We start from the raw sequence: 112,950 nt of genomic DNA on the forward strand, positions 1-112,950 counted from the left end.
GGTGATGCGCGGGTGGTTGTGGCCGTGCGTCGTCACCCACCAGGACGAGATCGCATCGATGATCCGCCGCCCGTCGTCGCTCCACAGCGCCGCGCCGTCGCCGCGCACGATCCGCGGGATCGGTTCGCGCAGGCCGTGCTGGGTAAAGGGATGCCACACCGCGCTCATCGGAAATCCTCCACGGCGAACCCGGCGGCAAAGGCGCGGGCGAGGGCATCGGGCGTCAGGTCCGGTACGAACGGCAACCGCCCCAGCCGCCGGGTTTCGCCCAGCCGCACGATCGTTTCCTCGCTGTCGGGCACGGCGTCGCCGATGAAGGCGATGCCCCGGATCGGCACGCCGCGCGCGCGCAGTGCCTCGATCGACAACAGGCTGTGGTTGATCGTGCCGAGCGCCGTACGGGCCACCAGCACAACCGGCCGCTGCCAGCGCGCGAACAGGTCGGCGAAGGTCGTGGTACCGACGATCGGCACCAGCACGCCGCCGGCCCCCTCCACCACCAGTGGACCCGCCACCCGTGGCAGCGTGAGGCGGTCGAGATCGATCGTCACCCCGTCGATCGCGGCGGCGCGGTGCGGGGAGCAGGGGGTGGCGAGGGAATAGGCTTCGGGCAGGATGCGGTCGGGCGCGATGCCCGCCAGCCTTGCCACCCGCTGCCGGTCGGTTCCGTCATCGGTCCCGGCCTGTACCGGTTTCCAGTAGGATGCCCCCAGCGCAGCAGTCAGTGCGGCGGCGAACACGGTCTTGCCGACATCGGTATCGGTGCCGGTGACGACGATCACGGTCATGCCAGTTCCTCTAGGGCATCGCCCAGCGCGGCGATATCGGCCGCATCGATGTTGAGCGTCAGCGAGATGCGCAGCCGCGCGGTGCCGGCGGGCACGGTCGGCGGGCGGATACCGCGAATGTCGAAGCCGCGTGCCTGCAGCGCTTCGGCCAGCGCCATCGCCCGGCCATCCTCGCCGACGATCAGCGGCATGATCTGCGACCCGCTGACCATCGCGCCGAGCGGCCCCAGCCGTGCCTCCGCCAGCGTCATTCGATCGGCCAGATGGCTCCGCCGTTCGGGTTCGTCGCGCAGGATCTGCAAGGCCGCCCGCACTGCCGCCGCCATGACGGGGGAGGGAGCGGTCGAAAAGATGAAGCCGCGTGCCCGGTTGACCAGAAAGTCGGTGACGACCGCCGGGCCGCAAACCAACGCCCCTTCGCTGCCCAGCGCCTTGCCACAGGTGCGCAGCGTGACGACGTTCGGCTGCCCCTCCAGCGCGGCGGCAAGGCCGCGGCCATCGGGACCGAACACGCCGGTCGCATGGGCTTCGTCGATCAGCAGCATCGCATCGTGCCGCGCCGCGACCTCGGCCAGTTCGGCCAGCGGTGCGCGGTCGCCGTCCATGCTGTACAGGCTCTCGACCGCGATCCACGGGCTGCCGGTGCCGCCGTGTCGCCGCCAGTCGCGGATCGCGTCCTCGATCGCGTCCGGGTCGTTATGGCCCGCCGCCACCGATAGCGCCCGTGCCATCCGCATTCCGTCATGCGCGCTGGCATGGATCAGCGTGTCGTGGACGATCAGGTCGCCACGCTGCGGCAACGTCGCCAGCAGCGCGGCATTGGCGGAAAAGCCGCTGCCGAACCACAGCGCGCTTTCGCTGCCGAAGAACGCGGCGGCCTCCGCCTCCAGCGTCTCGTGTTCCGCGTGGTTGCCGCGCAGCAGCCGCGACCCGCCCGACCCCACCGGAACCCCGCGCGCCACCGCATCCTCGACCGCGCGGCGCAACGCCGCCGATCCGGCCAGCCCCAGATAATCGTTCGATGCGAAATCGCGGCCTGCGATCGGGATCAGCCGCCGCCGCCGGTCGATGCCCGACAGCCGCCGCAGGTCCTCCGCGATCGGCCGCAATGCCGGGGGCAGGGGGGCAGGCACTCGTTGATCGTCGGTCATCGCTCCCCTTTGTCGGCGGCAGGTCGGGGCGATGCCCATATCGTCCGGCCCGTAATGGCGCAAATCCCGGCGCTGTGCGTTACGCCGCCGATGGCGCGTGTCGCCGGGAACGATTAGAAAGAGTTCATGGCAGATCCCGCATCCGAATCCATCGCGTCCCCTCCGCCGGTCGACCGCGTGGGGGCGTCGGGTACCGCCGCCACGCCGCCGGCCGATCCGGTCGATGCGGTCATCGACGCCCCGAGCGAGGAATTGCGCCGCGACCGGTTGCTGGCCGCACTGACGCTGATCGCCGGGGTCGGGCTGGTACTGGCGATGCCGTTCGCATTGCAGGCGGGTGCGCGCTTCTTCCTGCCGCTGACCGCCGCGATCGTGATCGCCATCGCGCTGGTCCCGCTGCTCGAATGGCAGGAGCGCAACCGCGTTCCCGCGCCGCTCGCCGCCTTTTTCTGCGTGATGCTGTTCCTGATCGTCGCCAACGGCGCGCTGGCATCGATCGTCGTGCCGGCATGGGGCTGGGCGCAGATCCTGCCCGACCGGATCGACCGGGTGCAGCATAATGTCGCGCCGCTGATCGATTTCTACGCCAGCCTCGAAAAGTTCGTGAACGGCCTGATCGCCAATGTCGCGACCGCGCCCGCCAAGCAGACCGCCAGCAGCGTCGCGCCGCCGCAGTCGCTGCTCGATCTGGTGACCACCTCCGCGCCGTCGGCGTTGCTCGAGATGTTCTTCGCGATCCTCGTGATCTATTTTTTCCTTGCCGGCTGGACCAATTTGCGGCGCGCGGCGATCACCGGGCGGAGCAGCTTTGGCGGGGCAATGGCGACCGCACGGGTGATCCAGAACGTCGTCGACGACACCTCCGCCTATCTCGGCACCATCACGCTCATCAACCTGATGCTGGGCGTCATCGTCGCAGGTGCCCTGTGGTATATCGGGATGCCGACACCGTTGATGTGGGGCGGGATCGTCGCGCTGCTGAACTATGTCCCCTATCTCGGGCCGATCTTTGCCGCGCTGCTGCTCGCGCTCGGCGGGCTGATGACCTTTACCGATATCTGGTGGGCACTGCTGCCCGCCGCGATCATGATCGGCGCGCATCTGGTGGAGGCGAACGTCATCACGCCGCTGGTCGTCGGGCACCGCCTGACCATCAATCCGCTGATGATCCTGATCACGCTCAGCTTCTGGGGCTGGGTCTGGGGCACGCCCGGTGCGCTGCTGGCCGTCCCGCTGCTCATCATCATCCAGACGGTGCTGAAGGGTGCGGGCAAGCCCGACATCGCCGGCTTCCTGTTCGAACACGGCACGCTGGTACAGGACGTGCCGCCAGCGCAACGAAATGCAGGAAATGCTAACAGCGGCGTTGACAGCCCCGGCGCGGCTCCGTAAAGGCCGCCTCCTCGCTAGAGAGCGGGTGTAGCTCAGTTGGTTAGAGCGCCGGCCTGTCACGCCGGAGGTCGCGGGTTCGAGCCCCGTCACTCGCGCCATGGCGCATCAGTCGATGCCGCCACAGCGCCCTTCCAGAACGACAGCATATCCTGCCGCACGAACTTCGGTCGTTCGCGGTTGCGTTGCTGCGTGCGCGACGTTCCGCCACATCCTGCCGTTCGGCCCATGCTAGGCAGGGCGGAATCAGCGGTCGCGAAGGCAGGATTATGAAACTCGCATCCTATTGGCTGGAAACCAGCCCGCGTTTTTCTGGGGCAGGCGACGCGCCGTTCCCGACGCGCGCATCGGTCGTCGTGATCGGCGGTGGCCTGACCGGCCTAGCCGCTGCGCGCAAGCTGGCGATGCAGGGTGTCGATGTCGTCGTGCTGGAAGGCGGGCGGATCGGCGGCGAGGCATCGGGCCGTAACGGCGGACAGTGCAACAACGGCCTAGCCGGCGACCTGCGCGCGCTGTCCGAACGGATCGGGCATGACGCGGCGGTGGGGCTCTACCGCGTGTTCGACGAAGGGGTCGACCGGGTCGAGGCGATCGTCGCCGAAGAAGGCATCGATTGCGACTTCGTGCGCAACGGCAAGCTGAAGCTGGCCGACAAGCCCGAGCATGCCGCCAAGCTGGCACCGCTCGCCGACTATCTCGCCAGGACGGTCGAACCCGATATCGCCCATGTGACCGGCGACGCGTTGGCGGCAGAAATCGAGTCGCCCGACGCCTATGGTGGGCTGATCTTTCCGCGCAGCGCCTCGCTCCATGTCGGGCGTTTCGTCGTCGGGCTGGCCGAAGCGGCGGCGCGGCACGGGGCGCGGATCGTCGAGGGCGCGCGGGTGACCGCGATCACGCCGGGCAAGGGCGGGGGGAAGCGGGTGACGACCCCGCTCGGCACGATTGAGGCGGAGCATGTGCTGCTCGCGACCGGCGCGTCGATGGCCGGTCCCTTCGCGTGGCTGCGGCGGCGGATCGTGCCGATCGGCAGCTTCATCGTCGCTACCGAACCGATGGACCCCGATCTGGTGCGGCGGGTCATGCCGGGGCGCCGCAACGTCACGACCATGCGCAACATCGGCAATTATTTCCGCCTGACCGCCGATAATCGCCTGATCTTTGGCGGCCGCGCCCGCTTTGCGCTGTCGTCGCCCAGCAGCGATGCGAAGAGCGGCGCAGTGCTGGTCGAGGCGCTCGCCCGGTTGCTACCCGCGGCGAAGGACGTGCCCGTCGCCTATACCTGGGGCGGGATCGTCGACATGACCGCCGACCGGCTGCCGCGCGCCGGGGTGCGCGACGGCATCCATTACGCGACCGGCTATAGCGGGCATGGCACGCAAATGTCGGTGGCGATGGGCGAGCGTATGGCGCGCGCGCTGCTGGGGGAGGCGGATACGAATCCGCTGGCCGACCTGCCATGGCCTGCGATCCCCGGCCATTACGGCAAGCCATGGTTCCTGCCGCTGGTCGGGGCCTACTACAAGTGGAAGGATATGCGCGGCTGAAGCGCGGCATTTTGTGCCGGGCGATACCGTGCTGTATCGCTGCGAAGTGCGTCGGCACGGCAAATTCGGCATGGGTTGAACCGCGCTTCGCCTATTCTGGGATCGTCAGGACAGGGGATCGGCATGGCGCGATGCGGCACAGGATCGGGGGGACAGGCGCGGTGAGCGACGCGACGTTCGACCTGTCGCGGCGCGCGCTGCTGGGCGGGATGGCCGCCGGGCTGCTGCCCGTCGGTCTCGACGCTGCGGTCCCGGCCGCGCCCCGACGCGGCGGATCGATCCGCGTCGCCAGCGTCGCCAGCTCGACTGCCGATACGCTCGACCCGGCCAAGGGCGGCCTGTCGACCGATTATGTCCGGCACTATATGCTCTATAGCGGGTTGACCCAGTTCGACGGAAAGCTGCGCGCGCGGATGGCGCTGGCCGAACGGATCGAGACGCGCGACAATATCGACTGGCATATCCGGCTGCGGCGCGGCGTCACCTTTCACAATGGCAAGACACTCACCGCGCGCGACGTGGTGCATTCGCTGCTGCGGCACAAGGACCCCGCGACCGGATCGAAGGTCGCCACCATCGCCGAACAGATCGAGGGCGCGCGCGCCGCCGGGCCGCTCGACGTGCATGTGCGGCTGACCGGCCCCAATCCGGAATTGCCCGCGATCCTGGCGCAGTCGCATTTTTTGATCGTCGATGTGGATGCGCGCAGCTTCGCCACCGCCAACGGCACCGGCCCCTATACGCTGTCGGCGTTCCAGCCGGGCATCCGCACCATCGTGCAGCGCAACCCGAATTACTGGAAGCCGGGGCGGCCCTATCTCGACCGGATCGAGCTGATCGCGATCCCCGACGAGATTTCGCGGGTCAACGCGCTGCTGTCGGGCGACGTCCATGCGGTGATCGGGGTCAGCCCCGGATCGGTCAAGCGGGTGCGTGCGTCGGGTGGGCATGATGTCGTCGAAACCCCGTCGGGCCTGTACACCGACCTGGTCATGCGGCGCGACAATCCGGTCACCGCCGGGGCCGATTTCGTCCTTGCGATGAAATATCTGTTCGACCGCGAACTCATCAAGCGTGCGCTGTTCCGCGGGTTTGCGACGATCGCCAACGACCAGCCGCTGCCGCCCTTCCACCCGATGTACAATCCGAACGTGCCGCAGCGGCCGTTCGACCCCGAACGCGCGCGCTTCCACCTGCGTCGCGCCGGGCTGATCGGCGCGCGGATGCCGGTCTATGTCTCGCCCGCCGCCAACCAGTCGGTCGACATGGGATCGATCCTGCAGGAACATGCCGCGCAGGTCGGACTGAACCTCGCGATCAACCGCGTGCCGAGCGACGGATACTGGTCGACGCACTGGATGAAGCACCCGCTGACCTTCGGCAACATCAACCCGCGCCCGACCGCCGACCTGACCTTTTCCCAGGCATTTTCCTCCGGCTCGCCCTGGAACGAGGCGGGCTGGAAGAGTGCGCCGTTCGACCGGCTGCTGGCCGAGGCGCGGGCGACGACCGATCCGGCGCGGCGCAAGATGCTGTATGGCGACATGCAATATCTGATCAACCGTCACGGCAGCGTCGTCATCCCCGTGTTCATGAGCGTGCTCGACGGGATCGACCGCCGGTTGAAGGGGATGCAGCCGATCCCGCTCGGCGGCCTGATGGGCTATACCTTCGCCGAATATGTGTGGTGGGACGCATGAGCGCCGCTGCCACCCGGTCGGGCTGGGCCGTGCCACTGCGGCTGATCGCGAAGCGGAGCGGCATGGCGCTGGTCACCTTGCTGCTGGTGTCGGTCGTGATCTTTACGCTGAGCGCCATGCTGCCCGGCGATGCTGCGCAGGAGGCGCTGGGGCAGGGCGCGACCCAGGCGCAGGTCGATGCGCTGCGCAGCGAAATGGGCCTCGATCGACCGGCGCCGGTGCGCTACGCCCAGTGGCTGGGCGGCCTGCTGGTCGGTGATCCGGGCCAGTCGCTGGTGGCGCACCAGCCGGTCGGCGCCATCATCGCCGAACGACTGCCCAACACCCTGACGCTCGCGTGGCTGACCGCGCTGCTGGCGGTGCCGGTCGCCTTTGCCATCGGCATGGCGAGTGCGGTGGCGCGCGGGCGGCGGCTCGATACCGCGCTGAACTTCGTCACGCTGGCGATGGTCGCGCTGCCCGAATTCCTGGTTGCGACCATCGCGGTGCTGGTCTTCGCGGTCGAACTTCGCTGGCTGCCGTCGATCACGTTGGTCCGCGCCGATCAGGGATGGGGCGAATTCCTGCGCAGCTATGCGCTGCCCGTCCTGTCGCTGGCGGTGGTCGTCATCGCGCAGATGGCGCGCATGATCCGCGCCGCGGTGATCGCCGAACTCGACCGGCCCTATGTCGAAATGGCGCGGCTGAAGGGCGTGGGGCCGCTCCGGCTGATCTTCGTCCATGTCCTGCCCAATGCGATCGGGCCGATCGTCAACGCCATGGCGCTCAGCCTGTCCTATTTGCTGGGCGGGGCGATCATCGTCGAAACCATCTTCAACTATCCGGGACTTGCCAGCCTGATGGTCAATGCCGTCACCTCGCGCGACATGCCGCTGTTGCAGGCGTGCGCGATGATCTTCTGCACCACCTATCTGCTGCTGATGCTGGTCGCCGATGTGGTCGCGATCCTCGCCAATCCGCGATTGCGCCACGGATGAGCGGCGGCGGTGGACTGTGGCGCCGGGTGCGCGCGCTGTCGGCGACCGGACGGGTCGGGCTGGCGGTCGTGCTGTTCTGGATCGTGATCGCGCTGGTCGGCCCGTGGATCGCCCCCTATCCCAAGGGCGCGTTCGTCGCGCAGGAGGTCTTTGCCGGGGCCAGCCACGACTTCTGGCTCGGCACCGACTATCTGGGGCGTGACGTGCTCAGCCGGTTGCTGGACGGGGCGCGCTTCACCGTGTTGCTGGCGGCGGCGGCGGCGGCGATCGCCTGCACCATCGGCACCGGCCTGGCGCTGACCGCCGCGGTCGCGCCGCGCTGGGTCGACGAATTGCTGGCGCGTACCATGGACACGCTGATCTCGATCCCGTCGAAGATTCTCGCGCTGGTGCTGGTCGCGGTGTTCGGATCGTCGCTGGTGCTGCTGACGCTGATCGTCGCCTTCACCTACATCCCCGGCAATTTCCGCATTGCCCGTGCACTGGCGGTGAACCTCGCCCGGCTGGATTATGTCGAGGTCGCGCGGGCGCGTGGTGAAGGGCGGTTGCACCTGGCGCTGACCGAGGTCTTTCCGAACATGGTCCGCCCGCTGCTCGCGGATATCGGCCTGCGCTTCGTCTTCATCGTGCTGCTGCTGTCCGGTCTCAGCTTCCTTGGCCTTGGCCTCCAGCCGCCCGATGCCGATCTGGGGTCATTGGTGCGTGAGAATGTGACCGGGCTGGGTGAGGGCGCGCTGGCGATCGTCGTGCCGTCGGTGGCGATCGCCAGCCTGACGGTCAGCGTCAACCTGTTGATCGACGCGGCAACGCGGGGGCGGGGCAAATGAACGACGTCCCGCATGTCGAGGTATCGGGCCTGACCGTCACGGTGCGCCGCGCCGACGGGTCGCTGTTGCGGATCGTCGACGACGTATCGTTCGCGGTGCCACGGGGCGAAGTGCTGGCGCTGATCGGCGAATCGGGGTCGGGCAAGACCACCATCGCGCTGTCGCTGATGGGCTATGCCCGTGGTGGTGCAGTGCTGGGCGGGACGATCCGGGTTGGCGATGCCAGCCTCGATGGCAGCGGGGCGGCGGCGCTGTCGGCACAGCGCGGCCACCGCATCACCTATGTCGCGCAAAGCGCGGCGGCGGCGTTCAATCCGTCGCGTCGGATTATCGATCAGGTGATCGAACCCGCGCTGCTCCACGACACCGCCGACCGTGCGGAGGCGCGTGAGCGGGCGGTCATGCTGTTCCGCGCGCTGGCGCTGCCCACGCCGGAGACGATCGGCGAACGCTATCCGCATGAATTGTCGGGCGGGCAGTTGCAGCGGCTGATGGCGGCGATGGCGCTGATCACCAAGCCCGACCTGGTGATCTTCGACGAACCGACCACCGCGCTCGACGTGACGACACAGGTGGAGGTGTTGCAGGCATTCCGCCGCGTGTTCCGGCAGGAGCGGGCGACCGGCATCTATGTCTCGCACGATCTGGCGGTCGTGGCGCAGATGGCCGACCATATCCTGGTGCTGAACGGCGGGCGGGTGCGCGAACAGAACCGCGCCGCACCACTGCTGGCGGCACCGGCGGACGACTATACGCGGATGCTGATGGCCGCCGCCCATCCGGTGATCGCCGGTGCGCGCACAGTCCTGGCCCCCGATCCGCAGCCGCTGCTGTCGATCGAGGGGGTGTCGGCCGGCTATGGCGCGGCCAATCCGGTGCTGTCCGACGTGTCGATCGCCATCCCGCGGGGCGGGGCGGTGGGGGTGATCGGCGAATCGGGATCGGGCAAGTCGACCGTCGCCCGTGTCGTCGCCGGGCTGCTGTCGCCCAGCGCCGGGCGGATCGTGCTGGGCGGGACGCCGCTTGCCCCCGACCTTGCGCAGCGCAGTCGCGACGAACTGCGCCGCATCCAGATCGTGTTCCAGAACGCCGATACCGCACTCAACCCCGCGCACAGCGTCGGCGATATCCTCGGCCGCGTGATCCGCTTCTATCACGGCGCCAGCGGCGCCGATGCACGCAAGCGGGTGCAGCGGTTGCTGGACCTGACCAAGCTGCCCGCCACCGCGATCGACCGGCGCTGCGACGAATTGTCGGGCGGGCAGAAGCAGCGGGTCAACCTGGCCCGCGCGCTCGCCGCCGATCCCGACGTGATCCTCTGTGACGAAGTGACCTCGGCGCTCGACACGGTGGTGCGCGGCGCGATCCTCGACCTGCTGGCCGAGCTGCGTCGCGAACTGGGCCTCGCCTATCTCTTCATCAGCCACGACATCGCGACGGTACAGGCGCTGTGCGACGATATCGTCGTGCTGTACAAGGGCACGCGGGTGGAGAGCGGCACGTCGGCCAGCTATGCGACGCGGCCCTATCATCCCTATACCGACCTGCTGATCGCTTCCGTGCCCGAAATGCGCGCCGACTGGCTGGCGGACGATGCGCCGCGACAGGCGCCGCCGTTCGCGCAGCTTTCGGAAAGCCCCGCGCTCTGCCGGTTCCTCCCGCGCTGTCCGGTGGCGATCGCCGGCCGGTGCGATCGCGAGCTGCCGCCGCTGCGCACCCTGTCCAACGGCAACCGCATATTGTGCCATCGCGGCGAGGACGAACTGGTCCGCTGACGCCAGCGTAACCGGCGACTACGCCGATGCGGCAATTTGGTTCCCAGGGCCGTCCGACACGGTAAGCAGATCGTGCGCTGATCGTCACTGATTCGACATAAACCAACGATCGCTTCCGCGCACACGGATGCAAATGCCACGGTTCGATTCTCATAATCGATCGTAGCGGAGGCGCACGGAGACACGCGAAAGACGTGTCCGGTAACTGCAGGGGCCAACCGACGCGGCAACTTTGAAGGGGATCTTTCCATGGCGAAGCGTTCGACCCGATACCTGATGCTCGCTGGCGCGGCGTGGCTTGCTGGCGCGGCACCTGCCTATGCCAACGAACCGACCGACACGCCGCCCGTCGCGGTCGCGCCGACCGAAACGCCGACCGAAACGCCGGGCGATGCCGCGACGCAGGACGATACCGGCTCCGAAATCCTGGTAACCGGGACGCTGCAGGCATTCCGTGGCAATACGACGCTGAAGCAGTTGCCGCAGGCGACGCAGGTCCTGTCGGTCGATACGCTGCAACAGCTCAACATCACCCGGCTCGACGCCGCGCTCGACCTGTCGGCCAGCGTCGCGCGGCAGAACGCGTTCGGCGGCCTGTTTGACTCCTTCGCCATCCGGGGTTTCGTCGGGGACCCCAACACCCCCTCGGGCTTCCTCGTCAACGGGTTCAGCGGCGCGCGCGGCTACGGCGGCCCGCGCGACACGTCCAGCGTGCAGGCGATCGAAATCCTGCGCGGCCCCACCTCCGCGCTGTTCGGCCGGGGGGAGCCGGGCGGCACGGTGAATATCGTGACCAAGAAGCCGACGCTGGACCAGGCGGGCGGCTATGTCATGGGCAGCGTCGGGCGGTTCGAGACCTATCGCGGCGAACTCGACTATAACCTGCCGGTCAACAGCATCCTCGCGCTGCGGGTGACCGGTGCCTATGAACAGGGCAACAGCTACCGCGACACGATCGAAACGTCGAAGCACGCGATCACGCCCAGCCTGCTGCTCCAGACCGGCGACCTGACCGCGAACCTGGAATTCGAATATAGCCGGCAGAAGGTGCCGTTCGACCGCGGCGTGGTCGCGCTGGGCGGCAATCCGAAGGCATTGCCGCGCTCGCGCTTCCTGGGCGAACCGGCCGATGGGCCGAACCGGGCCCTGAACCTCGGCCCGCAATTGCAGGTGCAGTACAAGCTGGGCGAGAATTGGCGTGCGCTGCTGGGCGTCGCCTATCGCTATACCGAGCTGACCGGCTACGGCGAGGACCCCGAATTCGGTGCCGGGCGCAATCCGCTGTTCGTCAACGGCGCGATCGCCGGGGCCTTCACCTCGCGGCGGCGCATCTATCGCGATTTTGCCGGCAAGGATTTCATCCCCCGGCTCGAACTGTCGGGCAGCCTGATGACCGGCGGGATCAAGCACAACCTGCTGGTCGGCGCGGACTATGAATGGTTTAAGCTCGATATCGTCACCGATCGCTTCCGCCCCGGCAATCTGACGGCCGCACAGCGCGCGGAATTCGCCTCGGGCAATCCGTCGCGCGCCACACTGATCGCGACCAACGCCATCAGCCTGACCAACCCGATCTATTTCACGGCGCAGGAATTGGCGCAGGTGCGTCCGGTCGCGTTCCAGAGCCGTACCGAAGTCGCCAAGGCGGCGGGCGTCTATCTGCGCGACCGGATCGAGCTGACCGACTGGCTCTCGCTGCAGGGCGGCATCCGGTATGACGATTATCGCCAGACCGTCGACAACCGGCTGAACGGCGTCCAGACGCAGCAGGAGTTCACGAAGTTCAGCCCGTCGGCCGGGGTCAGCGTCAAGGCGACCGAGAACCTGACGCTCTACGGCAGCTATGCGCAGGGCTTTCGCGCGAACACCGGCGTCAACGTCCGCAACGAAGCCTTCCGCCCGGAAGCCACGACGTCGTACGAAGCGGGCATGAAGTTCGACGTGATCGACAATACGTTGTCGGGCACGGTCGCGTTCTTCCGCATGGACAAGACGAACGTGCTGACGGTCGATCCGGTCAATGCCGGCTTCTCGCTCGACGTGGGCAAGGCGAAGAGCAAGGGGTTCGAAATCGACCTGAACGCCCGCATCCCGCGTGGACCGCGCATTACCGTGTCCTATGCCTATGTCGATGCGGAGATTGCCGAGGACGCTTTGGACCCCGATTTCGGGCGCAGCATCCGTGCGGGCGATCTGCTCATCAACATCCCGCGCAACAGCATCTCGGTATTGGCGGCGCAGGACTTCACCTTTGGCGAAAAGGTGCTGACGCTGGGCGGCGACATCAAGTTCGTCGACAAGCGGCTGGGGGAAACCGGCACCACCTATATGCTGCCCGACTATGCGCTGGTCCGGCTGTTCGGATCGGTCGACCTGGCGGCCAACCTGTCGCTGTCGGCAGAGGTCAGTAACCTGTTCAACGAAACCTATTTCCCCAGCTCCTATGCGCAGCTGTGGACCTTCCCCGGCGCACCGCGCAGCTGGTCGGTGCGCGGCACCTTCCGGTTCTGAACCCCCCGCGGGCGGCCCATCGGCCGCCCGTTCTTTTTTGCAGGAGAGACGATATGAGCAGGCTTCGTTCGACGATGGCCGCGCTGGTGCTGGGCGGTGCGGTGCTGGCGCCGGCGCTCGCCGATGCACACGGCATCTGGTTCGCGCAGCGCGCCAAGCAGCTTGCGATCATCTATGGCGTCGGTGCCGACGATCTGGAGGCGGTGAAGCGCCAGCCGATGCTGGAAAGCCTGCAGGCATGGGATGCCGCACTGAAGCCCGTCGCCGCGCGGCTGCGCACCGATGGCCCGGTCGTCGTGGTCGACACCGACGCGAAACCGGCACTGGTCAGCGCGGTGCTGCCCAATGGCACCTGGTCCAAGTTGCCCGATGGCGAGTTCGTGAAGAAGGGCAAGGACGAGGTACCCGGCGCGAAGTTCGCCGAGACGACGATCAAATATGCCGTGACGATCCAGGGGCCCGGCGTGCGGCAGGTGCCGCTGATCCCTGCGCAGCTGCTACAGATCGTGCCGGTCGGTGCGATCCCGGCGACGCTCGGCCAGCCGCTGACCTATCGCATCACCTTTCGCGGCAAGCCGGTCGCGGGGGCGGAGGTCGTCAACGACATGGTCAACGATCCCGATGCGAAGCCGCGGGTCACCAAGGCGGACGGGACGGTCACGCTGCCGGTGCGCAATCAGGGGCTGAACGTCATCCGCGCGGTGCTGATCCAGCCGAGCGACCAGCCGGCGAAGTTCGACCGCTACGAACACACCGCGACGCTGGCCTTCACCCTGCCGCACGCGCCGGAGGAATAGGGGCGGTTCGGACCCGCATCCCCCGCGACAGGCGGGGGATGCGGGTGGCCGTCAATAGCCCCGGTCGCGGGCCACCACGCCGACCATCGGCTCACCCGCCAGATGCCGTTTGAGATTTGCGATCAGCGCCTTGCCCGACCCTTCGGTATCGGTCGCGGCGGCGACATGCGGCGTCAGCACGACGCGCTGATGCGACCAGAGCGGATCGTCCGTCGGGAGCGGTTCGATGGGCGTCACGTCGAGGATCGCCCGCGACAGCCGCCCGCTGTCCAGCGCGGCGACCAGCGCCGCCGGGTCGAGATGCCCGCCGCGCCCCGCGCTGACGATCGCCGCGCCTTTGGGCATGTCCGCGAACAGCGGCTGGCCCAGAATGCCGCGCGTTTCGGGCGTCAGCGGCAGGAGGTTGACGAGGATGTCGGCCTGCGCCGCGAATTCGCGCAAGCCCTCGTCGCCATGGAAGCAGGTGACACCCGGCACGTCGCGTGGCGACCGGCTCCACCCCGACAGCTGAAACCCGAACGGGCGCAGCGCGTCGAGCGCGGCCGACCCCATCTGGCCCAGCCCGGCGATCCCGACCCGCCGTTCGCCGGCCGCCACCTGCGGCAGGGCACGCCACACCCGCTCGCGCTGCTGGTCGGCATAGGCATAGAGGTCGCGGTGCAGCGCCAGCACCGTCATCACCACATATTCGGCCATCGCGGCGGCAAGATTGGGTTCGACCAGCCGGACCACGGTGACGTGCGGCGGCATCTGCGACAGGTCGAGCTGATCGACGCCTGCCCCGATCGAGAACAGCACCTCAAGATTGGGCAAAGCCTCGACCAATCCCGCCGGCAGCGTCCATGCCGCCAGATAGCGCACGTCGGCCGGATCGCCCTGATCGGGCGACAGCCGGACCTCCAGTTCGGGGATCGCCTGGCCGATCATCCCGGCCCAGACCTGTCCGCGCGTCGGGGCGGCGGTGTAGAGCAGCGCGCTCATTCGCCGCGCCCATCGAACAGCAGGTCGATCGGCGGGTTGCGCCGGATCACCGCCGATTTGATGACGATATAGCTGAAATATTTCTCGATGCCGAAGTCGCGCTCCAGCATGCTTTCGATGACTTCCTGATAATGGGCTACGCTGCGGGTCACGAATTTCAGCATGTAATCATAGCCGCCCGACACCAGATGCGCCTCGACGATTTCCGGCACGGTGCGCGCGCGCTGTTCGAACCGGCTGAAGTCGCCGGTGCGATGGTCGCTGAGCGTGACTTCGGTAAATACCGTCAGCGTGCTGCCGAGCTTCGCAAGGTTGATCGTCGCGCCATAGCCCGAGATATAGCCGTGCTTTTCCAGCCGCTTGACCCGCGACAGGCACGGGCTGGGCGACAGGCCGACGGCATCGGCCAGATCGACATTGGTCATCCGGCCATTTTCCTGGAGCCGGGCCAGGATCTTGAAGTCCAGCCGGTCGAGCTTCGGTCCAAGGCTCATCGATCCATCCCCATCTATTCCCCGGCCTATCGCAGTGCCGCACGGATCTCCGGCTGGTCAAGCACATCGTCCAGCGCGGCGGTCAGCCGGTCAACGATCGCGTGCACTTCGTCGTCGTTCGCGGTCAGCGCGGGGGCGAGACCGATGGTGCCGTCGGCGAACGCACGGAAGATGATGCCGCGCGCATAGCCCGCCGTGCTCAACCGGTCGGCAAGGCCCAGCGCCGGATCGAACCGTGCCTTCGTCCCCTTGTCCGCCACCAGCTCGATCGCCGCCAGCATCCCCTTGTACCGCACCTCGCCGACCAGCGGATGCCCGCTCAGCCCGTCCAGCCGTGCAGCGAGCTTTGGCCCCTGCGCCTTTCCGTTGGCAAGGATGCCGCCGTCGAGATAGAGCCGCAGCACCTCCAGCGCGACCGCCGCGCTGACCGGATGGCCGGAATAGGTCAGGCCGTGGCCGATCGGCAGATGGTTGTCGGGGCCATCGGCGATGACCGCATGGACATGCTCCGCCATCAACAGCGCGCCCATCGGCGCATAGCCGGCGGTCAGCCCCTTCGCGACGCTCATCAGGTCGGGGGTTACCCCTTCATGCTCGCAGGCGAACAGCGGGCCGGTGCGCCCGAACCCGGTGATGACCTCATCGACGACGAACAGGATGCCGAGGTCGCGGCAGGTCCGTTCCATCGCCTTCAGCCAGCCGACCGGCGGCACGATGACCCCGCCCGATCCCTGCACCGGTTCGGCGAAGAACGCGGCGACATTCTCGACGCCCAGTTCCTCGACCTTGGCGCGCAGCTGCGCGACCGAGGCGGCGACCAGCGCGTCGCCGGTGCGCCCTTGCGGATCGCGATAGGCATAGGGCGCCGGAATATGATGCTGCCACCGGAGCGGCAGGTCGAACTGGCGGTGGAAGGCGGGCAGGCCGGTCAGGCCGGCGGAGGTCGACGACGACCCGTGATAGCCCTTGTCCAGCGCGATCATGTGCTTGCGCGTCGGCTCGCCGCGCGCATTCCAGTAATGGGTGATGAAGCGGATCGCCGAATCCACCGCGTCCGATCCGCCGAGCGTGAAGAACACGCGGCTCAGCCCCTCGGGCGACAGGCCGGCGAGCTGATCGGCCAGGCGTATGGTCGGTTCGCTGGTATAGCCGAAATAGCCGGTGGCGTAGGGGAGCTGGCGCATCTGGGCGGCGGCGGCCTCGACCACGCTCTCCTGCCCATAGCCGATATTGACGCACCACAGCCCGGCAAAGGCATCGAGCAGCTGGCGTCCGTCGCGATCGGTCAGGAACAGCCCGTTGCCGCTTTCCAGCACGGTCGCGCCCTTTGCCTCATGCGCGCGCCACGCGGTTACCGGATGGACCAGATGGTCGCGGTCCATCGCGATCAGCAGTTCGTTCTTCATGCTTTCAGCCTTTCGGGCGTTCCAGTCGGGACGCTGGAAAGCTAGGCTGCGCACCGGCTTGGTGGTTGTCGAAATCCCATCGGCGGAAACGCCGCGCTGCCGAATTGACCGGCGGCGCGGCATTTCCTGCCGTGGTCCGGATCAGCCGATTTCGGCGGCGATTGCCTTGGCACAGTCCTCGGTCGAGGCGCGTCCGCCGAGGTCGCGGGTGCGGCCTGCCGGGCTGGCGAGCACCCGTTCGATCGCGGCGACGATGGTCGCGGCGGCGTCATGTTCGCCGAAATGGTCGAGCATCATCGCGGCGGTCCAGATCTGCCCGACCGGGTTCGCCACGCCCTGCCCGGCGATATCGGGGGCCGAACCATGAACCGGTTCGAAGGTGGAGGGCACCGACCGGTCGGGGTTGATGTTGCCGCACGGCGCGACGCCGATCGTGCCGGTACAGGCCGGGCCCAGGTCGGACAGGATGTCACCGAACAGGTTGGATGCGACCACCACGTCGAACCGGTCGGGGTTCATCACGAATTGCGCCGCCAGGATATCGATATGATATTTGTCGGTGCGGATGTCGGGATAGGCCTTTGCCATTTCCTCGACCCGGCCGTCCCACCACGGCATGGTGATGGCGATCCCGTTCGACTTGGTGGCCGAGGTCAGGTGCTTCTTCGGCCGCGATTGCGCGAGTTCATAGGCATAGCGCAGGATGCGGTCGACGCCGTAGCGGGTCATCACCGTTTCCTGATGCACGATCTCGCGCGCCGTGCCGGGAAAGCTGATGCCGCCGACCGCCGAATATTCACCCTCGGTATTTTCCCGCACGATCATCATGTCGATGTCGCCCGGACCCCGGCCCGCCAGCGGGCAGGGTACGCCCGGCATCAACCGCGCCGGGCGCAGGTTGACATACTGGTCGTATTCCCGCCGGAACTGGATCAGCGATCCCCAGAGCGACACATGGTCGGGCACCGTGTCGGGCCAGCCGACCGCACCGAAGAAGATCGCATCGACCGCGCCGATCCGTTCCTTCCAGTCGTCGGGCATCATCGTGCCGTGGCGGGCATAATAATCGCAGCTGGCGAAATCATGCCATTGCTGCTCCACGGAAAAGCCGTGGCGCGCGGCGGCGGCCTCCAGCGCGCGGACGCCCGCCGGGACCACTTCCTTGCCGATCCCGTCACCGGGGATCACCGCCACGCGGTAGCTGCGCGAACCGTTCATCTGTCTCTTCCGTCCTTCGCTACAGCTTCAGGCCGCCCCAATGGAACGCCTTGGTTTCCAGATATTCGTCGATACCCTCGACGCCGCCTTCACGGCCGAGCCCCGACGCCTTCACCCCGCCGAACGGCGCCATCTCCATCGCGAGCAGGCCGGTGTTCAGCCCGACCATGCCGAATTCCAGCGCCTCCGCCACGCGCCACGCACGGTGCAGGTCGTCGGTGTAGAAATAGCTCGCCAGGCCGAACGGCGTGGCATTGGCCTGTTCGATCGCCTCCGCCTCGTGGGTGAAGCGGAAAACCGGGGCCAGCGGGCCGAACGTCTCTTCGGTCGCCAGACGCATTGTCGCCTGCGCCCCGGTCAGCAGGACGGGGGTGGCAAAGCGCGTCGGATCGCCGAACGCCTGCCCCTGCGCCGCGGTGACCGCGCCCAGCGAGAGCGCATCGTCGAGGTGCGCCGCGACCTTCTCGGTCGCCGCCGCGTTGATGAGCGGGCCGATCGTCGTCGCCGCATCGCGCCCGTCGCCGACCTTCATCGCCCGCACCGCATCGCCGAGCTTTGCGACGAAGGCATCATGGATGCCGTCCTGCACGAAGATGCGGTTGGCGCAGACGCAGGTCTGTCCGGCGTTGCGGAACTTGCTGGCAATCGCGCCGGCCACCGCCAGGTCGAGATCGGCATCGTCGAACACGATGAACGGCGCGTTGCCACCCAGTTCGAGGCTCAGCCGCTTCAGCGTATCGGCCGATTGCTGCATCAGCAGCGAACCGACCCGCGTCGATCCGGTAAAGGACAGCTTGCGCACGACCGGGCTGCTGGTCAGTGCCGCGCCAATCGCCTGCGGCATGCCGGTCACGATGTTGATGACACCCGCCGGGATACCCGCATCGACCGCCAGCTTGCACAGCGCCAGCGCAGTATAGGGGGTCAGGTCGGATGGCTTCACCACCACGGTGCATCCCGCCGCCAGCGCGGGCGCGCATTTGCGGGTAATCATCGCCGCCGGGAAGTTCCACGGCGTGATCGCCGCGCACACGCCGACCGGTTCGCGGAGAGCCAGGATGCGGCGGTCGGGCGAGGGCGACGGAATGTCGTGGCCGCGTACCCGGCGACCTTCCTCGGCGAACCATTTCACGAAGCTCGCGGCATATTTGATCTCGCCGGCGGCTTCGCTGAGCGGCTTACCCTGCTCGGTCGTCATGATCCGCGCCAGATCGTCGATGTTCGCGAGGATCAGCGCGTTCCAGCGCTCAAGGATTTCCGCCCGCTCGCCCGCCGTCCTGGCCTTCCATGCCGGCAATGCGCGGTTGGCGGCGGCGATGGCGCGCTCGGTATCGCTGGTACCGGCATCGGGCACGGTCCCGATGACCTCGCCGGTGGCGGGATCGGTGACCTCGATCGTCGCGCCGCTGTCGGCGGCGACCCATGCGCCGTCGATCAGCATCGCATCGACGAACAGCGGCGATTGGGTGATCGCGCCCATCAGCCGAGCGCCTGGCTGAGGATGGCGAAGGGCCGGGCGACGCCGACCGGCTGGGGCAGGGGATCACCGCGCCGCATCGTCACCACGCCGTCGACCTGCAACAGCCCCAGTTCGTCCAGCCACGGCGACAGGCCGCTATCGGCCAGCACGTCGATGCGCGTGAAATCGCCCGCGCGCGACCCCAGCCAGTGCGAGATCAGCAATTTCGCCTCCCGTAGCGAGGGCGCGATGACCGGCCCGATCGAATAGCCCCGTCCGAACCGCCGGAAACACGCGACTCCGACCAGATCGCCGTCGCGGTCGAGGACCACGACCTGTGCGGCGTCCAGCACGGCATTCATCGTCGCCTTGCGCGGCAGGCCGGTGCCGTCCTCCACCATCGCCCGGATACGGACATAATCGCTGTCGCCGATCGGGCGCAGCCGTTCGCCGGGGGCCGGGGCCGCCAGCGGAATCAGGAACGACGTGCCCTGATGCTGCGCGATGCGGCCGATCTCCTCGAACCCCAGCGTGCGGTACATCGGCACCGCGACGGCCGTGCCGTTCAGCAGCAGCCGTCCGCAATCGACCGCCTCGATCGCGTGGTCCATCAGCATCCGGCCGATCCCCCGGCCGCGATGGTCGGGCGATACGATGACCATGCCGATCGTCGCGGTGTCACTGCCGGTCGGGAACCACATGATCGTGCCGACGATCGTGCCCTCCGCCTCGACCACCGCGCCTTCGCCGACCGACAGCATCATCTGCCAGTCCTCGACGCGGTGCGGCCAGCGTTCGCCCTTGGACAGCGCCTGCGCGGCGGGCAGGTCGTCCGCCGTCATCGGTCGCAGATCTAGGCGTATATCCGGCGCTGTCGCCACTATGCCATCCTTTCCAGCCAGTGCATCGGTGCGCCGGCTGTCACATCGCCGGCGTCATGGTGCAGGATTACCGCCCGATGCGGGGCAGCGGCACGATGTATCGCACCAATCGGCAGGGGAAGCGTTCGATCTTGCGCCGGTTTCGCAATAATCTGCTGCACCCGCCGCCACGGTCGATTTGCTGCGCTCCGGGGCGCGGCAGGATCGGCGGTAAAGCGCCGCTGCAACGACCGCTTCGACCGCGCGACACCCGAAAAACAGTGATATAGTGTCACGCGACAGGCGGACTATGACAGCATTGGGATCGGTGACGATGGGAGGCGACTATGGCGACGGCGGCCTTTGACGGCGATGCGCGACCGCGCGGCGGACTGGCGGCGATACCAAAGGCGGTGGCGACGACGCGGTTGCAGTCGATCGACGCGCTGCGCGGATTCGTGATGGTCATCATGCTGCTCGACCATGTGCGCGAGACGTTCTTCCTGCACCTGCAGGTCGGCGATCCGGTCGATGCGCGCACGGTCATGCCGGCGCTGTTCTTCACCCGGTTGCTCAGCACGATCTGCGCGCCGGTGTTCGTCGGCCTGACCGGATTGGCGGCGTATCTGTATGGCCAGAAGCATTCGCGCGCCGAAGTCTCCGACTTCCTGTTGCGGCGGGGCGCGTTCCTGCTGCTCCTCGAAATCAGCTTCGTGTCGTTTGCATGGTCGGCCAAATTCCCGCCGCAGACGCTGTGGCTGCAGGTCATCTGGGCGATCGGGTTCAGCATGATCTGCCTTGCCGGGGCGGTGCATTTCTCGCGCACGGTGATCGTCGCGCTGGGCCTTGCGATCGTGTGTGGGCACAACCTGCTCGACGGGATCGTACTGGCGCCGGGCGATACGTTCTTCGTGCCATGGGCGATGCTGCACCAGCGCGCCGCGTTCGAATTCCTCGGCATCACGTGGAAGACGACCTATCCGGTCCTGCCGTGGATCGGGCTGATCCTGCTCGGCTATGGCATCGGGCCGTGGTTCGCGAAGGGCACCGACCCGGCGGTGCGACAGCGGCGGCTGGTGCTGCTGGGCGTTGGGCTGATCGTCGGGTTCGTCGCGCTGCGCTGGGCCAATGTCTATGGCGACCGGCCCTGGTATGATGCCGGCACGCCGCTGCGCACGACGATCAGCTTCCTCGCGCTCACCAAATATCCCGCGTCGTTGCTGTTCCTGATGCCGACCGTCGGGATCGGCGCGCTGCTGCTTGCGGCGTTCGAACGGTTCCAGTCCTCGCGGCTGATCCCGCCGCTGGCGACGTTCGGCGGGGCGCCGATGTTCTATTACCTGCTCCACCTCTATGTGCTGCGCACGCTGTACCTGATCGCCTTCGCCATCTGGGGCCCGACGCATGGCACGGTCTTCGCGCTCGGCAATCTCGGCTGGATTTGGGCATGGTATGCCGGGCTGCTGGTGGTGCTGTTCTTTCCGACGCGCTGGTTCGCCGGGCTGAAGCAGCGGCGCAAGGATATCTGGTGGCTCAAATACCTGTAAGCCGGAAATGAAAAAGGGCCGCCCGGCCGGGGGAGGTTCCCCGGCCGGGCGGCCCTTTTCTTGTCCCTATGCGACGGGGCGGTAGATCGCCCAGACCTTCACCACATCCTCTTCCGACAGCCACGAACAGCGTGCGCCGCGCAGCACGACGAACAGGTCGCCCGCGACGAAGCGATGGGCGGTGCCGGCCGTATCCTCGAACGTCACCGACCCTTCCATCAGGTGCATCAGCTCGCAATGCGGGTACAGGTTGTTGCGCCGGTGGTAGGGCGTCGATGCCCAGGTGCCGGCGGAGAACTCCCCGCTCGCCGACTTGTAGTCGGTGTGATTGTGGCATTGCGGCGCGTCGGACAGCAGCAGCTCGGCCGCCGGCGGGTTCGACGGCACCCGCGTCGGCGACAGGTCGATCGCGACCGGTGCCGATGCCCCCGGCGTGCCCCCGGTGCAGCGCATGACGACGACCTGCGTCCCCGCCGCCGCCCGCCAGTCGAAGCCGATCCCGCCGGGCAGCATGGCGCTTGCATCGCGGCCCAGCGTCAGGTCGCCGATGGTCAGCGTGCCGTCGACGACGAAGACGAACTCGTCACCCGGCAGCGCGTCGACATGGCCCGCACCCGACAGGGCCAGCGCGCCGACCGACACCGGCCCACCCGGTGGCGTCGCCATGCGGCGCGCGGAAAACCACGCATCGCCGGTTTCGCTCGATGCGACGCCGGTTTCGGCGTCGGCGACGAACGCGCGCAGGTCGATGCAATCCTGCGGCAGCACCGCCGCGCGTGCCTCGGCAACGACGCTCACAGGCCGACCAGCCCCAGCAGCCCGGCGAGGCTCGGGATCACGTTCACTTCGTAATAGGGGTTCACCGGCTCGTGCCCGCGATCGACGAACGCCTTCGACTTGATGCCCATGTCGTACGCCGTCATCTGGTCGTAGCGGAAGCTGGACGAGACATGGAGCATGTCCTCCGGCGCGCAGCCCAGCTGGTCGAGCATATATTCGAACGCCTGCATCCGGGGCTTGTAGGCCTGCGCCTCCTCGGCGGTGTACACCGCGTGGAACGGGGCCTCCAGCTTTTCGACGCTGTGCGGGATCAGGTCGACCATCGAATTGGACAGGATGACCAGCGGATATTCGGCGGCGACGCGCTTCAGCGGTTCGACGACATCGGCATGCGGCCGCCATGTCGGCACGGCGGCATAGACGGTGGCGGTGTCACTGTCGCGATACTCGACGCCGTTCCGGGCGCAGGTCCGGCGCAGCGCGCTCTCCACGACGTCGCGATACGGCTTCCACGCGCCCAGCACTTCATCGAGGCGATAGGCGGAGAAATCGGCGGTGAACTGGTCCAGCGCCTCGGCCGCAACCCGGTCGGCATAGAGCGTGCGCGCGACCGGGGCCATTTCGAAGTTGATGAGCGTGCCATAGCAATCGAAGCTGATATATTTGGGACGAAGACCGGCCATTTCCCCACTCCTGACTAGAGGTATGGCCATGACGATACCGCCGGCACGGCATGCTGCGCCGTCGTTTCCCCCGTGCCGAAGCAATATCCTGCCGATTGCGCGCCGTGGCTCGGCAGGGGGTGCGGCATATTATGCTTGGGGGGTGCCGACCACGCGTCCGGCAAGCGCCGTGATCCATGCGATACCGGGGCCGATGATCGCGTCGTTGAAGTCGTAGCGCGGGTGATGCAGCGCGGCGTTCTCCGCCCCCGCGCGTGCCTGCCCCAGCCAGACATAGGCCCCCCGACACGCCTGCAGCATGAACGAGAAGTCTTCGGACGTGAACGCCGGGTCGGGTGCCTCGGCATGGGACAGCCCGGCATCCGCCGCCGCCGCCAGCGCGATCGCCGCTGCCTCCGCATCGTTGATCGTGGCGGGATAGTATCGGGTATAGGTCACCTCGACCCGCGTGTCGGTGGCGATGCCGATCCCCTCCGCCATCGATCGCACCGCCGCCTCGACGATATCCTGCACATTGGGGTCGAAAGTACGAACGGTCCCGACCAGCCGCACGTCGGCGGGGATGACGTTGTGCGTCTGCCCGCCCGCGATCTGCGTGACCGACAGCACGGCCGAGCGGGTCGGCGGCACGCGGCGGGCGACGATGGTGTTGAGCTGCGTCACCAGCAGCGCCGCCGCCAGTACCGCGTCCGGCGTGGTGTGCGGCTGCGCGGCATGGCCGCCCTTGCCATGGATCGTGATCTCGAACTTGTCCGCCGCCGCCATGATCGGGCCGGGCCGGGTCTGCAATTCGCCCGCCGGCAGGTCGGGCCAGTTGTGCAGGGCAAAGACGTAATCGCAGGGGAAGCGATCGAACAGTCCGTCGCGGATCATCTCGCGCGCGCCGGCCTGTCCCTCTTCGGCCGGCTGGAAGATAAAGTGGATGGTGCCGTCGAACGGCGGCAGCGATGCCAGATGCCGTGCGGCACCGATCAGGATCGCGGTATGCCCGTCATGGCCGCAACCATGGAATACGCCGGGCGTCGTGCTGGCATAGTCGGGCGCGCCCTGTTCCTGAAACGGCAGCGCGTCCATGTCGGCGCGCAGGCCCAGCGTCGCGCCGGGCCGACCATGGGTCAGCGTGCCGACGACCCCGGTCCCGCCGATCCCCGTCGTCACCCTGAGCCCGGCGGCGGCCAGCTGTTCGGTGACCAGCGCGGCGGTGCGGTGTTCGGCAAAGGCCAGTTCGGGATGGGCGTGGATGTCGTGCCGGATCGCGGTCACGGCGTCGATGATGTCGGCAAAACGGTGATACATGGCAATCCCCACGGCAAGGGGCGCAGCATGTCCCCGCGGCAAAGGCGTGGTCAACCCCGCTGGCGGGATGCCCGGCAACAGGTCGGCGGTCGATCCGCGCGCTGGACGGCATCTTGTGCCGCGGGCATGGCGCGGCGAACGGCAGGAAGCGTGCGAAAGCCCGCCACCTACGGCGAAAATCGCTGCGCGCATCGCGCAATATGGCATCGCAACAGGATCGATGGCCGCATTCCGGCGGCATCGCGCAGGCGGGTTGGACAGGAATATGCGGGTGTCATGGGGCAGGGCGGTCTGGGCGGCGCTGGCGCTGTCGGCGGGCGGTATCGCGTCCGCCAGCGCGCAGGTCGCGGCACCCAGCGTCGAACGCGCGCCGGGCAATGTCGAACTGCCGGAGGTGGAGGCGCGTGACCCGCTGGTCCTGCAACTCGCCTATACCGGCGATATCCTGTCGTCGGTGGCGGGGGGCAAGCGGCGCGGCACGCGCTGGATCAACAATGTCAGCGCGATCGCGACGGCCGACCTCGACGCGCTGGGCGTGGCACCGCGCACCACCGTCCTGGTCCACGGGTTCTACAACAACGGCGCCAGCTTCAGCGGTGATCTGGTCGGCGACGGACAGATCGTGTCGAGCATCGAGGCGGGCGTGCCGCTGTTCCGCGTGCTGGAGGCGTGGGCCGAACATCGTGGGCCCGACGATCGCTGGTCGGTGAAGGCCGGGCTGTACGACGTGAACAGCGAATTCGACGCGCTGCAGACGTCGCTGCTGTTCGTCAACAGCGCGTTCGGCATGGGCACCGAACTGGGCGCGTCGGGTGCCGGCGGCCCCTCGACCTTTCCCAGTACCGGGATGGCGATACGCGGGCAGGTGAAGATCGGCGACCGGGTGACCGTGCGCGCCGCCGCCGCCGATGGCGTACCCAATGATCCCGCTCGCCCGCGCCGGATGTGGGTCGGACTGGCCGGGCGCGACGGTGCGCTGCTGATCGGGGAGGCCGATGTCGAGCTGGGGGTCGTCCGCCTGCTGGCGGGCGGATGGCATTATTCCGCGCGCAGCGACGACCGGTTCGACGCGGGCAGCGCGGCGGCGGTCGTGCGCCGCGCGCATAATCAGGGAGCGTATCTGCGCGGCGAAGCGCAGTTGAGCGGCGACCGCACGCGGGGAATGCGCGGCTTCTTCCGGATCGGCACAGCCGACGATCGGGTGAACATGTTCGGCGGGTTCTCGTCGCTCGGCGTGGTGGGGCATGGCTGGGTGCCCGGTCGGCCGGACGACGATACCGGCATCGCCATCGCCTATGCCGGCGGCAGCAGCGCGATGCGCGCGCTGGTCCGCGCCGACTATGGCACCGCCCCGCGCGGCGAGGCGGTGATCGAGCTCAACCACCGGCTGGCGCTGACCGACTGGCTGGGGGTGCAACCGCATGTCCAATATGTGGTCGCACCGGGGCTCGATCCCACGGTCGGCAATGCGGTGGTGCTCGGGCTGCGGCTGACCGCATCGATCGCCGAATGACCACGCGGCGCCGGGCATGATCGTTCGGCGCAGCATGCGGGGCGGTCACCGCTGGGTCGGCCTGATCGTCGGGCTGCTCGCCGCCTATATGGCCGCCACCGGCGCGATGATGGCGCTGCGCCACGATCCCGCGCTCGCCGGTGGCCGTGCTCCAACGCGGCACTGCGCCACGCCCGATGCGCTGGCGCACGCCGTGGCCGTGGCATCGGCGCGGCACCCCGGCGTGGCGTTCGATACGCTGTGGCTGCGCGCCGATCCGGTCGAGCCGCTCTCGATCCGCTTTGTCGATGCGGTGCAGGTCGATGTCGATCCCTGTTCGGGTCGGCTGCGGGACGTTCGCTCGCGCTATGCCGGATGGGACGGGATCGCCGAATATCTCCACCGCCTGATCTTTCTGGGGATCGAACCGGGCAAGGCCGTGGGCGGCAGCGTCGCGACCGCGTTGTCGCTGCTGGCGGTGACCGGTCTATGGCTCTGGTGGCCGCGCCGGCGGGGGGCGTGGGGATCGGCGCTGCGGCCGGAGCGTCTGCCGAAGGGGCGGACCCGGCGGCGCGCGCGCCACGGGCTGGTCGGGGCGGCGGTCCTGCCGCTGGCGCTGCCGATCGCGCTGGCGGGGATGACGCTCGCCTTCCCCGCCGTCGCCGACCTGCTCTACCGCGCGACCGGCAGCGTGGCGGCGACCAGGCCCGTCGTGCCCGCGCGATCGGGTCCGGTCGCTTATGCCGAAGCATGGCGCGGCGTCCTGTCGCGGCTGGGCGATGTGCCTGCGCAGGCGATGATCCGCGCGCCCAAGGCACCGACGGCAGCGATCGAGATCAACCTGCACGATCCCGACGCGCGCAATCCGGAGGGGCGGCAATATTTCTTTGCCGATCCCGGCGACGGCCGCATCCTGCTCCATCGCCGCTATGCCGACACCCCCGCCGGCGCGCGCCTCTATTACTGGGGCTATGCGGTGCATCAGGGGAAGGTCGGCGGGATCGCCGGGCTGGTCGCGACGCTGCTGACGATGGCGGGCATCGTCTATCTGGCGATCAGCGGGCTGCGCAGCTGGCTGGCACGCCATCCGGTGCCGTCGCCCCGCTTCGTCCGGATGCGGATCGTGGAGGTCGTCGACGAATGCGACGGGGTAAAGGCGTTCCGGCTGGTGCCGGTCGACCCCGGCCCGATCGCCGCCGCCACGCCCGGCGCGCATGTCGCGGTGCGACTGTCGGACACGCTGCTGCGGCACTATTCGCTGACCAATGCGCCGGGCGAGCGCGACGATTACCGGATCGCCGTGCGCGCCGATCCGTCGGGGCGCGGCGGGTCGCTGGCGATGCACGGGCTGGTCGCCGGGGCCGAGTTGCTGGTCGCACCGCCCGCCAACCACTTTCCGGTCGTCCGCGGCACCCGCCACGCGGTGCTGGTCGCCGCCGGGATCGGCATCACCCCGATCCTCGCCATGGCCCGCCATTTTCGGGCGAAGGGGATCGCGTTCGAGCTGCACTATTTCGGCCGCACGCGCGAATCGATGCCGTTTCGCAGCGTCATCGCCGCCGAACTGGGCGATGCCGCCACGCTCCACATCGCGCTGTCCCGCACCGAACAGGCCGCACGCATGGCCGCGATCGTTGCCGCCCCGGCACGCGGACGCCATCTCTACAGCTGCGGTCAGGTCGCGTTCATGGACGCATTGTTCGATGCTGCCCGCGCCGCCGGCTGGCGCGAGGGGGCGCTGCACCGCGAAGCCTTTGGCGTGTCGGCACAGGATGCCGCGCCGCCCCGCGCCTTTGTCGCGAAGCTGGCGCACTCGGGCCGGCGGGTGCCGGTTCCCGCCGACCGGTCGCTGCTCGACGCGCTGGCCGATGCGGGGGTGCGGATCGACCGGTCGTGCGGCATGGGGGTGTGCGGTGCCTGTCTGGTCGGGGTGGTCGACGGCGCGATCGAGCATCGCGACGCGATCCTGTCCCCCGCCGATCGCCGCTCGGGCCGCTGGATGACCGCCTGCGTATCGCGCGCGGGCGGCACCGATCTGACGCTCGATCTGTAATCCGTGGCATGTCGCATGCGGCAGCATCTGCCGCGCGGCATAAAGACACCCCGATGGCTGCGTTTTTGGCACGATCCCCTTGTCCTGCGGCGCTAAGCTGTCGGCCATGGTCACCGACGTTCCGGGCAGCGCCCACGCCACCAGCTTTCACATCGACGGCCGCTGGGTCGACCGCAGCACCGCCCCGCGCTGCGCCGTGGTCAACCCGGCCAGCGAAAGCGCGATCGGCGCCATTGCGATGGGCGACACCGCCGATGTCGACCTGGCGGTCGCCGCCGCGCGCCGCGCATTTGTCTCGTTTTCGGAAACCTCGGTCGCGGATCGCATCGCACTGCTGCAGCGGATCGCCGATCTGCTGGAGGAACGCGCCGAACGCTTTGCGCAGGCGATCTCCGCCGAAATGGGCTCGGCGATCGCCTTTGCCCGCGCATCGCAGGTGCCCGCCGGTATCGCCCATGTCCGCGCCCAGATCGAGGTGCTCGGCAGCTATCGCTTTCTCCGCGAAGAGGCCGGCTTCGCCATCGCCCGCGAACCGATCGGTGTCGCCGCGCTCATCACGCCGTGGAACTGGCCGCTGTACCAGATCACGGCAAAGGTCGCCCCTGCGCTCGCCGCCGGCTGCACCGTCGTCCTGAAACCCAGCGAGCTGTCGCCGTTCAGCGCGCTGTTGTTCGCTGAGGTGATGGCCGATGCCGGCACGCCGCCCGGCGTCTTCAACCTGATGAACGGCACGGGCGAGGTCGTCGGCGCCGCGCTGTCGTCGCATCCCGATGTCGACATGGTATCGATCACCGGTTCCACGCGGGCGGGGATACTGGTCGCGCAGGGCGCGGCACCGACCATCAAGCGCGTCGTGCAGGAACTGGGCGGCAAATCGCCCAATGTCTTCCTCGACGATGCCGATTTCGACACGGCGGTGGGCAAGGGCGTGCTGTCGGCGATGCGCAATGTCGGCCAGTCGTGCAGCGCGCCGACCCGCATGATCGTCCCCGCGACGCGTCTGGCGCAGGTGGAGGCGCTGGCCCGCGCGGCGGCCGACGCGATCGTCGTCGGCGATCCGGCCGATCCGGCGACCGCGATGGGCCCGATCGCCAACCGCGCCCAGCATGACCGCGTACAGGCGATGATCGCGGCGGGCATGGCGGAGGGCGCGCGGCTGGTCTGCGGCGGTCCCGGCCGGCCGAACGGGCTCAATCGCGGCTATTTCGTGCGCCCGACGATCTTTTCCGACGTCAGCCCACGGATGCGGATCGCGCAGGAAGAAATCTTCGGCCCCGTCCTGTGCATCCAGCCCTATGACGATATCGAGGATGCGGTGCGCATCGCGAACGATACGGTCTATGGCCTGGGCGCGCATGTCCAGTCGGCCGATCACGACCGCGCCCGTGCCGTTGCGCGCCGGATTCGCGCGGGGCAGGTGCATATCAACTATCCCCCCTGGACCGCGCACGCCCCGTTCGGCGGCTATCGCCAGTCGGGCAATGGCCGCGAATATGGCGTCCACGGCCTCGACGAATTTTTGGAGACGAAGGCGATGCTCGGCTATTGAGCCGCGCCGCCTGTCGCAGGAGCCTTTCGATGCGCGTACCGCTCACCCCTGTCGAATCCTCGCCCGCGCTGCCGGCGGAAGCGGATGTCGTCGTTATCGGCGGCGGCATCATCGGTGCGTTCACCGCCTATTATCTCGCCAAGCGCGGCCTGTCGGTCGTGCTGCTGGAAAAGGGGCGGATCGGCGCGGAACAGTCCAGCCGCAACTGGGGCTGGTGCCGCCAGCAGAATCGCGACGCGCGCGAACTGCCGATGGCCACGAAGTCGCTCGACCTGTGGGAACAGTTCCAGGCGGAAACCGGTGAGGATGCGGGCTTTCGCCGCTGCGGCCTCCTTTATCTCAGCCGTGACGAAGCCGAGATCGCGACGTGGGCGCGCTGGGGCCAGTTCGCGCGCAGCGTCGATGTCGAAACCCACATGCTGACCGCCGCGCAAACCGCCGAGCGGAGCAATGGCATCGATGGCGCATGGAAGGGTGGGGTGTGGTCGCCGACCGACGGCACCGCCGACCCGTCGCGCGCCGCACCCGCCGCCGCCCGCGCCGCCCAGCGGCTGGGCGCGGCGGTGGTGCAGGATTGCGCGGTACGCGGGTTGGAGACGAGCGGCGGGCGGCTGTCGGCGGTCGTCACCGAACGCGGCACCATCCGTACCCGTACCGCGATCCTGAGCGCGGGCGCATGGGCATCGTCCTTCTGCCACCAATATGGCATCCGCTTTCCGCAGGCGACGATACGGCAGGCGGCGCTGTCGGTCGGTCCCGGCGACGGCGACCTGCCGCCGGCACTCCATACCAGCGAGGTATCGGCCACCCGCCGCGTCGATGGCAGCTATACGCTGGCGATCAGCGGCTTTGGCCGGGTCGATCCGACGCCGCAGCTGCTGCGCTTCTCGCCCCAGTTTATCCCGATGTTCCTCCGGCGCTGGCGCAAGCTGCGCCCCGGCGGGGTGCAGGGCGCGCGCGCCGGGCATGAGACGCTGGCGAAATGGCGGCTCGACCGCCCGACGCCGATGGAGAAGACCCGCATCCTCGACCCCGATCCCGATCCGGCGGCGATCCGCATGACGCACGAACGCGCGCTTGCGTTGATGCCGGCGCTCAAAGGGCGTCCGGTCACCGCGCGCTGGGCCGGCTATGTCGACAGCACCCCCGACGGCGTACCCGGCATCGGCGAGGTGGAGACGATCCCCGGCTTCGTCATCGCCTCGGGCTTCAGCGGGCACGGCTTCGGCATCGGGCCGGGCGTCGGCCACCTGCTGGCCGACATGCTGACCGGGGCCGAACCGATCGTGGACCCCAAGCCCTATCATCCCGACCGATTCCGCGAATCCGCCTGGGGCAAGGTCGCCGATTTCTGATCGGCGCCGGCTCCGGCGGGTGCTTTTCGCGTCGGCCGCAAAATACCCGCTTTACACCGGCGATTCGCTCCCCTAGACGCCACTTCCTCGCTAGAGAGCGGGTGTAGCTCAGTTGGTTAGAGCGCCGGCCTGTCACGCCGGAGGTCGCGGGTTCGAGCCCCGTCACTCGCGCCATCCTTCATGGATCGGCGCTACCGCCAGCGGCCTGTTTCCATCCACGACAGCATCCGTCGCATCGGCAGCACCCACAGCCACGCGATGCCCGCCACGACGTAGAACGCGAGCTGCACTGCCCAGTGCCAGCCGCCGACCATCGGCGACAGCATCGCCACCGCGATCGCCCATAGCGTCAGCATCAGCAGGATCGCCAATACCCCGGCGGGTTTGCGCCATGTCGGCTCGTTCATGGGCATTCTCCGGTCAGGAACAGGTCGGTTTCGGTGACGATCGCGTGCAGCGGCACGTCCCACGGGTCGCACGGCAGGGCATCGACCCGCTGCACCGACCACGCGATACCGATTCGCAGCGCGTCCGGCCAGCACGCGAACGCCCGGTCGTAATGACCCGCCCCCTGGCCCAGCCGGTTGCAGGACGCATCGAACCCGACCAGCGGCGTCAGGATGATGTCCGGCGCGACCGCCGGCGATTCGGCCCCTGGCTGACGCAGCCCGAACGGCCCGTCGTGCATGGCATCGTCGCTATGAAAGCTGATCGGCGATTCGCGATCGATGACCACCGGCCATGCCAGCCGCGCGCCCGCCGCCCGCGCCGCCGCATCGAACCGCCCCGGATCGGCCTCGCCACCAATCGGGACATAGCTGGCGACGATCGTGCCGGGTCGCAGCGCAGCGAGGAACAGCGGCGGCGGGGCAGGGGGCGTCGGCCCACCCGCAATGAATGCCCGTCGCAAGGCACGCAGCTCGGCGCGAAGGGCACGCTTGTCGGTCATGGAAAGGGGGTGTGGCGGAACCACCATGGGCCGTTTGCCGCGTTATCCACTGACGCACGGTACGTCAGGTGGGGATCATGTACGTCAGACCAGGATCTGCGCAGGGACAACCCCCATGGATGAAGAAATAGCCTCAGGGATTATGCAAGGCTCGCACCGGGCAGTCCCGCCGATCCCTATCTAGGCGTCGGTAGCCGGTTCCTCAAGGGCGGATGCGACGGCTTCCAACCGCTCGGCGATCCGGTCGAGCAGTTCACCGGTTCCGTCCGCGGTCGCCGCCGGGGCCTCGCGCTCCGACAACTGGTCGGCCAGGATCAGCGCGATGTAGAGCAGGGTCCGCTCCGACGACCCGCCCGATGCGTGCTGCACGGCAGGGGCGTGGCGTTCCAGCATCGCGCCCAGCGCGCGCAATTTCGGCTCCTCCCCGTCGCGGCAGCCGACCTGATGGCTGCGCCCGGCGATGGTCAGCGTGATCTGTCCCATCAGTCGGCGTCCGCTTCGCGCGCGATCACCGCGTCCAGCGCGCCGATCGCATCGCCGATCCGGGTGCGCAGCGCGGCGTGGCGCGACGACAGCGCGCGAGTCGTTTCGCCCTGGGCCTGTGCCGCGCGTTCGATCCGTTCCAGCGCCCGTTCGATCCGCGCGATGGTGGCGGCATGGGGTGTGTCGCTCATCGGAGTTATCGATCCTCGCTAAACATGTTAAACAAACCTCGGGTTTGGCGGTTGACTGATCGGCGCGGGGGTTCCAAAGGCTCGCCCGACCCTATCAGCGCCCAACAGGAGTGCGCGTGACCATATCCCAGCTCGAACTCGCCAACGCCATCCGCGTTTTGTCGATGGACGCGGTGGAGGCCGCCAATTCGGGGCACCCCGGCATGCCGATGGGCATGGCCGATGTCGCGACCGTCCTCTGGTCGAAATTCCTGAAATTCGATCCGACCGATCCGCACTGGGCCGACCGCGACCGCTTCGTCCTGTCGGCGGGCCATGGATCGATGCTGATCTATTCGCTCCTCCATCTGACCGGCTATGCCAAGCCGACCCTTCAGGACATTGCGAATTTCCGCAAGCTCGGCAGCCCGTGTGCCGGCCATCCGGAAAATTTCGAACTGCCCGGCATCGAATGCACCACCGGCCCGCTGGGGCAGGGCCTGGCGATGGCAGTCGGCATGGCGACCGCAGAACGTCACCTGAACACCGTGTTCGGTGACGGGCTGGTCGACCACCGCACCTGGGTAGTCGCCGGCGACGGCTGCCTGATGGAAGGCATCAACCACGAGGCGATCGGCCTTGCCGGGCACCTGAAGCTCGGCCGCCTGAATGTCCTGTGGGACGACAACCGCATCACCATCGACGGTTCGACCGACCTGTCGACCAGCGAGGACGTTGCCGCCCGCTATGCCGCGACCGGCTGGCACGTCGTCGCCTGTGACGGCCACGACTTCGCCGACGTCGAACGCGCCCTCACCGAAGCCGCCGCCGACCCGCGCCCGTCGCTGGTCTGCTGCCGCACCGTCATCGGCAAGGGCGCCCCGAACAAGGGCGGCAGCCACAAGGTCCACGGTTCGCCGCTGGGCGCCGACGAAATCCTCGCCACCCGCGCCGCGCTGCTGTGGGAGCATGAGGCGTTCCATCTGCCCGAAAAGCTGACCGACGCGTGGAGGGAAATCGGCGCACGGGGGGCTTCGGTCCACGCCGACTGGAACAGCCGCCTGTCGGCCCATGCCGATCGCGCCGAGTTCGAACGCCGCATGGCGAACGAGCTCCCCGACGGCTGGTCGCTTAAGAACCTTATCGACGGCCTGATCGCCGAGCCGAAGAAGATCGCGACCCGCGTCGCATCCTCGCTGGCGCTCGAAGCGATCAACGCCTCGCTGCCCGAAACCATCGGCGGCTCGGCCGACCTCACGCCCTCGAACAATACCCAGACCAAGGCGCAGATCGCGCTGACGGCACAGGATTATTCGGGCCGCTACGTCCATTACGGCATCCGTGAATTCGGCATGTCTGCGGCGATGAACGGCATGGCGCTGCACGGCGGCGTGCTGGCCTATGGCGGCACCTTCCTGGTCTTCGCCGACTATGCGCGGCCCGCCATCCGCCTGTCGGCGCTGCAGAATGCCGGCGTCGTCTATGTCATGACCCACGACTCGATCGGTCTGGGCGAAGACGGCCCGACGCACCAGCCGATCGAGCATGTGATGAGCCTGCGCATCATCCCCGGCCTCGACGTGTATCGCCCCGCCGATGCGGTCGAAACGGCGGAGTGCTGGGAACTGGCGGTACAGCGTCGCGACGGCCCCTCGCTGCTCGCCCTGTCGCGCCAGAACCTGCCGCAGCTTCGCACGGAAACGAGCGAGAACCGCAGCGCGAAGGGTGCCTATCGCCTGAAATCGGCCGAAGCCGACCGCCGCGTCATCCTGATCGCGACCGGTTCGGAGGTCGAGATCGCCGTCGGCGTTGCGCAGCAGCTGGAAGCGCAGGGCATCGGTGCCGATGTCGTGTCGATGCCGTGCTGGTCGCGCTTCGATGCGCAGGATGCCGCCTATCGCGAAGACGTGCTGCCGCACGCCCGCCCGGACGAAATCCTGCGCGTGTCGATCGAGGCGGGCACGACCATCGGCTGGGAACGCTACACCATGGTCGACGGCCTGCGCTTCGGCATCGACCGGTTCGGCGCATCGTCCCCGGCCGACAAGCTCTACGAATATTTCGGACTGACCGCCGATGCCATCACCGCAAAGGTGCTGGCGCGGCTTGGCAACTGAGGAGACGCGGATATGACGAAAGTAGCGATCAACGGGTTCGGGCGCATCGGCCGTCTGGTGGCGCGCGCGATCCTCGAACGCCCTGATAGCGGGCTCGAGCTGGTCACGATCAACGACCTGGCCGACGCGAAGTCGAACGCGTGGCTGTTCAGCCGCGATTCGGTCCATGGCAAGTATCCGGGCGACGTCGCCGCCGAAGGCGACGATCTGGTCATCGACGGCAAGCGCATCCGCGTCACGGCCGAGCGTGACCCGGCCAACCTGCCGCACAAGGAACTGGGCGTCGAGCTGGTCCTCGAATGCACCGGCTTCTTCACCGACCGCGACGCCTGCCAGAAGCATATCGATGCCGGTGCCAAGCGCGTGCTGATCTCGGCCCCGGGCAAGAATGTCGACCTGACCGTCGTGTACGGCGTCAACCACGACAAGCTCGAAGCCGGCCACACGATCGTGTCGAACGCGTCGTGCACCACCAACTGCCTGGCGCCGGTCGCCAAGGTGCTGAACGATTCGATCGGCATCGAACGCGGCCTGATGACCACGATCCACGCCTATACCAACGATCAGAAGATCCTCGACCAGATCCACCCCGATCTGCGCCGCGCCCGTGCCGCTGCGATGTCGATGATCCCGACCACCACCGGTGCCGCCCGCGCGGTCGGTGAAGTGCTGCCCGAACTGAAGGGCCGTCTCGACGGTTCGGCGGTGCGCGTGCCGGTGCCGGACGGCAGCCTCGTCGACCTGACCTTCACCCCGAAGCGCGACACGACCAAGGACGAAGTCAACGCCATCCTGAAGGCGGCGGCGGAATCGGGCCCGCTGAAGGGCGTGCTGGTCTTCTCGGACGAACCGCTGGTGTCGATCGACATCGTGCACACGCCCGCGTCGTCGACCGTCGACAGCCTCGAAACCGCCGTCCTCGACGGCAAGCTGGTCCGCGTCGTGTCGTGGTACGACAACGAATGGGGCTTCTCGAACCGCATGGTCGACACCGCGACCGCGATGGCGAAGCTGGGCTGATCCCGGTGGCGGGCGGTATCCTGAAGGGCATCGCCCGCCACGCCTTTTCGCGCGGGCCGATCGAGCTGGTGCAGGCGGTGCGCGTCACCGTCGAAACCGGCATCGACGGCGATTTCCGGGGCGCACTGAAACCCGGCCGCAACAAGCGGCAGGTGTCGCTGATGGAAGTCGGTGACTGGGCACAGGCGATGACGCTGGTCGGCCACGACCTGCCATGGTGGGAACGCCGCGCGAACCTGTTGGTCGAGAATTTTGACCTGCCACAGACCGCCGGCGTCCACATTCGCGTGGGCGAGGTGCTGCTGGAAATCACCAAGGAATGCGATCCGTGCAGCCGCATGGAAACCATCGCCGAGGGCCTGCGCGCGGCGCTGACGCCCGACTGGCGCGGTGGTGCGCTGGCGCAGGTGATCGAAGGCGGCATGATCCGCGTCGGCGACACGATTACACTGGAACAACCCCGTTAGGTTCGAGCTTGTCGAGAACAGTTCTCGACGGACGCATCTCGACTTCGCTCGATGCTGCTCGAACCGAACGGCATTTGGGAGCGAAGACATGAGCCGTAATTTCAAGACGCTCGACGACATGGGCGACCTCACCGGCAAGCGCGTGCTGGTCCGTGAAGACCTGAACGTCCCGATGGCCGATGGCGCCGTCACCGACGACACCCGCCTGCGCGCCACCATCGGCACTGTCACCGAACTGGCGGATCGCGGCGCGATCGTGCTGATCCTTGCCCATTTCGGCCGTCCCAAGGGGCAGCCAAGCCCGGAATTCTCGCTGTCGCAGGTCGTCCGGCCGCTCGCGTCGGTGCTCGGCCGCGAAGTCCGCTATGTCGACTGGGAAGGGGCCGAGGCGAATGTCGCGACGCTCAACCCCGGCGACATCGCCGTCCTCGAAAACACGCGCTTCTTCGGTGGTGAGGAAAAGAACGACCCAGCGGTGATCGACCGCTTCGCGTCGCTCGGCGACATGTACGTCAACGACGCCTTCTCGGCCGCGCACCGCGCCCATGCCTCGACCGAGGGCCTTGCCCACAAGCTGCCCGCGTTCGCCGGACGGCAGATGGAGGCCGAACTCGACGCGCTGGACAAGGCGCTGGGCAATCCGCAGCACCCGGTCGCCGCCGTCGTCGGCGGGGCCAAGGTGTCGTCGAAGCTCGACGTGCTGAAGCATCTGGTCGGGCAGGTCGATCATCTCATCATCGGCGGCGGCATGGCCAACACCTTCCTGGCGGCACGTGGCGTGAACGTCGGCAAATCGCTGTGCGAGCATGACCTGACCGGCACCGCCGACGAAATCTTCGACGCGGCGGAAAAGGCCGGCTGCACCATTCACCTGCCGTATGACGTGGTGGTGGCCAAGGAGTTCAAGCCGAACCCCGCCACCCGCACCGTCAACGTCCACGAAGTCGCCGCCGACGAAATGATCCTCGACGTGGGGCCTGCCGCGACCGAGGCGCTGGGCGATGTGCTGAAGAATTGCCGGACGCTGGTATGGAACGGCCCGATGGGCGCGTTCGAAACCCCGCCGTTCGACGTGGCGACCGTCGCGCTCGCGAAGACGGCGGCGGCGCTGACCGCCGATGGCTCGCTGGTGTCGGTCGCGGGCGGTGGCGACACCGTCGCCGCGCTCAACCAGGCCGGGGTGAGCGACCAGTTCAGCTTCATCTCGACCGCCGGTGGCGCGTTCCTCGAATGGATGGAGGGCAAGGAACTGCCCGGCGTCGCCGCGCTGATCCGCTAAGCCCTTTCACGCCATCCACCGTACCCCCGCGAAGGCGGGGGTCCAGAGCCAAGCAACGCAACGTCGCGTTTGCGGCCCTGGACCCCCGCCTGCGCGGGGGTACGTCGTTTTTAACACCCGCAACCCAACAACCCGCTTGATCCAAACCCCAACCGCGACTACCCGTTCAACACGTTAAACGAAGGGTAGGGCGTTGCTAGGGGTACGACTCGACACCGAACTGGAGGAGCGGCTCGCCAATGTCGCCCGGTCGCAGGGGCGATCGAAGAGCGACATCGCCCGCGATGCCGTGCGCCGCTATGTCGAGCTGCACGACGAAGCCTTTCGTGCCGAAGCCCGCCGCCAGTCCGAACGCGCCGCCGCGCGTGACGACGGTGCCGACTGGGCATTCTTCGACCGGGTGGAAGCGGAGGATGGCCGGTGGAGATAAGGCGCGGCATGATCGTGCTGGTCGAGGGGCCGGGCGATCTGGCGGTGAAGCGCCGCCCCTTCCTGGTCGTGCAATCCGACCTGTTCAACGAAGCGCACGCCTCGGCGACGCTCGTGCCCATGACCAGCCTGACCGGCGGCGAGACGCTGTTTCGCGTGCCGTTTCCCGTGTCCGACACGACCGGCATCTCGGTCGAGAGCGAGGCACAGGTCGACAAGATCAAGACGCTGCGCCGCAGCCGCATCGTGCGGGTGCTGGGGCAGGCGGACGCCACATCGATGGAGCAGGTGGACCAGGCGCTCCGGCGCTGGCTCGCGCTCTAGACGCAACGCTTCAAACCTAAGGGGTCGAACATGAACAACGCCGACATGACTGCAAAGATTGCCGACGGACACGGGTTCATCGCCGCGCTCGACCAGAGCGGCGGTTCGACGCCGAAGGCGCTGAAGGGCTATGGCATCGACGACGGCGCATGGGGTTCGGACGAGGAAATGTTCGGCCTGATCCACGACATGCGCGCCCGCATCATCCTCTCGCCCGCCTTTTCGGGGGACAAGGTGATCGGCGCGATCCTGTTCGAACGTACCATGGACGGGCAGGCGGGCGGCAAGCCCGTGCCGCAGGCGCTGGCCGACAAGGGCGTCGTGCCCTTCCTGAAGATCGACAAGGGGCTGGAGGACGAAGCGGACGGCGTGCAGCTCATGAAGCCGATGCCCGACCTCGACGCGCTGCTGGCGCGCGCCGCCAAGCTCGGCATCTTCGGCACCAAGGAGCGCTCGGTCGTCAACCTCGCCAACCGCCAGGGCATCGCCGCCGTGGTCGAGCAGCAGTTCGACATTGCCGATCAGGTGCTGTCGCACGGGCTGATGCCGATCATCGAACCGGAAGTGAACATCAAGAGCGCCGAGCGGGCCGAGGCCGACCAGATCCTGCTCGACGAGACGCTCAAGGCGCTCGATGCGATGACCGGCGATGACAAGGTGATGCTGAAGCTGTCGCTGCCGGCCAAGCCCGGCCTGTTCCAGCCGCTGGTCGACCACCCCCGCGTGCTGCGCGTCGTCGCGCTGTCGGGCGGGTTCAGCCGTACCGAGGCATGCGCCGAACTGGCGAAGAACCCCGGCATCATCGCCAGCTTCAGCCGCGCGCTGCTCTCCGACCTGCGCCACCAGATGACCGACGCCGAATTCGACGCAGCGCTGGGCCAGGCGATCGACGAAATCCACTGCGCCTCGACCGAGAAGACGCTCATCGCGGCGTAACGCTTTCCTACCTGCTCCCAGGCATGGCAAAAGGGCATCGGGCGCTTCGGCGGCCGGTGCTCTTTGTCATTGTGGCCGACCCTCCGTCGACCCGAGGTCCCGCTTCTTTCTTACCAAGCGATCGGGCAGAACGACTATTGATAGTCACTCGCAACTGCGCGCGCGAAACGCGTGCGAGTGTGAACTTAGTGAACTTTGGCCCGCCGAAACCCTTCCACCCGCCGCCACACTGGGGCAGGGAGGGGCCATGACCCTTATCGAAGACCCGCTTGGCCCCCTGTCGCCCGATTTCGCGAAGCAGTTCGTTCGCGATTTCCGCCGCCCGCCGTGCCAGCTCTACCTGATCTCGCCGCTCGACGTGACCGGTGCCTTCCCCGATCGCCTTGCCCGCGCGCTCGATGCCGGGCCGGTCGCAGCGTTCCAGTTCCGGGTGAAGGATATGGACCAGCACGCCGCCGCACGGCTGGCCGAGCCGCTGCAAAAGATTTGCGCCGACCATGACGTCGCCTTCATCGTCAACGACAGCATCAGCCTGACCAAGCGGCTGGGGGCCGATGGCGTCCATCTGGGGCAGGACGACGGCGATGCCCGCGAGGCGCGCGATGTGCTCGGCCCCCATGTCCAGATCGGCGTGACCGTCCATGACAGCCGCCACCTGGCGATGGAAGCGGGCGAGGCGGGGGCCGATTACGTCGCCTTCGGTGCCTTCTACCCGACGACGACCAAGCAGGTGACCCACGTCGCCGACCCGGTACTGCTGTCGTGGTGGTCGACCGTGTTCGAACTGCCCTGCGTCGCCATCGGCGGCATTACGCCGGACAATGCCGCCCCGCTGGTCGCGGCCGGGGCCGACTTCCTCGCCGTGTCGGGCGCGGTGTGGAATGGCGACGAAGCAGCGGCGATCCGGGCCTTTGCGGGCGTGCTCGGCAAGTAAGGATCGTCTGCGAAGTCCGGTCGTTATCCATCCTCAACAATGTTGGGGATGGTGTATGAAGCGGTTGGCCTTGGCAGCAATTCTGGCAAGCGGTGTCGCGGTGGCACAGGCGCCTGCGCCCACGCCGCAGGCCCCGGCGATCGACCAGACCATCCTGCATGCGCAGGTACTGCTCGACCGGCACGGCTTCACGACCGGTGTGATCGACGGCAAGGACAGCATGCTGTTCAAGCAGGCGCTGCGCGGGTTCCAGACGGCACGGGGGCTGCCGGTCACCGGCAAGCTCGATGCGGCAACCACCCGCGCGCTGAACCCGAACATGCGCCCGGCCACGGTCACGCTCACTCTGTCCGATCGCGCACTCGCCGGGCCGTACACCAACCCGATCCCCAAGGACTATGCCGAACAGGCGAAGCTGACCACGATCGGCTATCGCTCCCCGCTCGAAAAGCTGGCGGAGATGTTCCACACGACGCCGGCCACGCTGGTCGCGCTCAACAGCCGGGAAACGATGCTGCGCCCTGGCACCCGTGTCGTGTTCCCCAATGTCCTGCCGTCGTCGCGCAGCTTTGCCGATACCTGGTCCGGCGACTATCGCCAGACGCTCGCCAACCTCAACGTCGATGCGAACCAGCCCCAGGCCGACCGCGTGGTCGTCGACAAATCGGAAGGTTGGCTGCGCGCCTATCAGGGCGACAAGATCCTCGCCCAGTTCCCGGCGACCATGGGCTCCTCGCACGATCCGCTGCCGATCGGCGAATGGAAGATTCAGGGCGTGGCGCCCAATCCCGATTGGCAGTACAACCCGGCGATCCTGCGCCATGCCGACAAGTCGGACAGCAAGGAGATCGTGCCGCCCGGTCCCAACAATCCGGTCGGCGTCGTCTGGATCGATCTGTCGAAGGAGCATTACGGCATCCACGGCACGCCCGAGCCGGACAAGATCGGCAAGACCGAGAGCAATGGCTGTATCCGCCTGACCAACTGGGACGTCGCGCGGCTGTCGCTGATGGTCAAGCCCGGCACCCCGGCGATTTTCCAGCCGTAAGGGGGATGGGGTGAACCGGATCGGCTGGACGTTCCTCGGCATCTTCGCACTGGTCGGCGGGCTGGTGGCGCTGCTGGTCGATTTCGGGGGTACGTCCGCGCCGCCGATCCGGGCCTTTGCCGATGCTCCGATCGGCCTTGCCGCGCCGCCGCCATCGGGACAGCTGGTGCTGCCGGTGCGCGGCGTCGGCTGGCCGGGCATCCGCGACAGTTTCGGGGAGGCGCGCGCCGGGGGCGAACGGCATCATACTGGGGTCGACATCATGGCCCCGGCCGGCGCGCCGGTCGTCGCGGCGGCGTCGGGTACGGTCGAGAAGCTGTATTACAGCAATGGTGGGGGCGGGGTGACCGCCTATGTCCGCTCGCCCGACCGGCGGCTCAGCTATTACTACGCGCATCTCGCCGCCTATGCCCCGACCTTGCATGAGGGCGGGGTGGTGCGGGCCGGCGATCCGATCGGCGCGGTCGGCGACAGCGGCAATGCCGGGGCGGGCAATTTCCACCTGCACTTCGGGATCGAGCGGGTCGAACCGGGCGAGCCATGGTATCGGGGCCGGGCGATCAACCCCTATCCGCTGCTTGCCCGCGGACGGGCGGAGCGGTAAGGGCGCAGCTTCGCTCTTTCCAACAGGTATGGTTCGTCATGAAGATCAGCGGCGTCGACATTCGCCCCGGCAACATCATTGAATATGAAGGCGGCATCTGGCGCGCGGTGAAGATCCAGCATACGCAGCCGGGCAAGGGCGGCGCCTATATGCAGGTCGAGCTGAAGAATCTTCGTGACGGCCGCAAGAACAACGTCCGCTTCCGCTCCGCCGAGAGCGTCGAGCGCATCCGCCTCGATACCAAGGACTTCCAGTTCCTGTATCCCGAGGGCGACACGCTCGTGTTCATGGACAAGATCACCTATGACCAGGTGACGCTGCCCCGTGACCTGCTGGGCGACGCCGCCGCGTTCCTGCAGGACGGCATGGACGTCGTCATGGAAATGTATGACGAGGAAGCAATCAGCGTCCAGCTGCCCGACACGATCGAAGCGACGATCGTCGAGGCCGACGCCGTCGTGAAGGGTCAGACGGCATCGTCTTCCTACAAGCCGGCCGTGCTCGACAACGGCGTCCGCGTGATGGTCCCGCCGCACATCGCTGCGGGCACGCGCATCGTCGTTGACGTTTACGAGCAGACGTACGTGCGACGTGCGGATTAAGCTGAGCGGCCGGACGGAATAGCGAAAGCTATTTCGCCAGGCCGCCGGCTCGGCCGGCGCGCGAAAGCGCGACCGACGACGCGGGCTTTGCCCCCGGCGCTGCCACGTAAAAGAACGAACAGGAAGAACCAAATGTCCGCCCAGTCCGGCCTCATCACCGTCCTCGAACGCGCCGTCCGCAAGACCGGCCCGCGCCTGCGCCGCGATTTCGGCGAGGTCCAGCATCTCCAGGTCAGCCGCAAGGGGCCGGCGGACTTCGTGTCGATGGCCGACAAGCGTGCCGAGGAAACGCTGGTCGAGGAACTGCGCAAGGCGCGTCCCGACTGGGGTATGCTGCTGGAGGAAGGCGGCGAGATCGCCGGCGATCCGACCAAGCCGCGCTGGATCGTCGATCCGCTGGATGGCACCACCAACTTCCTGCACGGCATCCCGCATTTCGCGATCTCGGTCGCGGTCGAGGAGCCGAACGGCGTCGGCGGGCGTCCCGAAATCACGACCGCGATGGTCTATAACCCGATCACCGACGAAGGCTTCTGGGCGGAAAAGGGCCGGGGCGCGTGGTTGCAGGGGCAGCGGCTGCGCGTGTCGTCGCGGCGCGACCTGTCGGAGGCACTGATCGCGACCGGCATCCCGTTCCTCGGCCATGGCAATTTCGCCGAATGGACCCGCATCTTTGGCGCGGTCGCCCCGGAAGTCGCCGGCATTCGCCGCTTCGGTTCGGCGGCGCTCGACCTCGCCTATGTCGCGGCGGGCCGATTCGACGGCTTCTGGGAATCGGGCCTGAAGAAGTGGGACATCGCCGCCGGCATGCTGCTGGTGAAGGAAGCGGGCGGCTTCGTCACCGACTATCGCGGTGCCGACCGCGCCTATGAAAAGGGTGAGGTGCTGGCCAGCAACGAACAGATGCAGACCCGCCTGCACAAGCTGGTCGCGGGCGCGCTGCGCTGATCCGGCGGGGTGGCGGCGCCGTGCCGCCACCCGCAATGCCCGTTAGAAATCGATCGCCTTCTGGAATTCGCCAAGCAGCGATTCCCACGTGGCGATGTTCGCCTTGAACAACCCGGGCGACATCCCGCCGCTGTCGAGGTCGACATCCATCTCGATTCGCGGGTCCTTGTCATCGTCGAGGTAAACGCGGGCGAACCGGTGTTCGGCGTTCCATTTGTTCATCGCATCGACGGTCACGCCCTTCTTGACGAACCCGGCATAGAACTGGACCGTCTTGCAATCCTTGTGCTCGGTGCAGTTGTAGAACAGGACCGAGAAATCGACGCCTGCCGCGCCGCTTTTGATGATCGGGTCGCCCACATTGTCCTTGGACAGCATCGCGCGATATCCCGCATCGCGCAGCGCCGTCATGACCGTCTCCGGCTTGGTGGCCTGCACCGTCTGCGCAGCAGCAGGCAGCGCGGCGCTCGCGGCGGCTGCCCCAATGGCCAGCTTTACCCATGGGCTCACTTCGCGTTCTCCTCTTTTCAGCCCGCCATGGTCGCGGACGTGTGACGATACGGCACGCCGGTATGGCAACAGGATGAATTGCGAGTGATTCTCATCCTGTTCCGCCCTTGATGCCCCAACGCCATCGTCCTAAAGCCGGCACCATTCATACCGCAACCGCGAGAGACCCCACCTTGGTCGACCTGTCGCAATATCTGCCGATCCTGATGTTCCTGGGCATTGCCCTGGCGCTGTCGACGGCCTTCGTCGTGTTGCCCATGGTGGCATCGCGTTTCACCGGCGCCCATAAGCCGACGCCGGAAAAGCTGACCGAGTACGAATGCGGTTTCCCCGCGTTCGAGGATTCGCGCAGCCAGTATGACGTCCGCTTCTATCTGGTCGCCATCCTGTTCATCCTCTTCGATCTCGAAGCGGCGTTCCTGTACCCGTGGGCGGTGACGGTGTTCGACCTCGGCTGGACCGCGTGGATTTCGATGATGGTGTTCATCGGCGAACTGGCGCTCGGCCTCGTATATGCTTGGAAGATGGGAGCTCTCGAATGGGAGTAGAACTGACCACGCCGCCGCACGGCTTCGGCGCGGGTAACGCCGCCGGTGTCCCGGTGCAGGCGCCCGATCAGGGTTTCTTCAACGACCTGAACGGCGAACTGACCGACAAGGGCTTTCTGGTCACCTCGACCGAGGACCTGTTCCAATGGGCGCGTACCGGGTCGCTGTGGTGGATGACCTTCGGGCTCGCCTGCTGCGCGGTCGAGATGATCCACGTCAACATGCCGCGTTACGATATGGAGCGGTTCGGTGCCGCCCCGCGCGCGTCTCCGCGTCAGTCCGACGTGATGATCGTCGCGGGTACGCTCTGCAACAAGATGGCCCCGGCGCTGCGTCGCGTGTACGATCAGATGTCGGAACCGAAATACGTCATCTCGATGGGCAGCTGCGCCAATGGCGGCGGCTATTACCATTATAGCTATAGCGTCGTGCGCGGTTGCGACCGCGTGGTGCCGGTCGACATCTATGTCCCCGGCTGTCCGCCGACTGCCGAGGCGCTGCTGTACGGCGTCATGCAGTTGCAGCGGAAAATCCGTCGTTCGGGGAGCATCGAACGGTGAAGGCACCCGCACCCCGCTACGCTACCAATGACGGCATCATCGACGCAGCGACCGCCGCGCTCGGCGACATGCTGCTCCATGCGCAGGATCTGGTCGGCGAAGTCTCGCTCACCGTTGACCGCGACCGGCTGGTCATTGCGATGGAGACGCTGCGCGACACGCCGGGCCTGAAGTACGAGATGCTGGCCGAGATCGCTGGCGTCGATTACCCCGAGCGGCCTGAGCGGTTCGACGTCGTCTATCATCTGCTGTCGATGACCCGGAACCACCGCATCCGCATCCGCGTGACGACCGATGAGGAACAGCCGGTGCCGTCGGTGACGGGCATCTGGTACAATGCCGGCTGGCTCGAGCGCGAAGTGTACGACATGTACGGCGTGCTGTTCACCGGCAATGCTGACCTGCGCCGCATCCTGACCGACTACGGCTTCCGCGGCCACCCGCTGCGCAAGGACTTCCCGCTGACCGGCTATGTCGAGATGCGCTATTCGGAAGAAGCCAAGCGCGTGGTCTATGAGCCGGTGAAGCTGGCGCAGGATTTCCGCACCTTCGACTTCATGAGCCCGTGGGAAGGCGCCGAGTACGTGCTGCCGGGCGACGAGAAGGCCGTGACGCCGCAGGTCGACAAGCCCAAGACCTCCGAGGGGCCGGCGCAGACCGGGGCGGGCAAGCCGCATCCGGGCAACCAGCCCGACTCGAAGCCGGTCAATGCCGACGTGCCGTCGCCCGATGCGGGCAAGCCGCCGGTGGAGAAGAAGTAATGGCCGATTACGACCATCAGATCGATGCCGCCAACCCGACACCCGGCGATGTCGAGATCCAGAACTACACGATCAACTTCGGCCCGCAGCACCCTGCGGCGCACGGCGTGTTGCGGCTCGTCACCGAACTGGACGGCGAGATCATCGAGCGGATCGACCCCCATGTCGGCCTGCTCCACCGCGGCACCGAAAAGCTGATCGAGTACAAGACCTATCAGCAGGCGCTCCCCTATATGGATCGCCTCGACTATTGCTCGCCGCTGTGCATGGAGCACAGCTATGTGCTGGCGGTCGAAAAGCTGCTCGACATCGAAGTGCCGCTGCGCGCGCAGTATCTTCGCGTATTTTTCGCGGAACTGACCCGCATCTGCAATCACATGCTGAACCTGGGTTCGCACGTGATGGACGTCGGCGCGATGACGCCGAACCTGTGGATGTTCGAAGTCCGCGAAGACTGCATGGGCTTTTTCGAGCGCATGTCGGGCGCACGGATGCACCATAACTACCTGCGTCCCGGCGGCGTCCATCAGGACGTGCCGCTGAAGCTGCTGACCGACATCGCGGAATGGCTCGACACGCGCCTGCCGCGCCTGTTCGGCGATGCGATCAGCCTGGTCGCGGAAAACCGCATCTTCAAGCAGCGCAACGTCGATATCGCCATCGTCAGCCGTGAAGACGCAGTGCGCTGGGGCTTCTCGGGTCCGATGATCCGTGGCGCGGGCATCCCGTGGGACATCCGCAAGGCGCAGCCGTACGACGCCTATGACCGGGTCGAGTTCGACGTGCCGGTCGGCACGCGTGGCGACTGCTATGACCGGTTCATGGTCCGCGTCGAGGAAGTGTGGCAATCGGCGCGCATCATGAAGCAGTGCCTGGCGCAGATGCCCGAAGGTCCGATCGCCTCGTCGGACCGCAAGGTTGTCCCGCCCAAGCGCGGCGAGATGAAGCAGTCGATGGAAGCGCTGATCCATCACTTCAAGCTGTACACCGAGGGCTTCCACGTTCCGGCGGGCGAAGTCTATGTCGCGACCGAAAGCCCCAAGGGCGAATTCGGCATCTACATGGTGTCGGACGGCAGCAACAAGCCGTACCGCGTGAAGATCCGCCCGACCGCGTTCAGCCATCTGCAGGCGATGGACTTCATGTCCAAGGGGCACATGCTCGCCGACATCACCGCCATTCTGGGCGCGATGGACATCGTGTTCGGGGAGTGCGACCGGTGAGCCGTCTCGACACCGTGACGGCGATGATGGAGCGCTACAACGCGCGCGATGCGGCGGGTTATGCCGCGTTCTTCGCCGACGATGGCTGCGAGGCGCAGTATCGCGGCGACGTCGTGCGCGACGGGCGTGCGGGCGTGGAAAGCGGCATGGCGGCGGTCTTCGCCGAATTTCCGCAGAACCATGCCGAAGTGCTGCAATCGTTCGAACTGGGCGAGCGCGTCGTGCTGCACGAGCGCGTCCGCCGCTCGGCCGATGCCGCACCGTTCGACGTGATGACCGTCTATTCGTTCAGCGGCGACAAGGTCAGCCGCGTGGAGTTCATTCGCTGATGGCCGACGCCCCCAACATCCCCGACGAAGCCGAGGTCCGCGCGCGCTGGGGCAATTTCGCCTGGACGCCGGCCAATGCGGAGAAAGCGCGCGAGATCGTCGCGCGCTATCCCGAAGGTCGGCAGCAGTCGTGCACGATTCCGTTCCTCGACCTGGCCCAGCGTCAGGTGGGTGCGGAAACGCATACCCAGGGCTGGCTGCCGGTCCCGGTGATCGAATTCATCGCCCGCGAATTGGGCATGGCCTATATGCGGGTGTACGAGGTCGCGACCTTCTACACGATGTTCAACCTCGCACCGGTCGGCCGCTACCATGTGCAGGTATGCGGCACGACGCCGTGCATGCTGCGCGGGTCGGACGACGTATTCGCGGCGTGCAAGAACCGCGGCCTGATGAAGGGCAAGACCACGCCCGACGGCCTGTTCACGCTGACCGAGGTCGAGTGCATGGGCAATTGCGCCTCGGCACCGATGGTCCAGATCAACGACGATAATTACGAAGATCTGGACTATGATCGCATGACCGTGATCCTCGAGGCGCTGGGCAAGGGCGAAGTGCCCAAGCCCGGTACGCAGGAACCGGGACGTCACACGGTCGAGCCGGTCGGCGAACCGACGAACCTCGCCGCCATGATGACCGAGAATCACGATTACCGCCCGGAATGGGGCAACGCTTCGTGAGGGGCTTGGGCAGCCTGTTGCTGGCGTTCATCGTCGGCATCGTCGTGATGATCGTCGCGCTGAAGCTGTTCATCGGCGCGCTGAAACTGCTCGGCGTGCTGATCGGGATCGCAGCGATGGTTGCCGTATATTTCATCGCCGAAAAGGCGATCGGGAAGGGACGATAAGGATGCTGGCCGACAAGGATCGCATCTTCACCAACGTGTACGGGTTCCAGCCGTGGAACCTCGACGCGGCCGTGATGCGCGGCGACTGGGACAATACCAAGGCGCTATTGCAGCTGGGGCCGGATACGATCATCGATCGGATCAAGGCGTCGGGTCTGCGCGGGCGCGGCGGGGCAGGGTTCCCGACCGGCACCAAATGGTCGTTCATGCCGAAGGCGCCCAAGCCCGACCGGCCGAACTTCCTGGTCATCAACGCCGACGAATCCGAACCCGGTTCGTGCAAGGACCGCGAGATCATCCGCCACGATCCGCACAAGCTGATCGAAGGTGCGCTGATCGCCGGCTTCGCGATGCGTGCGCGCGCGGCGTATATCTATATTCGCGGCGAATATATCCGCGAGGCCGAGACGCTGTTCGCGGCGATCGCCGAAGCCTATGCCAAGGGGCTGCTGGGCAAGAACGCCTGCGGGTCGGGCTATGACTTCGACGTCTTCGCGCATCGCGGTGCCGGCGCATACATCTGCGGCGAAGAAACCGCGATGCTCGAAAGCCTTGAGGGCAAGAAGGGCCAGCCGCGCCTGAAGCCGCCGTTCCCGGCCGGTGCCGGCCTCTATGGCTGCCCGACGACGGTCAACAACGTCGAATCGATCGCGGTCGTGCCGACGATTCTGCGCCGCAGCCCGGAATGGTTCGCCAGCTTCGGCGCGGAGAACAACAAGGGCACCAAGCTCTTCCAGATCAGCGGGCACGTGAACCGTCCCTGCGTGGTCGAGGAGGCAATGAGCATCCCGTTCCGCGAGCTGATCGAAAAGCATTGCGGCGGCATTCGCGGTGGCTGGGACAACCTGCTGTGCGTCATTCCGGGCGGATCGTCGGTGCCGCTGGTGAAGGCCGAGCATATCATCGATGCGCCGATGGATTTCGACGGGCTGAAGGCAGTCGGATCGGGCCTCGGCACCGCCGCGGTCATCGTGATGGACAAGTCGACCGACGTCGTCCGCGCGATCAGCCGCCTGTCGTATTTCTACAAGCATGAGAGCTGCGGCCAGTGCACGCCGTGCCGCGAAGGCACCGGCTGGATGTGGCGCGTGATGGAGCGGCTGCGCACCGGCGATGCCGACCTGTCGGAAATCGACACGTTGCAGCAGGTGACCAAGCAGGTCGAAGGCCACACCATCTGCGCCCTGGGCGACGCGGCGGCGTGGCCGATCCAGGGCCTCATCAAGAACTTCCGCCCGGAACTCGAACGGCGGATCAACGAAAAGCGTGGCGGCGGCGCGTCGCCCATGATGGAAGCGGCCGAATAATGCCCAAGGTCAAAGTCGATGGGATCGAGGTCGAGGTACCCCAGGGTGCCACCGTCCTCCAGGCATGCGAAGCGGCGGGCAAGGAAATCCCGCGCTTCTGCTATCACGAGCGGCTGTCGATCGCCGGCAATTGCCGCATGTGTCTGGTCGAGGTGAAGCCGGGGCCACCCAAGCCGCAGGCATCGTGCGCGCTGCCCGCCGCCGACAACCAGGAAATCCGCACTGACAGCGCGATGGTGAAGGCCGCGCGCGAAGGCGTGATGGAGTTCCTGCTGATCAACCACCCGCTCGACTGCCCGATCTGCGATCAGGGCGGCGAGTGCGACCTGCAGGATCAGTCGGTCGCCTATGGTCGCGGCCAGTCGCGCTATGACGAGAACAAGCGCGCGGTTACCGAGAAGTACATGGGTCCGATCGTCAAGACGGTCATGACCCGCTGCATCCAGTGCACGCGCTGCATCCGCTTTGCGGAGGAAGTCGCGGGCGTGGAGGAAATCGGCGCGATCTATCGCGGCGAAAACATGCAGATCACGTCGTATCTCGAACAGGCAGTGACCAGCGAGCTGTCGGGCAACGTCGTCGACCTGTGCCCGGTCGGCGCCCTGACGTCGAAGCCCTATGCGTTCGAAGCGCGTCCGTGGGAGCTGAAGAAGACGCTCGCCATCGACGTGATGGATGCGGTCGGCACCAACATCCGCCTCGACAGCCGTGGTCGGCAGGTGCTGCGCTGCGTGCCGCGCATCAACGAAGACGTGAACGAGGAATGGGCGCACGACAAGACGCGCCATGCCGTCGATGGCCTCGTCCGTCGTCGCCTCGACAAGCCGTTCGTCCGCAAGGACGGCAAGCTGGTCGCGGCGGAATGGGACGAAGCCTTCGCCGCCATCGCCGCCGTCAATGCCGGTTCGTCGGTCGCGGCGATCGCGGGCGACCTGCTCGATTGCGAGACGATGTTCGCCGCCAAGGCGCTGGTGAACGCGCTCGGTTCGTCGCTGCTCGAAGGGCGGCAGACGGGCATGGCCTATGACGTCACCAATCTCGGCGCGGTCGCGTTCAACACGACCATCGCGGGGATCGAGGACGCCGACGCGATCCTGCTGGTCGGCAGCGACCTGCGCCACGAAGCGCCGCTCATCAACACCCGCGTCCGCAAGGCGATCAAGAAGGGTGCACGCGTTTTCGCCATCGGGCCGGAAACCGACCTGACCTACAAGGTCGAATGGCTGGGCGACGATCTAGGCCTGCTGAACGGGCTGAGCGATCGTGCCGCCGAGGCGCTGGATGCGGCCAAGCGTCCGGCGGTGATCGTTGGGCCGGGCGCGCTGAAGGCCGGTCATGGCGCGGCGCTGAAGCTGGCACGCGACGGCAATCTGGTTCGCACGCTGGAAGACGGCAAGAGCTGGAACGGCTTCAACGTGGTCCACACCGCCGCTGCCCGGATGGGTGCACTGATGCTGGGCTATGCGCAGGCGGGCGGCATTGCTGATATCGTCGCGGCAAACCCGAAGCTGGTGTTCTTCCTCGGCGCGGACGAGGTCGATTTCAGCCAGTTCGCCGGCGCCACCAAGGTCTATGTCGGCCATCACGGCGACAAGGCCGCAGCGGCGGCGGATATCGTGCTGCCGGGGGCAAGCTATGCCGAAAAGGCCGGTACTTATGTCAACCTCGAAGGGCGCGTGCAGCGTGGCGACCGCGCCGTATTCCCGCCCGGCGACGCGCGTGAGGATTGGACAATTTTCCGTGCGCTGGGCGAAGTGCTGGGCGTGACGCTGCCGTTCGACGATTTCGCCGGCGTCCGCCGTGCGATGACGGCCGCGGTGCCGGCGTTGGGTGAGGAAGGTCTGGTACGTTACGACTGGAACCCGCCCGCGCTCGACGCTAAGGGCGAGGGCAAGGTGACCTACCCGGTCGCCGACTTCTACCTGACCAACGCGATCTGCCGGGCCAGCCCGACGATGCAGCGTTGTTCGGCCGAACTTGTCCATGGCCAGGATTTCGCGGAGGCCGCCGAGTGACCTCGTTCTTCGAAACTACCGTCGGTATGCCCTATGGCTGGGCATGGACCGTCGCGACGCTGATCGGCATCCTGGTCATCGCGCTGCCGCTGATGCTGGCGGTCGCGATGATCATCTATGCCGATCGCAAGATCTGGGCGGCGATGGCGCTGCGCCGGGGTCCGAACGTGGTTGGCCCGCTGGGCCTGCTGCAGTCGTTCGCCGACGGTCTGAAGGTGTTCCTGCAGGAAACGATCGTGCCGTCCTCGGCCAATCGCGGCCTGTTCCTGCTCGCGCCGATCATTACCTTCACCGTCGCGCTGATCGTCTGGGCGGTCATTCCGTTCGACGTTGGCGTGGTGGTCGCGGACATCAATGTCGGCCTGCTCTACATTCTCGCGGCATCGTCGCTGGGCGTGTACGGCGTCATCATCTCGGGCTGGGCGTCGAACTCGAAATATCCCTTCTATTCTGCGCTGCGTGCCGCCGCGCAGATGGTGTCCTACGAAGTCGCGATTGGGTTCGTCCTGATCTCGGTCGTGCTGTGGGCCGGGTCGTTCAACCTGACGACGATCGTGCTGGAACAGCGGGCGCATATCTTCGGCTTCATCAACGGTTTCGGGTTCAACCCGCTGCTGTTCCCGATGGCGGTGGTGTTCCTGATTTCGTCGCTCGCCGAAACCGCGCGTGCGCCGTTCGATCTGACCGAGGCGGAATCGGAACTGGTCGCGGGCTATCAGACCGAATATTCGTCGATGGCCTTCGCGCTGTTCTGGCTCGGTGAATATGCCAACGTCATCCTGATGTGCGCGCTCAACGCGCTGCTGTTCTGGGGTGGCTGGTTGCCGCCGGTCGACTGGGCGCCGCTGTACTTCGTGCCGGGCATCATCTGGTTCCTGGGCAAGACCTTCTTCTTCTTCTTCGTGTTCAGCTGGATCAAGGCGACGGTGCCCCGGTACCGTTATGACCAACTGATGCGGCTGGGCTGGAAGATTTTCCTCCCGCTGTCGCTGATCTTCGTCTTCCTGATCTCCGGTTATCTGATGATCCAGCGCGTAGGACTGCACGCATGAGTATCGCCCAGACCATCCGATCGTTCACCCTGTGGGAGTTCGTGAAGGCCCATGCGTTGACGCTGCGGTATTTCTTCAAGCCCAAGGCGACGATCAACTACCCGTATGAGAAGAACCCGCTGAGCCCGCGCTTCCGCGGCGAACATGCGCTGCGCCGCTATCCCAATGGGGAAGAGCGCTGCATCGCGTGCAAGCTGTGCGAGGCGGTATGCCCGGCGCTGGCGATCACGATCGAGGCCGAACCGCGCGAGGACGGCAGCCGCCGCACCACGCGCTACGACATCGACATGACCAAGTGCATCTATTGCGGCCTGTGCCAGGAAGCCTGCCCGGTCGATGCGATCGTCGAAGGGCCGAATTTCGAATTCGCCACCGAAACCCGCGAAGAGCTGATCTATCACAAGGACAAGCTGCTCGCGAACGGTGACCGCTGGGAACGCGCCATTGCCGCGAACCTTGCGAGCGACGCGCCCTACCGGTAATGGCGCGCATGTTCCGTACCGGCGGGGGCTTGGTGCTCCGCTTCGCCGGCCATTCGATTAGCGTTTCGTCCCGCACATCCGCGCGGGGCGGGCAGGGGGAAGAGCAGCGCTCGTGATCCAGACACTCGCCTTCTATCTGTTCGCCACGATCGTGGTGGCATCGGCCGCGCTGACGATAACGTCGCGCAATCCGGTCCATTCGGTGCTGTGGCTGATCCTCGCCTTCTTCAACGCCGCCGGCCTCATGGTCCTGTGCGGGGCCGAATTCATCGCGATGCTGCTGGTCATCGTCTATGTCGGTGCGGTCGCGGTGCTGTTCCTGTTCGTCGTGATGATGCTCGACATCGATTTCACCGAACTGCGCGCCGGGTTCGTCCGCTATCTGCCCGCCGGCCTCGCCCTTGCGGTGCTGCTCGCGGTCGAGCTGGTCGTCGGGGCCTATGCCTGGACGGCGGCGCGGATCGATCTCGCCAAGCGGATCGCTCCGACCGATGCGGCGGTGCCGAACATCGAGGCGATCGGGCAATTGCTCTACACGCGCTACCTGTATGTCTTCGAAGGCGTCGGGCTGGTGCTGCTGGTCGCGATGATCGGTGCTATCGTGCTGACCCAGCGCAAGCGGGCGGATGCGAAGGCGCAGAACATCAATCGCCAGATCAATCGTCGCGCCAAGGATGCGATCCGTAACGTCAATCAGCCCATCGGGCAGGGGGTCGAGCTGTGATCGGTCTTACGCATTATCTGGTCGTCGCGGCGATCCTGTTCACGCTGGGCGTGCTGGGCATCTTCCTCAACCGGAAGAACCTGATCGTCATCCTGATGTCGATCGAGCTGATACTGCTGGCGGTGAATATCAATTTCGTCGCCTTCTCGGCGCAGCTCGGCGATCTGGTCGGACAGATTTTCGCGATGTTTGTCCTGGCGGTCGCCGCGGGCGAGAGCGCGATTGGTCTGGCTATCATGGTCATCTATTTCCGTGGTCGCGGTTCCATCGCGGTCGACGACGTCAACCGGATGAAGGGGTGATGCCGGTGGCTTTTCGGGTTTCGGGGGTGCTTTCGTGAGCGCCATCCATATCGTCGTGTTCCTGCCGCTGCTGGCGTCGATCGTCGCGGGGCTGTCGAACCGCGCGTTCGGCATCACGGTGCCAAAGATCATCACGACCGCCGGGCTGCTGGCGGCGGCTGGGCTGTCTTGGTCGATCTTCATTCCGTTCCTGACCGGTACGGCGCAGGCGAATGTCGCGCCGGTGTCGACGTGGATCGTGTCGGGCGGCATGGACATCGCATGGGAATTGCGGGTCGATGCGCTGACAGCGGTCATGCTGGTCGTCATCACCAGCGTCTCGGCACTCGTCCACCTCTATAGCTGGGGCTATATGAGCGAGGACCCCGATCAGCCGCGCTTCTTCGCCTATCTGTCGCTGTTCACGTTCGCGATGCTGATGCTCGTGACCGCGAACAACCTGGTGCAGATGTTCTTCGGTTGGGAAGGCGTCGGTCTGGCATCGTACCTGCTGATCGGTTTCTGGTTCCGCAAGCCTTCGGCCAATGCCGCCGCGATCAAGGCGTTCATCGTCAATCGCGTCGGTGACCTTGGCTTCATGCTCGGTATCTTCGGCACCTATCTGGTGTTCGGCACCATCTCGATCCCGGAGATCCTGCAGGCAGCGCCGTCGATGGCCGGTTCGACGATCGGCTTCCTGTGGTTCCGTGCCGACACGATGACAGTCCTATGTCTGCTGCTGTTCGTCGGCGCGATGGGCAAGTCGGCGCAGCTCGGCCTCCACACCTGGTTGCCGGACGCAATGGAAGGCCCGACCCCGGTGTCGGCGCTGATCCACGCGGCGACGATGGTCACCGCGGGCGTCTTCATGGTGTGCCGCCTGTCGCCGATGTTCGAAACGTCGCCGACCGCGCTGGCCGTCGTGACCGCCGTCGGCGCCGCGACCTGCCTGTTCGCAGCGACGATCGGTCTGGTGCAGACCGACATCAAGCGCGTCATCGCTTATTCGACCTGTTCGCAGCTCGGCTACATGTTCTTTGCGGCAGGGGTCGGTGCCTATGGCGCGGCGATGTTCCACCTGTTCACCCACGCCTTCTTCAAGGCGCTGCTGTTCCTGGGCGCCGGTTCGGTCATCCACGCGATGCACCATGAACAAGACATGCGGTTCTATGGTGGCCTGCGGAAGCATATTCCGTTGACCTTTTGGGCGATGATGGCGGGTACGCTCGCGATCACCGGTGTCGGTATCTACGGCGTGGGTGGCTTTGCCGGCTATCACTCGAAGGATGCAATCCTCGAAGCGGCATGGGCATCGGGTCCGAACGGCTATGGTGCCTTTTATGTCGGTACCTTCGCCGCACTGCTGACCAGCTTCTACTCGTGGCGGCTGATGTTCCTGACCTTCTTCGGCAAGCCGCGTTGGGCCGGGTCGGAGCATATTCAGCACGCGGTGCATGACGCGCACGGCCATCACGGCCACGACGATCACGCGCACCACGATCACGACGCGCATCCGGCAGCGGAAGACGCGGGCCATGCCCCGTCGGCGCACGATGCGCATGCCAGCGATGTGGTGGAGGGCACCGCGGGCTATCATCCGCATGAAAGCCCGATCGTGATGCTGATCCCGCTGATCGTCCTGACGATCGGTGCGGTGGCAGCCGGCTATGTCTTCCACCACTGGTTCATCGAGCCGGAATCGGGCGAGACGTTCTGGAAGGGCAGCCTGTTCTTCAACGAACATCTGATGCACGCGATGCACGGGGTGCCGTTGCTGGTGAAGCTGGCCGCGACCATCGTCATGCTGGTCGGTCTGGTGAGTGCGCTCTACGTCTATATCATTCGTCCGGGTACGGCGGCGGGGATAGCGGATACCTTCCGCGTGCTGCATCGCTTCCTGCTCAAGAAGTGGTATTTCGACGAGCTGTATCACCTGCTCTTCGTCCGCCCGGCGTTCGCGCTCGGCCGCTTCTTCTGGAAGCGTGGCGACGAACAGACGATCAATCGCTTTGGCCCGGACGGGTCGGCGACACTGGTCAACCTGTCGAGCCGCCTCGCGGTGCGGATGCAGACCGGCTATCTCTACACCTATGCCTTCGTCATGCTGATCGGCCTAACGGCGGCGGTTACCTGGGCGATCGCGTCGTGATGCGCGGTTTCAAGCAATTGGTTCGGGGGAATAACTCGTGAACGGCTTCCCGATCCTGTCGGTGATGCTGCTGGTACCGGCGGTCGCAGCGATGCTGTGCCTGTTCGTATCGGCGAATGGAGCGCGCTGGACGGCGCTGATCGCCACGCTGGTCAATCTCGCGCTGGGCGTGCTGCTCTGGGCGAATTACGACATCGGCGGTGCCCAGTGGCAGTTCGTCGAGGCGCCCGCGCTGGGCGACTTCGGCGTGTTCCGCTACGCGCTCGGCATCGACGGCTTCGCGCTGATGCTCATCATGCTCAGCGTCTTCCTGATGCCGATCTGCATCGGCGCGTCGTGGAAGTCGTTCACGACCCGCGTGCCGGAATATATGGCGCTGTTCCTGACCGTCGAAGTGCTGATGATCGGCACCTTCGCGGCGCAGGACCTGCTGCTGTTCTACGTCTTCTTTGAAGCCGGCCTGATCCCGATGTACCTGATCATCGGCATCTGGGGCGGGGCGAACCGTATCTATGCGTCGTACAAGTTCTTCCTGTATACGCTGCTCGGCTCGCTGCTCATGCTGATCGCGATGATCTACATGATCCAGACGGCGGGCACGTCGGACATCCCGACGCTGATGGCCTATGACTTCCCGGCGCATGTCCAGACGTGGCTGTGGCTGGCGTTCTTTGCGTCGTTCGCGGTCAAGATGCCGATGTGGCCGGTCCACACCTGGTTGCCCGACGCGCACGTGCAGGCGCCGACCGCCGGATCGGTCATCCTGGCGGGCGTCCTGCTGAAGCTCGGCGGCTACGGCTTCCTGCGTTTCTCGATCCCGATGTTTCCGGAGGCGTCGGGTCAGCTGACCTGGCTGATCCTGACCCTGTCGGCGGTCGCGGTAGTCTACACCTCGCTCGTCGCGCTGGTGCAGTCGGACATGAAGAAGCTGATCGCCTATTCTTCGGTCGCGCACATGGCGATCGTGACCATCGGCCTGTTCGCCTTCAACCAACAGGGTATCGAAGGCGCGATGATCGTGATGCTCAGCCACGGGTTGGTGTCGGGCGCGCTCTTCCTGTGCGTCGGCATCATCTATGACCGGCTGCACACGCGGGAAATCTCGCGGTACGGCGGTCTGGCGATCAACATGCCGCGCTACGCCGTGTTCTTCCTGCTGTTCACCATGGCATCGATCGGTCTGCCGGGCACGTCGGGCTTCGTCGGTGAGTTCCTGAGCTTGGCCGGCACCTATCAGCTGTCCACCTGGGCCGCGCTGATCTGCACGACCGGCATCATCCTGGGCGCGGCCTATTCGCTGTACCTCTATCGTCGCATCGCGCTGGGCGATCTGGTGCATGACGACGTGAAGGCGATGCCGGACGTGTCGTTCCGCGAACTGGCGCTGCTGGCGCCGATCGCGGCGGTGGTACTGTGGATGGGCGTCTATCCGGAGAGCTTCATGGCACCGATGCGCAAGGACGTCGGCCTGCTGGTCGCACGGATCGAGCGCGCGAATCCGGGGTCGGACTCACGGCCGACACCGGGCAATCCGGCGGCGGCAGCGGCGAAGGCTGCGGAACATGAAACGGGTGCGGCTGCGGCGCACGGGGAATCGCACTGATGAGCTACGCCGAACAACTTACGATGACGCTGCCCGAACTGGTGCTGGCGGTCGGGGCGATCGTCCTGATGCTGGTATCGGCCTGGGGCAAGCAGGCGGCGGCGCGTGGCGTCAGCATCGCGGCGGTCTTCGTCCTGACAGGCGCCGGCGTTGCGCTGGTCGGTAACGGATCGTCGGGGGGTACCGCGTTCGACGGCATGTATCGTGCCGATGCGTTCGCGGCCTTTGCCAAGGTGCTGATCTATCTCGCCTCGGCAGTCGCGATCATCATCGCGCCGCGCTTTTTCGCGCGTACCAACGGTGACGACCTGAAGCCCGAATATCCGGTGCTGATCCTACTGTCGGCGTGCGGCATGGGCATGATGGTGTCGGCATCCGACCTGCTGCTGCTCTATGTCGGCCTCGAGCTGCAGAGCCTTGCCGCCTATGTCCTCGCCAGCTTCATGCGGCGCGACACGCGGTCGGCCGAAGCGGGCTTGAAGTATTTCGTGCTGGGCGCGCTGGCGTCGGGCATACTGCTCTATGGCGTCAGCCTGGTGTACGGTTTTGCCGGGACGACGTTGTTCAGCGATATCGCGGTGGCCTATGCCGGTCCGCGCAACATGGGCCTGCTGTTCGGGCTGGTGTTCGTGTTCGCCGGGCTTGCCTTCAAGCTGGCGGCGGTGCCGTTCCACATGTGGACCCCCGACGTGTATGAAGGCGCGCCGACGCCGGTCACCGCCTTCTTCGCCTCTGCGCCGAAGGTTGCGGCGATGGCGATGGCACTCCGCGTTGCGGTCGAAGCGATGGGTCCGGCGGTCCTCGAATGGCGCCAGATCGTCATCTTCGCGGCACTGGCATCGATCATCTTGGGCGCGGTCGGCGCGATCGGGCAGAAGAACATCAAGCGGCTGCTCGCCTATTCGTCGATCAACAATGTTGGCTTCGCGCTGATCGGGCTTGCCGCCGGGTCTGCGCAGGGTGTGGCTGGGGTGCTGTTCTACCTCGCCGTCTATGTCGTCATGACGCTGGGGTCTTTCCTGATCGTCCTGCAGATGCGCGACGAGCATGGCCAGCCGGTTGAGACGGTCGCCAGCCTGGCGGGCCTGTCGCGGACGCGTCCGGCACTGGCCTTTGCGCTGATGATCTTCATGTTCTCGCTCGCCGGCATCCCGCCGCTGTTCGGCTTCTGGGCCAAGTACGCGGTGTTCGAGGCTGCGGTGCAGGCAGGGCTGTTGTCGCTGGCGGTGATCGGTATCGCCGCGTCGACGATCGGTGCGTTCTATTACCTGCGCGTCGTGAAGACGATGTACTTCGACGAACCGGCACCGGCGTTCGGTCGCGAGCCGGCACTGGTCGAGGGCGGCCTGACGCTGGCTGCGGCGATCGTCATCTCGCCGGTCAGCCTGTTCCTCATCGGCCCGCTGACCGCTTGGTCGTTGACCGCTGCGCGGGCGCTGTTCTGACCGTACGCGTCACCGCCGAAACGGGATCGACCAACGCCGACCTGCTGGTTGCGGCAGACGCCGGGGCCGAGGAAGGGCTCTGGCTTCGCGCCGATCGGCAAATTGCGGGGCGGGGCCGTATCGGACGGAGTTGGGCGGATGGTGCCGGCAATCTCTTTGCCAGCACCATCGTTCGCCTCCGGCCCGGTGATCCGTCCGCACCGACGCTGACGCTGGTTGCGGCTGTCGCGTTGGCGGAGGCGGTCGGGGCCGTTGCGCCCGGTCTAGCGACCATCAAATGGCCCAACGACCTGTTGATCGACGGCGCCAAGCTGTCGGGTATCCTGCTGGAGCGGGGAGCAGGGAATGCGGTCGTCATCGGCTTCGGGGTCAATCTTGCGAGCCATCCGCAATTGCCCGACCGAGCAACGACCAGCCTTGCCGATCATGGCGTCGCGGTCGCCCCGGCGGTGATGCTGGACCTGCTGCGCGACCGGTTTGCCGCCGGGCTTGCCCGGTGGCGGGGGGGAGACCTCCACGGCATTCGCATGGCGTGGGAAGGCATGGCCCATCCGCGGGGAACGCCGCTGCGGGTCCGCCTGCCCGATGGCGGTGAACGGGAAGGTGGCTTTGGCGGGCTGGGCGATGATGGTGCCTTGCGGCTGATCGGCCGGGATGGCGCGGTGACGATGGTGCACGCCGGAGACGTCTGTGGCTGACGATGGGCGAGCAACGCTGCAGCGGCGGCATCCCATGCGGTGCTTGTCGTCGGTCGGTACAAGCTATACCGCAGGACGTAGCGTGCCATTCGGGCATGGCGAGGAAATTCGATGCTGCTAGCGATCGACGCCGGCAATACCAATATCGTGTTTGCACTGGTCGATGGCGACGACGGCATCGTCGCGCGCTGGCGTATTGCGACCGATCCTCGCCGGACGGCGGACGAATATGCGGTGTGGCTCAGTCAGTTGCTGGCCCTCGACGGGCGTGACCGGTCGGTCGTGACCGCGGTCATCATCGGCACCGTCGTCCCCCGCGCGCTGCACAATCTGGAAGTGCTGGCGATCAAATATTTCGGCGTTGAGGCGCTGGTCGCGGGACGCGGCGCGGCGGCCTTCGGCATCGCATTGGACGTCGAGGAACCACATGCTGTCGGTGCCGACCGCGCGCTGAACGCGATTGCCGCGCACGCCGCGCATCCCGGCGACCTGATCGTCGTCGATTTCGGCACCGCCGCGACATTCGACGTCGTGGACTATTCGGGCGCGTACAAGGGCGGGATCATCGCGCCGGGCATCAATCTGTCGCTAGACGCGCTCGTGACGGCGGCAGCGAAGCTGCCCCGGATCGCGATCGAGGCGCCGCTGTCGACCAGCGTCATCGGCCGCAATACGGCCGACCAGATGCACATCGGCATCTATTGGGGCTATATCGCCATGATAGAGGGGCTGGTCACGCGGATGAAGGCGGAAATCGGCCGCCCGGTTCGCGTCATCGCCACCGGCGGTCTGGCGATCCTATTCGAGAAACATACGCAGGTGTTCGATTCGATCGAACAGGACCTGACCATCACGGGACTGGCGATGCTGTGGCGCCGCACCCATATCTCTACAGCGAATTAACGAAGCAAACCGAACCCGCGAATGGGCGCGGGCATTGAAAGAAATTGAGTGACACCTAAGAAAGAACTGCTCTTCGTCGCGCTCGGCGGATCGGGCGAAATCGGCATGAACGTCAACCTGTACGGCACCGCCGGCAAATGGCTGATGGTCGACTGCGGCGTGACCTTTGCCGACCCGGCCTATCCGGGCATCGACGTCATGCTGCCCGACCTGCAATTCATCGAGGAACGCGGCGACCAGCTGCTCGGCATCGTCATCACCCATGGCCATGAAGACCATATCGGGGCGCTGCCCTATCTGGCCGCCGATCTGGGCGTGCCGATCTATGCCACGCCGTTCACCGCTGGGCTGATCCGCGGCAAGCTGGACGAGGAAGGCATCGCCGACCGCGTGAAGCTGAAGATCGTCCAGCTGGGCGGCAACGTGAATGTCGGCCCGTTCGGCGTGAAGTTCGTGCCGATGGCGCATTCGATCCCCGAATCGACCTCGCTCGTGATCTCGACGCCGCATGGCAACGTGTTCCACTCGGGCGACTGGAAGCTCGATCCGAACCCGATGGTCGCGACCCCGGCCACCCCGGCGGAACTGACCGCGATCGGCGATGACGGCATCCTCGCGCTCGTCTGCGATTCGACCAACGTCTTCAACACCGAAGCGTCGGGGTCCGAGGCGGATGTGCGCAAGGGGCTGTTCGAACAGATTTCGTCGGCCAAGGGGCGGCGGGTGATGGTCACCAGCTTCGCATCGAACGCCGCACGCCTGCACACGCTGGGCGAGGTCGCGCGCGATACGAACCGCAAGGTGTGCGTGGCGGGCCGCTCGCTCGACCGCATCCTGAAGGTCGCAAAGGCCACCGGCTATCTCAAGAGCTTTCCCCAGACGGTCGATTTCGACACCGCGATGCGCCTCCCGCGCGAGCAGGTGCTGATCATCGCGACCGGCGGGCAGGGTGAGCAGCGCGCGGCGTTGGCCCGCATCGCCAATCGCGAGCATCAGCTGAGCCTGGAGGCGGGCGATCGGGTGATCTTCTCGTCGAAGCAGATTCCGGGCAACGAGGTCGCGATCGGCCGCATCCAGAATCAGCTGGCGGCGGCGGGCATCGAAATGATTACCGACCGGCAGGCGCATGTCCACGTGTCGGGCCATCCGGGTCGGCCGGAATTGGCCAAGCTCTATGGCTGGCTGCGGCCCAAGGTGCTGATGCCGGTGCATGGCGAAATGCGCCACCTGATGGAACATGCCCGCTTTGCCCTGTCGCAGGGGATCAAGCAGACGCTGGTGCAGACCAATGGCGACATCGTGCGCCTGGCGCCGGGTAATCCGGTGAAGGTGGGCCATGCCACGGTCGGTCGCCTGGCGCTCGACGGTGACGTGATCCTGCCGGCCGACGGCACGACGATCAACGAACGGCGCAAGCTGGCCGCCTATGGCCATATGTCGGTCGCGGTCGCGATCGACCGGCGCGGGCAGCTGATCGGCGATCCGCAGATCCGCGTACAGGGCGTGCCGGTCGAGGAAGACCGCGAACCGTTCCTTGAGGAAGCGGTGGATGCCGCCGCCGAAGCGGTCGCGGCGAAGGGCCGCGAACGTGGCAAGCTGCCGGAGGCGATCCGCCTGGCCGTGCGCCGCGTGGCGACCCGCTGGACCGGCAAGAAGCCGGTGGTCGACGTCCTCATCATCCCGGCCTGACGCAGATGGCGTGGCAGTCGGCGCTGGCGATCTACCTGCTCTTCTGGGTGTTCGCCATGTTCCTGGTCCTGCCGTTCGGGGTTCGCACGACGCATGAGGCGGGCGAACCCCCGGTACCGGGACAGGCCGACAGCGCGCCCGCCGGGTTCCGCTTCGGCCGAATGGCATGGCGGACGACGATCGTCGCGACCGTGCTGTTCGCGCTCTTCTATCTGAACTTCGTGTTCGGGTGGGTGACCGCCGACATGCTCGACTTCTACCGCTGAAGTCGGCCGATCATCGTCGCGACGAGATCGTAGGGACAGCAAACAAATCCCCGGCATGACTGGAAATGCGTCGTTTCCATCAGCGTCGTCGGACGCAGACCGGAACGCACGACCTGCCACGGATCGGTGCCGGGCAGGTCCGCGCTCTCTTCAGGGAACAGTCAGGCGCGTTGTAGAGAACAGCCGTCGCAACGCCGTGCGACGGCAACGTGTTGCCCCGTAGCCGTTTCAGCTACGCAGTCGCTCGATCGCCTGGGCCAGCACGACGTACAGCTTGCCCATGTCCGACGACAGTAGCGTGACCCCCATCGGCGATCCGTCGCGCAGCGTCAGGATGTGGCGCAGCATCGCTTCGAAATCATGGATGTAGCGGTTCACCTGATCGCGGAAGCCGTCGTCCTGATCGTAGAGCAGCGCGATATCGCGTGCCTGCGCGCCGTCGATCAGCCGAACGGCACGGCGGGTAAAGACGCCGCGATCGCCCTTAAGATAGGCGGCCCAGGCGGTGTCCGACACATCGGTCGACAGCGAGCGGGCGATGTCGATCGCGGCCGAATTCATCGCCTCGATTAGTAGCGATACCCGGCGCGAGAACTGGTCGCTGTCCGCTGCTTCGCGCTCGGCCCGTGCGGCGGCCATCCTGTCTTCCAGCAGCTTGCTGGTATCGGCGATGTCGAGCATCTGGCGCGACAGACGCTCGGATGCCTCGATCGCCGAGGCGACGGCGTGGTTCGCGATCGTCGACAATTCCGCGACCTGCGACGTCACCGCATTGTCGACCGCATTGGCCAGCGCGCGGGCGCCCTGCGTCTCCAGATCGCGGGCGGCGTCGGGCAGCACCTTGGCCAGCGTGTCGCGCGCCTGCTGGCTGGCGGCTTCGGCAGTATCGCGGATGCGCAGCATCGCTTCGGACAGGCGCGGGGCGGCGTCTTCGGCGAAGCGGACGGTGGTGGCGATGGTATCGTCAACGATCGTACGCACGCCCTCGATCCGCTCCGCGCCGCGATCGAGCGTGTCGAGCAGCGACTGCTGCACGGTCGACAGCGTATCGCGCTGCATTGCCACGACCCCGGCAATCGCCTCGATCGCGTCGTGCGTGCTTTCGGCAGCGGTGACCAGTGCCAGCAATTCGGGCTTCGACCGGGCAACCACGGCGCGGCTGTCGGCGATGCGCGCATCGAGCCGGTCGAGCGCGCCCGGCAGCGTTTCGTCCATTTCGCGGGCGGCGGAATCGAGCGCGGTCAGCACCTCTTCGGCGGTCGCGATGACCCGGCGGGCGGTGTCGTCGCCATTGGCCAGCGCCTCGGCGAGCGCGTCGGCGACCTGGGTCAGCGCGCCGACCGATCCGGCCACCGCCTGCGCGCGCTCGACGCCGGTGGTGCGCAACCGGTCGAACCGCTCGTCGACACCCGACAGGCCGTCGTTGAGCAGGGTCAGCAGTGCCTCGCTATCGCGGCGGCGGTCGTCGAGCTGCCCGGCCAGACTGCGGATCGATCCGTCGATCTGGGCGACGCGCGTGGCGAGCAGTTCCGCACCCTCGCGCCCGGCGCGTTCGATCGCGGACCCGTTCGCCTCGATCATCGCGATGGTAGCATCACCCTGCGCGGTGATCGCCTTGCGTGATTCGTCGATCGCGGCGGCGGCGCGGTCGAGCACCGCGTCGATCGCGCCCGACATGGTGCCGATGACGCTTTCCAGACGTACGCCCGCGCTCTCGCTGGTCGCCTCCATCCGCTGCATATGCGCCGCCAGCCGTTGCGCCGCGCCGCTGGCCAGATCGTCGGCTTCGCGCGAGCGTTGCGCGACCCCGGCGAGCTGCGCGTCGAGCGCCGCGACGCGCTCGCTGGCGGTCAGGCCGGTCGCATCGAGTAGCGCGGCCATCTCCGCCGTTTCGGCATGCGCGCGCGGCAGGGTGGCGAGGACCGTCGACAGCCGTTGTTCGGTAGTCAGGCTCATCCGGTCGAGCGTCGCGGTGGTTTCCCCGATAGCGGCGATCTGTTCGCGCATGTCGGCGCTGATCCCGCGCAGCCGGTCGGTCGCGGCATCGCCCAGCATCATCAGCGCCGCGCTTTGCTCGACAACTTCGGTGCGCGATTCGGCGAGCGTCCGGCGCACCGATTCGAGGACCTGTTCCAGCGCGAACGCTTCAGCCCGCATCGATTGCGCGGTGGCGGCGAAACGTCGCGCTTCGCTCCGGCTGTTCCGACGCAGCAACAGCCACGCGATGCCGATCAGCATCGGCGGCACGCACAATGCGGCGATGAAGGAGGTAATGCCGACGGGGCCGAGCGCGGGGACGGAGGGGGCGCTCCACACGAGCATGCCGCCGATCCACGCGGCCACCGCCAGCCCGGCAAGGCCGGGTCCGATCCAGTTGCGGCGGATCGGCTCGGCCTCCGGAAAGGCCTCCGCCAGCCAGTGTTGCGTGTCGTCGGTCACGGTGTCCCGCACCGTGAACCCGTCGTCGGCGTCGTGGCGATGCTGATGCAGCCCGGTGATCGAACCCCCGTTCATGGCCGGGGGTCTATCACGATCGGATGGGCAGCGACAGCCGGGTAACGATCCGTTAACCCCGTTCGCGCTATCCCGATTCCATGGCTTATGATCCCGGTGCGATCGATGCGACACTGGCGGCGGCGGTCGGCGACGAACCGCTACTGATCGCCGAACTGCGCGGGGCGTTCATCGACAGCGCCCGGCGGGTCCTCACCACCATGGAAAGTGCGACCGGCGAGCAATGGGCCGGGGCGGCATTCCGCCTGAAAGGGCTGGCCGCCAGCTTCGGCGCGGTTCGGCTGATGACGCTGGCGGCGGAGGCGGCTTTGGCCCCGGTGGGCGATGCGGCGACGCTGCGCCGCCTGCACCGCGCGGTCGACCGCTTCTGACTATCGGCGGCGTGAAAGCTCGCGCATCGCCGCTTCCAGCCCGTCGAGGGTCAGCGGATACATCCGGTCGGCGAACAGGTCGCGGATCAGGCGGGTCGAATGGGTCCAGTCCCAATGCGCCTGCGGGGCCGGATTGATCCACGCCGCCGCCCGCCAGTGCGCGGTCAGCCGTTGCAGCCAGACGGCGCCGGCTTCGTCATTATGATGCTCGACCGACCCGCCGGGATGGACGATTTCATAGGGACTCATCGCCGCATCGCCGACCACGACCAGGCGGTAGTCGGGGCCATAGGTCCGCAGCAGGTCGGCGGTCGATAACCGCTCGGCAAAGCGGCGGCGATTGTCGCGCCAGACCCCTTCGTAGATGCAGTTGTGGAAATAGAAGAATTCGAGGTGGCGAAACTCGGCGGTGGCGGCCGAGAACAGTTCCTCCACCTGTTCGATGAACGGGTTCATCGACCCGCCGACGTCGAGGAACAGCAGCAGCTTCACCGCATTGCGCCGCGCCGGTCGCATCGCGACGTCCAGCCAGCCGCGCCGGGCGGTGTCGGCAATCGTCGCGTCGAGGTCGAGTTCGTCGGCGCTGCCTTCGCGGGCGAACCGGCGCAGGCGACGCAGCGCGATCTTGAGGTTGCGGGTGCCCAGCTCACGGTCGTGATCGAGATTGCGAAATTCGCGCTGTTCCCAGACTTCTACCGCACGGTTGTGCCGGCTCTGCCCGCCGATGCGGATGCCTTCGGAGTTGTAGCCGCCATGGCCGAACGGGCTGGTGCCGCCGGTGCCGATCCATTTCGATCCGCCATGATGCGCCTCGTCCTGCTCGGCCAGCCGCTGGCGCAGCGTCTCCATCAGCGCGTCCCAGTCGCCGGTCGGGTCGATCGCCGCCATCTGTTCGGGCGTCAGATAGCGTTCGGCGATGGCGCGCACCCAGTCGGCGGGGATCGCCACCGGATCGACTCCGGCCGGCGCGGCAATCCCTCCAAAGACCTCGCCGAACACCCGGTCGAACCGGTCGACTACGCCCTCGTCCTTCACGAACGTCGTCCGGGCGAGGTGGTAGAAGGCGTCGAGCGTCGGTTCGATGACGCCGCGATCGATCGCGTCGATCAGGACGAGATGCTCGCGGATGCCGACCGACAGGCCGGCCCGGCGCAGCGCTTCGACGAACGAATGGAACATCGCGGCTGTTTACCGCATCGCCGCGTACAGGCGCCAGTGCGTACCCGACAGCCCCGCCGGATCACCCCGCGCGATCTCGCGATAGGCGCGGCCGCACCAGCCGGGGCTGCCGGGAAAGGCCGCGTCGCCATCGCGCTCGACGAAATGAAAATGCGCGGGCGGGCAGGGGCTGGCGGCGAGCGTGAGCGGATACTGTTGCGACCATGCCGCCGCGATCAGGATCGCGCTCGACCGGTCATAGTCGACCGACACGGTGGCGCCGCGCGGCGCGACCCTGCTGAGCGTCGCGATTGCCCGGCCGGGGTCGCCGCGTAGATTGCGGACCATCACGCTATCGGCAAACCCCGCCTGCACCAGAAACGCGAGTACGATCCCGCCGGCCAGCCATCGGTCGACCGACCGGTGCCGGTGCCATGCCGCCGGCAGGGTGATCGCCGCGAACAGCAGCAGCGGCGGCACGATGACGATATAATAGCGTGCGGCCCCGCTGTTCGGGAGTGCGAGCAGCGCCACCAGCAGCGGAAATGCCCAGGCGATGGCCGCCAGCGTCTTCAGTCGGTCGCATACGTCCCGCGCCAGATAGGCTAGGAGCACCAGAACGACGGCCGGACCGATCGTGCCGCCGATCAACTGGCCCATCGCATCGAACCATTTGCCCCAGTCATGCGGTTCGCGGTTGCCCAGGTGGAAGCCGGTGCCCCCGGCCGACGCCGCGAACCAGGCGGTCGCAATCAGCAGAAGCGAGACGGCAGCGGCGGGAGCCAGCAAGACGACGGTATCGCGCAGGCCCTGTCGCCAGCCGGCGTCCCAGCACCGTTCCAGCACGACCCACAATCCCAATAGGAACAGGCCGAACAGCATCGTCGCCTGCGCCAGACACCCCAGTAGCGCAGCGATGGCGAGCGCCGTCGTGGGCCGGGGGTGGGCAGGATCGGCCAGCCAGCGATCGGCGACGTCGATCGCCCAGACCCAGGCGAGCAGCATCGGGGCATAGCCGCGCGCTTCGGCACCATAGGTCAGCAGGAATGGCGCAACGCAGAAGGCGACGGCCGCAACGACCGCCGGCGCTGGCCCGCGCCGTGCTGCGATCCGTGCGGCGATGACGATCGTCGATGTGCCGCTGACGATCGACAGCGCGCGCTGCAGCATCGGCGGCGCGGCCGGCCCGACCAGTTGGAGCCAGAGCGTGTTCAGATGGTGGTTGTTGTCGTGATTGATCTGGAACAGCACCCCGGCGGGTGTCGTCACCTCCTGCGCAAAGATCGCCGACCATGCCTCATCGAGCCACAATCCGCCCCGCGCGGCCAGGCACCGCAGCACCAGCCCCGCCAGCGTGATGCCGGCGATCCAAAGCCAATGTCCCCGCTGCATGCCCATCCCCATGGGCGCGGGTCTACCCGACAAATCCGACGGCCGTCACGCTCTCAACGGGCGTAGGCGTCGATCAGCGACCCGACATAGTCCGGCGCTGCGCTGCTCAATTCGGTCGCGGGGCGCGGGCCATAGATAAAGCCGTGCGTCGGATAGACCGAACTGCCCAACCCCTGCGAATCGCGATACCACACCTTCACCTTGGTCCAGTCGCCCTTGGCCGACACGTCGAACACGGTGACGTCCTGCTCCACGCCGCCGCGCACGCCGTTGATCCGCGACCAGTTGGCGTGCGTGACCATCGCCACGCGCGGTTCGACGACCCGGCTGATGACGAGGACGTGGCCGAGCGGCAGGCGCGATGTCTTTTCAAAGGTCAGCACGGCACCGACGCGGGGCGTGTGGCCGCGGGGATAACGACCCTGCGCCTGATCCCACCAAGTCCATGCATCGCCATAGATTTCCACCCCCGACGCAGCGCGCGCGAACGGCACGCACTGCCCGACATAATCCAGCAGCGATCGCGCCTCGAGCGGGAAGCTGGCGGCACCGGCGAAGACGAGGAGCAGGAGGCCCCGGAAAAGCGAACCGAACACGGGCACGATTGTGGGCGAGCGATGGTCGCCAATCGGTTGGCGATCATGGTTAACGAAACCCTGCCGTCACAGCCCACCGCTACGTCGCCACGACCGGTCGCAATCAGCCGCCCTTGCGCCGATGAAGGAAGGCGAGCCGTTCGAAGAGCATGACATCCGCCTCGTTCTTGAGCAGCGCGCCGTGCAGCGGGGGAATCGCCTTCGCCGGATCATGCGACGCCAGCACCTCCAGCGGCATGTCGTCGTGCAGCAGCAGCTTCAGCCAGTCGATCAGTTCGCTGGTCGACGGCTTCTTCTTCAACCCCGGCGTGTCGCGTACCGCGAAGAACAGGTCGAGCGCGCGGTTGACCAGCAGCGTCTGGATACCCGGGAAATGCACGTCGAGGATCGCCTGCATCGTCGGGCGATCGGGGAAGCGGATATAGTGGAAGAAACACCGGCGCAGGAACGCGTCGGGCAGTTCCTTTTCGTTGTTCGACGTGATGACGACGATCGGCCGTTCGCGCGCCGTCACCCGCTCGCCGGTTTCGTACACGTCGAACGCCATGCGATCGAGTTCGTGGAGCAGGTCGTTGGGAAATTCGATATCGGCCTTGTCGACCTCATCGATCAGCAGCACCGGCAGGGTGGGGCTGGTGAACGCCTCCCACAATTTCCCCCGGCGGATATAGTTGGCGATGTCGTGGACGCGCGGATCGCCCAGCTGCCCGTCGCGCAGCCGCGCCACCGCGTCATATTCATATAGCCCCTGCTGCGCGCGGGTCGTCGATTTGACGTTCCATTCGATCAGCGGCGCACCGACCGCGCGCGCGATTTCCTGCGCCAGCACGGTCTTGCCGGTGCCGGGCTCGCCCTTCACCAGCAGCGGGCGGCGCAGCGTCACCGCCGCGTTCACCGCGACCTTCAGATCGTCGGTCGCGACATAACCCTCGGTTCCCTTGAAGCGCATCGGCGGTATCGTCATGGCCACTACGATAGGCGGGGATGCGGGCGTGCGCTACCCGCGGCTTTCCGCCCGCGCGACCAACAGGTCCCACAGCCCGCGATGCTGGGCCAGCAGCTGCTGCAGGCCAAAGGTCATGGCGCGCTCGATCGGCGCCTCCGCAGTCACCGTGTCGATCAGGCGCAGCGTCTGCGCGGTGGAGGGCAGGGTGACCGGCATCGTCTCCAGCCCCATCCGGATCGCGGCGGCGTCCAGCGGGCGGCGGATCTCCGGCCAGTCGAGCGTCACGGCGATCGCCGCGCCCAGCGCACAGCCGGGTCGCACCGATCGCGCGAGCAGGTCGATCGCATGCCGTTGCGCCGCCAGCGCGGCTTCGGCGGCGGCCTGTCCCGGCGTACCCGGCGGCGGGCCGACGGCGGCGGATACCCGGATCAGATAGGCGCGTTCCTCGGCAAACCCTGCCGCGGCCTGCGCCAGCCACGGCGCGGCGGATGGATGCAGTTCCGACCCGGCCGCATGGTCGACGACGCCCGGATGCCGCCCGTGCAGCGAACAGAGCTGATGCAGCGCATCGGCTACATCGCGCAACAGGGCATCGCCGCGCGACAGCAGGTCGGGGGCGACATGCCCGGCACTGCCATCGGCGAGAACGATCCGCAACAGACGTTCCGCCGTGTCGCAACCATCCCTGTTTGCAATCGCCACTATCAACCGCCGGCTCCCATGACTTCACGGGGACGGGTATGGCGACAATAGATAACCCAAGCGCGTAGGAACACGGTTGCCGGGTTTTTAACCGCTATGTCGCGCGCAAGTAGCGGTTCGGAACTGTCCCGAAACGAACCGCCCCGGCGCTTTGACAAGGGCCGGGGCGGGGATTTTACTGGTCGAGGAAGGAGCGCATCTTGCGACTGCGGCTCGGATGCTTGAGCTTCCTGAGCGCCTTTGCCTCGATCTGCCGGATGCGTTCGCGGGTCACGCTGAACTGCTGGCCGACTTCTTCCAGCGTATGGTCGGTGTTCATGCCGATGCCGAAGCGCATGCGCAGCACACGCTCTTCGCGCGGGGTCAGCGACGCAAGGACGCGGGTGACCGTTTCCTTCAAATTCGCCTGGATCGCGGCATCGACCGGGATGATCGCGTTCTTGTCCTCGATAAAGTCGCCCAGATGCGAATCCTCCTCGTCGCCGATCGGCGTTTCGAGGGAGATCGGCTCCTTGGCGATCTTCATCACCTTGCGAACCTTTTCGAGCGGCATGGAAAGGCGCTCGGCCATCTCCTCCGGCGTCGGCTCGCGGCCCTGTTCGTGCAGGAACTGGCGGCTGGTGCGCACCAGCTTGTTGATCGTCTCGATCATATGAACCGGGATGCGGATCGTCCGCGCCTGATCCGCGATCGAGCGGGTGATCGCCTGCCGGATCCACCACGTCGCGTACGTCGAGAACTTGTACCCGCGGCGATATTCGAACTTATCGACCGCCTTCATCAGCCCGATATTCCCCTCCTGGATAAGGTCGAGGAACTGCAGGCCGCGATTGGTGTACTTCTTGGCGATGGAAATCACGAGGCGCAGGTTCGCCTCGACCATTTCCTTCTTGGCGATCCGCGCCTCGCGCTCGCCCTTCTGCACCATGTTGACGATGCGGCGGAATTCGCCCAGCGCCATGCCGGTCTGCTGTGCGATTTCCGCGATTTCGGTGCGGATGCGGTCGACGGCGGCGCCTTCGTTCTCGGCGAACGCCTTCCACTTCTTGTCGATCGTCGCGACCGACGTCAGCCACTGTTCGTCCAGTTCATGGTCGACATAGCTGTCGAGGAACGCCTTGCGCGGCACCTTGTGACGCTCGGCCAGACGCAGCATCTGCCCGCCCAGCGCCGTCAGGCGACGGTTATAGGCATAGAGCTGATCGACCAGATATTCGATCTTGGCCTGATGGAACTGGACGCTCTCGACCTCGGCGGTCAGTTCTTCGCGCAGCTTCTGGTACTTGCGCTCTTCCGCCGCGCTCAGGCCATCGCCCGCCGCCATCGCGTCGAGACGCTGCGACTGCATCTTCGAGAATTTCTTGAAGATCGCGGTGATGTTGGCGAACTTTTCCAAAGCCTGCGGCTTCAGCTGCTCTTCCATCTGCGCGAGGCTGAGGGTGTTGTCCTCATCGTCATCGTCGCTCGGGCGCGGGGTGCGGCGCTCGCCGTCCTCGTCCTCGTCGGCCGATGCTTCCTCGGGCTCTTCCTCTTCCTTGAAGGACGGGCCGGCGTTCTTCGACGAGATTTCGCCGTTGTCGTCGGCGTCCTCGTCATCGGACAGCGATTCCGGCGCGGGGTCCTTCGACAGCATCGCGTCGAGATCGAGGATCTCGCGCAGCTGCATCGTGCCTTCGTTGAGCGCGGTCGACCAGCCGATGATCGCGTTGAACGTGATCGGCGATTCGCACAGGCCGAAGATCATCGTGTCGCGACCGGCCTCGATCCGCTTCGCGATGGCGATTTCGCCTTCGCGGCTCAGCAGTTCGACCGCACCCATCTCGCGCAGGTACATGCGCACCGGATCGTCGGTCCGGTCGACGGTTTCCTTCTTCTTGACCGGTTCGAACGCGGCGGACGCATCGTCCTGGTCGGTCGACGTTTCGTCGTCGCCGTCCTCTTCCTGCTTGGCGCGTTCCTCGCCTTCGCCGTCCTCGCCCGCGTCCTCGTTCTCGACGACGTTGACGCCCATGTCGTTCAGCGCCGACATGATGTCCTCGATCTGCTCCGAGGTCATCTGATCCTGCGGCAGCATCTCGTTCAGCTGGTCGACGGTGATGTAGCCGCGCTTCTTCGCACGGGCGACCAGCTTCTTGATCGACCCTTCGTTCAGGTCGATCAGCGGCGCGTCGCCGGTATCGATCGTGTCGTCGCCGCCACCATTCGCCTTGGCCATCAATAACCCTCAAGAAATGTCACGCAGCACAACCGCGCTGGCGCTATTTTACCCGTCGTCTTTGTCCGGCACCGCGCGTTTTGCAAGCCAAGAGCGCGCAATGAAGCGGTTCGGAGGTAGATTCGCGGTAATTGTACGACGGCGATATGGGAGGCAAGGGCGAGGGGATCAAGCCGCCTCGTCCAGTTCCTCCATCCAGCTCCGGATGCGCGCCTGCACGGCGGCGTGGTCGGATCGCGCCTGTTGATAGTCGGCGAAGGTCCGTTCGGTCGTATCCTGGCGGCACCGTTCGGCCGCCGCATTCTCCGCCCGGCGGCACGCCTGTTCGTCGACCAGGATTTGGATCACCCGCAACAGGTCGGTTTCGGCCGTCTCCACTTCGGTATCGCGCAGCCAGAAGCTGAAGGCGAGATCGGTTTCCTTGTTCCGCCGCGCCATGTCGACCAGCTGCCGGTCAGCGGCGATCGTGTCGGTCAGCAGGCTTTCAGTCAGGTCGCTGCGGTAAATGGCCAGGTCGATGAGATGATCGCGCCAGCGCCGCAGCAGCCCGTTCACGATCGGCAGTTGCGCGACGAGTTCGCAGTGGCGCTTCAGCACGTCGACATGCTGCATCAGCCCCATCAGGATCGCCCGCTGGAAGGCGAAGACCATATCGACCTTTTGGACCTCGGCCGCTGCCGCCATGTCGTTGGCAACGATGCGCAGGCGGCGGTCCTTCGCCCCGAACAGCGCGAAAAACTGATCCTTGAAGGTTCGGAAATATTCGCGGCGAATACCTTCATGGGTGATCATGCCGGCCAGCCGCGCCAGTTCATGCTCGAACGCCGCGCGCTCGTCCGGCCCCGCGCCGGGCGGGAGCGTCGCCAGTTCCAGCCGCCACAGGAAATCGGACAGCGATTCGCGCCGCGCGAGTAGATCCTCGAATGCCTGCGCACCTTCTGCGCGAACCAGATCGTCGGGGTCCATGCCATCGGGAATGGTGACGATGGCAATGCTCTTGCCCGGCTGCAACAGCGGCAGCGCCCGTTCGGCCGCGCGCCGCGCCGCCTTGATCCCTGCCGCATCGCCGTCGAAACACAGGATCGGCACGTCGGCCATCCGCCACAGCCGTTCGAGCTGATGCTCGGTGAGCGCGGTGCCAAGCGGCGCCACGACCTCATCGAAGCCGGCCTGCGCCAGCGCGATGACGTCCATATAGCCCTCGACCGCGATCACCCGCTTGGCCTTGCGCGCGGCGGCCTGCGCCCGGTCGATATTGTAGAGCGTGCGCCCCTTGTCGAAGAGCGGGGTTTCCGGCGAGTTCAGATATTTCGGCTCGCCATCGCCCAGGATGCGTCCGCCGAACGCGATCGTCCGCCCGCGCGCATCGCGGATCGGGATCATCAGCCGCCCGCGGAACCGGTCGTACGGCTCCTTGCCCTCGACTGAGATCAGCATCCCCGATTCGACCAGCATCGGATCGCCGTACGACGCCAGCGCCGCCTTCAACCGGCCGCGCGCATCGGGGGCAAAGCCCATGCCGAACGCCCGCGCCGTCTCCGGCTTGATCCCGCGTTTGGCCAGCGCCTCGCGGGCGATGCCGCCCTCATCGCCCAGCCGGTCGGCGAACCAGGTCTGCGCATCGGCCATCAGCTCGTGCAGGCCCTTGGCCCGCTCCGCCGCCTTGGCTGAACGCGCGTCCTGTGCCGGCATCTCCATGCCCGCCGCCGCGACCAGCTCCTTCACCGCGTCGATGAAGGGCAGGCCGCGCTGGTCGGTCATCCAGCGGATCGCATCGCCGTGCGCCCCACAACCGAAGCAGTGGTAGAAGCCCTTGTCGTCATTGACCCAGAAGCTCGGCGTCTTCTCGGTATGGAACGGGCAGCACGCCTTGAACTCGTTGCCCGAGCGCTGGAGCTTCACCGATTTCGCCACCAGCGCCGACAGCGTCGTGCGGGTGCGCAACTCGTCAAGGAACTGGGGGGATAGGGTCATGGCTTCCTGTGCTCGCGCCCGCTATCGGCCGGTCAGCTTAGCGCCGCTTTGACCGCCGCGCTAGCCTTGCTCATGTCCAGCTCGCTGCCATGGCGCGACTTCAGCTCGGCCATCACGCGGCCCATGTCCTTCATGCCGGCGGCATTCAGGTCGGCCTTGATCGCCTCGATCGCCGCTGCGGTCTGCGCCTCGTCCATCTGCGCGGGCAGGAAGCGTTCGATGACGGTCACTTCGCGCGCTTCGGCGGCGGCCAGTTCGGGGCGATTGCCCTTCTCGTACATCTCGATCGATTCGCGACGCTGCTTCACCATTTTCTGCAGCACTTCGACCACCAGCGCGTCGTCGCTGTCGGGGGCCTTGCCGGTGCGTGCCTCGATATCGCGGTTCTTGATCGACGACTGGATCAGGCGGATCGTGGCGGTCGTTTCCTTGTCCCCGCCCTTCATGGCGGTGACGAGCGCGTCCTTGATGGTGTCGCGAATCATGGCGGTTCCGATGTCGTTCGTTTGGATAAGCGATCACCCTTAGCCGCATTCGTCATACGATCACAGGATTGACGCGGCGCGGGGTTGGGACTAGCCGCCACCGCTTAGCGACATCATCAGATTTACCCAGGAGTGCCCGCCCATCATGGCCGACGCCAAGCCATTCGCCATGCCCGAAGGAGCCACCGGGGTCCTCGTCCTTGCCAATGGCGACGTGCTGTGGGGCCGTGGCTTCGGCGCAGAGGGCGCCGCGGTCGGCGAAGTGTGTTTCCACACCGCGATGACCGGCTATCAGGAGATCATGACCGATCCGTCCTTTGCCGGGCAGGTCATCACCTTCACCTTCCCGCATATCGGCAATGTCGGCACCAACGTCGACGATGTGGAAGCGAACGACCCCCATGCGCTGGGCATGATCGTGCGCGAGGACGTGACCGCGCCGTCGAACTTCCGCTCGAACGAGCATCTGGATGCTTGGATGGCGCGGCACAACCGCATTGGCCTCGCCGGCATCGATACCCGCGCACTGACCCGCCGCATCCGGCAGGGTGGCGCGCCGAACGGCGTCATCGCCCATTCGGCCACCGGCGAATTCGACATTCCCGCACTGCTGGCACAGGCACAGGCATGGCCGGGGCTGGAGGGCATGGACCTTGCCAAGACTGTGTCGTGCGAAACCCATTATGGCTGGACCGGCGGGGCATGGCATCTGGGCAAGGGCTATGACGACAGCACCGGCCCATCGGGCGCAGCGCCGTCCGCCGATGCCCGCCGCCCGCACGTCGTTGCGATCGATTATGGCAGCAAGCGCAATATCTTCCGCAACCTGGTTCACGCCGGTGCCGAAGTCACCGTGCTGCCAGCCACCGCCACCTATGAAGAGGTGATGGCGGCGAACCCGGACGGCATCTTCCTGTCCAACGGCCCGGGCGATCCCGCCGCGACCGGCGAATATGCGGTGCCGGTGATCCGCCAACTGCTCGACACCGGCAAGCCGCTGTTCGGCATCTGTCTGGGCCACCAGCTCCTCGGCCTCGCGCTGGGCGCGAAGACCACCAAGATGCACCAGGGTCATCGCGGCGCGAACCATCCAGTCAAGCGCCTGTCGGACGCCGCGGTCGAGATCACCAGCATGAACCACGGCTTCGCGGTCGAACGCGATAGCCTGCCGGGGAACGTCCGCGAAACGCACGTGTCGCTGTTCGACGGATCGAATGCCGGGATCGAAACGGACGGTGGCCGTGCGTTCAGCGTGCAGTATCACCCGGAGGCATCGCCGGGTCCGCAGGATAGCTTTTATCTGTTCGAGCGGTTCGTCGGCATGATGCGCGAACCAGTAGCCGGGAATAACTGATGGCTACCGTTCGTAAGTTTGAAACTGACACGCTGCGTATCGCAAAGCCGCAGGAAGAGGTGACCGCTGTCGTTCGCTTAGTCGAATGTGATGGTGAGAAGATGATACAGATCGATACATTCGGTCGCGCATCGCGCGAGTTTCCAGGGAAATTGTCTCAGACAATCCGCCTTGATGAAGCCGCTTTCCGCAAATTTGTCGCTCTCGGGGACGACCACTTCTAATGCCAAAACGCACCGACATTTCGTCCATCCTCGTCATCGGCGCAGGGCCGATCGTCATCGGCCAGGCTTGCGAGTTCGATTATTCGGGCGTGCAGGCGATCAAGGCATTGAAGGAGGAGGGCTATCGCATCGTCCTTGTCAATTCCAACCCCGCGACGATCATGACCGATCCGGGACTGGCTGACGCGACCTATGTCGAGCCGATCACCCCGGCGATCGTCGCCAAGATCATCGAGAAGGAGCGCCCCGATGCGGTGCTGCCGACGATGGGCGGACAGACCGCGCTGAACACCGCGCTCGCGCTGGCCAATGACGGGACGCTCGAAAAGTTCGGCGTGACGATGATCGGTGCCGATGCCGAAGCGATCGATAAGGCCGAGGACCGTCAGAAGTTCAAGGTCGCGATGGACAAGATCGGCCTCGAATCCGCGCGCAGCCACATCGCGCACAGCGAGGCGGAGGCGCTGGCGGGCCTAGAGCATGTCGGGTTGCCCGCGATCATCCGCCCATCGTTCACGCTGGGTGGCACCGGCGGCGGCGTCGCCTACAATCGCGACGAATTCCTGAAGATCGTCCGCGAAGGTCTGGACGCGTCGCCGACCACCGAGGTGCTGATCGAGGAATCGCTGCTCGGCTGGAAGGAATATGAGATGGAAGTCGTGCGCGACCGCGCCGACAATGCCATCATCGTATGTTCGATCGAGAATATCGACCCGATGGGCGTCCACACCGGGGACTCGATCACCGTCGCCCCGGCGCTGACGCTGACCGACAAGGAATACCAGATCATGCGCAACGCATCGATCGCGGTCCTGCGGGAAATCGGCGTCGAAACAGGGGGTTCGAACGTACAGTTCGCGGTCAATCCGAAGGACGGCCGCCTGATCGTCATCGAAATGAACCCGCGCGTGTCGCGCTCGTCGGCGCTGGCGTCGAAGGCGACCGGCTTCCCGATCGCGAAGGTCGCCGCCAAGCTGGCGGTCGGCTATACGCTGGACGAGATCACCAACGACATCACCGGCGCGACGCCGGCGTCGTTCGAACCGACGATCGATTACGTCGTCACCAAGATTCCGCGCTTCGCCTTCGAAAAGTTCAAGGGGTCGCAGGCGGTGCTGTCGACCGCGATGAAGTCGGTCGGCGAAGTGATGGCGATCGGTCGCAACATCCACGAATCGATGCAGAAGGCACTGCGCGGCCTCGAAACCGGGCTGTCGGGCTTCAATCAGGTCGATCGGCTGGTCGGCGCACCCCGCGCGGAGATCGAGGCGGCGCTGGCCGTCGCTACGCCCGACCGGCTGCTGGTCGCGGCCCAGGCGCTGCGCGAAGGCTTCACAGTCGCCGAAGTCCACGCCATCGCCAAATACGATCCGTGGTTCCTCGAGCGCATGGCGGAAATCGTCTCTGCCGAGACCGAAGTTTGCACCAACGGGCTTCCGCAGGATGCGGCGGGCATGCGTCGCCTGAAATCGATGGGCTTTTCGGACAATCGCCTTGCCTGGCTGGCGCTGCAGTCCGCCAACTTGCGCGGCATGGAACGCGGTATCCAGCGCGGCTCGGGCCTGATCCACGAGGTCGTCAAGATGATGACCGGCGGCGTGACCGAAGACGAAGTGCGCCAACATCGCCACAAATTGGGCGTGCGCCCGGTCTTCAAACGCATCGACACCTGCGCCGCCGAGTTCGAGGCGAAGACGCCGTACATGTACTCGACCTACGAAGCGCCGACCTTTGGCGAACCGGAGGACGAAAGCCAGCCGTCGGACCGCAAGAAGATCGTCATTCTCGGCGGTGGTCCGAACCGGATCGGGCAGGGGATCGAGTTCGATTATTGCTGCTGCCATGCGTGCTTCGCGCTGGCGGATGCCGGCTATGAAACCATCATGGTCAACTGCAACCCGGAGACGGTCAGCACCGATTACGACACGTCGGATCGCCTGTATTTCGAGCCGCTGACCGCAGAGGACGTGCTGGAAATCCTGCATGTCGAACAGCAGAAGGGTGAACTGGTCGGGGTGATCGTGCAGTTCGGCGGTCAGACCCCGCTGAACCTCGCCCGCGCACTCGAAGCCGCCGGTATCCCGATCCTCGGCACCACGCCGGATTCGATCGACCTGGCCGAGGACCGCGAGCGCTTCGCCGATCTGGTCAATTCGCTCGGCCTGCTCCAGCCGGCCAATGGCCTGGCTCGCAGCCGCGACGAAGCGGCGGTGATCGCCGAGCGGATCGGCTATCCGGTGCTGATGCGGCCAAGCTACGTGTTGGGTGGCCGCGCGATGGAAATCGTCGACTCACTCCAGCAACTGGACGACTATATCCAGACCGCGGTGCAGGTATCGGGCGACAGCCCCGTGCTGATCGACCAGTATCTGCGCGACGCGATCGAGGTCGATGTCGATGCGATCGCCGACGGCGACGACGTGGTTGTGGCCGGCGTGCTGCAGCATATCGAGGAAGCCGGCGTCCATTCGGGCGACAGCGCCTGCTCGATGCCGCCCTATTCGCTCTCGGCCGAGGTCATCGCCGAGATCGAACGGCAGACGGTGGCACTGGCCAAGGCGCTGAGCGTCAAGGGCCTGATGAACATCCAGTTCGCGGTCAAGGACGGCAAGGTCTATCTGATCGAGGTCAATCCGCGCGCCAGCCGCACGGTGCCCTTCGTCGCCAAGGCGATCGGGACCCCGGTCGCCAAGATCGCGGCGCGGGTGATGGCTGGCGAGAAGCTGGCCAACCTGCCGGTGATCGACCGCAACATCGATCATGTCGCGGTCAAGGAAGCGGTATTTCCGTGGGGTCGCTTCCCCGGCGTCGATCCGGTCCTGTCGCCGGAAATGAAGTCCACCGGCGAAGTCATGGGAATCGATAGCGATTTCGCCACGGCCTTCGCCAAGGCACAGATGGGCGCGAGCATCGTCCTTCCCAAGAGCGGTACGGTGTTCGTGTCGGTCAAGCATGGCGACAAGCCGGTGATCCTGCCGGGCGTGCAGCTGCTGGTCGAGCTGGGCTTCCGGATCGTCGCCACCAGCGGCACTGCCGATTACCTGTCCGAAAACGGCGTGCCGGTCGAACGGGTCAACAAGGTCGCGCAGGGCCGTCCGCACATCGTCGACAAGATCTTCGACGGCGATATCGCGATGATCTTCAACACGACCGAAGGGTGGCAGTCGCTGAAGGATTCGGAATCGATCCGCGCCTCGGCCCAATCGCAGAAGGTGCCGTATTTCACGACGGCCCCGGCCAGCGTCGCGGTGGCGCAGGCCATTCAGGCGCTGGGCGCCCGGTCCCTTGAAGTACGGCCGCTCCAGTCCTATTATTCGCAATCGCACAACTGATCCCCATCAGCGAAAAGTTGCGCGCGGACGGGCCTTGACGGGTCCGTCCGTGTGGCGGGGGCAATGATAGAAAAAGGGACGCGCGCGCGATGGCGACGGTCGAAAAGATGCCGATGTTGCAGGAGGGCTATGACCGCCTGACGGTGCACCTCAAGCAGTTGAAGGTGGAACGGCCGCAGATCATCGACGCGATCGAGGAAGCACGCGCGCACGGCGACCTGTCGGAAAACGCCGAATATCATGCGGCGAAGGAACGGCAGGGCCAGATCGAGGCGTCGATCGCCGATATCGAGGACAAGCTGTCGCGCGCGCAGGTTATCGATCCGAAGGACCTGTCGGGCGACAAGGTAGTGTTCGGCGCGACCGTCACCCTGCTCGACGAAGACGACAAGACGGTCGTGTACCAGATCGTGGGCCAGACCGAGGCGGACGCGAAGTCGGGCCGTATCTCGTACAATTCGCCGATGGGCCGCGCGCTGATCGGGCGGAAGGTCGACGATGATGTCGAGGTGACGGTGCCGTCGGGTGACCGCTACTACCAGATTTCGAAGATCGAGTTTATCTAAACCGCCATGTTCGAACAGCGTTCGTCACCGGCGATCCTGACGATCGGCGGATTGATCGCGTGCGTGAGCGCGTGGTTGATCCTGACGGGCGGGGTGTGGAGCGCGTCGATCGCGGCGGGCTTCGTGCCGTTGCGTTTGACCAGCAACATCGCATCCATCGAAGGGTTTGCGCCGTTCGTGCCGGTGTGGCTGACGCCGATCACCGCCGCGTTCATCCATGATGGTTGGCTGCATCTCGGCTTCAACCTGCTGAGCCTGGCGATCGTCGGGACGCCGACCCAGCGGGCGGTCGGCCTACGGGGTGTGATCGTGCTGTTGCTGGTCGGAGCCTATGCTTCGATCGCGGCGCAGTGGCTGGCCGGGCCGACCTCGCCCGCGCCGATGATCGGGGCGAGCGGCGCGATCTCGGCGTTGATCGGGGCCTATGCGCTGTTGTTCGGCGGGGCAAAGGCCAAGCCGATCGGGCCGATCCCCGCGCATGTCGTTCATGCGATCTGGCTAGGCATATTCTGGACCGCGCTGAACCTGTTCATCGCTTGGTCGAGTGCGGGCAGCGAGATGCCGATCGCCGGCGCGGCGCATGTCGGCGGGTTCATTGCCGGCATGGTGCTGTTGCGGCCGTTGTTGCTGTGGCGCTGGGGGCGACAAACGGCGGCTTAGTTTGCTGCACCTTCAGCGGCCTCACCCGTTCGCTTCGAGCCTATCGAGAACCGCAGCCAAGAGATGGGCACCCCAAGCGAGGTGTTCTCGACGGTTGCTTCCCGGCAGGCTCGAAACGGACGAGCCGGGCAGCGGCTTAAGCCGCCGGCAGTTCCGGCTCCAGCAGGCGGTGAAGATGCACCACCACATATTTCATCTCGGCATCGTCGACCGTCCGCTGGGCGGCGGCGCGCCATGCCTTTTCGGCGCTGGCATAATCGCCGAAGATGCCGACGATATCGATCGCTTTCAGGTCGGCGAAATCGAGCGTGCGCGGATCGGCCACGCGGCCGCCGAAGACGAGGTGGAGTTTGCTCATGGTCGTTCCCGCAGTGCAAAAAAGAATACGCCCCGTCGCATAGCGGACGGAGCGTACCCTTCAACCCATAAGTTGCCGAAGCCGGTGCGGATCAGCCCTTGATCGCGCTTTTCCCGCTATCGGTCGCGGCCTGGACCACGTTCGAGAAGACCGAACGCAGCTGCTCCTTCGCGCCGTCCTTGCTGGGCAGCGCGGCGGCGAGCTGTTCCTTGCCGACGTCGCGTGCCGTCGTCGCAGCAGCGGTCGCCGCTGCCGACAGCTTGCGACCGAGCGGTGCCAGCGTCTTCGATTCCTGCGCGGTGCGTGGGAGCAGCGCGCCGACAACAGCACCGAGGGCCAAGCCACCGGCCAGAACGGCGAGCGGGTGCGTCTCGATCGTGTCCTGCGCCCGCACGGCGGCGTCATGCGCGGCGTCCGATGCGCGCTTCGCTGCGTCGTGCGCTGCGTCGCTGGTCGCGTGGGCGGCGGTTGCGGCCTTGTCCTTGATCGTGTCGATCGTGCCGGGGGTGGTCGCGGTCGGGGCGGTCTTGAGTTCGCTCATGATGCTAATCCTTGTTCGGGGCGGTCGGTGGCAGGGGCGGGGGCGGAGGAGCCTTTCGGAACAGGCCCATGATCCGCTTGCGGGCAAGCAGCGCGACCAGGCCGGTCGCGACGCCGGCAGCGACGCCGGGACGTTCGCGGATGACGGCCACGCCCTCTTCAGCCTTGTCGCGCAGGTCGTCTGCGACGCCCGAGGCGATGGTGGCGGGCGACAGGCGATGCCTTGCTTCGGCCAGACTGGCCTTCAGTCGGGCACGCTTGACCAAGACATCGGCCTGCGCGGCGGCGAGCGAGGGCGGGATCAATGTCGGTCTCCGAGTGGTGCCGTGACCCGCTTGAAGCCGGTCACCGCCATCTTGGCCAGCAAACCGGCAATGGCCAGCGCCACGACGACGACCAGCAACGTGGCCCAACCTGGTCCCATTACCGGTTGCAGCGACAGGATCGCGCCGACCAGCAGCGCAGCGACCGCCGACAGGGCGATCACCACCGCGCCAGCCGCCATTCCCACCGCAATGCCGGCCTGCGACCCGCGTGTGCTGGCCACCGTCTTCCAGAGCGTCATCTCCGCCTGAGCATACGCCTTGGCGTCGTCGACAACACGGGTGACGACCGTTCCCAGTCCCTCATCCCCCATGATCGGGCTCAGCCCTTGATCGACGGGGTGGTGTCGGTATCGACCCCGGCCTTGACGATGCGCGCCAGCACGAAGCCGAGCGCCGCGGCGGTGCCGATGGCGATCGCCGGGCTCTTGCGCACGAAATCGCTGGCATCGGCGAGCAGGTCCTCGACTTCCTTGTCTCGCAGGCCGTCGGAAAAGCCCGAAATCGCCTTGGCGGCCGACCGGGCATACTGGCCATATTGTTCGCCGAGCTTCTCATCGACCGTGCCGGCGGCATCTTCCATCAGCTTGGAAAATTCATCGAGTGCGCCGGCCGCCCGCGCCTTGCCCTCATCGGCCAGGCCGCGTGCCTTTTCGGTTGCCTTGGCCGACAGCTTCGATGCTTCGTCCTTCAGCGTCTGCTTGGCACCGCCCACGGTGTCGTTGGTGCCGGTCGTGGTAACGGGGGGCAGGTCGGTGTCGATCACGACACTGCTGTCGTTGCTCGTCGGCGAAATACCGGTCCGATTGAAGTCGGTCATAACGAATCCTTTCGTCGTTTCGGTAGGAAAACCATGCGGCAGTGCGGCGGTTCCGTCGTGCGTAGAGGATTTGCGGGCGGCGGGCCGAATGGATAGAGGAGCCGCGACAAAGCCGTTTCGCACGGACATAAAAGGAGTCGTTACGTGACCGCAATCATCCAGGTGCATGGCCGCCAGATTCTCGACAGCCGTGGCAACCCGACCGTCGAGGTCGATGTGCTGCTGGAAGACGGCAGCTTTGGCCGCGCCGCGGTTCCGTCGGGCGCATCGACTGGCGCGCACGAAGCCGTCGAAAAGCGCGATGGCGACAAGGGCGTCTATCTAGGCAAGGGCGTGCTGGCCGCCGTCGAAGCGGTCAATGGCGACATTGCCGAAGCGGTGCTGGGCATGGATGCCGAGGACCAGAGCGACATCGACGAGGCGATGATCCAGCTCGACGGGACCGAGAACAAGGGCCGGTTGGGCGCGAACGCGATCCTCGGTGTCAGCCTTGCGGTCGCGAAGGCGGCGGCGGATGCGCGCGGGTTGCCGCTGTATCGCTATGTCGGTGGCGTTTCGGCGCACCTGCTGCCGGTGCCGATGATGAACATCATCAACGGCGGCGAACATGCCGACAACCCGATCGATTTCCAGGAATTCATGGTCATGCCGGTCGGTGCGGACAGCATCGCCGAAGCAGTTCGCTGCGGTTCGGAAATCTTCCACACGCTGAAGAAGGGCCTGTCGGAAAAGGGGCTGTCGACCTCGGTCGGCGACGAGGGCGGCTTCGCCCCGGCGCTCAACAGCACGATCGATGCGCTCGACTTCATCATGCAGAGCATTGAACGCGCCGGATACAAGCCGGGCGAGGACGTCATGCTGGCGCTCGACTGCGCCGCGACCGAATTCTTCAAGGGCGGTCGCTATGAAATGGTCGGCGAAGGCAAGTCGCTGACCCCGCACGAGATGGCCGATTATCTGGCAGACCTCGCCGCACGCTATCCGATCCTGTCGATCGAGGACGGCATGGGCGAGGACGATTTCGAAGGCTGGAAGGCGCTGACCGACAAGATCGGCGACAAGGTACAGCTGGTCGGGGACGATCTGTTCGTCACCAATCCGAAGCGTCTGGCCATGGGCTTGGAGCAGGGCCTCGCCAACTCGCTGCTGGTGAAGGTCAACCAGATCGGCACGCTGAGCGAGACGCTGGAAGCGGTGAATCTGGCGCATCGCAACCGCTATACCGCCGTCATGTCGCACCGTTCGGGCGAGACCGAGGATTCGACCATCGCCGACCTCGCGGTTGCGACCAACTGCGGTCAGATCAAGACCGGGTCGCTGGCACGCTCGGATCGGCTTGCCAAGTACAACCAGCTGATCCGCATTGAGGAGGAGCTGGCCGGTGCGGCGCGCTATGCCGGGCGTTCGATCCTGCGCTGAGCGAACACGGTTCTACAGGAAGGGGCGTCGGCGCAGGCCGGCGCCCTTTTTCGTGGGCCCCTAATCGGTATCGCCGGGGTCCCAGAACAGTCCGAGCGTCACCATCGCTGCGATCGCGGCCCGGCGCTCCGCCGCGCCACGTGGTAGGATGAGCCGCCGGGTCCCGGTGCCGTTGGTTTCGATGGCGCCGACGACGCTTCCATTGCGATCGGACAGGATATAGCCGATCGGCGCCTCCAATGGCTGGCGACCGTTGGTCATCGCGTGGCGCGACTCGATCGTCAGTGTCGTACCGTCGATGTCGACCGTGCCGAGGCGCGGTGCGGCCAGTGTCGGCCGCAGCGGCCGGATGCCGGACAGGTCCATGCCGCCCGCGTCGCGGCCATCGACGCGATAGGCGCAGGCGAGGCGCATCGGGCGGAGTGGTTCGCTGACGCTCAACCCGCCGCTTTGCTGCCGTCCCTCGAACCGGCCATAGCGGCAGCGTCCCTCGATCCGACCATCGATTTCGCTACCGGACAGGTCGAAGCGCAGGGTGCCGGTGCGCGCCACCACCGCCTGCGTCACCTCGCCCCACGGATCATCGCTCCATTCGCGCGTCGCACCGACCGCGCGGCGACGTACATGACCCTGCGCGCCGCCCAGCCGGAAATCGCCATCCTGCCAGCCCGGAATGCCGGTCATGTCGACCCGCTGCCCGGCAGGCGCGATTGCTTCGAAACCCTCCATCGTCGCTAGCGTGCAGCCGCTGGCTAGCAACGTCACCGCGATCATCCCGATTTTCACGGTAGCCTTCCCCCTTGTTTCTCAACCGCAATGATTGTCATGGTTAGCTGGCCGTACGTCCATCTGCAGATCGGCAGGTCTGCGCTCGCGCTGCGACAACCGGCGTCAGAATAGCCGCCCGCCGTCCGGCACGCTCTGATCGGGGGCGAAAAGTACCACGGCACCGTTCGTATCAGGAAAGCCGAGTGTCAGCACTTCTGAAACGAATTTCCCGATCTGGCGCGGTGGAAAATTGATCACCGCCGCGACCTGTCGCCCGATGAGCCCCGCGCAGTCGTAATGTTCGGTGATCTGGGCACTCGACCGCTTCCGCCCGATCGTGGGGCCAAAGTCGATGACTAGCTTGATCGCCGGCTTGCGCGCTTCCGGATAGGGTTCGGCCGACACGATCGTGCCGACGCGGATGTCGACCTTCAGGAAGGTGTCGAAATCGGTCGGGTCGGTCAGCTGTGCAGGGTCGTGGACAAGGTGCATATCGGTTCCGATCCGCTTTACATACGGCTTGCGTGCAACGGGCCTATACCCGACATACGCGCCATGCCGCGTTCCTCTCCCCTTCGCCAGATGCTCAAGCGTGCCGGATGGCCGGCGCTGGTGATCCTCGTCATGGGGTTCTTCGCCTATCACGCGGTGCTGGGGCCGAACGGGGTGCTGGCGTACCGCGATTATCAGCGCAAGCTGACCATGCGGAAGGCGCAATATGCGTGTCTGGAAAAGGTGCGCGCCGACCTGCGCAATCGGGTCGAGCTGCTCGATCCGCGCCACGCCGATCCCGATATGGTCGACGAGCTGGTCCGCCGGAAGCTGAACGTCGCGCATCCCGACGAATTCATCGTGCCGATCGCCGGCGAGGCGGCGGCGCGGTCGCGTTGCGGAATCCGGCTGGACGACTGATTTACGCAGCGTCAGGTACGCCGCGTTGGTTGCGCGGGACAGGAAATCACGCCATAGGCGGCGCTCCTAACCCATCCTTTCAGGAACGAGGCATCCGAACCGTGGCAAAAGCACCGGCGCAAGGCCGCACGAGCGAACCCGTCATTCCCAATCGCGAACGGCCGGGGGAGCCAAAGCGGTACGAAGCGTCGAAAGAAGAGCTGCTTTCCTTCTACAAGGAAATGCTGCTGATCCGCCGTTTCGAAGAGAAGGCGGGGCAGTTGTACGGCCTCGGCCTGATCGGTGGTTTCTGCCACCTGTATATCGGCCAGGAAGCCGTCGCGGTTGGCCTGCAGTCGGCGCTCGAATCCGGCAAGGATTCGGTCATCACCGGCTATCGCGACCATGGCCACATGCTCGCCTACGGTATCGATCCCAAGGTCATCATGGCCGAGCTGACCGGGCGCGAGGCTGGCATCAGCCGCGGCAAGGGCGGGTCGATGCACATGTTCTCGACCGAGCATAAGTTCTACGGCGGCCACGGCATCGTGGGCGCGCAGGTGTCGCTGGGCGCGGGGCTGGCCTTCGGGCACAAGTACAGCAACGACGGCGGCGTCTGCATGGCCTATTTCGGCGATGGCGCCGCGAACCAGGGCCAGGTGTACGAATCGTTCAACATGGCCGAGCTGTGGAAGCTCCCGATCATCTTCGTGATCGAGAACAACCAGTACGCCATGGGCACCAGCGTCAACCGCGCCTCGGCCGAGGACCAGCTGTACAAGCGTGGCGAGAGCTTCCGTATTCCAGGCATCCAGGTCGACGGCATGGACGTGCTGGCATGCCGCGGTGCCGCCGAGACCGCGCTCGAATGGGTGCGTTCGGGCAAGGGGCCGATCATCCTCGAGATGAAGACCTATCGCTATCGCGGCCATTCGATGTCCGACCCGGCCAAGTATCGCAGCCGCGACGAAGTGCAGGCGATGCGCGACAATTCGGACCCGATCGAGGGCCTGAAGCGTGAGCTGAACGCCGCCGGCGTGCAGGAAGACGAGCTGAAGGCGATCGAGGCCGAAATCCGCAAGGTGGTGAACGCCGCCGCCGACTTCGCCGAGAGCGCGCCGGAACCGGACGCCAAGGAACTGTACACCGACGTGCTGGTGGAGACCTACTGAGATGCCGATCGAACTGAAGATGCCGGCGCTGTCGCCCACGATGGAAGAAGGCACGCTGGCCAAGTGGCTCGTCAAGGAAGGCGACACGGTCAAGTCGGGCGACATCATGGCCGAGATCGAGACCGACAAGGCGACGATGGAATTCGAAGCCGTGGACGAGGGCACGATCGCCCAAATCCTGGTCGCCGAGGGCACAGACAACGTGAAGGTCGGCGCGGTGATCGCGATCCTCGCCGCCGAGGGCGAAGACGTCGACGCCGCCAAGTCGGCGCAGCCGTCCGAGGCGCGTGCCGGCGATGCCGCCGCCGCGACGCCCAAGGCCGACGAGAAGAACGACGACAAGGCCCCGCCGACGCCCGAAGGCACGTCGCAGCAGCACGCCGAAACCGGCGCCCGCCAGCTGTTCGACGCCGCCGACCAGGAAGGCGAGACCGCGCCCGAGATCCCGGAAGGGACCGAGATGGTCAAGACCACGGTTCGCGACGCGCTGCGCGACGCGATGGCCGAGGAAATGCGCGCCGACGACCGCGTTTTCGTGATGGGCGAGGAAGTCGCCGAATATCAGGGCGCGTACAAGGTCACGCAGGGTCTGCTGGCCGAGTTCGGCGACCGTCGCGTCATCGACACGCCGATCACCGAATACGGCTTTGCCGGCATCGGTACCGGTGCGGCGATGGGTGGGTTGCGGCCGGTCATCGAGTTCATGACGTTCAACTTCGCCATGCAGGCGATCGACCACATCATCAATTCGGCGGCCAAGACCAACTACATGTCCGGTGGCCAGATGCGGTGCCCGATCGTGTTCCGCGGTCCCAACGGCGCGGCCAGCCGCGTCGGCGCGCAGCATTCGCAGAACTATGGCCCGTGGTACGCCAGCGTTCCCGGCCTGATCGTGATCGCGCCCTATGATGCGGCCGATGCGAAGGGCTTGCTGAAGGCAGCGATCCGTTCGACCGATCCGGTCGTCTTCCTCGAAAACGAGTTGATGTACGGTCGCTCGTTCGACGTGCCGAAGCTCGACGACTTCGTCCTGCCGATCGGCAAGGCGCGGATCATGAAGCCGGGCAAGGACGTGACGATCGTCAGCTATTCGATCGGCGTCGGCCTCGCGCTCGAAGCCGCCGAGAAGCTGGCCGGCGACGGCATCGACGCCGAAGTGATCGACCTGCGCACGCTGCGCCCGCTTGACACCAAGACGGTGCTGAAGTCGCTGAAGAAGACCAACCGCCTGGTCGTGGTCGAGGAAGGTTGGCCGACCTGCTCGATCGCGTCGGAAATCGCGGCGGTGGTCATGGAAGAAGGCTTCGACGACCTCGACGCGCCGGTGCTGCGCGTCACCAACGAGGACGTGCCGTTGCCCTATGCCGCCAACCTCGAAAAGCTGGCACTCATCACCAGTGACAAGGTGGTCGCGGCGGTGAAGAAGGTTACCTACAAGTAAGGCGATGCCGCTGCGGATCGGGAATACCGGTTCGCAGCGGCCGCTTCGTCATTCGGTGTAGAAGGTGCAGAGCATCCGCTGCGTCACTTTCGGCACCGAATCGACTACCCCGGTCAGCAGTTCGCGATTGTCCCGCACGATGAACGATGCGGTCTGCTGCAGCTTGCGCGCGCCCAGGAAATAGGGCGAGATCAGCGGCTGATAGTCGTAATTGACCTCTACGAAGATCACCGCGGAATTGTCCGGTGCCACGACTTTCGTGCCGCCGCTGCCCATGCCGGTGAACCCGCTGCCCGACGTGCCGCCATCGCCCTCTTTGCCGAAGCTCGAATCATAGCCGGGGCCGGACTTCACCCCGACGCAGCGCTGCCAGTGAATCCACTGCGCGCCGTTCTTCTTTTCCAGGCTGGAGATGGTGACGCGTCCGTTCGCGGTCAGCGACAGGTTCTTCGCCTGCTGGCGCAGCCCTTCGATCACCTCGTTGATATCGGATTCGCGAAGTTGCTGCGTCGCCATGTTGGTGTCGACCCCGACGCGCGAGATGTTGTCGGCCAGCGCCATCGTCGACTGGCTCAGCCGCAGCTGGGCGATGCCGAAATTGCACAGTTCGACCGCATACAGGCCGATCGGCAGCACGACCGGCAAGGACAGCGCGAATTCGAGCATGGCGACGCCGCGCCGGTCCCGCCAGAATTGGCGGAGGCGGGCCAGCAATGCCGGCGCCGGTGCGGGATTGCGGGGGATCAGGTACATATCGTCTCCGGCGCATTGACGCCTTGCGAGCCGTAAGGCTGGTTCTTGAGCGCGGTCGAGGAAGAGATTTCCTGCGTCGGCGGCAGGCCCATCAGGCCCGTCAGCGGAAACAGCCGGGGATAGGTGACCCGCATGGTATAGACGGTGACGTCGTTCGCACCGCCCTGTCCCTCATTGCCCGGATCGGTATCCCACCGCTTGTTGCCGTTGATATCCGAAAAGCATTCGCCGGGATCGTAGCGATTATTATGATTGGCGTCGTCGAACGTCTCGGGCGCGATGCTGGCGAAGCCGCGATAATATTTGCGGCTGCTTTGCCAGGTCAGGTTGTTGGCGACCGGGCGCATCTGAGCGATGACAGCCGTGTCCATCCGGGCCAGCGTATCGCTTCCGCTATTACCCTCCAGCGTGCCGCGCCGTGCGGCTTGCTGCACCGCGCCGGTCAGGATCGCTTGTGCGTAGGAGCGGTAGCACAGGTCGAACAGCCCCATCAGCAGCAGCAGCATGACCGGGGCGAGCAGCGCGAATTCGACGAGCGTCGCACCGCGCCGGTCGCCAAGCACGCGGCGGATCATTTCGATACCCGCAGCTTGGCGATCTGCGCCGCGATATTGCTGAACGCAGTGTTCAGCTGCGCGGTATTCGCGGCCTGGAACGCGCGCCCGTCAGCGGCGCATTGCTCCAGCATCGGGCTGAGCGTCGTGCCGAACGCGATGACCCAGACGGTGATATTCTTGCGGCGCGCGACGTCGCACAGCGCGCCCAGCCGGTTGGCCACGATCGTGTTCTGCTGATCATCCGTCGGCATGCCGTTGGTACGACGCTGGTCCAGCGCGGGCAGGCCGTAGGCGTCGTAAATCTGTCGGCCGGTATCGGTCTGCCCGTCCGTCATGAAGATCAGGTGACGCGATATCTGGCTGCCATTCGCAGCAGTCGCATTTTCGCTAGCGAACAGCCCGTTCGGCGAGATCAGTCGCAGGCCCCAGAGAAATCCGATATCGTGGTAGGTGCCACCACCGACAGCCAGCGAGTTTACATAGCTGACCATGTTCCCACGGTTCATAACCGCCAGTTTTTTCGCGGGGGTCGGGCAATAGGCCAGTCGGTTGCCATTGGTGTTATAGCTTCCGACGTTTTGCAGATTGCTGGTCGTGCTGACCATCGCTGTCTGCCAGTCGTAAAGATTGTTCCGAACATACACCAGATAGGGTAGCCAAGGCTTCCATCGCGTCGCCGGATCCGATGTCGGTATCATGTCCACGTCGAGGTCGTACGCGGCGTCGGGGATGCTCGGATAAGTATCCTGCTTGACGGTTTGCCGCTCTTCGATGCACGCCGTGCTCGCATCCCACGAAATATCGCGGAACGTGTGATTGTCGCCGACTTGGACGCTGATCGTACCGCCGCTGACCGTCGACCCCGTACCCTTCAGGGCACGCACGTCATATTCGACCGGACGATACTGCCAAACATAGTTGGTCTTATTGGTGGTAACCGTTTTTCCCTTGTTCGGGTTTGGTTTGCGATAGTCGATTCTCGTCTGGATCGTATTGTCGAACCAATCCTCGGTAACGGTGCAAATCCCGTTCGCAAGGTTCCCTGTGAACTTGCTACCGGTAATATTCCAGCGACTGGATTGGGATTGGCGGCCGTCTGCTGGCCCAGTCCAAGCATCATATTTGATAGGGGTTTCTTTGTAGCTATTACCGGGAACAGCGCAAGTTTCGGCCGCGGTCTTTGTTATTCGACGGCCGCTATCGCCACTTTCCTTCGTCCACCCAGACCAGCCATCCCAGACATAGGGATTGTTGTCGACGTAGGATGAGCTGCTGGTCGTGGTCCCGTCAGGAATGCGCGACTGATATGTCCATCGGTCGGCAATCCATTCCGGCTTCAGCAACATGCCGACATTGACGTTGGACGAATAGGGGACTGCGCCGTAGCGAACCTGAGTCCCGGTTTTCTTTGCCGACTCAACCGTATCGTAGAAGTTTACTACGGCTTTGCGCAGGCCGGTGATCTTATTCGCGCTGTCGCCGGGGTTGGTGTCACCCATCGACCCGGTGGTATCGAGCACGAACATGATGTCGAGGTTCGGGATTTCCAGCTTCGCCTCGCAGGCGACCGAAAGGCTCACTGGTGCGAAGCCGGCCATCCGCATCAGCGTCATCGGCACCGTAGCGCTCGCGGTTCCGGCCACCTGGTTTTCGGCTGTCTTGACCGGCACGAACGACGGGGATTGCGATCCCATCATCCCGGCCCTGAAATTATTGGCGAAAAACGCCTGCGCCTGCTGCTGCGCATTGGCGTTGAAATCGGTGCCGTTCATGAACTTGCGACCGGCCAGCACGCCTGCGTCGCAGGCCTGTTGCAGCCGCACTTTCACATAATATACGCGGGCGGTGTCGATCGCCGATCCGGCCATCCCGACCAGCGGCACCAGTGCGATCGCCATCATCGCGAGGGTGTTGCCGCGGCGGTCGCGCGCCAGCCGGCCGAGGATGCCCCCGGCCTGTTCCTTGTGCCGCCCGTCCGCCGATCCGATCATGCCCGCCCAGTCCGATTGCCATGGCGCAGGAATCGAGACCTGCGCATATCACAGGCTTTCATGCCCGAGCGGGGTTGACGGATGTTTAAGATGCGGGCTGATCGCCGCGATGCACCACGATCCCGAACGCGGCCTCGCGCTGGCCTATGCCCCCGATGACGGTCGTCGTGCCGCATTGTCCGCCCTGCTGGCGCTCGACGCGGCGCTGGGCGATGTGGTGCGATCGACAACGCAGCCCGCGCTGGGGCAGATCCGGCTGGCATGGTGGCGCGAGCAGCTGGTGAAGCTGGACGATGCCGCACCGCCGGCGATGCCGGTGCTGGAGGCACTGTCGCGCGATGTTCTTCCGCGGGGGGTGAGCGGCCGCGCGCTGTCGGGGATCGTCGATGGCTGGGACGTGCTGATCGAGGAAGAGGCGCTGGACGATGCGGCGCTCGAGCGCTTCGCCGTGGAACGCGGCGGGCGGCTGTTCGCGCTGGCGGCGGCGATGCTGGGTGGTGATGCGGCCGTGGCCGAGCGGCTGGGGCAGGGATGGGCGCTGTTCGACCTTGCCCGGCACCAGAGCGATGCCGCCGTCGCGGCGCGGGCCGATCGGCAGGCCGGGGTCAGGCTGGCCGGGCCGCTTGGCGGAGTCGCGCGGTCGCTCGGCATGTTGGCGCTGTCCGCCCGGCTGGAACTGGACGGCGTGCCGCAGGGCGGGCCGAAGCGCGCCGCGCGGCTGATGTGGTTCGGGCTTGCCGGACGGTGACGGTTCGCGTGTAACGGGTGCGCAATAGGGGGACGGGCGATGTGGCGATTCTTGGCAGGGGTGGGATCGGCGCTGGCGCTGGTCGCGGCGGGGCTCTTCCTGTTCCGTAGCGACGCGGCGACCGAGAAACTGCCCCCGCCGCCGGCCATGGCCGCCGCCCTTCCGGAAGTGGACGCGCCGCTGCCCGACGATCCCCCCGCCGCGACGGCGCGCACGCGTGAGCAAAAGCGTTTCGACCGCTATGACAAGGATCGCGATGGGCGGATCACGCGCGACGAATATCTGGCGTCCCGACGCAAGGCCTATGCGAAGCTCGACACCAATGGCGACGGACGGCTGAGCTTCGACGAATGGGCGGCCAAGACAACCACCAAGTTCGCGACCGCCGACAGGGGGCGGGATGGCGCGCTGGACGCCGGCGAGTTCGCGACCACCGCGGTGAAGCGCAAGCCCAAGCGCCGGGCGGACTGTCCGCCCGCGACCCCGGCTGCGGAAGAGAGTTGACGTTCACGTCAACGTAAGGCAGTTTGTTGGGATGGCAGCTTCCCCCGTTCTCATCGCCGACTCGAACGAGGCCGACCGCTTCTCGATCACCGACCTGTGCAACGAGTTCGGCGTCACGGCGCGGGCGCTGCGCTTCTACGAGGATGAAGGGCTGATCGCGCCGGAGCGGCGGGGCCTTGCCCGCATCTATTCGCAGCGCGACCGCGCGCGGCTGGCGTGGATTTTGCGCGGCAAGCGCGTCGGGTTCAGCCTGGCCGACATTCGCGAGATGATCGACCTGTACGATATCGGCGATGGCCGGGTCGTGCAGCGGCAGGTGACGATGCAGAAGTGCCGCGACCGCATCACCCTGCTCGAAAACCAGCGCCGCGATATCGACGCCGCGATCGCCGAACTGGGCGAATTCGTCGCGACGATCGAGGCGCTACCCCATCAGACCGCCCCGCAAGAGGGCGTTTCCCCGGAGAAGGATTGAACCCATGCCCAGCTATACCCCGCCGGTTCGCGATACCCGCTTCATCCTCGACCATGTGCTGAAGATCGGCGACCATGCTGCATTGCCGGGCTTTGCCAATGCCACGCCCGATACCGTCGAGGCGGTGCTGGAAGAGGGTGGGCGCTTCGTGGCGGAAGTGCTGTTCCCGCTCAATGCTTCGGGCGATCAGCAGGGCTGTACCCGCCATGCCGATGGCAGCGTGACGACGCCGGACGGGTTCAAGGACGCCTATCGCCAGTTCGTCGAATCGGGCTGGGGCACGTTGTCTGCGCCGGAGCAGTTTGGCGGGCAGGCGATGCCGCATGTCGTCGCGACTGCGTTCGAGGAATATCTGATCTCCGCCAACATGGCGTTCGCGATGTATCCGGGGCTGACCCACGGCGCGATTGCTGCGCTGCTGGTGAAGGGCTCGCCCGAACAGCAGGCGATGTATGTGCCCAAGATGGTGTCGGGCGAATGGGGCGGCACCATGAACCTGACGGAGCCGCAGTGCGGCACTGATCTGGGCCTCATCAAGACGCGCGCCGTACCGAACGACGACGGGTCTTGGGCGATCACCGGGACCAAGATTTTCATCTCGTCGGGCGAGCATGACCTTACCGACAATATCATCCACCTCGTCCTCGCCAAGACGCCGGGCGCGCCGGAAAGCTCGAAGGGGATTTCGCTGTTCGTCGTGCCGAAGTTCCTGGTCAACGACGACGGATCGCTGGGGGAGCGCAACCCTGTTTCCTGCGGTTCGATTGAGCACAAGATGGGCATCCACGCCAATTCGACCTGCGTCATGAACTACGACGGGGCGAAGGGCTGGCTGGTCGGTGAGGAGATGAAGGGGCTGGCCGCGATGTTCATCATGATGAACGCCGCGCGGCTGGGTGTCGGGTTGCAGGGGCTGGGCGTGGCGGAAACCGCGTATCAGAACGCGGTGATCTATGCGGGCGACCGGCGGCAGGGGCGGGCGCTGACCGGCCCGGCACAGCCGCAGGAAAAGGCCGACACGCTGTTCGTCCACCCCGATGTCCGTCGGATGCTGATGGAGGGCAAGGCGCTGACCGAGGGGCTGCGCGCGCTGTGCCTATGGGGGGCGTTGCAGGTCGATCTGGCGCATATGAGCGAGGATGCGGCGGCGCGTGAACTGGCCGACGATCTGGTCGGGCTGCTGACCCCGGTCATCAAGGGCTATGGCACCGACAAGGGCTATGACGTCGCGACCAACGCGCAGCAGGTCTATGGCGGGCACGGCTACATCGCCGAATGGGGCATGGAGCAATATGTCCGCGATGCCCGGATCGCGATGATCTATGAAGGCACCAACGGCGTGCAGGCGATGGATCTGGTCGGTCGCAAGCTCGCGCAGAATGGCGGCCGGGCGATCCAGCATTTCTTCCGCATCGTCGCCGAAGAGATCGCGGCCGCCAAGGGAGCCGACGCGACCCGTGATTTCGCCGAGCGGCTGGAGCGGGGCCTCAAGGACCTGCAGGCCGCGACCATGTGGTTCATGGCCAACGGGATGCAGAACCCGAACCATGTCGGGGCCGGCGCGCATTCGTACATGCACATCATGGGCATCGTCGCGACCGGCCTGATGTGGCTGCGGATGTTGACCGCGGCGGAGGCGCTGGCGGCGGCGGGCGAGGGCGATCCGGCGTTCATCGAGGGCAAGCGGGTGACGGCGCGTTTCTATGCCGAGCGGATCGTTCCCGACGCCGGCGCGCTTCGTCGCAAGATCGAGGGCGGGGCGGATTCGGTCATGGCGCTCGACCCGGCGCTGTTCGCGCGGGGGTAGGACCTAGCAAATACGTACCCCCGCGCAGGCGGGGGTACGATACTATTTTGGCTTTAGCGCCTTACTTCTCGCGCTTCTTGCGATGCGTCTCAAGGTCGAGGACCGCCGAATCGGCACCCTCCGGCAGCAGGCCCAGCCGCCGCGCGACTTCCTGATACGCCTCGACTTCGCCGCCCAGGTCGCGGCGGAAGCGATCCTTGTCGAGCTTTTCGTTGGTGGTCATGTCCCACAGGCGGCAACCGTCGGGGCTGATCTCGTCGGCCAGGATGATCCGGCTGAAGTCATTGTCCCAGATGCGACCGAATTCGAGCTTGAAGTCGACCAGCCGGATGTTGATCGCGGCGAACATGCCCGACAGGAAGTCGTTCACGCGGATCGCCATGTCGGCCATCTCGTGCAGTTCGTCCTGCGCGGCCCAGCCGAAGCACAGGATATGTTCGTCCGACACCATCGGATCACCGAGCGCGTCGTCCTTGTAATAATATTCGATGATCGTGCGCGGGAGCTGCTGCCCCTCTTCGATGCCCAGCCGCTTGCTGATCGAACCGGCGGCGACGTTGCGCACCACGACCTCGATCGGCACGATCTCGACCTGGCGGATCAACTGCTCGCGCATGTTCAGGCGGCGGATGAAGTGGGTCGGCACGCCGATATTGCCGAGCAGCGTAAAGACATGCTCGGAAATCCGGTTGTTCAGCACGCCCTTGCCGTTGATCGTGCCCTTTTTCTGGGCATTGAAGGCGGTGGCGTCGTCCTTGAAATACTGGATCAGCGTACCCGGCTCCGGACCCTCATAGAGGATCTTTGCCTTGCCTTCGTAGATCTGGCGGCGGCGAGCCATGCGATTCCCTTCAACGAAACGGCGTGGGCCAGAGCAGTCGTGTCCGGCCCCCTGCGGAAAGCCGCCGCATAGCCGAAGGGGCGCGCCCGCGCAATCAGCCCGCGCGCGGTGCCTTGGCCGGCAGGAGATGACGGACGCGCCGCCACAGCAGCAGGCCGAGCAACGCCAGCAGCAACGGCGGCAGGGCAAGTCCGATCAGCGCGAGCGCCGTTCCGATCGTCCAGCGTGCCGAGGCGACCGCAAGGTCGGCGGCGCGGGTAAAGGGCGATGCCGGGTCGAAGCCGCGGATCGCCTGGCCCGAACGATATTCGAACACGACCGGCGTCGCGGCCAGCGCGGCGCGCTGTTCGGCGATGGCGGCGGCGGCATCGCGTTCCGATCCGGTCGCGGCGGCGCGTTGCCGCTCCAGCTCGGCGCGGGCTTCGTGGGTGGTCACGCCGCTACGGGCATCGATCGCGGCCCGTTCGGCGGATGCGGCCTCGCGAGCCTGTGCCAGCTGGTCGATCCTTGCGCCGGCATCCTCGCCGGTGATCTCGGAATCGAGCAGCATGCCGTCCGCTGCCTCTACCCCGCGAATGCCGTCCCGGCCGAACGCACGCGCGACGTCGGGTGCCAGCGAAAAACCGAGCGTCGCCGTGATCTCGTTCTCCTCGCTGCGGCTGTAGCGCATGCCGGTGATGCGGCAGCGCGCGATGCCAAGCCGTTCGCAGGTGGCGGCATGCGCTTCCTGGATGGCGGCGATCCGCGCGGCGGGCAGGCGAAAGCCATAGCGGTAGGAGAAGGCGACACCCGGCGCGGCGGTGACGTTGATGCCGGGGGCTGCTTCGTCGGACATATCCTGCGGCGCCTGGCTACACCCGGCCAGAATCAACGCCGCCATAACAGGAACTCGGTACCGCATACGCCACCTTTGCCTTAATTGAGGCTGAAATGTGGCGTAAATATGGCGAGTGGTCAAGCCGGGGGCATGATCCGGTGCAGCATCGCGACCGTCGCGTCCCATGCGGCGGTGTCCGGCGCGATGAGTTCGACATGTCCGGTGTCGGCGATCTCGTGCAGCGTCAACGTGTCGCCCCGCTCGCGCGCCAAGGCGGCAAAGGCTGGTGCCATGCGGGCCGGCACGATGCGGTCGTCGCGCCCGTTGACCAGATCGATCGGCACGCCGAGCGGCAGCAGACAGGTGACCGAGGTATCGGCAAAGCGATCGGGCCGATCGCCTACCAGCTGCATGATTACCTCGGTACCGCAGCCGTTGTCGGGGCTCGCCTCGACCGCGGCGAGATCGGGCAGTCCGCCGAGGCTGACGACCTGCGCGATCGACAGCGGATCGCCCTGCGCCAGCATGCTGCCCGCCGGCAGGCGATGGCGCGCGGCGAGCCACAGCGCCAGATGCCCGCCCGCCGAATGGCCGAGCGCAACGATTCGTGACAGGTTCAGGGCGTGCGCATCGGCATGGATGCGAAGCAGGTCGGCGGCGTCGGCGACATCGCGGAAGGTGCCCGGATATCCGCCACCATCGCGATCGACGCCGCGATAGTCGATGTTCCAGACCGCGAATCCGCGTTCCCGCAGGTCCGCCGCCACCCAGTCCATCAGCCGCCGATCGGCGATCGCGCTCTGCCAGCATCCGCCATGGACCATCAGTATCGTAGGCCAGCGCCCGGCGGCGGGCCGCCCGGCGGGCAGCCACAGGTCGACGACCTGCAGGCTGTCGTCGCCATAGCGGAATTGATGGTCGGGGTCGGGCCGCGACCGCGCGGTCAGGTCGGGCCACTCCATCGGGGTCCAGGGAATGTCGGGCTTGCGGGGCGGTGTCATATGGTCAATTTTGCAACAGCTGCCGCGAAACGACAATCAAACTGTAATATCGTATAATAAATTGTGACTTGCCGGGCGGTTGGCGGTAAGAGGCAGTGGGGAAGGGCAGCGCTGTCCTGTGGACGGCAGCAGGGGGCGTGTACCGTGGGTAGAATTCGTACGATCGAGCGTGACAAGCTGTTGGATGCCGCCGAAGCGGTCACGATGGAAAAGGGGCCGACGGGCCTGACCATCGCGGCGGTGGCCGAACGGATGGGCATCACCAATGGCGGCGTCCAGTACAGCTTCCGTAGCAAGGAATCGCTGATCGCGGCGATGTTCGAACGCTGGCAGCAGGAATATGCCGAGCACATGATCGAACTGGGCGCCGTTCCCGAGGACGAGGCATCGCGCGTCCGGGCGCATATCGCCTATGGCGCCAATTACGAGGACCGGTCGAAGCGGGGCGCGCCGACGCTGCTGGTCTCGCTGCTCAATTCGCCGCAGCATATGATGCAGGTGCGTCGCTGGTACCGCAACCGCATCGACGCGATCGACCTGTCGACCGATGAGGGGCGCTGGCTACGTCTCGCCTTCGTCGCGATGGAGGGGGCGTTCCTGATGCGGCTGTTCGGGCTGATCGACATGAAGAGCGACGAATGGCACTCGATCGTCGCCGATATCTGGGCATTGGTCGACGGAAAACTGCCGCAGGTGGATCGGGAGTCGGGACGACAGGCCGCCTGATCCCGGTTCGTTCCATTTCGCCCCTCGCGGGGGGCGCATTCCCCTGCTATCGCAGGTGCGATGGCAAGTGATCTGACCGACCCCGGAACGCCGATCGGCGTGTTCGATGCACCGTTCGACAGCGCGCTGTCCGAACGCTACCTCGTTTATGCGCTGTCGACGATCACCGCGCGGTCGCTGCCCGATGTCCGTGACGGGCTGAAGCCGGTGCATCGTCGTCTGCTGTGGGCGATGCGGTTGCTGAAGCTGGACCCGGCATCGGGGTACAAAAAATGCGCGCGCGTCGTCGGCGACGTGATCGGCAAATATCACCCGCATGGTGACCAGTCGGTCTATGACGCGATGGTACGCCTGGCGCAGGATTTCGCGCTGCGTTATCCGCTGGTCGACGGGCAGGGCAATTTCGGCAATATCGACGGCGATAATGCCGCCGCGTACCGCTATACCGAGGCGCGGCTGACCCAGGTCGCGATCGACCTGATGGCGGGCCTCGACGAAGACGCGATCGACTTCCGCCCGACCTATAATGGCGAGGAGCAGGAGCCGGAGCTGTTCCCCGGCATGTTCCCCAATCTGCTGGCCAACGGCGCCAGCGGCATCGCGGTCGGCATGGCGACCAGCGTGCCGCCGCACAACGCCGCCGAATTGTTCGACGCCGCGATCGTGCTGGTCGATCAGCCCGAAGCCGACGATGCGGCGGTGCTGGCGCATGTGCGCGGTCCCGATTTCCCCACCGGCGGCATCGTCGTCGATTCGCCCGCCGCGATTCGCGAATCCTATGCGACCGGACGCGGCGGCTTTCGCGTGCGGGCGCGGCACGAGATCGAGCGGGAGAAGGGCGGCGGCTGGCAGATCGTCGTCACCCAGATCCCGTACGGCGTGCAGAAGGGCAAGCTGATCGAACAGATCGCCGCGCTCATCAACGACAAGAAGCTGCCGATCCTGACCGACGTCCGCGACGAATCGGACGCGGAGATCCGCATCGTCCTCGAACCGCGCAGCCGGACGGTCGACCCGCAGGTGCTGATGGACGGGCTGTTCCGGCTGACCGACCTCGAAACGCGCGTGCCGCTGAACCTCAACGTGCTCGACAAGGATCGCACCCCGCGCGTGATGCCGCTGCGCGAGGCGTTGAAGGCGTGGGTCGACCACCAGTTCGTCGTGCTGCGCCGGCGGAGCGAACACCGGCTGGCGAAGATCGCCGACCGGATCGAACTGCTCGACGGCTATCTTGCGGCCTATCTGAACCTCGACCGGGTGATCGCGATCATCCGGACCGAGGACGAACCGAAACCGGTGCTGATCGCCGAGTTTTCGCTGACCGACCGGCAGGCCGAAGCGATCCTCAACATGCGGCTGCGCAGTCTGCGCAAGCTGGAGGAGATGGAAATCCGCGGCGAGCGGGCGAAGCTGGAAAAGGAGCAGGCCGAACTGACACTGCTGCTGTCCAGTGAAGCGCGGCAGCGGACGCGGATGAAGCGCGATCTGACGAAGATGCGTGACCGCTATGGCCACGACACCGTGCTGGGCGCGCGTCGCACCACGGTTGAGGAAGCTGCGCCGGCGCGCGAAATCCCGGCCGAGGCGATGATCGAGCGCGAGCCGCTGACCGTCATCCTGTCGCAGCGCGGCTGGGTGCGGGCGCTCAAGGGTCATGTCGAGCTGGCGTCGGCGGACACCGCCCGGTTCAAGGAAGGCGACGGCCCGGCCTTTGCCTTCCACGCGCATACCACCGACAAGCTGCTGCTCGTGACCGATGGCGGGCGATTCTACACGCTGGGCGCGGACAAGCTGCCCGGCGGGCGCGGCTTTGGCGAACCGGTGCGGGCGATGATCGACCTCGACGGCGAAGCGCGGATCGTTGCCCTGTCGCGCGCCGCTGCGTCCGAACGGCTGCTGCTGGCGGCGACCGACGGGCGGGGCTTCATGGTGCGGGTGGCCGATGTGCTGGCCGAAACGCGCAAGGGCAAGCAGGTGATGGCGCCGCGTCCGGGGGCGAAGCTGAAGGTCGTCCGGCCGATCGCCGCCGACGACGATTATGTCGCGTCGATCGGCGACAATCGCAAGCTGGTGCTGTTCCCGCTGGCCGAACTGGCGGAAATGGCGCGCGGGCAGGGGGTGCAATTGCAGCGCTTCCGCGATGGTGGCCTGTCCGACGCGCGCACGCTGCGCTTCGCCGACGGGTTGCACTGGACCATGGGCGGGGAAACCGGGCGGATGCGTACCGAAAGCGACCTGTCACCGTGGCGTGCGGCACGCGGTGCCGCCGGACGGATGCCCCCGAACGGTTTCCCGCGCGATAATCGTTTTTGATCGCGCGACCGCGGGTTTCAGAAGCTCTTAACCTCCATCGGCCATATCGGTAGCCGATGGCGTTCGGCAGGCAGATACTTTCGGCATTCAGGTCGCAGGCATTTCCGATTCCGGAACACGGGAATCGCGTGCCTATTGCCTGCGTCGCGCCGACGCCGGATCGGCCGGTCGCCGACCCGCGCGAACCGATCCTCGATTTGCTGCCGCTGCCGACCGCGATCGTCGCGGCCGATGCCGATCGGGTGGTGTTCGAAGCGGTCAACAGCGCGTTCCGCGCCGCCGGCTTCACCACCAGCCAGGGGCGCGCGGCACTGCTGCACGAAATCGGCGACGCGGTGCTGGCGTTCCTGCTGTCGGCGGACACCCAGCGGCGGATGCGGCTGCGCCTCGGCGATGCGGTCGACAGCCGCCATTATGACGTGACGCTCGCCCGGCGGCCGGAATCCGCCGGCATCGCCCGCTGCATGATGTCGCTGGTCGACCAGACCCCCGAACAGCGCACCGAAACCAGCCTGCGCCGCGAGATGAGCACCGATTCGCTCACCGGCCTGCCGAATCGCACCGGCTTCGGCGATCTGGTGGAGGAACGGGTCGCCGCCGGCGACCGCGCGCATTATGCGGTGCTGGCAATCAATCTCGACCGGTTCAGCCGGGTCAACGCCTGCATGGGGTCGCTGTCGGGCGACGAATTGCTGATCTCGGTCGCCCGCCGGCTAAAGGGAGTGTTGCGCGGCTGCGACGTGCTGGCGCGTACCGGCGGCGACGAATTCGCGGTGCTGCTGGGGCTGCGCGACGGGGCCGACGATGCGTTGCACGCGGCGTCGCGGCTGCAACAGGCGCTGGTGCAGCCGTTCCAGCTGTCCGATTTCAGCATCCGCGTCGAATGTTCGATCGGCATTGCGCTCGGCGAGGACGCCGATGCCGAGGCGGAGGACGTGATCCGTCACGCCCAGTTTGCGGTCAAGCGATCGAAGCGCACCGGGCAGACCGAAGTCTATCGCCCGCATCTGTTCGACATCGTGCGCAGCCAATTCTCGATCGAAACCCGCCTGCGGCATGCGCTGGAGGACCGGCAACTCCATCTGGCGTTCCAGCCGATCTGCGACCTGTCCAACGGCCGGATCAGCAGCTTCGAAGCGCTGGCACGGTGGCGCACGCCGGAGGGGGAGGATATCTCCCCAGTCGATTTCATTCCGGTGGCCGAGGAATCGGGGCTGATCGTACCGCTCGGGCGCTGGGCGATGGACGAGGCGGCACGGACGCTGGCGGCGTGGGACGCAGCGGCCGGCGGCGATTGCGGTGCGCGGATGGCGGTGAACCTGTCGGCGGTGCAGTTGCAGCGCGACAATGTGGAGGCGATGTTCGCCGAAGTGCTGGCCGAGCACCGGCTGTCGGGCGACCGCTTCACCATCGAACTGACCGAAAGCGCGTTCGTCGTCGATCCCGACCGCACGCTGCGCACGATGCTGGCGCTTCGCGACATGGGCGCATCGATCGCGATGGACGATTTCGGGACCGGCTATTCCAACCTCGCCTATTTGCAGAAGCTGCCGATCGACAAGCTGAAGATCGACCGCAGCTTCGTCACCGGCATGTTGGCCGACCGCGACAAGGTTGCGATCGTGCGCGCGATCCTCAGTCTCGCCCAGGCGCTCGGCCTGCGCACCACGGCGGAGGGGATCGAGACACAGGAGCTGGAACATACGCTGGTCGCGCTCGGCTGCGCCTTTGGCCAGGGCTATTTCTATTCGCGGCCGGTGGATGCCGATGCCGCCTATGCGTTGCTGCTGGCCCGCAACGCCTGAGCCACCACCTCGTCGGCGATTGCCGCCGTCCGGTTCGGGTCGGGAAACCCCTCGGCGATCCACCGATCCTCGACCTGCCGCAGCGCCCGCGCCACATCGGGCCCGCGCGCCAGCCCGCGTTCGACCAGTGCCCCGCCCGACAACGGCAGGCTGGGCCGCGTCCAGCCGGCGACCGTTGCCGCTGCCGCCGCGTCGTCGTGCAGCAGCAGCCGATCGACCGCGCCCTCGATCCCCAGTCGATAGCCGAGCGCCAGTGGACTGTCCGTCCCGTCGCCCAGCGCCACGGCAATCCGCTTGCGCTGCGCATTGGACAGTTTCAGCCGGGCAGTAACCCCCTCCGCATTGCCGGCGTCGAGCAGCGCGGCGAGCCGCCGGATCGGATCGGGCGCGATATCCCCCGCCGCTTCCGCCGCGACCAGCGCCGCCAGCCGATCAACGGCGGCAGTGTCCAGTTCGGGCAGGACCGGTTGCCAGATGGCGTGTCCGACCATCAGCCGCAGCACGTCGACGGCGCCACGCGCGACCAGCAGCTTGAGCAGTTCGTCGGCGATCCGCTCGCGCGACAACGCCATCAGATCGTTCGCCCGCGCGACGCAAGCCGCCAGCCCGTCGGCATCGGGCGCGTCGCCGAACCGCGCAAGAAAGCGGAAGAAGCGCAGGATGCGCAGGTGATCCTCGGCAATCCGGCGCAGCGGATCGCCGATGAAGCGTACCCGCCCGGCACGCAGATCGGCGACGCCGCCGAAATAGTCGTACAGCCGGTGATCGGCCATATCGGCATAGAGCGCGTTCATCGTGAAATCGCGCCGCGCGGCATCGGCCTGCCAGTCGTCGGTGAAGGCGACCTCGGCATGGCGGCCATCGGTGGTCACGTCGTGGCGCAGCGTCGTCACCTCAACCACCGTGCCGCTGGTGACGGCGGTGATCGTCCCGTGCGCGATGCCGGTAGGGATCGCCTTGATCCCCGCCGCCTCCAGTCGGTGCACGACCTCGTGCGGCGGGTGGATCGTCGCGACGTCGATATCGGCGACCGGTAGCCCGAGCAGCGTGTCGCGCACCGCGCCACCGACATAGCGCGCCGCGCCGTCGCCCAGCGCCGCGGCCAGCCGGTCGAGCCCCGGACGCGTCATCCAGTCGGCCGGGGGCAGGGTGGTAGCTTCGGTCACGGCCATCTCAGTCTTTGCGCCAGGTTGACGATCATCGCCGCCGTCGCACCCCAGATGCGCCGATCCCCGAAGATCAGTTCGTAATAATGCCGCTCGCGCCCTTCGTGCCAGCGGCTGCCACGTCCGTGGTTCGCGCTGTCGAGCAGGAAGGCGAGCGGGACTTCGAAGATCGCGTCGACCTCGCGTGGATGCGGCACCAGCGGCAGGTCGGCAGGAATGGTCGCCAGCACCGGCGTCACTTCGAACCCGGTCACCGTGTGATAGCGGTCGAGCGTCGCCACCACCTCCGCGGTGCCCGTTGGCAGGGCGATCTCCTCACCGGCCTCGCGCAGTGCCGCGCCGATCGCGCCGGCATCGCTCGGGTCGACGCTGCCGCCAGGAAAAGCCACCTGTCCGGCATGGGTGCGCAGGTCGTCGGTACGCTGGGTCAGCAGCACGCCGGGGTCCGCCCGGTCGGTCACGGCGATCAGCACCGCCGCCGCACGCCATCCGCCCTCGGGCATCGGCGCCTCGCCGTTCAAATCCCCCACCAGCAGCGGCCCGGCGGGCGCCGCGAGCCGTGCCCGCAGCCGCTCCGCCAGCGTCATGCCGGTTCGAACGGGAAGAACGCGCCCTCGCTCCACAATCCGCGCCGTCCGTCGGGTCCTTCGACCAACTGCTCGGCCAATTCGTAGAAGACGGTTCGTGCGATCAATGCGTCCATGCCGCCGCGCACCCGCAGATAGGGGCGGGGGGCGTCCATCGTCCCCTCGATCCGGATCGGGTGGTCGGCGTCGGCCACTGCCACCTCTTCGGTATTCAGCCGGAACGCGATGCGGCCCTGCTCGCCCTCACCCGACAGCTTCGCCTCGACCGCGACGAACGGCGCATCGTCGACCGCGATCGACAGCTTTTCGACGGGGGTGACCAGCACGTGCGAGCCATCGGGTTCGCGCCGCAGGATCGTCGCGAACAGCCGAACCATCTCCGCCCGCGTGATCGGGCTGTCCTGGTGGAACCAGCTGCCATCGGCCGCGATCCGCATCTCGCTATCCCCGCAATGCGTGGGGTTCCAGCGATCGACGGGCGGCAGCTTCGCCTCGGCGGCAAGGCGCGCAACCTCGGCAAGCGACAGCGAAGCGAAATCGGCGGGGGGCTGCATGGGCATGAAAATCCGTTAGCTCGCTCTGCCCGCCCACGACAAGGGGGTCAGGCCGCGAGCGCGATCCTGGGGGCGAGAATGCCCGATCGTACAGGGATGTCGCCCCGCGCCAGCAGCCGTGCCTGCTCGTAGGGACCGGGCATGCGCCATCCGCCGGTGCGATCGGCAGTAAAGCCGAAGCGGTGATAATAAGGCGCGTCGCCGACCAGCATCAGCGGCGCGTCGTCCCCCGCCGTCGCGATCGCCCGGTGCATGAGCGCATGGCCGATCCCCATGCCCTGCCGATCTGGCGCGACCGCGACCGGGCCAACCATGACCAGCGGCAGCGCGCCGCCCTCGTCACAATCCAGCTGCACCGGCCAGCACTGGATGCATCCGACCAGTCGTCCATCCTCGACCAGTGCGAAGCTCAGCGCCGCGATCGGCGACAGCCCGGCGCGCACGCGATAGGCCGTTCGGCCCCGCCGGTCGTGACCGAAGGCGGTGTCGAGCAGCGCCTCGACCTCGGCGGCGGGAACGGCGGCAAGCGGCAACAGGTCGGTCAAGGGTCGGTCCAGTCGGCAAGTCGGATGCTGGGCGCCTGTACCGCCGCGCGGGCGGGGCACAAGCGAAGATTCGGGCGGCGGCTTACGTCTCCGCCCCCTTCTGCTATCGCGCGCATATTCCCAGATGATGACAGGTGCCGCTTGCGCGATTCGCTTCAGTTAGAAGTCCATGATGTCGAAGTGAATGTCCTGACCGGCATTTATTCCGAGGAAACCCATCTGCCGCAGCCGCTGCGCATCTCGATGACGGTCGACCTCGATTGCCCCGAACGCTTTACGCCCGACACGCCGCTGTCGGCGTCGAAAAGCTATATGGACCTGAAGGAAGCGGCGACCACCTCGCTGCCGCCCGGCGTGCATTTCACGCTGATCGAGGGGGTGGCCGACCATATCGTCGACACGCTGTTCCTGTCCGATCCGCGGGTGCAGCGGGTGAAGATCCGCATCGTGAAGCTCGCCATCGCCGAAGCGGGCGAATCGATCGGCGTCACCATGGTCCGGCACCGGCGGTGAGCCGCCCGCTGGCGCTCGTCACCGGCAGCTTCCGGCGGCTGGGCGGGCATATCGCGGTGCGGCTGGCCCAGGCCGGGCATGACGTCGCGCTCCATGCATCGCATCCGGGCGACCCCGATGCGGACGTCGTCGCGGCGATCGCGGCGGCGGGGGCGGCGCATCATATCTTCGCCGCCGATCTGGGCGAGGGCGATGTCGCGGCGGGGCTGATCGCTACCGTCGCGGCGCAGTTCGGACGGCGGGTCGACCTGCTGGTCAACAACGCCTCGTGCTTTCGCGCCGACGATGCCGACCATCCCACGGCCGAATCGCTGGTGGCGCATTTCGCGGTAAATGCCGCCGCACCTTTTATGCTGGCGACGGCGCTGGCGGCGCAGGGTGGCGGCGCGGTGGTCAATATCCTCGACCAGCGCATCGCTCATCCGCATCGCGACCAGCTGGCCTATACCCTGTCGAAACAGGCGCTGGGGGAGGCGACGCGCACGCTGGCTCTGGCTCTGGCACCGCGGGTGCGCGTGAACGGAGTCGCGCCGGGGCTGACGCTCGCGACCGAGGACTATAGCGCGGGGCAGGTCGATCGCCTGGCCGCGCTGATGCCGCTCGAACGGCTGCCGACGGTGGATCAGGTGGCCGATGCCGTCCTGTTCCTTGCGGGGGCAGGCGCGTCGACCGGGCAGGTGCTTTTCGTCGATGGCGGGGCGGGGTTGGTGTCGTTCGAACGCGATTTCGTCCACCTCGCCCGCTGAACCGGGGTCAGCCGGCCCGCCCGTCCTCGCACCGGCCGAGCGATTCGCGCACGAACGCGAAGTCGTCGCGAGCGATCGCCGCATTGTCCGCGTCCTGCGACTGCAGGCTGGCGTCGGGCAGCGCGGCGGGCAGGCCGCAGGCCAGACGGTACCAGGCCAGCGTGTCCGGCTTCGGCGCACCCCCGGCCTCATCGATGATATCGCCCAGCGACAGTGCCCAGCGGCGCTGCTCGCCCGGCCGGCGCAGGACCAGCAGCGACACCGGCGCGCCCGTCGTGGTCTGAAGGAAAATCTGCGTCTCGCCTTCGCCCGGCAGGGTGCCGGGCACGTGGAAGGCATTGCCGATCCCGGTGATCGTTGGCGGGGCATCGGGGGCGATCACCTCGCGCACCACCTCGCGCACTCGTTGGTCCAGCATCGGCGCCCACGCGAATTGCGCATCCGGGGTGACCAACTGTACCTGATCGGGACGCCCCGCCACCGCTCGGGCAAAGGCGATGACCCGCTGCCGCTTGAGGTTGGGCGCGCGCCCGCGCGGATCGAACGGCACGTCGACAAGATAGCCAACCCGTGCGGGCAGCGGGCCATTCGCGCGAATCAGGGCGCCGACATCGGCCGTGACATAGAAACGCACATATCCTGCGGCCAGGCCGGGGGCCTCGTCCGGTGCGATCCGCGCGACCGAGCGAATCGTCGCATCCAGCACGATGTCGCTGTCCAGCGCCAGCCGGGCGAGGCGGGCATAGGCGACCGGCGCCGAATCGGGGGTAGCGGTAACAGGGGCGGGTCCACCCTGCCGTGCAGAAACCGGTGAACATGCGACTATGCAAAGCGAGATTGCTGCGGTAGCGAGCGGCGTGCGTTTCATGCACTCGCTCTTACCGCCCGGAAAACTGTGGTTACAGACTTATTTCGGTCATGGGGCGATTGTACGAATGTTTCGTCCGACAAAGCGTTTGCGTCGTTTAAAAGGCCGCGATAGACAATCGTGGTCCGGAATGCCGCGTAGCCCCGGACACGCGGTCGTTGCGCGCCGGTTTTGGCCGGACGGAGTGACCCAATGTACCGGGCTAGAGGAGTTTGGTTGCTGAATGGCTTACGCTGACCAAAAAGCAGGTAGTGGCCGGATCGTCGCGCTGATCATCGTGGGGATTCTCCACGTCGTGATCGGGTACGCGTTCATCTCCGGCCTTGCCTACAAATATGTGAAGAAGGCGGTTGAAGACACCGAGACGTTCGACGTCGAGGAACCGCCGCCCCCGCCCGAGGAGATTCCTCCTCCCCCGCCGCCGCCCGAACAGCCGCAGCCGCAATCGCCGCCGCCGGTCGTGACGCCGCCGCCGATCGTTCGCACACAGGCCCCGCCGCCTGTGGTGATTCAATCGGTGACGACGCCGCCTCCAGCTTACAACCCGATTCCGACCGCCGGCCCGCCCGCGCCGCCGGCACCGGTTGCACCACCGGCGCCGCCGGCACCGGTGGTCAGCAAGGCAGCAGGGGCAAAGGGCGATCCGGCGCAGTGGATCACCAACGACGACTATCCGCCCAGCGCGCTTAACAGCGGCGATGAGGGTGTGACGGGCATCGCTTGGGACATCAATGCGCAGGGTCGCGTCGAAAACTGCCGCGTGACGTCGTCGTCGGGCTCGGCTGCGCTCGATCGCGCCGCCTGCTCCGCGATCACCCGTCGCGGTCGGTACAGCCCGGCGCTCGATCAGTCCGGCAATGCGATCCGGTCGAGTTCGTCGCGTCGCGTTCGCTGGCAGCTGCCGGCCGATCGGTAAGACCGGGTACCTCGCGACCTTCGGGTCGCGGGGACGTCCGGGGCAATATTCTTCCAGAACATATCAGCTCTTAAGGAAACTATTCGATGTTGACCCCCATCCTTGCCGCCGGTGCGCCTGCCGGGGCTCCGAACTTCGGCTTCTACGAGGCACTGCAGCAGGGCGGCGCGATCGCGATCAGCACGCTGGCTATTCTCGTGATCATGTCGGTCGGTTCGTTCTACATCCTCTTCACCAAGCTGTTCGAACAGCAGAAGATCATGAACCAGGCGAAGCGCGTCCGCGCCCAGTTCTGGCAGTCGAACTCGCTGCGTGAAGGCGCCGCCAAGCTCGACAAGAACTCGGCCTATCGGCAGATCGTCGACGACGGCCTCGCGGCACAGGAACAGCACGGCAAGCTGACCGATCCGGTCGAAGCACACGACTGGCTGCACGGCTCGCTCGCCCGTTCGGAATCGGCCATCAACTCGAAGCTGAACAGCGGCCTGCCGTTCCTCGCGACCGTCGGCGCCACCTCGCCGTTCGTCGGTCTGTTCGGTACCGTGGTCGGCATCTACCGCGCGCTGGTGAAGATCGGTGCCGCCGGTCAGGCCGCCATTGGTGACGTCGCCGGTCCGGTCGGTGAAGCGCTCATCATGACCGCCATCGGTCTGGTCGTCGCGGTTCCCGCCGTTCTCGCCTACAACTGGCTGCAGAGCCGCAACAAGTCGATCCAGAAGGACCTGTCGTCGTTCTCGAACGACGTGCTTGGCTTCCTTGCTTCGAACGGTGCGGTTCGTCCGACCGTCGCTGCTCGTGGCCCGGCTCCGGTCGCCAAGCCGGCAGTCGGCAGCACCACCGCCGGCCAGGCTGGTGGCGTGCCGACCGCACCGCGCGTCTGATCTGACGGCGCTACACCGCCGGGCCCGTGATCGGGCCCGGCGGTTCGATTGAGTAGAAGTGGATAGGATAGCCTCATGGCGATGAGTGTTGGCGACGGCGGCGATGACGCCCCCCTCTCGGACATCAATACCACGCCGCTCGTTGACGTCATGCTCGTGCTGCTGATCATCTTCCTGATCGCGGTTCCGGTCGTGGTCCAGCAGGTGAGCGGCCTAAAGGTCCCGAAGGTCGTGTTCGAACCGACGACGACCAAGCCGGAAAACGTCTCGTTGTCGGTGCAGGGTCTCGATGGCCAGTGCGCGGTATACTGGGGTCTGACCCGCGTCACGGCGGACGAGCTGCGCGCTCGTGCGGTCAAGAAGCTGGAAGACGAAGTTGCCCGTCAGGGTGGCGTCGGCAACCCGAACCTCGAACTGCCCGAAGTGCATATCCGCGGCGACGTGAACACGCCGTATCGTTGCATTGGCGGCACGATCTACACGATGCAGGCGGCCGGGTTCACGAAGGTCGGGTTCATTTCGGAACCGGACCCGAACACCACGCCGCGCACGCGTCAATAGGAGTAGCCTGACATGGCAATGAGCAGTGGCGGTCGCGCAGACGACGAACCGATGATGGATATGAACACGACGCCGTTGATCGACGTGCTGCTCGTGCTGCTTATCATGTTCATCATCACCATTCCGATCCAGAGCCACGCGGTGAAGGTCGACCTTCCGCAGCCGGATAACCGGCCGCAGAACAACATCGACCCGCAAAAGAACAAGATCTCGATCAACGCGCAGGGGCAGACCCTCTGGAACGGTTCGCCGGTCGATGAGGTGACGCTGACCCAGTATCTGGATCAGACGGTGGCGATGAGCCCGCAGCCCGAACTGCACTTCCAGCCCGACGCGACTGCGCGGTACGAAGTGGTCGACGGCGTGCTGGCGATCATCAAGCGTGCCAACGTGACGAAGCTTGGCTTCGTCGGCAACGAGCAGTATCGCGGCGATTTCTGATCGCTGATCGCTCGGCCGGTCAAACGGCGGATCAAGGGGCGGCCTTCGGGTCGCCCTTTTTTGTGTCTGCGCGCGGGCAAGGCGCTTGTGCAACCGTCTTTAAAGTGAAACATTGATGTCATCACGATGTAACAAACAGGAGATGATGTCATGCGAATCGGAACGCGCGCACTGCTTGGCTCTGCGCTGGCGGTGATGGGGATCGCCACCAGCGCGAACGCCCAGGATGCTCAATATGCCCATGCCGCGATCAAGTCAGGCAATCTGCTTTCCGCCGAACGCACGCTCGAGCGCGAAACCCGCGCTGGAAGCCGCGAGCCGGAAGTGCTGCTGAACCTCGCTGCCGTTTACGCCATGACGCAGCGCCCGTCCGAAGCACGCGACCTGTATCAGCGCGTGCTGGACGCCAAGGACGCGTCGCTGGTGATGCCCTCCTCGCAGGTGGCGAGCTCGCATGACGTCGCCCGCCGCGGCCTACGCTTGCTCGACCAGCCGAGCTCGATGCAGCTGACCGCACGCTGATCTTCGGGTCGATCGATCCGGTTACTCGAAGGGAAGCCGGATCGATCGGGTGAATCAGTTGGTTGCGAATAATCCGGTCGCGTCTCCTGGCTCGGCACGCAATGCCGCTCTCGATGTCCGCTGCTTGGTTTGATACCTCCCTAATCCAGTAAGTTTTTGCAGCAGGGCCGGGCGAAAACGGGGATGTGGTTTGCGTTAGCATTCGGGCGGTAAAACGGCAGGATGTTCGGATGTGAGCAGGTGCCCGCCGGTGCAGATAATGACGAAGGCAGGAATGTCGCCGTCAACGCTGCCGACCTGACGGGCATTGATCGGCATGTGCGGCGAGGGGTTGTGGTGACAATGCTCTCGTTGTTGCCGTTGCCGACTCGCTGATCGCAGGAGATCGCGAAGCCGACGCATGAGCTTTTGCGCAGGTTGGCTGCGGCGCGGCCTACCAGTGAGTGTTTCCGGAATTTTTCCTAGGTGTCGCTGATCGCTTGATCTTTATTTGCGACCACGTCAGCCGTTCGCTGGCTCGGCCAACGCCTTGGGTCGTTGATGACTGGTCGGCGTTCAATATGCATGGCGCAAACGCCTGCACGAGCGCGATTTGGGTAAGTCGCTAAGTCCTCAGCACCGTCTGCCGCCTGCCCGCCGAGCATCATAAACGCTACGATAACTTGAGGGCGTATGCCCCAGTGGACGTAGAGGCCGGAGCGGTGGGTTGAGTTTGGCTAGGCTCGGAGCGCCGGCACGGTTTCCGCGCCTTGCGGGTCTGTCGCTGGTCCAAGCACGACGCGGTTCATGGCCGCGAGCACTCGCCAACTGCATCAAATCTGTTGAAGCGATGGCCGGTCGCCGCTGATACCAGTCAGTCTGGGTTGCCGTTCCCAAGGGCTAAAGCCTTTCTTCGCCATGGCTGGTCGCCATTCAGTTTGAGGCGGGCGCCAACAGAAAAAACCCAATGCCGTAGGGCAGAAGTCATTAGAATTTTGCTCGAGCGTCAGCGATCCGGAATTCCTTTGAGCGAGGAGAATAGCACGCTCCTCCGCGCCAGCGCTGCTCGTGGATCGCTTCCGGCCCGGCGGCACCGGCCGAACCGTCGCCCATCGTCGACGGTTCGGCTGTCGCAATCATGATCGGTCAGCGAACGGTCAAGGTCGCGGTCTTCAGCTGGGTCGAGCTGTTGCCCGCGCTGATCGTGAAGGTACCCGGCTCCACGACACGGTGCATGTCGACGTTCCAGAAGGCGAGATCGCTCGGCTTCACATCGAACGTCACTGTCCGGCGTTCGCCCGGTTGCAGCGTGACGCGCTGGAAATGCTTCAGTTCGAGCACTGGGCGCGTCACCGTCGCTTCATCATCGCGGACATACAGCTGGACGACCTCATCGCCGGCGCGGCGGCCGGTATTGGCAACATCGACCGACACACGGACGGTTTCGTCGCGGCCGATCGTTGTCTTGGCCAGCCGCGGCGCGCCGACGGTGAAGCTGGTATAGGACAGGCCATAGCCGAACGGGTATAACGGTGCCGTGCTGTCGAACAGATAGCCGCGCCGCGAGGTCGGCTTGTGGTTGTAGAAGATCGGCAGCTGTCCCTCGCTGCGCGGCACCGACACTGGCAGCTTGCCGCCGGGGTTGGCGCGGCCGAGGATTACATCTGCCACGGCATGGCCAGTTTCTTGACCCAGATACCACCCCTCGACGATCGCGGGGGCGGTCGTGTCGAGGTAGGTTGCGGCGAGCGGTCCGCCGTTCAGCAGAACCACCA

At 66.3% G+C, this 112,950-nt stretch carries 114 protein-coding genes and 2 tRNA genes (2 of these 116 cut by a window edge); 71 read left to right on the forward strand and 45 right to left on the reverse strand.

The genetic code is table 11. From position 1 onward, the window contains the following. The 3 genes in view from ASE67_RS00565 to ASE67_RS00575 are tightly spaced (each overlapping or abutting the next) and all read right to left on the reverse strand, a layout consistent with a single transcriptional unit that may run on beyond the window. Nucleotides 1-168, reverse strand: the 5' portion of a protein-coding gene (locus tag ASE67_RS00565; RefSeq protein ID WP_055755819.1) for an adenosylmethionine--8-amino-7-oxononanoate transaminase. 1,074 nt of this gene lie to the left of the window's left edge; only the first 168 of its 1,242 coding nucleotides appear in the window; the start codon lies at nt 166-168; its stop codon lies off the left edge, out of view. Next, complete coding sequence (gene bioD / locus ASE67_RS00570) at nt 165-788, reverse strand: dethiobiotin synthase (RefSeq protein WP_055755821.1); 624 nt, start codon at nt 786-788, stop codon at nt 165-167. The genes ASE67_RS00565 and bioD overlap by 4 nt, the downstream gene beginning before the upstream one ends. Next, nucleotides 785-1,939, reverse strand: coding sequence for an 8-amino-7-oxononanoate synthase (locus tag ASE67_RS00575; protein ID WP_055755823.1), 1,155 nt, complete (start codon nt 1,937-1,939; stop codon nt 785-787). Before ASE67_RS00575 ends, bioD begins: the two co-directional genes overlap by 4 nt. A 126-nt stretch (nt 1,940-2,065) precedes the next feature. Between ASE67_RS00575 and ASE67_RS00580 the strand changes: the two genes are divergently transcribed. From ASE67_RS00580 to ASE67_RS00620, 9 genes are all read left to right on the forward strand, one after another. Next, a complete protein-coding gene (locus ASE67_RS00580; RefSeq protein ID WP_055755825.1) occupies nt 2,066-3,331 on the forward strand; it encodes an AI-2E family transporter in 1,266 nt (421 codons plus the stop codon). 21 nt (nt 3,332-3,352) lie between these two features. Continuing rightward, a tRNA-Asp gene (locus ASE67_RS00585) sits at nt 3,353-3,429 on the forward strand. Between the two features lie 168 nt (nt 3,430-3,597). After that, complete coding sequence (locus ASE67_RS00590) at nt 3,598-4,875, forward strand: NAD(P)/FAD-dependent oxidoreductase (RefSeq protein WP_055755827.1); 1,278 nt, start codon at nt 3,598-3,600, stop codon at nt 4,873-4,875. A 161-nt stretch (nt 4,876-5,036) separates the two neighbouring features. Further along, nucleotides 5,037-6,575, forward strand: coding sequence for an ABC transporter substrate-binding protein (locus ASE67_RS00595; RefSeq protein WP_327196650.1), 1,539 nt, complete (start codon nt 5,037-5,039; stop codon nt 6,573-6,575). After that, the gene (locus tag ASE67_RS00600; RefSeq protein WP_200922138.1) at nt 6,572-7,552 is read left to right on the forward strand and encodes an ABC transporter permease; all 981 of its coding nucleotides are present in this window, start codon (nt 6,572-6,574) and stop codon (nt 7,550-7,552) included. The genes ASE67_RS00595 and ASE67_RS00600 overlap by 4 nt, the downstream gene beginning before the upstream one ends. Beyond that, nucleotides 7,549-8,379, forward strand: coding sequence for an ABC transporter permease (locus tag ASE67_RS00605; protein ID WP_055755832.1), 831 nt, complete (start codon nt 7,549-7,551; stop codon nt 8,377-8,379). Before ASE67_RS00600 ends, ASE67_RS00605 begins: the two co-directional genes overlap by 4 nt. Beyond that, nucleotides 8,376-10,154: an ABC transporter ATP-binding protein gene (locus ASE67_RS00610; RefSeq protein WP_055755834.1), complete on the forward strand. Its 1,779-nt coding sequence runs from the start codon at nt 8,376-8,378 to the stop codon at nt 10,152-10,154. The genes ASE67_RS00605 and ASE67_RS00610 overlap by 4 nt, the downstream gene beginning before the upstream one ends. A 249-nt stretch (nt 10,155-10,403) precedes the next feature. Next, a complete protein-coding gene (locus ASE67_RS00615) occupies nt 10,404-12,665 on the forward strand; it encodes a TonB-dependent siderophore receptor (RefSeq protein WP_055755836.1) in 2,262 nt (753 codons plus the stop codon). Nucleotides 12,666-12,718: 53 nt separating this feature from the next. Continuing rightward, nucleotides 12,719-13,462: a DUF4198 domain-containing protein gene (locus ASE67_RS00620; RefSeq protein WP_055755838.1), complete on the forward strand. Its 744-nt coding sequence runs from the start codon at nt 12,719-12,721 to the stop codon at nt 13,460-13,462. A gap of 51 nt (nt 13,463-13,513) precedes the next feature. On the opposite strand, the gene ASE67_RS00625 is transcribed toward ASE67_RS00620, so the two are convergent. From ASE67_RS00625 to ASE67_RS00650, 6 genes are all read right to left on the reverse strand, one after another. Beyond that, a complete protein-coding gene (locus ASE67_RS00625; protein ID WP_055755840.1) occupies nt 13,514-14,443 on the reverse strand; it encodes a 2-hydroxyacid dehydrogenase in 930 nt (309 codons plus the stop codon). Next, nucleotides 14,440-14,937 carry an Lrp/AsnC family transcriptional regulator gene (locus ASE67_RS00630; RefSeq protein ID WP_055755842.1) on the reverse strand — a complete coding sequence of 166 codons (498 nt, stop codon included), beginning with the start codon at nt 14,935-14,937 and terminating at the stop codon, nt 14,440-14,442. Before ASE67_RS00630 ends, ASE67_RS00625 begins: the two co-directional genes overlap by 4 nt. A gap of 26 nt (nt 14,938-14,963) precedes the next feature. After that, entirely contained in the window at nt 14,964-16,343 is a 1,380-nt protein-coding gene (locus tag ASE67_RS00635; protein WP_055755845.1) for an aminotransferase class III-fold pyridoxal phosphate-dependent enzyme, read from the reverse strand. Between the two features lie 141 nt (nt 16,344-16,484). Further along, entirely contained in the window at nt 16,485-17,561 is a 1,077-nt protein-coding gene (locus ASE67_RS00640) for a tartrate dehydrogenase (protein WP_055755847.1), read from the reverse strand. 19 nt (nt 17,562-17,580) lie between these two features. Next, complete coding sequence (locus ASE67_RS00645; RefSeq protein ID WP_055755849.1) at nt 17,581-19,041, reverse strand: NAD-dependent succinate-semialdehyde dehydrogenase; 1,461 nt, start codon at nt 19,039-19,041, stop codon at nt 17,581-17,583. Beyond that, nucleotides 19,041-19,862, reverse strand: a complete 822-nt coding sequence (locus ASE67_RS00650) for a GNAT family N-acetyltransferase (protein ID WP_082456870.1) — start codon at nt 19,860-19,862, stop codon at nt 19,041-19,043. Before ASE67_RS00650 ends, ASE67_RS00645 begins: the two co-directional genes overlap by 1 nt. A 365-nt stretch (nt 19,863-20,227) precedes the next feature. On the opposite strand from ASE67_RS00650, the gene ASE67_RS00655 reads away from it, so the two are divergent. Then, nucleotides 20,228-21,427, forward strand: a complete 1,200-nt coding sequence (locus ASE67_RS00655) for a DUF1624 domain-containing protein (protein WP_055755853.1) — start codon at nt 20,228-20,230, stop codon at nt 21,425-21,427. Nucleotides 21,428-21,493: 66 nt separating this feature from the next. On the opposite strand, the gene ASE67_RS00660 is transcribed toward ASE67_RS00655, so the two are convergent. The 3 genes from ASE67_RS00660 to ASE67_RS00670 form a co-directional block, all read right to left on the reverse strand. Then, nucleotides 21,494-22,225, reverse strand: coding sequence for a cupin domain-containing protein (locus ASE67_RS00660; RefSeq protein ID WP_055755854.1), 732 nt, complete (start codon nt 22,223-22,225; stop codon nt 21,494-21,496). Then, entirely contained in the window at nt 22,222-22,890 is a 669-nt protein-coding gene (locus ASE67_RS00665; protein WP_055755856.1) for a haloacid dehalogenase type II, read from the reverse strand. Before ASE67_RS00665 ends, ASE67_RS00660 begins: the two co-directional genes overlap by 4 nt. A gap of 129 nt (nt 22,891-23,019) precedes the next feature. After that, nucleotides 23,020-24,186, reverse strand: a complete 1,167-nt coding sequence (locus tag ASE67_RS00670) for an amidohydrolase (RefSeq protein WP_055755858.1) — start codon at nt 24,184-24,186, stop codon at nt 23,020-23,022. 271 nt (nt 24,187-24,457) lie between these two features. Between ASE67_RS00670 and ASE67_RS00675 the strand changes: the two genes are divergently transcribed. The 5 genes from ASE67_RS00675 to ASE67_RS00695 all read left to right on the forward strand — a co-directional run bounded on the left by ASE67_RS00675 (nt 24,458) and on the right by ASE67_RS00695 (nt 30,809). Next, nucleotides 24,458-25,699, forward strand: a complete 1,242-nt coding sequence (locus ASE67_RS00675) for a carbohydrate porin (protein WP_235511735.1) — start codon at nt 24,458-24,460, stop codon at nt 25,697-25,699. Between the two features lie 34 nt (nt 25,700-25,733). Next, the gene (locus tag ASE67_RS00680) at nt 25,734-27,731 is read left to right on the forward strand and encodes a PepSY domain-containing protein (RefSeq protein WP_162236323.1); all 1,998 of its coding nucleotides are present in this window, start codon (nt 25,734-25,736) and stop codon (nt 27,729-27,731) included. 106 nt (nt 27,732-27,837) lie between these two features. Then, a complete protein-coding gene (locus ASE67_RS00685) occupies nt 27,838-29,280 on the forward strand; it encodes an aldehyde dehydrogenase family protein (protein ID WP_055755864.1) in 1,443 nt (480 codons plus the stop codon). A 29-nt stretch (nt 29,281-29,309) separates the two neighbouring features. Beyond that, on the forward strand, nt 29,310-30,635 hold the full coding sequence (locus tag ASE67_RS00690) for an NAD(P)/FAD-dependent oxidoreductase (protein ID WP_055755866.1): 1,326 nt from the start codon (nt 29,310-29,312) through the stop codon (nt 30,633-30,635). A 97-nt stretch (nt 30,636-30,732) separates the two neighbouring features. Continuing rightward, nucleotides 30,733-30,809: transfer RNA gene (locus ASE67_RS00695), tRNA-Asp, on the forward strand. Nucleotides 30,810-30,826: 17 nt separating this feature from the next. Here ASE67_RS00695 and ASE67_RS00700 read toward each other — a convergent pair. From ASE67_RS00700 to ASE67_RS00715, 4 genes are all read right to left on the reverse strand, one after another. After that, entirely contained in the window at nt 30,827-31,042 is a 216-nt protein-coding gene (locus ASE67_RS00700; RefSeq protein WP_055756864.1) for a DUF2842 domain-containing protein, read from the reverse strand. Continuing rightward, a complete protein-coding gene (locus ASE67_RS00705) occupies nt 31,039-31,584 on the reverse strand; it encodes a 5-formyltetrahydrofolate cyclo-ligase (protein ID WP_055755868.1) in 546 nt (181 codons plus the stop codon). The genes ASE67_RS00700 and ASE67_RS00705 overlap by 4 nt, the downstream gene beginning before the upstream one ends. A gap of 180 nt (nt 31,585-31,764) precedes the next feature. Then, nucleotides 31,765-32,067, reverse strand: coding sequence for a cell division protein ZapA (locus tag ASE67_RS00710; protein WP_055755869.1), 303 nt, complete (start codon nt 32,065-32,067; stop codon nt 31,765-31,767). Continuing rightward, nucleotides 32,067-32,258, reverse strand: a complete 192-nt coding sequence (locus ASE67_RS00715; protein ID WP_055755871.1) for a hypothetical protein — start codon at nt 32,256-32,258, stop codon at nt 32,067-32,069. The genes ASE67_RS00710 and ASE67_RS00715 overlap by 1 nt, the downstream gene beginning before the upstream one ends. Nucleotides 32,259-32,374: 116 nt before the next feature. Between ASE67_RS00715 and tkt the strand changes: the two genes are divergently transcribed. The 12 genes from tkt (at nt 32,375) to ASE67_RS00775 (ending at nt 42,945) form a co-directional block, all read left to right on the forward strand. Then, nucleotides 32,375-34,354, forward strand: coding sequence for a transketolase (gene tkt / locus ASE67_RS00720; protein WP_055756867.1), 1,980 nt, complete (start codon nt 32,375-32,377; stop codon nt 34,352-34,354). A gap of 12 nt (nt 34,355-34,366) precedes the next feature. Then, nucleotides 34,367-35,374 (forward strand): type I glyceraldehyde-3-phosphate dehydrogenase, encoded by a 1,008-nt coding sequence (gene gap, locus ASE67_RS00725; RefSeq protein ID WP_055755873.1) that lies wholly within the window; start codon nt 34,367-34,369, stop codon nt 35,372-35,374. Next, a complete protein-coding gene (locus tag ASE67_RS00730) occupies nt 35,317-35,841 on the forward strand; it encodes an MOSC domain-containing protein (RefSeq protein WP_327196651.1) in 525 nt (174 codons plus the stop codon). The genes gap and ASE67_RS00730 overlap by 58 nt, the downstream gene beginning before the upstream one ends. Before the next feature lie 88 nt (nt 35,842-35,929). Beyond that, a complete protein-coding gene (locus ASE67_RS00735) occupies nt 35,930-37,120 on the forward strand; it encodes a phosphoglycerate kinase (RefSeq protein WP_055755875.1) in 1,191 nt (396 codons plus the stop codon). 193 nt (nt 37,121-37,313) lie between these two features. Then, nucleotides 37,314-37,550: a ribbon-helix-helix protein, CopG family gene (locus ASE67_RS00740; RefSeq protein WP_055755878.1), complete on the forward strand. Its 237-nt coding sequence runs from the start codon at nt 37,314-37,316 to the stop codon at nt 37,548-37,550. A gap of 8 nt (nt 37,551-37,558) precedes the next feature. After that, nucleotides 37,559-37,873, forward strand: a complete 315-nt coding sequence (locus tag ASE67_RS00745; protein WP_156347675.1) for a type II toxin-antitoxin system PemK/MazF family toxin — start codon at nt 37,559-37,561, stop codon at nt 37,871-37,873. Nucleotides 37,874-37,903: 30 nt separating this feature from the next. Then, nucleotides 37,904-38,809 carry a fructose bisphosphate aldolase gene (locus tag ASE67_RS00750; protein WP_055755879.1) on the forward strand — a complete coding sequence of 302 codons (906 nt, stop codon included), beginning with the start codon at nt 37,904-37,906 and terminating at the stop codon, nt 38,807-38,809. A gap of 247 nt (nt 38,810-39,056) precedes the next feature. Beyond that, entirely contained in the window at nt 39,057-39,743 is a 687-nt protein-coding gene (gene thiE / locus ASE67_RS00755) for a thiamine phosphate synthase (protein WP_055755881.1), read from the forward strand. A gap of 55 nt (nt 39,744-39,798) precedes the next feature. Then, complete coding sequence (locus tag ASE67_RS00760) at nt 39,799-40,791, forward strand: L,D-transpeptidase family protein (protein ID WP_055755883.1); 993 nt, start codon at nt 39,799-39,801, stop codon at nt 40,789-40,791. 10 nt (nt 40,792-40,801) lie between these two features. After that, complete coding sequence (locus ASE67_RS00765) at nt 40,802-41,395, forward strand: peptidoglycan DD-metalloendopeptidase family protein (RefSeq protein WP_055755884.1); 594 nt, start codon at nt 40,802-40,804, stop codon at nt 41,393-41,395. A 38-nt stretch (nt 41,396-41,433) separates the two neighbouring features. Further along, nucleotides 41,434-41,997, forward strand: coding sequence for an elongation factor P (gene efp / locus ASE67_RS00770; protein ID WP_055755886.1), 564 nt, complete (start codon nt 41,434-41,436; stop codon nt 41,995-41,997). A gap of 132 nt (nt 41,998-42,129) precedes the next feature. Next, on the forward strand, nt 42,130-42,945 hold the full coding sequence (locus ASE67_RS00775) for an inositol monophosphatase family protein (RefSeq protein ID WP_055755889.1): 816 nt from the start codon (nt 42,130-42,132) through the stop codon (nt 42,943-42,945). A 42-nt stretch (nt 42,946-42,987) separates the two neighbouring features. On the opposite strand, the gene ASE67_RS00780 is transcribed toward ASE67_RS00775, so the two are convergent. Further along, nucleotides 42,988-43,455 carry a YbjN domain-containing protein gene (locus tag ASE67_RS00780; protein ID WP_055755891.1) on the reverse strand — a complete coding sequence of 156 codons (468 nt, stop codon included), beginning with the start codon at nt 43,453-43,455 and terminating at the stop codon, nt 42,988-42,990. A gap of 173 nt (nt 43,456-43,628) precedes the next feature. Between ASE67_RS00780 and ndhC the strand changes: the two genes are divergently transcribed. The 20 genes from ndhC (at nt 43,629) to ASE67_RS00875 (ending at nt 62,337) form a co-directional block, all read left to right on the forward strand. Further along, a complete protein-coding gene (ndhC, locus tag ASE67_RS00785) occupies nt 43,629-44,003 on the forward strand; it encodes an NADH-quinone oxidoreductase subunit A (protein ID WP_055755895.1) in 375 nt (124 codons plus the stop codon). Further along, nucleotides 43,994-44,563, forward strand: coding sequence for a NuoB/complex I 20 kDa subunit family protein (locus tag ASE67_RS00790; RefSeq protein ID WP_055755898.1), 570 nt, complete (start codon nt 43,994-43,996; stop codon nt 44,561-44,563). The genes ndhC and ASE67_RS00790 overlap by 10 nt, the downstream gene beginning before the upstream one ends. After that, nucleotides 44,560-45,324 carry an NADH-quinone oxidoreductase subunit C gene (locus tag ASE67_RS00795; RefSeq protein ID WP_055755900.1) on the forward strand — a complete coding sequence of 255 codons (765 nt, stop codon included), beginning with the start codon at nt 44,560-44,562 and terminating at the stop codon, nt 45,322-45,324. The genes ASE67_RS00790 and ASE67_RS00795 overlap by 4 nt, the downstream gene beginning before the upstream one ends. Then, entirely contained in the window at nt 45,324-46,547 is a 1,224-nt protein-coding gene (locus tag ASE67_RS00800) for an NADH-quinone oxidoreductase subunit D (protein WP_055755903.1), read from the forward strand. Before ASE67_RS00795 ends, ASE67_RS00800 begins: the two co-directional genes overlap by 1 nt. Beyond that, entirely contained in the window at nt 46,544-46,876 is a 333-nt protein-coding gene (locus ASE67_RS00805; RefSeq protein ID WP_235511736.1) for a nuclear transport factor 2 family protein, read from the forward strand. The genes ASE67_RS00800 and ASE67_RS00805 overlap by 4 nt, the downstream gene beginning before the upstream one ends. After that, entirely contained in the window at nt 46,876-47,556 is a 681-nt protein-coding gene (locus ASE67_RS00810; protein ID WP_055755904.1) for a complex I 24 kDa subunit family protein, read from the forward strand. The genes ASE67_RS00805 and ASE67_RS00810 overlap by 1 nt, the downstream gene beginning before the upstream one ends. Next, entirely contained in the window at nt 47,553-47,723 is a 171-nt protein-coding gene (locus ASE67_RS17990) for a hypothetical protein (protein WP_156348443.1), read from the forward strand. Before ASE67_RS00810 ends, ASE67_RS17990 begins: the two co-directional genes overlap by 4 nt. A 2-nt stretch (nt 47,724-47,725) precedes the next feature. Then, entirely contained in the window at nt 47,726-49,030 is a 1,305-nt protein-coding gene (gene nuoF / locus ASE67_RS00815; RefSeq protein ID WP_055755906.1) for an NADH-quinone oxidoreductase subunit NuoF, read from the forward strand. Beyond that, nucleotides 49,030-51,045: an NADH-quinone oxidoreductase subunit NuoG gene (nuoG, locus tag ASE67_RS00820; RefSeq protein ID WP_055755907.1), complete on the forward strand. Its 2,016-nt coding sequence runs from the start codon at nt 49,030-49,032 to the stop codon at nt 51,043-51,045. Before nuoF ends, nuoG begins: the two co-directional genes overlap by 1 nt. Nucleotides 51,046-51,071: 26 nt before the next feature. Next, entirely contained in the window at nt 51,072-52,097 is a 1,026-nt protein-coding gene (nuoH, locus tag ASE67_RS00825) for an NADH-quinone oxidoreductase subunit NuoH (RefSeq protein WP_443025522.1), read from the forward strand. Further along, nucleotides 52,094-52,579, forward strand: a complete 486-nt coding sequence (gene nuoI, locus ASE67_RS00830) for an NADH-quinone oxidoreductase subunit NuoI (protein ID WP_055755909.1) — start codon at nt 52,094-52,096, stop codon at nt 52,577-52,579. Before nuoH ends, nuoI begins: the two co-directional genes overlap by 4 nt. A 112-nt stretch (nt 52,580-52,691) precedes the next feature. Next, nucleotides 52,692-53,303, forward strand: coding sequence for an NADH-quinone oxidoreductase subunit J (locus ASE67_RS00835; RefSeq protein WP_055755910.1), 612 nt, complete (start codon nt 52,692-52,694; stop codon nt 53,301-53,303). Then, on the forward strand, nt 53,300-53,605 hold the full coding sequence (gene nuoK, locus ASE67_RS00840; RefSeq protein WP_055755914.1) for an NADH-quinone oxidoreductase subunit NuoK: 306 nt from the start codon (nt 53,300-53,302) through the stop codon (nt 53,603-53,605). The genes ASE67_RS00835 and nuoK overlap by 4 nt, the downstream gene beginning before the upstream one ends. A gap of 34 nt (nt 53,606-53,639) precedes the next feature. Further along, a complete protein-coding gene (gene nuoL / locus ASE67_RS00845) occupies nt 53,640-55,733 on the forward strand; it encodes an NADH-quinone oxidoreductase subunit L (protein WP_055755916.1) in 2,094 nt (697 codons plus the stop codon). 37 nt (nt 55,734-55,770) lie between these two features. Next, complete coding sequence (locus ASE67_RS00850) at nt 55,771-57,336, forward strand: NADH-quinone oxidoreductase subunit M (RefSeq protein ID WP_055755917.1); 1,566 nt, start codon at nt 55,771-55,773, stop codon at nt 57,334-57,336. Next, nucleotides 57,336-58,781, forward strand: coding sequence for an NADH-quinone oxidoreductase subunit NuoN (gene nuoN / locus ASE67_RS00855; RefSeq protein WP_055755919.1), 1,446 nt, complete (start codon nt 57,336-57,338; stop codon nt 58,779-58,781). The genes ASE67_RS00850 and nuoN overlap by 1 nt, the downstream gene beginning before the upstream one ends. Further along, nucleotides 58,748-59,479 (forward strand): biotin--[acetyl-CoA-carboxylase] ligase, encoded by a 732-nt coding sequence (locus tag ASE67_RS00860; RefSeq protein ID WP_235511737.1) that lies wholly within the window; start codon nt 58,748-58,750, stop codon nt 59,477-59,479. Before nuoN ends, ASE67_RS00860 begins: the two co-directional genes overlap by 34 nt. Nucleotides 59,480-59,590: 111 nt before the next feature. Continuing rightward, on the forward strand, nt 59,591-60,382 hold the full coding sequence (locus tag ASE67_RS00865; RefSeq protein WP_055755921.1) for a type III pantothenate kinase: 792 nt from the start codon (nt 59,591-59,593) through the stop codon (nt 60,380-60,382). Between the two features lie 48 nt (nt 60,383-60,430). Beyond that, a complete protein-coding gene (locus tag ASE67_RS00870; RefSeq protein WP_055755924.1) occupies nt 60,431-62,071 on the forward strand; it encodes a ribonuclease J in 1,641 nt (546 codons plus the stop codon). Nucleotides 62,072-62,076: 5 nt separating this feature from the next. Then, nucleotides 62,077-62,337, forward strand: coding sequence for a DUF1467 family protein (locus tag ASE67_RS00875; RefSeq protein ID WP_055755926.1), 261 nt, complete (start codon nt 62,077-62,079; stop codon nt 62,335-62,337). A gap of 228 nt (nt 62,338-62,565) precedes the next feature. Here the strand turns inward: ASE67_RS00875 and ASE67_RS00880 are convergent, their stop codons facing one another. Beyond that, entirely contained in the window at nt 62,566-64,851 is a 2,286-nt protein-coding gene (locus ASE67_RS00880) for a hypothetical protein (protein WP_055755927.1), read from the reverse strand. A gap of 80 nt (nt 64,852-64,931) precedes the next feature. Here ASE67_RS00880 and ASE67_RS00885 point away from each other — a divergent pair, with 80 nt between their 5' ends. Beyond that, nucleotides 64,932-65,222, forward strand: a complete 291-nt coding sequence (locus ASE67_RS00885) for an Hpt domain-containing protein (protein WP_055755929.1) — start codon at nt 64,932-64,934, stop codon at nt 65,220-65,222. Here ASE67_RS00885 and ASE67_RS00890 read toward each other — a convergent pair whose 3' ends face one another. The 8 genes from ASE67_RS00890 to ASE67_RS00925 form a co-directional block, all read right to left on the reverse strand. Beyond that, nucleotides 65,223-66,401 carry a vWA domain-containing protein gene (locus ASE67_RS00890; RefSeq protein WP_055755931.1) on the reverse strand — a complete coding sequence of 393 codons (1,179 nt, stop codon included), beginning with the start codon at nt 66,399-66,401 and terminating at the stop codon, nt 65,223-65,225. A 9-nt stretch (nt 66,402-66,410) separates the two neighbouring features. After that, nucleotides 66,411-67,772: a hypothetical protein gene (locus tag ASE67_RS00895; RefSeq protein ID WP_156348444.1), complete on the reverse strand. Its 1,362-nt coding sequence runs from the start codon at nt 67,770-67,772 to the stop codon at nt 66,411-66,413. A 53-nt stretch (nt 67,773-67,825) separates the two neighbouring features. Then, nucleotides 67,826-68,341 (reverse strand): CHAP domain-containing protein, encoded by a 516-nt coding sequence (locus tag ASE67_RS00900; RefSeq protein WP_200922153.1) that lies wholly within the window; start codon nt 68,339-68,341, stop codon nt 67,826-67,828. Nucleotides 68,342-68,471: 130 nt separating this feature from the next. Further along, complete coding sequence (locus tag ASE67_RS00905; RefSeq protein ID WP_055755938.1) at nt 68,472-69,317, reverse strand: AAA family ATPase; 846 nt, start codon at nt 69,315-69,317, stop codon at nt 68,472-68,474. A gap of 48 nt (nt 69,318-69,365) precedes the next feature. Next, the gene (locus ASE67_RS00910) at nt 69,366-69,971 is read right to left on the reverse strand and encodes a DUF6975 family protein (protein ID WP_235511738.1); all 606 of its coding nucleotides are present in this window, start codon (nt 69,969-69,971) and stop codon (nt 69,366-69,368) included. Nucleotides 69,972-70,191: 220 nt separating this feature from the next. Next, nucleotides 70,192-72,231, reverse strand: coding sequence for an RNA polymerase sigma factor RpoD (gene rpoD / locus ASE67_RS00915; protein ID WP_055755942.1), 2,040 nt, complete (start codon nt 72,229-72,231; stop codon nt 70,192-70,194). 168 nt (nt 72,232-72,399) lie between these two features. Next, nucleotides 72,400-74,205 (reverse strand): DNA primase, encoded by a 1,806-nt coding sequence (gene dnaG, locus ASE67_RS00920; RefSeq protein ID WP_055755943.1) that lies wholly within the window; start codon nt 74,203-74,205, stop codon nt 72,400-72,402. Nucleotides 74,206-74,237: 32 nt separating this feature from the next. Continuing rightward, nucleotides 74,238-74,690 (reverse strand): GatB/YqeY domain-containing protein, encoded by a 453-nt coding sequence (locus ASE67_RS00925; RefSeq protein WP_055755946.1) that lies wholly within the window; start codon nt 74,688-74,690, stop codon nt 74,238-74,240. Between the two features lie 145 nt (nt 74,691-74,835). On the opposite strand from ASE67_RS00925, the gene carA reads away from it, so the two are divergent. The 5 genes from carA to ASE67_RS00950 all read left to right on the forward strand — a co-directional run bounded on the left by carA (nt 74,836) and on the right by ASE67_RS00950 (nt 80,826). Then, a complete protein-coding gene (gene carA, locus ASE67_RS00930) occupies nt 74,836-76,044 on the forward strand; it encodes a glutamine-hydrolyzing carbamoyl-phosphate synthase small subunit (protein WP_055755948.1) in 1,209 nt (402 codons plus the stop codon). Next, entirely contained in the window at nt 76,044-76,268 is a 225-nt protein-coding gene (locus tag ASE67_RS00935) for a hypothetical protein (RefSeq protein ID WP_055755949.1), read from the forward strand. Before carA ends, ASE67_RS00935 begins: the two co-directional genes overlap by 1 nt. Continuing rightward, nucleotides 76,268-79,600: a carbamoyl-phosphate synthase large subunit gene (gene carB, locus ASE67_RS00940; protein ID WP_055755951.1), complete on the forward strand. Its 3,333-nt coding sequence runs from the start codon at nt 76,268-76,270 to the stop codon at nt 79,598-79,600. The genes ASE67_RS00935 and carB overlap by 1 nt, the downstream gene beginning before the upstream one ends. Before the next feature lie 89 nt (nt 79,601-79,689). After that, nucleotides 79,690-80,166 (forward strand): transcription elongation factor GreA, encoded by a 477-nt coding sequence (greA, locus tag ASE67_RS00945; protein WP_055755953.1) that lies wholly within the window; start codon nt 79,690-79,692, stop codon nt 80,164-80,166. A 6-nt stretch (nt 80,167-80,172) separates the two neighbouring features. After that, entirely contained in the window at nt 80,173-80,826 is a 654-nt protein-coding gene (locus ASE67_RS00950; RefSeq protein ID WP_055755955.1) for a rhomboid family intramembrane serine protease, read from the forward strand. 136 nt (nt 80,827-80,962) lie between these two features. On the opposite strand, the gene ASE67_RS00955 is transcribed toward ASE67_RS00950, so the two are convergent. The 5 genes from ASE67_RS00955 to ASE67_RS00975 form a co-directional block, all read right to left on the reverse strand. After that, a complete protein-coding gene (locus ASE67_RS00955; RefSeq protein WP_055755956.1) occupies nt 80,963-81,184 on the reverse strand; it encodes a DUF4170 domain-containing protein in 222 nt (73 codons plus the stop codon). A gap of 91 nt (nt 81,185-81,275) precedes the next feature. Then, nucleotides 81,276-81,725, reverse strand: a complete 450-nt coding sequence (locus ASE67_RS00960; protein WP_055755958.1) for a DUF883 family protein — start codon at nt 81,723-81,725, stop codon at nt 81,276-81,278. A gap of 4 nt (nt 81,726-81,729) precedes the next feature. Then, nucleotides 81,730-82,029 (reverse strand): hypothetical protein, encoded by a 300-nt coding sequence (locus ASE67_RS00965; RefSeq protein ID WP_055755960.1) that lies wholly within the window; start codon nt 82,027-82,029, stop codon nt 81,730-81,732. Further along, nucleotides 82,026-82,361 (reverse strand): phage holin family protein, encoded by a 336-nt coding sequence (locus ASE67_RS00970; RefSeq protein ID WP_055755962.1) that lies wholly within the window; start codon nt 82,359-82,361, stop codon nt 82,026-82,028. Before ASE67_RS00970 ends, ASE67_RS00965 begins: the two co-directional genes overlap by 4 nt. 8 nt (nt 82,362-82,369) lie before the next feature. Then, nucleotides 82,370-82,867 (reverse strand): hypothetical protein, encoded by a 498-nt coding sequence (locus tag ASE67_RS00975; protein ID WP_156348445.1) that lies wholly within the window; start codon nt 82,865-82,867, stop codon nt 82,370-82,372. A 144-nt stretch (nt 82,868-83,011) separates the two neighbouring features. Between ASE67_RS00975 and eno the strand changes: the two genes are divergently transcribed. Then, nucleotides 83,012-84,286 carry a phosphopyruvate hydratase gene (gene eno / locus ASE67_RS00980; RefSeq protein WP_055755964.1) on the forward strand — a complete coding sequence of 425 codons (1,275 nt, stop codon included), beginning with the start codon at nt 83,012-83,014 and terminating at the stop codon, nt 84,284-84,286. A 60-nt stretch (nt 84,287-84,346) separates the two neighbouring features. Here the strand turns inward: eno and ASE67_RS00985 are convergent, their stop codons facing one another. Further along, nucleotides 84,347-85,072 (reverse strand): hypothetical protein, encoded by a 726-nt coding sequence (locus tag ASE67_RS00985; protein WP_156348446.1) that lies wholly within the window; start codon nt 85,070-85,072, stop codon nt 84,347-84,349. Nucleotides 85,073-85,177: 105 nt separating this feature from the next. Further along, nucleotides 85,178-85,546, reverse strand: coding sequence for a tRNA-binding protein (locus tag ASE67_RS00990; RefSeq protein WP_055755968.1), 369 nt, complete (start codon nt 85,544-85,546; stop codon nt 85,178-85,180). Nucleotides 85,547-85,609: 63 nt separating this feature from the next. Here ASE67_RS00990 and ASE67_RS00995 point away from each other — a divergent pair, with 63 nt between their 5' ends. The 3 genes from ASE67_RS00995 to ASE67_RS01005 all read left to right on the forward strand — a co-directional run bounded on the left by ASE67_RS00995 (nt 85,610) and on the right by ASE67_RS01005 (nt 88,558). Continuing rightward, entirely contained in the window at nt 85,610-85,966 is a 357-nt protein-coding gene (locus tag ASE67_RS00995) for an FtsB family cell division protein (RefSeq protein WP_055755971.1), read from the forward strand. Between the two features lie 101 nt (nt 85,967-86,067). Further along, on the forward strand, nt 86,068-87,117 hold the full coding sequence (gene pdhA, locus ASE67_RS01000; RefSeq protein ID WP_055755973.1) for a pyruvate dehydrogenase (acetyl-transferring) E1 component subunit alpha: 1,050 nt from the start codon (nt 86,068-86,070) through the stop codon (nt 87,115-87,117). A gap of 1 nt (nt 87,118) precedes the next feature. Then, nucleotides 87,119-88,558 carry a pyruvate dehydrogenase complex E1 component subunit beta gene (locus ASE67_RS01005; protein WP_055755974.1) on the forward strand — a complete coding sequence of 480 codons (1,440 nt, stop codon included), beginning with the start codon at nt 87,119-87,121 and terminating at the stop codon, nt 88,556-88,558. A gap of 48 nt (nt 88,559-88,606) precedes the next feature. Here ASE67_RS01005 and ASE67_RS01010 read toward each other — a convergent pair whose 3' ends face one another. Genes ASE67_RS01010 through ASE67_RS01020 form a run of 3 tightly spaced genes read right to left on the reverse strand, consistent with a single transcriptional unit; the run spans nt 88,607 to nt 91,859 of the window. Continuing rightward, nucleotides 88,607-89,311, reverse strand: coding sequence for a TadE/TadG family type IV pilus assembly protein (locus ASE67_RS01010; RefSeq protein WP_055755976.1), 705 nt, complete (start codon nt 89,309-89,311; stop codon nt 88,607-88,609). Further along, nucleotides 89,302-89,886, reverse strand: coding sequence for a TadE/TadG family type IV pilus assembly protein (locus tag ASE67_RS01015; RefSeq protein ID WP_055755978.1), 585 nt, complete (start codon nt 89,884-89,886; stop codon nt 89,302-89,304). Before ASE67_RS01015 ends, ASE67_RS01010 begins: the two co-directional genes overlap by 10 nt. Next, the gene (locus tag ASE67_RS01020) at nt 89,883-91,859 is read right to left on the reverse strand and encodes a TadE/TadG family type IV pilus assembly protein (RefSeq protein ID WP_055755981.1); all 1,977 of its coding nucleotides are present in this window, start codon (nt 91,857-91,859) and stop codon (nt 89,883-89,885) included. Before ASE67_RS01020 ends, ASE67_RS01015 begins: the two co-directional genes overlap by 4 nt. Nucleotides 91,860-91,968: 109 nt before the next feature. Here ASE67_RS01020 and ASE67_RS01025 point away from each other — a divergent pair, with 109 nt between their 5' ends. Genes ASE67_RS01025 through ASE67_RS01040 form a run of 4 tightly spaced genes read left to right on the forward strand, consistent with a single transcriptional unit; the run spans nt 91,969 to nt 95,393 of the window. Continuing rightward, nucleotides 91,969-92,607: a squalene/phytoene synthase family protein gene (locus ASE67_RS01025; RefSeq protein ID WP_055755982.1), complete on the forward strand. Its 639-nt coding sequence runs from the start codon at nt 91,969-91,971 to the stop codon at nt 92,605-92,607. A gap of 39 nt (nt 92,608-92,646) precedes the next feature. Then, nucleotides 92,647-93,111, forward strand: a complete 465-nt coding sequence (locus ASE67_RS01030) for an EF-hand domain-containing protein (RefSeq protein WP_055755984.1) — start codon at nt 92,647-92,649, stop codon at nt 93,109-93,111. Between the two features lie 31 nt (nt 93,112-93,142). Next, on the forward strand, nt 93,143-93,586 hold the full coding sequence (locus ASE67_RS01035; protein ID WP_055755986.1) for a MerR family transcriptional regulator: 444 nt from the start codon (nt 93,143-93,145) through the stop codon (nt 93,584-93,586). Nucleotides 93,587-93,590: 4 nt separating this feature from the next. After that, nucleotides 93,591-95,393, forward strand: a complete 1,803-nt coding sequence (locus ASE67_RS01040; protein ID WP_055755988.1) for an acyl-CoA dehydrogenase C-terminal domain-containing protein — start codon at nt 93,591-93,593, stop codon at nt 95,391-95,393. 61 nt (nt 95,394-95,454) lie between these two features. Here the strand turns inward: ASE67_RS01040 and purC are convergent, their stop codons facing one another. From purC to ASE67_RS01055, 3 genes are all read right to left on the reverse strand, one after another. After that, a complete protein-coding gene (purC, locus tag ASE67_RS01045) occupies nt 95,455-96,234 on the reverse strand; it encodes a phosphoribosylaminoimidazolesuccinocarboxamide synthase (RefSeq protein ID WP_055755990.1) in 780 nt (259 codons plus the stop codon). Nucleotides 96,235-96,328: 94 nt separating this feature from the next. Then, on the reverse strand, nt 96,329-97,069 hold the full coding sequence (locus ASE67_RS01050; protein ID WP_156348447.1) for a hypothetical protein: 741 nt from the start codon (nt 97,067-97,069) through the stop codon (nt 96,329-96,331). A gap of 119 nt (nt 97,070-97,188) precedes the next feature. Next, entirely contained in the window at nt 97,189-98,052 is an 864-nt protein-coding gene (locus ASE67_RS01055; RefSeq protein WP_200922139.1) for an alpha/beta hydrolase family protein, read from the reverse strand. A 144-nt stretch (nt 98,053-98,196) separates the two neighbouring features. Between ASE67_RS01055 and ASE67_RS01060 the strand changes: the two genes are divergently transcribed. The 3 genes from ASE67_RS01060 to ASE67_RS01070 all read left to right on the forward strand — a co-directional run bounded on the left by ASE67_RS01060 (nt 98,197) and on the right by ASE67_RS01070 (nt 102,896). Next, nucleotides 98,197-98,778 carry a TetR/AcrR family transcriptional regulator gene (locus ASE67_RS01060; RefSeq protein ID WP_156348448.1) on the forward strand — a complete coding sequence of 194 codons (582 nt, stop codon included), beginning with the start codon at nt 98,197-98,199 and terminating at the stop codon, nt 98,776-98,778. Nucleotides 98,779-98,838: 60 nt separating this feature from the next. Next, entirely contained in the window at nt 98,839-101,091 is a 2,253-nt protein-coding gene (gene parC / locus ASE67_RS01065) for a DNA topoisomerase IV subunit A (RefSeq protein ID WP_055755997.1), read from the forward strand. A gap of 128 nt (nt 101,092-101,219) precedes the next feature. Continuing rightward, a complete protein-coding gene (locus ASE67_RS01070) occupies nt 101,220-102,896 on the forward strand; it encodes a putative bifunctional diguanylate cyclase/phosphodiesterase (RefSeq protein WP_327196652.1) in 1,677 nt (558 codons plus the stop codon). Here ASE67_RS01070 and ASE67_RS01075 read toward each other — a convergent pair. The 4 genes from ASE67_RS01075 to ASE67_RS01090 are packed head-to-tail and all read right to left on the reverse strand — an operon-like array spanning nt 102,866 to nt 105,748. Continuing rightward, the gene (locus ASE67_RS01075) at nt 102,866-104,026 is read right to left on the reverse strand and encodes a CCA tRNA nucleotidyltransferase (RefSeq protein WP_156348507.1); all 1,161 of its coding nucleotides are present in this window, start codon (nt 104,024-104,026) and stop codon (nt 102,866-102,868) included. The genes ASE67_RS01070 and ASE67_RS01075 overlap by 31 nt on opposite strands. Nucleotides 104,027-104,058: 32 nt before the next feature. Further along, nucleotides 104,059-104,649, reverse strand: coding sequence for a CoA pyrophosphatase (locus ASE67_RS01080; RefSeq protein ID WP_055756001.1), 591 nt, complete (start codon nt 104,647-104,649; stop codon nt 104,059-104,061). After that, on the reverse strand, nt 104,646-105,209 hold the full coding sequence (locus ASE67_RS01085) for a DUF1285 domain-containing protein (protein ID WP_055756003.1): 564 nt from the start codon (nt 105,207-105,209) through the stop codon (nt 104,646-104,648). Before ASE67_RS01085 ends, ASE67_RS01080 begins: the two co-directional genes overlap by 4 nt. 41 nt (nt 105,210-105,250) lie before the next feature. Beyond that, the gene (locus ASE67_RS01090; protein ID WP_055756005.1) at nt 105,251-105,748 is read right to left on the reverse strand and encodes a GNAT family N-acetyltransferase; all 498 of its coding nucleotides are present in this window, start codon (nt 105,746-105,748) and stop codon (nt 105,251-105,253) included. A gap of 141 nt (nt 105,749-105,889) precedes the next feature. On the opposite strand from ASE67_RS01090, the gene ASE67_RS01095 reads away from it, so the two are divergent. Both ASE67_RS01095 and ASE67_RS01100 read left to right on the forward strand, forming a co-directional pair. Next, complete coding sequence (locus ASE67_RS01095) at nt 105,890-106,261, forward strand: dihydroneopterin aldolase (protein ID WP_055756007.1); 372 nt, start codon at nt 105,890-105,892, stop codon at nt 106,259-106,261. Further along, nucleotides 106,258-107,007, forward strand: a complete 750-nt coding sequence (locus tag ASE67_RS01100; RefSeq protein ID WP_055756009.1) for an SDR family oxidoreductase — start codon at nt 106,258-106,260, stop codon at nt 107,005-107,007. Before ASE67_RS01095 ends, ASE67_RS01100 begins: the two co-directional genes overlap by 4 nt. 7 nt (nt 107,008-107,014) lie before the next feature. Here ASE67_RS01100 and ASE67_RS01105 read toward each other — a convergent pair whose 3' ends face one another. Next, nucleotides 107,015-107,875: a hypothetical protein gene (locus tag ASE67_RS01105; RefSeq protein WP_055756010.1), complete on the reverse strand. Its 861-nt coding sequence runs from the start codon at nt 107,873-107,875 to the stop codon at nt 107,015-107,017. Nucleotides 107,876-108,098: 223 nt separating this feature from the next. Here ASE67_RS01105 and ASE67_RS01110 point away from each other — a divergent pair, with 223 nt between their 5' ends. The 5 genes from ASE67_RS01110 (at nt 108,099) to ASE67_RS01130 (ending at nt 111,196) form a co-directional block, all read left to right on the forward strand. Continuing rightward, nucleotides 108,099-108,791 carry an energy transducer TonB gene (locus tag ASE67_RS01110; RefSeq protein ID WP_055756012.1) on the forward strand — a complete coding sequence of 231 codons (693 nt, stop codon included), beginning with the start codon at nt 108,099-108,101 and terminating at the stop codon, nt 108,789-108,791. An 86-nt stretch (nt 108,792-108,877) separates the two neighbouring features. Then, nucleotides 108,878-109,672: a MotA/TolQ/ExbB proton channel family protein gene (locus tag ASE67_RS01115; protein ID WP_055756014.1), complete on the forward strand. Its 795-nt coding sequence runs from the start codon at nt 108,878-108,880 to the stop codon at nt 109,670-109,672. A 75-nt stretch (nt 109,673-109,747) separates the two neighbouring features. Further along, a complete protein-coding gene (locus tag ASE67_RS01120; protein WP_055756016.1) occupies nt 109,748-110,233 on the forward strand; it encodes an ExbD/TolR family protein in 486 nt (161 codons plus the stop codon). 12 nt (nt 110,234-110,245) lie between these two features. Continuing rightward, on the forward strand, nt 110,246-110,674 hold the full coding sequence (locus tag ASE67_RS01125) for an ExbD/TolR family protein (RefSeq protein WP_055756019.1): 429 nt from the start codon (nt 110,246-110,248) through the stop codon (nt 110,672-110,674). A gap of 150 nt (nt 110,675-110,824) precedes the next feature. Next, a complete protein-coding gene (locus ASE67_RS01130; RefSeq protein WP_055756021.1) occupies nt 110,825-111,196 on the forward strand; it encodes a hypothetical protein in 372 nt (123 codons plus the stop codon). A gap of 1,125 nt (nt 111,197-112,321) precedes the next feature. Here ASE67_RS01130 and ASE67_RS01135 read toward each other — a convergent pair. Then, on the reverse strand, nt 112,322-112,950 hold the 3' portion of the coding sequence (locus tag ASE67_RS01135; protein WP_082456931.1) for a glycoside hydrolase family 3 N-terminal domain-containing protein. It continues 1,666 nt past the right edge of the window; only the last 629 of its 2,295 coding nucleotides appear in the window; the start codon falls outside the window, past its right edge — the gene reads right to left on this strand; the stop codon is at nt 112,322-112,324.

Origin of the sequence: Sphingomonas sp. Leaf23 (assembly GCF_001421585.1) — a bacterium.
Taxonomy (GTDB): domain Bacteria; phylum Pseudomonadota; class Alphaproteobacteria; order Sphingomonadales; family Sphingomonadaceae; genus Sphingomonas.

What these genes read in the sequence shown, in the direction of transcription:
- bioD (WP_055755821.1), bottom strand. Translation starts at nt 788, where the DNA reads ATGACCGTGATCGTCGTCACCGGCACCGATACCGATGTCGGCAAGACC.
- ASE67_RS00575 (WP_055755823.1), bottom strand. Translation starts at nt 1,939, where the DNA reads ATGACCGACGATCAACGAGTGCCTGCCCCCCTGCCCCCGGCATTGCGG.
- ASE67_RS00580 (WP_055755825.1), top strand. Translation starts at nt 2,066, where the DNA reads ATGGCAGATCCCGCATCCGAATCCATCGCGTCCCCTCCGCCGGTCGAC.
- ASE67_RS00590 (WP_055755827.1), top strand. Translation starts at nt 3,598, where the DNA reads ATGAAACTCGCATCCTATTGGCTGGAAACCAGCCCGCGTTTTTCTGGG.
- ASE67_RS00600 (WP_200922138.1), top strand. Translation starts at nt 6,572, where the DNA reads ATGAGCGCCGCTGCCACCCGGTCGGGCTGGGCCGTGCCACTGCGGCTG.
- ASE67_RS00605 (WP_055755832.1), top strand. Translation starts at nt 7,549, where the DNA reads ATGAGCGGCGGCGGTGGACTGTGGCGCCGGGTGCGCGCGCTGTCGGCG.
- ASE67_RS00610 (WP_055755834.1), top strand. Translation starts at nt 8,376, where the DNA reads ATGAACGACGTCCCGCATGTCGAGGTATCGGGCCTGACCGTCACGGTG.
- ASE67_RS00615 (WP_055755836.1), top strand. Translation starts at nt 10,404, where the DNA reads ATGGCGAAGCGTTCGACCCGATACCTGATGCTCGCTGGCGCGGCGTGG.
- ASE67_RS00620 (WP_055755838.1), top strand. Translation starts at nt 12,719, where the DNA reads ATGAGCAGGCTTCGTTCGACGATGGCCGCGCTGGTGCTGGGCGGTGCG.
- ASE67_RS00625 (WP_055755840.1), bottom strand. Translation starts at nt 14,443, where the DNA reads ATGAGCGCGCTGCTCTACACCGCCGCCCCGACGCGCGGACAGGTCTGG.
- ASE67_RS00630 (WP_055755842.1), bottom strand. Translation starts at nt 14,937, where the DNA reads ATGAGCCTTGGACCGAAGCTCGACCGGCTGGACTTCAAGATCCTGGCC.
- ASE67_RS00635 (WP_055755845.1), bottom strand. Translation starts at nt 16,343, where the DNA reads ATGAAGAACGAACTGCTGATCGCGATGGACCGCGACCATCTGGTCCAT.
- ASE67_RS00640 (WP_055755847.1), bottom strand. Translation starts at nt 17,561, where the DNA reads ATGAACGGTTCGCGCAGCTACCGCGTGGCGGTGATCCCCGGTGACGGG.
- ASE67_RS00645 (WP_055755849.1), bottom strand. Translation starts at nt 19,041, where the DNA reads ATGGGCGCGATCACCCAATCGCCGCTGTTCGTCGATGCGATGCTGATC.
- ASE67_RS00650 (WP_082456870.1), bottom strand. Translation starts at nt 19,862, where the DNA reads ATGACGGCGGACGACCTGCCCGCCGCGCAGGCGCTGTCCAAGGGCGAA.
- ASE67_RS00655 (WP_055755853.1), top strand. Translation starts at nt 20,228, where the DNA reads ATGGCGACGGCGGCCTTTGACGGCGATGCGCGACCGCGCGGCGGACTG.
- ASE67_RS00665 (WP_055755856.1), bottom strand. Translation starts at nt 22,890, where the DNA reads ATGGCCGGTCTTCGTCCCAAATATATCAGCTTCGATTGCTATGGCACG.
- ASE67_RS00670 (WP_055755858.1), bottom strand. Translation starts at nt 24,186, where the DNA reads ATGTATCACCGTTTTGCCGACATCATCGACGCCGTGACCGCGATCCGG.
- ASE67_RS00680 (WP_162236323.1), top strand. Translation starts at nt 25,734, where the DNA reads ATGCGGGGCGGTCACCGCTGGGTCGGCCTGATCGTCGGGCTGCTCGCC.
- ASE67_RS00685 (WP_055755864.1), top strand. Translation starts at nt 27,838, where the DNA reads ATGGTCACCGACGTTCCGGGCAGCGCCCACGCCACCAGCTTTCACATC.
- ASE67_RS00690 (WP_055755866.1), top strand. Translation starts at nt 29,310, where the DNA reads ATGCGCGTACCGCTCACCCCTGTCGAATCCTCGCCCGCGCTGCCGGCG.
- ASE67_RS00700 (WP_055756864.1), bottom strand. Translation starts at nt 31,042, where the DNA reads ATGAACGAGCCGACATGGCGCAAACCCGCCGGGGTATTGGCGATCCTG.
- ASE67_RS00705 (WP_055755868.1), bottom strand. Translation starts at nt 31,584, where the DNA reads ATGACCGACAAGCGTGCCCTTCGCGCCGAGCTGCGTGCCTTGCGACGG.
- ASE67_RS00710 (WP_055755869.1), bottom strand. Translation starts at nt 32,067, where the DNA reads ATGGGACAGATCACGCTGACCATCGCCGGGCGCAGCCATCAGGTCGGC.
- ASE67_RS00715 (WP_055755871.1), bottom strand. Translation starts at nt 32,258, where the DNA reads ATGAGCGACACACCCCATGCCGCCACCATCGCGCGGATCGAACGGGCG.
- gap (WP_055755873.1), top strand. Translation starts at nt 34,367, where the DNA reads ATGACGAAAGTAGCGATCAACGGGTTCGGGCGCATCGGCCGTCTGGTG.
- ASE67_RS00730 (WP_327196651.1), top strand. Translation starts at nt 35,317, where the DNA reads ATGGGGCTTCTCGAACCGCATGGTCGACACCGCGACCGCGATGGCGAA.
- ASE67_RS00735 (WP_055755875.1), top strand. Translation starts at nt 35,930, where the DNA reads ATGAGCCGTAATTTCAAGACGCTCGACGACATGGGCGACCTCACCGGC.
- ASE67_RS00745 (WP_156347675.1), top strand. Translation starts at nt 37,559, where the DNA reads ATGATCGTGCTGGTCGAGGGGCCGGGCGATCTGGCGGTGAAGCGCCGC.
- ASE67_RS00750 (WP_055755879.1), top strand. Translation starts at nt 37,904, where the DNA reads ATGAACAACGCCGACATGACTGCAAAGATTGCCGACGGACACGGGTTC.
- thiE (WP_055755881.1), top strand. Translation starts at nt 39,057, where the DNA reads ATGACCCTTATCGAAGACCCGCTTGGCCCCCTGTCGCCCGATTTCGCG.
- ASE67_RS00760 (WP_055755883.1), top strand. Translation starts at nt 39,799, where the DNA reads ATGAAGCGGTTGGCCTTGGCAGCAATTCTGGCAAGCGGTGTCGCGGTG.
- efp (WP_055755886.1), top strand. Translation starts at nt 41,434, where the DNA reads ATGAAGATCAGCGGCGTCGACATTCGCCCCGGCAACATCATTGAATAT.
- ASE67_RS00775 (WP_055755889.1), top strand. Translation starts at nt 42,130, where the DNA reads ATGTCCGCCCAGTCCGGCCTCATCACCGTCCTCGAACGCGCCGTCCGC.
- ASE67_RS00790 (WP_055755898.1), top strand. Translation starts at nt 43,994, where the DNA reads ATGGGAGTAGAACTGACCACGCCGCCGCACGGCTTCGGCGCGGGTAAC.
- ASE67_RS00800 (WP_055755903.1), top strand. Translation starts at nt 45,324, where the DNA reads ATGGCCGATTACGACCATCAGATCGATGCCGCCAACCCGACACCCGGC.
- ASE67_RS00810 (WP_055755904.1), top strand. Translation starts at nt 46,876, where the DNA reads ATGGCCGACGCCCCCAACATCCCCGACGAAGCCGAGGTCCGCGCGCGC.
- nuoF (WP_055755906.1), top strand. Translation starts at nt 47,726, where the DNA reads ATGCTGGCCGACAAGGATCGCATCTTCACCAACGTGTACGGGTTCCAG.
- nuoG (WP_055755907.1), top strand. Translation starts at nt 49,030, where the DNA reads ATGCCCAAGGTCAAAGTCGATGGGATCGAGGTCGAGGTACCCCAGGGT.
- nuoH (WP_443025522.1), top strand. Translation starts at nt 51,072, where the DNA reads ATGCCCTATGGCTGGGCATGGACCGTCGCGACGCTGATCGGCATCCTG.
- nuoI (WP_055755909.1), top strand. Translation starts at nt 52,094, where the DNA reads ATGAGTATCGCCCAGACCATCCGATCGTTCACCCTGTGGGAGTTCGTG.
- nuoN (WP_055755919.1), top strand. Translation starts at nt 57,336, where the DNA reads ATGAGCTACGCCGAACAACTTACGATGACGCTGCCCGAACTGGTGCTG.
- ASE67_RS00865 (WP_055755921.1), top strand. Translation starts at nt 59,591, where the DNA reads ATGCTGCTAGCGATCGACGCCGGCAATACCAATATCGTGTTTGCACTG.
- ASE67_RS00875 (WP_055755926.1), top strand. Translation starts at nt 62,077, where the DNA reads ATGGCGTGGCAGTCGGCGCTGGCGATCTACCTGCTCTTCTGGGTGTTC.
- ASE67_RS00880 (WP_055755927.1), bottom strand. Translation starts at nt 64,851, where the DNA reads ATGAACGGGGGTTCGATCACCGGGCTGCATCAGCATCGCCACGACGCC.
- ASE67_RS00885 (WP_055755929.1), top strand. Translation starts at nt 64,932, where the DNA reads ATGGCTTATGATCCCGGTGCGATCGATGCGACACTGGCGGCGGCGGTC.
- ASE67_RS00890 (WP_055755931.1), bottom strand. Translation starts at nt 66,401, where the DNA reads ATGTTCCATTCGTTCGTCGAAGCGCTGCGCCGGGCCGGCCTGTCGGTC.
- ASE67_RS00895 (WP_156348444.1), bottom strand. Translation starts at nt 67,772, where the DNA reads ATGCAGCGGGGACATTGGCTTTGGATCGCCGGCATCACGCTGGCGGGG.
- ASE67_RS00905 (WP_055755938.1), bottom strand. Translation starts at nt 69,317, where the DNA reads ATGCGCTTCAAGGGAACCGAGGGTTATGTCGCGACCGACGATCTGAAG.
- rpoD (WP_055755942.1), bottom strand. Translation starts at nt 72,231, where the DNA reads ATGGCCAAGGCGAATGGTGGCGGCGACGACACGATCGATACCGGCGAC.
- dnaG (WP_055755943.1), bottom strand. Translation starts at nt 74,205, where the DNA reads ATGACCCTATCCCCCCAGTTCCTTGACGAGTTGCGCACCCGCACGACG.
- ASE67_RS00925 (WP_055755946.1), bottom strand. Translation starts at nt 74,690, where the DNA reads ATGATTCGCGACACCATCAAGGACGCGCTCGTCACCGCCATGAAGGGC.
- carA (WP_055755948.1), top strand. Translation starts at nt 74,836, where the DNA reads ATGGCCGACGCCAAGCCATTCGCCATGCCCGAAGGAGCCACCGGGGTC.
- ASE67_RS00935 (WP_055755949.1), top strand. Translation starts at nt 76,044, where the DNA reads ATGGCTACCGTTCGTAAGTTTGAAACTGACACGCTGCGTATCGCAAAG.
- carB (WP_055755951.1), top strand. Translation starts at nt 76,268, where the DNA reads ATGCCAAAACGCACCGACATTTCGTCCATCCTCGTCATCGGCGCAGGG.
- greA (WP_055755953.1), top strand. Translation starts at nt 79,690, where the DNA reads ATGGCGACGGTCGAAAAGATGCCGATGTTGCAGGAGGGCTATGACCGC.
- ASE67_RS00950 (WP_055755955.1), top strand. Translation starts at nt 80,173, where the DNA reads ATGTTCGAACAGCGTTCGTCACCGGCGATCCTGACGATCGGCGGATTG.
- ASE67_RS00955 (WP_055755956.1), bottom strand. Translation starts at nt 81,184, where the DNA reads ATGAGCAAACTCCACCTCGTCTTCGGCGGCCGCGTGGCCGATCCGCGC.
- ASE67_RS00960 (WP_055755958.1), bottom strand. Translation starts at nt 81,725, where the DNA reads ATGAGCGAACTCAAGACCGCCCCGACCGCGACCACCCCCGGCACGATC.
- ASE67_RS00970 (WP_055755962.1), bottom strand. Translation starts at nt 82,361, where the DNA reads ATGGGGGATGAGGGACTGGGAACGGTCGTCACCCGTGTTGTCGACGAC.
- ASE67_RS00975 (WP_156348445.1), bottom strand. Translation starts at nt 82,867, where the DNA reads ATGACCGACTTCAATCGGACCGGTATTTCGCCGACGAGCAACGACAGC.
- ASE67_RS00990 (WP_055755968.1), bottom strand. Translation starts at nt 85,546, where the DNA reads ATGCACCTTGTCCACGACCCTGCACAGCTGACCGACCCGACCGATTTC.
- ASE67_RS00995 (WP_055755971.1), top strand. Translation starts at nt 85,610, where the DNA reads ATGCCGCGTTCCTCTCCCCTTCGCCAGATGCTCAAGCGTGCCGGATGG.
- ASE67_RS01005 (WP_055755974.1), top strand. Translation starts at nt 87,119, where the DNA reads ATGCCGATCGAACTGAAGATGCCGGCGCTGTCGCCCACGATGGAAGAA.
- ASE67_RS01010 (WP_055755976.1), bottom strand. Translation starts at nt 89,311, where the DNA reads ATGTACCTGATCCCCCGCAATCCCGCACCGGCGCCGGCATTGCTGGCC.
- ASE67_RS01015 (WP_055755978.1), bottom strand. Translation starts at nt 89,886, where the DNA reads ATGATCCGCCGCGTGCTTGGCGACCGGCGCGGTGCGACGCTCGTCGAA.
- ASE67_RS01020 (WP_055755981.1), bottom strand. Translation starts at nt 91,859, where the DNA reads ATGATCGGATCGGCGGACGGGCGGCACAAGGAACAGGCCGGGGGCATC.
- ASE67_RS01025 (WP_055755982.1), top strand. Translation starts at nt 91,969, where the DNA reads ATGCACCACGATCCCGAACGCGGCCTCGCGCTGGCCTATGCCCCCGAT.
- ASE67_RS01030 (WP_055755984.1), top strand. Translation starts at nt 92,647, where the DNA reads ATGTGGCGATTCTTGGCAGGGGTGGGATCGGCGCTGGCGCTGGTCGCG.
- ASE67_RS01035 (WP_055755986.1), top strand. Translation starts at nt 93,143, where the DNA reads ATGGCAGCTTCCCCCGTTCTCATCGCCGACTCGAACGAGGCCGACCGC.
- ASE67_RS01040 (WP_055755988.1), top strand. Translation starts at nt 93,591, where the DNA reads ATGCCCAGCTATACCCCGCCGGTTCGCGATACCCGCTTCATCCTCGAC.
- purC (WP_055755990.1), bottom strand. Translation starts at nt 96,234, where the DNA reads ATGGCTCGCCGCCGCCAGATCTACGAAGGCAAGGCAAAGATCCTCTAT.
- ASE67_RS01050 (WP_156348447.1), bottom strand. Translation starts at nt 97,069, where the DNA reads ATGTCCGACGAAGCAGCCCCCGGCATCAACGTCACCGCCGCGCCGGGT.
- ASE67_RS01055 (WP_200922139.1), bottom strand. Translation starts at nt 98,052, where the DNA reads ATGACACCGCCCCGCAAGCCCGACATTCCCTGGACCCCGATGGAGTGG.
- parC (WP_055755997.1), top strand. Translation starts at nt 98,839, where the DNA reads ATGGCAAGTGATCTGACCGACCCCGGAACGCCGATCGGCGTGTTCGAT.
- ASE67_RS01075 (WP_156348507.1), bottom strand. Translation starts at nt 104,026, where the DNA reads ATGACGCGTCCGGGGCTCGACCGGCTGGCCGCGGCGCTGGGCGACGGC.
- ASE67_RS01080 (WP_055756001.1), bottom strand. Translation starts at nt 104,649, where the DNA reads ATGACGCTGGCGGAGCGGCTGCGGGCACGGCTCGCGGCGCCCGCCGGG.
- ASE67_RS01085 (WP_055756003.1), bottom strand. Translation starts at nt 105,209, where the DNA reads ATGCCCATGCAGCCCCCCGCCGATTTCGCTTCGCTGTCGCTTGCCGAG.
- ASE67_RS01105 (WP_055756010.1), bottom strand. Translation starts at nt 107,875, where the DNA reads ATGAAACGCACGCCGCTCGCTACCGCAGCAATCTCGCTTTGCATAGTC.
- ASE67_RS01110 (WP_055756012.1), top strand. Translation starts at nt 108,099, where the DNA reads ATGGCTTACGCTGACCAAAAAGCAGGTAGTGGCCGGATCGTCGCGCTG.
- ASE67_RS01115 (WP_055756014.1), top strand. Translation starts at nt 108,878, where the DNA reads ATGTTGACCCCCATCCTTGCCGCCGGTGCGCCTGCCGGGGCTCCGAAC.
- ASE67_RS01120 (WP_055756016.1), top strand. Translation starts at nt 109,748, where the DNA reads ATGGCGATGAGTGTTGGCGACGGCGGCGATGACGCCCCCCTCTCGGAC.
- ASE67_RS01125 (WP_055756019.1), top strand. Translation starts at nt 110,246, where the DNA reads ATGGCAATGAGCAGTGGCGGTCGCGCAGACGACGAACCGATGATGGAT.
- ASE67_RS01130 (WP_055756021.1), top strand. Translation starts at nt 110,825, where the DNA reads ATGCGAATCGGAACGCGCGCACTGCTTGGCTCTGCGCTGGCGGTGATG.